Annotated in this window: 105 protein-coding genes (1 of these 105 running past the window's edge); 68 read left to right on the top strand and 37 right to left on the bottom strand. The window is 44.0% G+C overall.

All coding sequences use genetic code 11. The features are described 5' to 3' along the window. Window positions 1–730 carry the 3' portion of a TSUP family transporter gene (locus tag M9194_RS08465; RefSeq protein ID WP_250612199.1) on the top strand. The gene continues 50 nt to the left of window position 1, outside the view, so the window shows 730 of its 780 coding nt (coding positions 51–780); its start codon lies off the left edge, out of view; it ends in the stop codon at window positions 728–730. On the opposite strand, the gene M9194_RS08460 is transcribed toward M9194_RS08465, so the two are convergent. Then, entirely contained in the window at window positions 666–1,526 is an 861-nt protein-coding gene (locus M9194_RS08460) for a LysR family transcriptional regulator (RefSeq protein ID WP_250612198.1), read from the bottom strand. The genes M9194_RS08465 and M9194_RS08460 overlap by 65 nt on opposite strands. An 80-nt stretch (window positions 1,527–1,606) precedes the next feature. Beyond that, complete coding sequence (locus M9194_RS08455; RefSeq protein ID WP_250612197.1) at window positions 1,607–2,161, bottom strand: flavodoxin family protein; 555 nt, start codon at window positions 2,159–2,161, stop codon at window positions 1,607–1,609. 617 nt (window positions 2,162–2,778) lie between these two features. Here M9194_RS08455 and ung point away from each other — a divergent pair. Both ung and M9194_RS08445 read left to right on the top strand, forming a co-directional pair. Continuing rightward, on the top strand, window positions 2,779–3,459 hold the full coding sequence (gene ung / locus M9194_RS08450; protein WP_250612196.1) for a uracil-DNA glycosylase: 681 nt from the start codon (window positions 2,779–2,781) through the stop codon (window positions 3,457–3,459). A gap of 131 nt (window positions 3,460–3,590) precedes the next feature. Next, window positions 3,591–4,139: a hemerythrin domain-containing protein gene (locus tag M9194_RS08445; RefSeq protein WP_250612195.1), complete on the top strand. Its 549-nt coding sequence runs from the start codon at window positions 3,591–3,593 to the stop codon at window positions 4,137–4,139. A gap of 34 nt (window positions 4,140–4,173) precedes the next feature. Here M9194_RS08445 and M9194_RS08440 read toward each other — a convergent pair whose 3' ends face one another. Beyond that, window positions 4,174–4,353, bottom strand: coding sequence for a DUF3545 family protein (locus tag M9194_RS08440; protein WP_250612194.1), 180 nt, complete (start codon window positions 4,351–4,353; stop codon window positions 4,174–4,176). 736 nt (window positions 4,354–5,089) lie between these two features. Here M9194_RS08440 and M9194_RS08435 point away from each other — a divergent pair. The 6 genes from M9194_RS08435 (at window position 5,090) to M9194_RS08410 (ending at window position 12,448) form a co-directional block, all read left to right on the top strand. Then, window positions 5,090–6,571, top strand: a complete 1,482-nt coding sequence (locus M9194_RS08435) for an alanine/glycine:cation symporter family protein (RefSeq protein ID WP_250612193.1) — start codon at window positions 5,090–5,092, stop codon at window positions 6,569–6,571. Between the two features lie 96 nt (window positions 6,572–6,667). Then, on the top strand, window positions 6,668–7,441 hold the full coding sequence (gene yaaA, locus M9194_RS08430; RefSeq protein ID WP_250612192.1) for a peroxide stress protein YaaA: 774 nt from the start codon (window positions 6,668–6,670) through the stop codon (window positions 7,439–7,441). Between the two features lie 73 nt (window positions 7,442–7,514). Continuing rightward, window positions 7,515–8,306, top strand: a complete 792-nt coding sequence (locus M9194_RS08425) for a TatD family hydrolase (RefSeq protein WP_250612191.1) — start codon at window positions 7,515–7,517, stop codon at window positions 8,304–8,306. 206 nt (window positions 8,307–8,512) lie between these two features. Continuing rightward, entirely contained in the window at window positions 8,513–9,775 is a 1,263-nt protein-coding gene (locus M9194_RS08420) for a NupC/NupG family nucleoside CNT transporter (RefSeq protein ID WP_250612190.1), read from the top strand. Window positions 9,776–10,232: 457 nt separating this feature from the next. Continuing rightward, window positions 10,233–11,009 carry a deoxyribose-phosphate aldolase gene (deoC, locus tag M9194_RS08415; protein WP_250612189.1) on the top strand — a complete coding sequence of 259 codons (777 nt, stop codon included), beginning with the start codon at window positions 10,233–10,235 and terminating at the stop codon, window positions 11,007–11,009. Window positions 11,010–11,227: 218 nt separating this feature from the next. Further along, window positions 11,228–12,448, top strand: a complete 1,221-nt coding sequence (locus M9194_RS08410) for a phosphopentomutase (protein WP_250612188.1) — start codon at window positions 11,228–11,230, stop codon at window positions 12,446–12,448. A 66-nt stretch (window positions 12,449–12,514) separates the two neighbouring features. Here the strand turns inward: M9194_RS08410 and M9194_RS08405 are convergent, their stop codons facing one another. Continuing rightward, on the bottom strand, window positions 12,515–13,120 hold the full coding sequence (locus M9194_RS08405) for a YtjB family periplasmic protein (protein ID WP_250612187.1): 606 nt from the start codon (window positions 13,118–13,120) through the stop codon (window positions 12,515–12,517). A gap of 173 nt (window positions 13,121–13,293) precedes the next feature. Between M9194_RS08405 and serB the strand changes: the two genes are divergently transcribed. From serB to M9194_RS08390, 3 genes are all read left to right on the top strand, one after another. Next, on the top strand, window positions 13,294–14,268 hold the full coding sequence (serB, locus tag M9194_RS08400; RefSeq protein ID WP_250612186.1) for a phosphoserine phosphatase: 975 nt from the start codon (window positions 13,294–13,296) through the stop codon (window positions 14,266–14,268). Window positions 14,269–14,310: 42 nt separating this feature from the next. Then, on the top strand, window positions 14,311–15,120 hold the full coding sequence (locus M9194_RS08395; RefSeq protein WP_250612185.1) for a class I SAM-dependent methyltransferase: 810 nt from the start codon (window positions 14,311–14,313) through the stop codon (window positions 15,118–15,120). A 152-nt stretch (window positions 15,121–15,272) separates the two neighbouring features. Further along, window positions 15,273–16,484 (top strand): pilus assembly protein TadG-related protein, encoded by a 1,212-nt coding sequence (locus tag M9194_RS08390; RefSeq protein ID WP_250612184.1) that lies wholly within the window; start codon window positions 15,273–15,275, stop codon window positions 16,482–16,484. A 2-nt stretch (window positions 16,485–16,486) separates the two neighbouring features. Here the strand turns inward: M9194_RS08390 and M9194_RS08385 are convergent, their stop codons facing one another. Together M9194_RS08385 and M9194_RS08380 are read right to left on the bottom strand one after the other, a co-directional pair. Beyond that, entirely contained in the window at window positions 16,487–16,963 is a 477-nt protein-coding gene (locus M9194_RS08385) for a TadE/TadG family type IV pilus assembly protein (RefSeq protein ID WP_250612183.1), read from the bottom strand. 2 nt (window positions 16,964–16,965) lie between these two features. After that, complete coding sequence (locus M9194_RS08380) at window positions 16,966–17,409, bottom strand: TadE/TadG family type IV pilus assembly protein (RefSeq protein ID WP_250612182.1); 444 nt, start codon at window positions 17,407–17,409, stop codon at window positions 16,966–16,968. A 294-nt stretch (window positions 17,410–17,703) separates the two neighbouring features. Between M9194_RS08380 and M9194_RS08375 the strand changes: the two genes are divergently transcribed. Further along, the gene (locus M9194_RS08375) at window positions 17,704–18,426 is read left to right on the top strand and encodes a phytochelatin synthase family protein (RefSeq protein WP_250612181.1); all 723 of its coding nucleotides are present in this window, start codon (window positions 17,704–17,706) and stop codon (window positions 18,424–18,426) included. A 7-nt stretch (window positions 18,427–18,433) separates the two neighbouring features. On the opposite strand, the gene M9194_RS08370 is transcribed toward M9194_RS08375, so the two are convergent. Continuing rightward, complete coding sequence (locus tag M9194_RS08370) at window positions 18,434–20,785, bottom strand: PilZ domain-containing protein (protein WP_250612180.1); 2,352 nt, start codon at window positions 20,783–20,785, stop codon at window positions 18,434–18,436. Between the two features lie 189 nt (window positions 20,786–20,974). Here M9194_RS08370 and radA point away from each other — a divergent pair, with 189 nt between their 5' ends. Together radA and fusA are read left to right on the top strand one after the other, a co-directional pair. Beyond that, window positions 20,975–22,354, top strand: a complete 1,380-nt coding sequence (gene radA / locus M9194_RS08365; protein WP_250612179.1) for a DNA repair protein RadA — start codon at window positions 20,975–20,977, stop codon at window positions 22,352–22,354. 216 nt (window positions 22,355–22,570) lie between these two features. Continuing rightward, a complete protein-coding gene (gene fusA / locus M9194_RS08360) occupies window positions 22,571–24,655 on the top strand; it encodes an elongation factor G (protein ID WP_250612178.1) in 2,085 nt (694 codons plus the stop codon). Window positions 24,656–24,717: 62 nt separating this feature from the next. Here the strand turns inward: fusA and M9194_RS08355 are convergent, their stop codons facing one another. Then, window positions 24,718–25,668 (bottom strand): LysR substrate-binding domain-containing protein, encoded by a 951-nt coding sequence (locus M9194_RS08355; RefSeq protein ID WP_250612177.1) that lies wholly within the window; start codon window positions 25,666–25,668, stop codon window positions 24,718–24,720. Between the two features lie 99 nt (window positions 25,669–25,767). Between M9194_RS08355 and M9194_RS08350 the strand changes: the two genes are divergently transcribed. Then, the gene (locus M9194_RS08350) at window positions 25,768–25,986 is read left to right on the top strand and encodes a DUF1127 domain-containing protein (RefSeq protein ID WP_250612176.1); all 219 of its coding nucleotides are present in this window, start codon (window positions 25,768–25,770) and stop codon (window positions 25,984–25,986) included. An 84-nt stretch (window positions 25,987–26,070) separates the two neighbouring features. On the opposite strand, the gene M9194_RS08345 is transcribed toward M9194_RS08350, so the two are convergent. Together M9194_RS08345 and M9194_RS08340 are read right to left on the bottom strand one after the other, a co-directional pair. After that, window positions 26,071–27,756 (bottom strand): AMP-binding protein, encoded by a 1,686-nt coding sequence (locus M9194_RS08345; RefSeq protein WP_250612175.1) that lies wholly within the window; start codon window positions 27,754–27,756, stop codon window positions 26,071–26,073. 188 nt (window positions 27,757–27,944) lie between these two features. Further along, complete coding sequence (locus tag M9194_RS08340) at window positions 27,945–28,685, bottom strand: helix-turn-helix domain-containing protein (protein ID WP_250612174.1); 741 nt, start codon at window positions 28,683–28,685, stop codon at window positions 27,945–27,947. Between the two features lie 482 nt (window positions 28,686–29,167). On the opposite strand from M9194_RS08340, the gene M9194_RS08335 reads away from it, so the two are divergent. From M9194_RS08335 to M9194_RS08280, 12 genes are all read left to right on the top strand, one after another. After that, the gene (locus tag M9194_RS08335) at window positions 29,168–29,332 is read left to right on the top strand and encodes a Flp family type IVb pilin (RefSeq protein ID WP_250612173.1); all 165 of its coding nucleotides are present in this window, start codon (window positions 29,168–29,170) and stop codon (window positions 29,330–29,332) included. 124 nt (window positions 29,333–29,456) lie between these two features. Beyond that, complete coding sequence (locus tag M9194_RS08330) at window positions 29,457–29,618, top strand: hypothetical protein (protein WP_250612172.1); 162 nt, start codon at window positions 29,457–29,459, stop codon at window positions 29,616–29,618. A gap of 32 nt (window positions 29,619–29,650) precedes the next feature. Beyond that, complete coding sequence (locus M9194_RS08325) at window positions 29,651–30,169, top strand: prepilin peptidase (protein ID WP_250612171.1); 519 nt, start codon at window positions 29,651–29,653, stop codon at window positions 30,167–30,169. 14 nt (window positions 30,170–30,183) lie between these two features. After that, window positions 30,184–31,545 carry an ATP-binding protein gene (locus M9194_RS08320; protein ID WP_250612170.1) on the top strand — a complete coding sequence of 454 codons (1,362 nt, stop codon included), beginning with the start codon at window positions 30,184–30,186 and terminating at the stop codon, window positions 31,543–31,545. Further along, a complete protein-coding gene (gene cpaB, locus M9194_RS08315) occupies window positions 31,542–32,288 on the top strand; it encodes a Flp pilus assembly protein CpaB (protein WP_250612169.1) in 747 nt (248 codons plus the stop codon). Before M9194_RS08320 ends, cpaB begins: the two co-directional genes overlap by 4 nt. 8 nt (window positions 32,289–32,296) lie before the next feature. Then, entirely contained in the window at window positions 32,297–33,784 is a 1,488-nt protein-coding gene (locus M9194_RS08310; RefSeq protein WP_250612168.1) for a type II and III secretion system protein family protein, read from the top strand. A gap of 11 nt (window positions 33,785–33,795) precedes the next feature. Beyond that, window positions 33,796–34,056, top strand: a complete 261-nt coding sequence (locus tag M9194_RS08305) for a hypothetical protein (protein WP_250612167.1) — start codon at window positions 33,796–33,798, stop codon at window positions 34,054–34,056. 50 nt (window positions 34,057–34,106) lie between these two features. Next, complete coding sequence (locus M9194_RS08300) at window positions 34,107–35,330, top strand: CpaE/TadZ family protein (protein WP_250612166.1); 1,224 nt, start codon at window positions 34,107–34,109, stop codon at window positions 35,328–35,330. Between the two features lie 16 nt (window positions 35,331–35,346). Then, window positions 35,347–36,849 carry a TadA family conjugal transfer-associated ATPase gene (locus M9194_RS08295; protein ID WP_250612165.1) on the top strand — a complete coding sequence of 501 codons (1,503 nt, stop codon included), beginning with the start codon at window positions 35,347–35,349 and terminating at the stop codon, window positions 36,847–36,849. Between the two features lie 11 nt (window positions 36,850–36,860). Then, complete coding sequence (locus M9194_RS08290) at window positions 36,861–37,829, top strand: type II secretion system F family protein (protein WP_250612164.1); 969 nt, start codon at window positions 36,861–36,863, stop codon at window positions 37,827–37,829. A 1-nt stretch (window position 37,830) separates the two neighbouring features. Further along, on the top strand, window positions 37,831–38,775 hold the full coding sequence (locus M9194_RS08285) for a type II secretion system F family protein (RefSeq protein ID WP_250612163.1): 945 nt from the start codon (window positions 37,831–37,833) through the stop codon (window positions 38,773–38,775). 9 nt (window positions 38,776–38,784) lie between these two features. After that, window positions 38,785–39,813 carry a tetratricopeptide repeat protein gene (locus M9194_RS08280; protein ID WP_250612162.1) on the top strand — a complete coding sequence of 343 codons (1,029 nt, stop codon included), beginning with the start codon at window positions 38,785–38,787 and terminating at the stop codon, window positions 39,811–39,813. Window positions 39,814–39,882: 69 nt separating this feature from the next. Here the strand turns inward: M9194_RS08280 and chrA are convergent, their stop codons facing one another. Next, window positions 39,883–41,031 carry a chromate efflux transporter gene (gene chrA, locus M9194_RS08275; RefSeq protein WP_250612161.1) on the bottom strand — a complete coding sequence of 383 codons (1,149 nt, stop codon included), beginning with the start codon at window positions 41,029–41,031 and terminating at the stop codon, window positions 39,883–39,885. A 103-nt stretch (window positions 41,032–41,134) separates the two neighbouring features. Between chrA and M9194_RS08270 the strand changes: the two genes are divergently transcribed. After that, window positions 41,135–42,061, top strand: a complete 927-nt coding sequence (locus M9194_RS08270) for a LysR family transcriptional regulator (protein WP_250612160.1) — start codon at window positions 41,135–41,137, stop codon at window positions 42,059–42,061. 91 nt (window positions 42,062–42,152) lie between these two features. Then, the gene (locus M9194_RS08265) at window positions 42,153–42,788 is read left to right on the top strand and encodes a type II secretion system protein (protein WP_250612159.1); all 636 of its coding nucleotides are present in this window, start codon (window positions 42,153–42,155) and stop codon (window positions 42,786–42,788) included. Here M9194_RS08265 and M9194_RS08260 read toward each other — a convergent pair. The 3 genes from M9194_RS08260 to M9194_RS08250 are packed head-to-tail and all read right to left on the bottom strand — an operon-like array spanning window position 42,775 to window position 45,141. Continuing rightward, window positions 42,775–43,209: a TadE/TadG family type IV pilus assembly protein gene (locus M9194_RS08260; RefSeq protein WP_250612158.1), complete on the bottom strand. Its 435-nt coding sequence runs from the start codon at window positions 43,207–43,209 to the stop codon at window positions 42,775–42,777. The genes M9194_RS08265 and M9194_RS08260 overlap by 14 nt on opposite strands. A 1-nt stretch (window position 43,210) precedes the next feature. Further along, window positions 43,211–43,669 carry a TadE/TadG family type IV pilus assembly protein gene (locus M9194_RS08255; protein WP_250612157.1) on the bottom strand — a complete coding sequence of 153 codons (459 nt, stop codon included), beginning with the start codon at window positions 43,667–43,669 and terminating at the stop codon, window positions 43,211–43,213. A 2-nt stretch (window positions 43,670–43,671) separates the two neighbouring features. Beyond that, entirely contained in the window at window positions 43,672–45,141 is a 1,470-nt protein-coding gene (locus M9194_RS08250; protein WP_250612156.1) for a pilus assembly protein TadG-related protein, read from the bottom strand. Window positions 45,142–45,467: 326 nt separating this feature from the next. Here M9194_RS08250 and galE point away from each other — a divergent pair, with 326 nt between their 5' ends. The 4 genes from galE to galM all read left to right on the top strand — a co-directional run bounded on the left by galE (window position 45,468) and on the right by galM (window position 49,847). After that, entirely contained in the window at window positions 45,468–46,484 is a 1,017-nt protein-coding gene (gene galE / locus M9194_RS08245) for a UDP-glucose 4-epimerase GalE (RefSeq protein WP_250612155.1), read from the top strand. A gap of 74 nt (window positions 46,485–46,558) precedes the next feature. Beyond that, window positions 46,559–47,614, top strand: coding sequence for a UDP-glucose--hexose-1-phosphate uridylyltransferase (locus M9194_RS08240; RefSeq protein ID WP_250612154.1), 1,056 nt, complete (start codon window positions 46,559–46,561; stop codon window positions 47,612–47,614). 13 nt (window positions 47,615–47,627) lie between these two features. Then, window positions 47,628–48,782 (top strand): galactokinase, encoded by a 1,155-nt coding sequence (galK, locus tag M9194_RS08235; RefSeq protein ID WP_250612153.1) that lies wholly within the window; start codon window positions 47,628–47,630, stop codon window positions 48,780–48,782. Between the two features lie 9 nt (window positions 48,783–48,791). Further along, entirely contained in the window at window positions 48,792–49,847 is a 1,056-nt protein-coding gene (galM, locus tag M9194_RS08230) for a galactose-1-epimerase (RefSeq protein WP_250612152.1), read from the top strand. Here the strand turns inward: galM and M9194_RS08225 are convergent. From M9194_RS08225 to M9194_RS08210, 4 genes are all read right to left on the bottom strand, one after another. Then, window positions 49,834–50,385, bottom strand: coding sequence for a gamma-glutamylcyclotransferase family protein (locus M9194_RS08225; protein WP_250612151.1), 552 nt, complete (start codon window positions 50,383–50,385; stop codon window positions 49,834–49,836). The two genes, galM and M9194_RS08225, sit on opposite strands and share 14 nt — an antisense overlap. Before the next feature lie 103 nt (window positions 50,386–50,488). Further along, complete coding sequence (locus tag M9194_RS08220; RefSeq protein ID WP_250612150.1) at window positions 50,489–51,493, bottom strand: adenosine deaminase; 1,005 nt, start codon at window positions 51,491–51,493, stop codon at window positions 50,489–50,491. Window positions 51,494–51,622: 129 nt separating this feature from the next. Next, window positions 51,623–52,654, bottom strand: a complete 1,032-nt coding sequence (gene dapD, locus M9194_RS08215; RefSeq protein WP_250612149.1) for a 2,3,4,5-tetrahydropyridine-2,6-dicarboxylate N-succinyltransferase — start codon at window positions 52,652–52,654, stop codon at window positions 51,623–51,625. A 311-nt stretch (window positions 52,655–52,965) separates the two neighbouring features. Then, window positions 52,966–53,574 carry a peroxiredoxin C gene (locus M9194_RS08210; RefSeq protein ID WP_250612148.1) on the bottom strand — a complete coding sequence of 203 codons (609 nt, stop codon included), beginning with the start codon at window positions 53,572–53,574 and terminating at the stop codon, window positions 52,966–52,968. A gap of 199 nt (window positions 53,575–53,773) precedes the next feature. Here M9194_RS08210 and M9194_RS08205 point away from each other — a divergent pair, with 199 nt between their 5' ends. The 3 genes from M9194_RS08205 to aceA all read left to right on the top strand — a co-directional run bounded on the left by M9194_RS08205 (window position 53,774) and on the right by aceA (window position 58,307). Next, window positions 53,774–54,679 (top strand): hydrogen peroxide-inducible genes activator, encoded by a 906-nt coding sequence (locus M9194_RS08205; protein WP_250612147.1) that lies wholly within the window; start codon window positions 53,774–53,776, stop codon window positions 54,677–54,679. Window positions 54,680–55,282: 603 nt separating this feature from the next. Next, on the top strand, window positions 55,283–56,902 hold the full coding sequence (gene aceB / locus M9194_RS08200; protein WP_250612146.1) for a malate synthase A: 1,620 nt from the start codon (window positions 55,283–55,285) through the stop codon (window positions 56,900–56,902). 94 nt (window positions 56,903–56,996) lie between these two features. After that, window positions 56,997–58,307, top strand: a complete 1,311-nt coding sequence (aceA, locus tag M9194_RS08195; protein ID WP_250612145.1) for an isocitrate lyase — start codon at window positions 56,997–56,999, stop codon at window positions 58,305–58,307. Window positions 58,308–58,369: 62 nt separating this feature from the next. Here the strand turns inward: aceA and M9194_RS08190 are convergent, their stop codons facing one another. Continuing rightward, on the bottom strand, window positions 58,370–58,828 hold the full coding sequence (locus M9194_RS08190) for a CBS domain-containing protein (RefSeq protein ID WP_250612144.1): 459 nt from the start codon (window positions 58,826–58,828) through the stop codon (window positions 58,370–58,372). A 286-nt stretch (window positions 58,829–59,114) separates the two neighbouring features. Between M9194_RS08190 and queA the strand changes: the two genes are divergently transcribed. From queA to M9194_RS08145, 9 genes are all read left to right on the top strand, one after another. Continuing rightward, window positions 59,115–60,170, top strand: a complete 1,056-nt coding sequence (gene queA, locus M9194_RS08185) for a tRNA preQ1(34) S-adenosylmethionine ribosyltransferase-isomerase QueA (protein ID WP_250612143.1) — start codon at window positions 59,115–59,117, stop codon at window positions 60,168–60,170. Between the two features lie 84 nt (window positions 60,171–60,254). After that, complete coding sequence (gene tgt, locus M9194_RS08180) at window positions 60,255–61,385, top strand: tRNA guanosine(34) transglycosylase Tgt (RefSeq protein ID WP_250612142.1); 1,131 nt, start codon at window positions 60,255–60,257, stop codon at window positions 61,383–61,385. Window positions 61,386–61,498: 113 nt separating this feature from the next. Continuing rightward, the gene (gene yajC / locus M9194_RS08175; protein WP_250612141.1) at window positions 61,499–61,822 is read left to right on the top strand and encodes a preprotein translocase subunit YajC; all 324 of its coding nucleotides are present in this window, start codon (window positions 61,499–61,501) and stop codon (window positions 61,820–61,822) included. 72 nt (window positions 61,823–61,894) lie between these two features. After that, on the top strand, window positions 61,895–63,751 hold the full coding sequence (secD, locus tag M9194_RS08170) for a protein translocase subunit SecD (protein ID WP_348772038.1): 1,857 nt from the start codon (window positions 61,895–61,897) through the stop codon (window positions 63,749–63,751). Window positions 63,752–63,765: 14 nt separating this feature from the next. After that, complete coding sequence (secF, locus tag M9194_RS08165) at window positions 63,766–64,713, top strand: protein translocase subunit SecF (RefSeq protein ID WP_250612139.1); 948 nt, start codon at window positions 63,766–63,768, stop codon at window positions 64,711–64,713. A 180-nt stretch (window positions 64,714–64,893) separates the two neighbouring features. Further along, window positions 64,894–65,992 (top strand): peptide chain release factor 2 gene (gene prfB / locus M9194_RS08160; RefSeq protein ID WP_250612138.1). Its coding sequence is split into 2 segments (ribosomal slippage): window positions 64,894–64,968 and window positions 64,970–65,992, totalling 1,098 coding nucleotides; the frame shifts between segments, so codons are not numbered across the junction. Window positions 65,993–66,025: 33 nt separating this feature from the next. Next, complete coding sequence (lysS, locus tag M9194_RS08155) at window positions 66,026–67,543, top strand: lysine--tRNA ligase (protein WP_250612137.1); 1,518 nt, start codon at window positions 66,026–66,028, stop codon at window positions 67,541–67,543. Between the two features lie 305 nt (window positions 67,544–67,848). Continuing rightward, window positions 67,849–69,183 carry a sigma-54-dependent transcriptional regulator gene (locus tag M9194_RS08150; protein ID WP_250612136.1) on the top strand — a complete coding sequence of 445 codons (1,335 nt, stop codon included), beginning with the start codon at window positions 67,849–67,851 and terminating at the stop codon, window positions 69,181–69,183. 451 nt (window positions 69,184–69,634) lie between these two features. Continuing rightward, complete coding sequence (locus tag M9194_RS08145) at window positions 69,635–69,886, top strand: DUF1127 domain-containing protein (RefSeq protein WP_250612135.1); 252 nt, start codon at window positions 69,635–69,637, stop codon at window positions 69,884–69,886. A gap of 45 nt (window positions 69,887–69,931) precedes the next feature. Here M9194_RS08145 and M9194_RS08140 read toward each other — a convergent pair whose 3' ends face one another. Beyond that, window positions 69,932–70,966: an NADP(H)-dependent aldo-keto reductase gene (locus M9194_RS08140; RefSeq protein ID WP_250612134.1), complete on the bottom strand. Its 1,035-nt coding sequence runs from the start codon at window positions 70,964–70,966 to the stop codon at window positions 69,932–69,934. A 159-nt stretch (window positions 70,967–71,125) separates the two neighbouring features. On the opposite strand from M9194_RS08140, the gene M9194_RS08135 reads away from it, so the two are divergent. Then, complete coding sequence (locus tag M9194_RS08135) at window positions 71,126–71,428, top strand: DUF6482 family protein (protein WP_250612133.1); 303 nt, start codon at window positions 71,126–71,128, stop codon at window positions 71,426–71,428. A gap of 12 nt (window positions 71,429–71,440) precedes the next feature. Here the strand turns inward: M9194_RS08135 and mutH are convergent, their stop codons facing one another. Then, on the bottom strand, window positions 71,441–72,106 hold the full coding sequence (mutH, locus tag M9194_RS08130; RefSeq protein WP_250612132.1) for a DNA mismatch repair endonuclease MutH: 666 nt from the start codon (window positions 72,104–72,106) through the stop codon (window positions 71,441–71,443). A gap of 633 nt (window positions 72,107–72,739) precedes the next feature. Here mutH and rppH point away from each other — a divergent pair. The 5 genes from rppH to M9194_RS08105 are packed head-to-tail and all read left to right on the top strand — an operon-like array spanning window position 72,740 to window position 78,051. After that, window positions 72,740–73,258 (top strand): RNA pyrophosphohydrolase, encoded by a 519-nt coding sequence (rppH, locus tag M9194_RS08125; protein WP_250612131.1) that lies wholly within the window; start codon window positions 72,740–72,742, stop codon window positions 73,256–73,258. Between the two features lie 2 nt (window positions 73,259–73,260). Beyond that, window positions 73,261–75,507 (top strand): phosphoenolpyruvate--protein phosphotransferase, encoded by a 2,247-nt coding sequence (ptsP, locus tag M9194_RS08120; protein WP_250612130.1) that lies wholly within the window; start codon window positions 73,261–73,263, stop codon window positions 75,505–75,507. Between the two features lie 8 nt (window positions 75,508–75,515). Beyond that, a complete protein-coding gene (locus M9194_RS08115; RefSeq protein ID WP_250612129.1) occupies window positions 75,516–76,307 on the top strand; it encodes a sulfite exporter TauE/SafE family protein in 792 nt (263 codons plus the stop codon). Window positions 76,308–76,350: 43 nt separating this feature from the next. Continuing rightward, window positions 76,351–77,187 carry a prolipoprotein diacylglyceryl transferase gene (lgt, locus tag M9194_RS08110; protein ID WP_250612128.1) on the top strand — a complete coding sequence of 279 codons (837 nt, stop codon included), beginning with the start codon at window positions 76,351–76,353 and terminating at the stop codon, window positions 77,185–77,187. 12 nt (window positions 77,188–77,199) lie between these two features. Further along, window positions 77,200–78,051: a thymidylate synthase gene (locus tag M9194_RS08105; RefSeq protein WP_250612127.1), complete on the top strand. Its 852-nt coding sequence runs from the start codon at window positions 77,200–77,202 to the stop codon at window positions 78,049–78,051. Between the two features lie 47 nt (window positions 78,052–78,098). Here M9194_RS08105 and M9194_RS08100 read toward each other — a convergent pair whose 3' ends face one another. Then, window positions 78,099–79,247 (bottom strand): Na/Pi symporter, encoded by a 1,149-nt coding sequence (locus M9194_RS08100; RefSeq protein ID WP_250612126.1) that lies wholly within the window; start codon window positions 79,245–79,247, stop codon window positions 78,099–78,101. Between the two features lie 295 nt (window positions 79,248–79,542). Between M9194_RS08100 and nhaR the strand changes: the two genes are divergently transcribed. Continuing rightward, a complete protein-coding gene (gene nhaR, locus M9194_RS08095) occupies window positions 79,543–80,433 on the top strand; it encodes a transcriptional activator NhaR (RefSeq protein WP_250612125.1) in 891 nt (296 codons plus the stop codon). 79 nt (window positions 80,434–80,512) lie between these two features. Here the strand turns inward: nhaR and rpsT are convergent, their stop codons facing one another. After that, a complete protein-coding gene (rpsT, locus tag M9194_RS08090) occupies window positions 80,513–80,773 on the bottom strand; it encodes a 30S ribosomal protein S20 (RefSeq protein ID WP_250612124.1) in 261 nt (86 codons plus the stop codon). Between the two features lie 479 nt (window positions 80,774–81,252). Between rpsT and murJ the strand changes: the two genes are divergently transcribed. The 6 genes from murJ (at window position 81,253) to ispH (ending at window position 88,788) form a co-directional block, all read left to right on the top strand. Beyond that, a complete protein-coding gene (gene murJ, locus M9194_RS08085) occupies window positions 81,253–82,815 on the top strand; it encodes a murein biosynthesis integral membrane protein MurJ (protein WP_250612123.1) in 1,563 nt (520 codons plus the stop codon). 69 nt (window positions 82,816–82,884) lie between these two features. Next, the gene (ribF, locus tag M9194_RS08080; RefSeq protein ID WP_250612122.1) at window positions 82,885–83,820 is read left to right on the top strand and encodes a bifunctional riboflavin kinase/FAD synthetase; all 936 of its coding nucleotides are present in this window, start codon (window positions 82,885–82,887) and stop codon (window positions 83,818–83,820) included. 64 nt (window positions 83,821–83,884) lie between these two features. Next, window positions 83,885–86,713 carry an isoleucine--tRNA ligase gene (gene ileS, locus M9194_RS08075; protein WP_250612121.1) on the top strand — a complete coding sequence of 943 codons (2,829 nt, stop codon included), beginning with the start codon at window positions 83,885–83,887 and terminating at the stop codon, window positions 86,711–86,713. 30 nt (window positions 86,714–86,743) lie between these two features. Continuing rightward, a complete protein-coding gene (lspA, locus tag M9194_RS08070; protein WP_250612120.1) occupies window positions 86,744–87,241 on the top strand; it encodes a signal peptidase II in 498 nt (165 codons plus the stop codon). 117 nt (window positions 87,242–87,358) lie between these two features. Next, entirely contained in the window at window positions 87,359–87,790 is a 432-nt protein-coding gene (gene fkpB, locus M9194_RS08065; protein ID WP_250612119.1) for an FKBP-type peptidyl-prolyl cis-trans isomerase, read from the top strand. A 38-nt stretch (window positions 87,791–87,828) separates the two neighbouring features. Beyond that, complete coding sequence (ispH, locus tag M9194_RS08060; protein ID WP_250612118.1) at window positions 87,829–88,788, top strand: 4-hydroxy-3-methylbut-2-enyl diphosphate reductase; 960 nt, start codon at window positions 87,829–87,831, stop codon at window positions 88,786–88,788. Between the two features lie 66 nt (window positions 88,789–88,854). Here the strand turns inward: ispH and M9194_RS08055 are convergent, their stop codons facing one another. Both M9194_RS08055 and M9194_RS08050 read right to left on the bottom strand, forming a co-directional pair. Then, complete coding sequence (locus M9194_RS08055) at window positions 88,855–90,636, bottom strand: M28 family metallopeptidase (protein ID WP_250612117.1); 1,782 nt, start codon at window positions 90,634–90,636, stop codon at window positions 88,855–88,857. A 251-nt stretch (window positions 90,637–90,887) separates the two neighbouring features. After that, window positions 90,888–92,378 (bottom strand): carbon starvation CstA family protein, encoded by a 1,491-nt coding sequence (locus M9194_RS08050; protein WP_250612116.1) that lies wholly within the window; start codon window positions 92,376–92,378, stop codon window positions 90,888–90,890. Window positions 92,379–92,698: 320 nt separating this feature from the next. Between M9194_RS08050 and M9194_RS08045 the strand changes: the two genes are divergently transcribed. Beyond that, window positions 92,699–93,043: a DUF2799 domain-containing protein gene (locus tag M9194_RS08045; protein WP_250612115.1), complete on the top strand. Its 345-nt coding sequence runs from the start codon at window positions 92,699–92,701 to the stop codon at window positions 93,041–93,043. 17 nt (window positions 93,044–93,060) lie between these two features. Here the strand turns inward: M9194_RS08045 and M9194_RS08040 are convergent, their stop codons facing one another. Together M9194_RS08040 and M9194_RS08035 are read right to left on the bottom strand one after the other, a co-directional pair. After that, window positions 93,061–94,050: a substrate-binding domain-containing protein gene (locus M9194_RS08040; protein ID WP_250612114.1), complete on the bottom strand. Its 990-nt coding sequence runs from the start codon at window positions 94,048–94,050 to the stop codon at window positions 93,061–93,063. Between the two features lie 50 nt (window positions 94,051–94,100). Further along, on the bottom strand, window positions 94,101–95,213 hold the full coding sequence (locus M9194_RS08035; RefSeq protein WP_250612113.1) for an anhydro-N-acetylmuramic acid kinase: 1,113 nt from the start codon (window positions 95,211–95,213) through the stop codon (window positions 94,101–94,103). Between the two features lie 165 nt (window positions 95,214–95,378). On the opposite strand from M9194_RS08035, the gene nagZ reads away from it, so the two are divergent. Continuing rightward, window positions 95,379–96,365 carry a beta-N-acetylhexosaminidase gene (gene nagZ, locus M9194_RS08030; protein ID WP_250612112.1) on the top strand — a complete coding sequence of 329 codons (987 nt, stop codon included), beginning with the start codon at window positions 95,379–95,381 and terminating at the stop codon, window positions 96,363–96,365. 2 nt (window positions 96,366–96,367) lie between these two features. On the opposite strand, the gene btsR is transcribed toward nagZ, so the two are convergent. Both btsR and M9194_RS08020 read right to left on the bottom strand, forming a co-directional pair. After that, a complete protein-coding gene (btsR, locus tag M9194_RS08025; RefSeq protein ID WP_250612111.1) occupies window positions 96,368–97,093 on the bottom strand; it encodes a two-component system response regulator BtsR in 726 nt (241 codons plus the stop codon). Between the two features lie 17 nt (window positions 97,094–97,110). Beyond that, window positions 97,111–98,784, bottom strand: a complete 1,674-nt coding sequence (locus M9194_RS08020; protein ID WP_250612110.1) for a sensor histidine kinase — start codon at window positions 98,782–98,784, stop codon at window positions 97,111–97,113. Window positions 98,785–99,008: 224 nt separating this feature from the next. Between M9194_RS08020 and M9194_RS08015 the strand changes: the two genes are divergently transcribed. Together M9194_RS08015 and tyrA are read left to right on the top strand one after the other, a co-directional pair. After that, window positions 99,009–100,082 carry a 3-deoxy-7-phosphoheptulonate synthase gene (locus M9194_RS08015; protein ID WP_250612109.1) on the top strand — a complete coding sequence of 358 codons (1,074 nt, stop codon included), beginning with the start codon at window positions 99,009–99,011 and terminating at the stop codon, window positions 100,080–100,082. 12 nt (window positions 100,083–100,094) lie between these two features. Beyond that, complete coding sequence (gene tyrA, locus M9194_RS08010; RefSeq protein WP_250612108.1) at window positions 100,095–101,222, top strand: bifunctional chorismate mutase/prephenate dehydrogenase; 1,128 nt, start codon at window positions 100,095–100,097, stop codon at window positions 101,220–101,222. Between the two features lie 80 nt (window positions 101,223–101,302). Here tyrA and M9194_RS08005 read toward each other — a convergent pair whose 3' ends face one another. Further along, window positions 101,303–101,698, bottom strand: coding sequence for a PilZ domain-containing protein (locus tag M9194_RS08005; RefSeq protein WP_250612107.1), 396 nt, complete (start codon window positions 101,696–101,698; stop codon window positions 101,303–101,305). 104 nt (window positions 101,699–101,802) lie between these two features. Beyond that, window positions 101,803–103,470: an energy-dependent translational throttle protein EttA gene (ettA, locus tag M9194_RS08000; RefSeq protein WP_250612106.1), complete on the bottom strand. Its 1,668-nt coding sequence runs from the start codon at window positions 103,468–103,470 to the stop codon at window positions 101,803–101,805. 248 nt (window positions 103,471–103,718) lie between these two features. Here ettA and M9194_RS07995 point away from each other — a divergent pair, with 248 nt between their 5' ends. Then, the gene (locus M9194_RS07995) at window positions 103,719–105,671 is read left to right on the top strand and encodes a transglycosylase SLT domain-containing protein (RefSeq protein ID WP_250612105.1); all 1,953 of its coding nucleotides are present in this window, start codon (window positions 103,719–103,721) and stop codon (window positions 105,669–105,671) included. Window positions 105,672–105,759: 88 nt separating this feature from the next. Here M9194_RS07995 and M9194_RS07990 read toward each other — a convergent pair whose 3' ends face one another. Both M9194_RS07990 and arfB read right to left on the bottom strand, forming a co-directional pair. Further along, window positions 105,760–106,020, bottom strand: a complete 261-nt coding sequence (locus M9194_RS07990) for a DUF5062 family protein (RefSeq protein WP_250612104.1) — start codon at window positions 106,018–106,020, stop codon at window positions 105,760–105,762. Between the two features lie 290 nt (window positions 106,021–106,310). After that, window positions 106,311–106,724: an alternative ribosome rescue aminoacyl-tRNA hydrolase ArfB gene (gene arfB / locus M9194_RS07985; RefSeq protein WP_250612314.1), complete on the bottom strand. Its 414-nt coding sequence runs from the start codon at window positions 106,722–106,724 to the stop codon at window positions 106,311–106,313. A gap of 194 nt (window positions 106,725–106,918) precedes the next feature. Between arfB and trpR the strand changes: the two genes are divergently transcribed. After that, window positions 106,919–107,218, top strand: coding sequence for a trp operon repressor (trpR, locus tag M9194_RS07980; RefSeq protein ID WP_250612103.1), 300 nt, complete (start codon window positions 106,919–106,921; stop codon window positions 107,216–107,218). A 75-nt stretch (window positions 107,219–107,293) separates the two neighbouring features. On the opposite strand, the gene yjjX is transcribed toward trpR, so the two are convergent. From yjjX to bamD, 4 genes are all read right to left on the bottom strand, one after another. Continuing rightward, on the bottom strand, window positions 107,294–107,821 hold the full coding sequence (gene yjjX, locus M9194_RS07975) for an inosine/xanthosine triphosphatase (protein WP_250612102.1): 528 nt from the start codon (window positions 107,819–107,821) through the stop codon (window positions 107,294–107,296). A gap of 18 nt (window positions 107,822–107,839) precedes the next feature. Then, window positions 107,840–109,015: a prephenate dehydratase gene (gene pheA / locus M9194_RS07970; protein ID WP_250612101.1), complete on the bottom strand. Its 1,176-nt coding sequence runs from the start codon at window positions 109,013–109,015 to the stop codon at window positions 107,840–107,842. 257 nt (window positions 109,016–109,272) lie between these two features. After that, on the bottom strand, window positions 109,273–109,596 hold the full coding sequence (hpf, locus tag M9194_RS07965; RefSeq protein ID WP_250612100.1) for a ribosome hibernation-promoting factor, HPF/YfiA family: 324 nt from the start codon (window positions 109,594–109,596) through the stop codon (window positions 109,273–109,275). A gap of 353 nt (window positions 109,597–109,949) precedes the next feature. Next, window positions 109,950–110,672 (bottom strand): outer membrane protein assembly factor BamD, encoded by a 723-nt coding sequence (gene bamD / locus M9194_RS07960; RefSeq protein WP_250612099.1) that lies wholly within the window; start codon window positions 110,670–110,672, stop codon window positions 109,950–109,952. Between the two features lie 136 nt (window positions 110,673–110,808). Here bamD and rluD point away from each other — a divergent pair, with 136 nt between their 5' ends. From rluD to clpB, 3 genes are all read left to right on the top strand, one after another. After that, window positions 110,809–111,783, top strand: a complete 975-nt coding sequence (gene rluD / locus M9194_RS07955) for a 23S rRNA pseudouridine(1911/1915/1917) synthase RluD (protein ID WP_250612098.1) — start codon at window positions 110,809–110,811, stop codon at window positions 111,781–111,783. Then, window positions 111,783–112,517, top strand: coding sequence for a peptidoglycan editing factor PgeF (gene pgeF / locus M9194_RS07950; RefSeq protein WP_250612097.1), 735 nt, complete (start codon window positions 111,783–111,785; stop codon window positions 112,515–112,517). Before rluD ends, pgeF begins: the two co-directional genes overlap by 1 nt. A gap of 119 nt (window positions 112,518–112,636) precedes the next feature. Further along, window positions 112,637–115,210 (top strand): ATP-dependent chaperone ClpB, encoded by a 2,574-nt coding sequence (gene clpB, locus M9194_RS07945; RefSeq protein ID WP_250612096.1) that lies wholly within the window; start codon window positions 112,637–112,639, stop codon window positions 115,208–115,210. The last annotated feature ends 133 nt before the right edge of the window (window positions 115,211–115,343 follow it).

The following is a 115,343-nucleotide window of genomic DNA, read 5'->3' as shown; positions in this document are numbered from 1 at the left end:
GGCGGGGTTTATTGATGCTATGGCCGGAGGTGGTGGCATGCTTACTGTGCCTGCCTTGTTGGCGGTTGGTGTGCCACCAACACAAGCCTTAGCCACGAACAAGTTACAAGGAACCTTTGGCAGCTTTTCAGCCAGTTGGTATTTTGTTCGTCGTGGTGTGATTCGCTTAAATGATATCAAAGTCTATATATTGTGGACATTTGTCGGTGCAGCTTTAGGGGCGGAGCTTGTGCAAGTGATAGATGTTAATGTGCTCACCAGCTTAATTCCGGCTCTGCTCATAGCCATATCTCTTTACTTTCTTTTTGCGCCAAAAACTAAGGTTCATGAAGGCAAGCCTCGCCATTCCGATAGCCTTTTGGCCTTTCTTGTCGGTGGTGGTGTAGGCTTTTACGATGGCTTCTTCGGGCCTGGAACGGGGTCGATTTTTACCGTTTGTTTTGTTGCTTTGGCAAATATGTCCATTGTTGATGCTACCGCGAGAACTAAAGTGCTTAACTTTACTTCTAATTTGGCGGCGCTGGTGTTTTTTATAGTGGCTGGATTACCGATTTGGAAAATCGGGCTGACCATGGCTCTAGGCAACTTTCTAGGTGCTCGAATGGGTGCCAAAATGGTGATCACTAAGGGCAGTAAATGGATACGGCCCATGGTGATTGTGATGTCTATGTTGATTGCAGCGAAACTACTTGTGGAACAGCATCCTCAATGGTGGCGATCAATTTTTTAACCCGATCAGACTGATAACTGTTGGTGCGCAGACAAATATGTATAGGCCTTACAAGTAGGTCGAGCTCTTGATATGGGAAAACAAATTGTGGCGCGATGTTGAGGGTTCGTATCACCGACAAAGGCACAAGCGCTGGTGCTACCCCTCCGAGTCCAAGTTGCGCGGCAGCGGTATAAGAGTCCATTTCCATAATGGGCTCTACTTTGAGAGAGGCCAATATGGCGCTTTGATAGCTGTTTGCTGGGTTATTGAGGTCATTGGTAATTAACTGAGAGGGTAAGCTATGTAGTGGCTCTCGGCTCACTACATAATATGGCTCGTTACCCAAATGAAACGTCATTAGCCCATGGTGGGGAGGTAAATGCCCACCGCAGAAACCTAATGTTGCCAGTCCCGATTGAACATGCTCGACAATTCTCGGGGTATGATTAGTGGTCAATTGAATGTATTTGTCGGCAGTGAAATACTGGTTCATTACTTGGCTTAAGTACCCAGCAAGCAAGGTTTCTGAGCAATCTAGTCGAATCATTGTTGAGTCTTCTAATATTTGCTGATCAAAAATTTTCCCTCTTAATTCACTAAATGTGGGTCCAATATTGTTAATTAGCTCTCGGGCGTCATTGGTCAGCTTGATACGACGGCCATCCGGTTCAATCAGCTTCTTGCCTAGTTTCTTTTCTAACATTGAGATGCGTTTACTGACAGCCGATTGACTTATGTACAGCTGGCTGCCAGTTCTACTCATGGTTCGCTCTTTGCTGAGTACCAGTAACGTTTCTATTCCTTCGAGTAACACGATTAAACTCAAATAATGAATTATAGGAATAATTATACTCAAGTTCCTTCAAGTTGCAGGATTTAGAGCGGTCGATAGTATTATCTCAATAAATTCGCGATTCGTTGGCCGAAATAATACGCGGTTTGCAGATCGTTTTTGTGTATCTCATTGGTGTCTTTATCTACACAGCTGACGAGGCCTATGCTGGATCCTGTTCTATTTAAGCCAAGGCTATCAGTATGTTGTGAAACATCTAGTCCAGCCCACAACATACTGTGCTGACAGGCTAAAGTGAAGAAAGACAACAGGGTTTGCTGCTGCTCACCATTGAGACTCCCACCGACGGTAAATCCCGCGGCTATCTTATTGCGCCAAGATCGCGATACGTAGCAATCGCTGGTCGCGTCCATGAAAGATTTAAATTGTCCGGCAGGGGAGCCCATATAAGTCGGACTGCCAAAAATAATGGCGTCGCTTTTGGTCAGTCTGCTCATGTTTTCTTGGTGAGTATAGCGGCCATGGACAATGTCTTTAGCGAGTATTTCGATAAGGTGACACTTTATATCGGAGTCAGCGATGCCTTGGTATATATGGTCTGCAACGCTTCCCGTCGCCCCATTTGCTGAAAAGTACACGATGGAGATGTTCTTCATTCAGTTAACTCCTACCCATTAAGTAAAGAAATTAGTTTATAAATTAGAGCAAGTTAGCAATTAAGTAAACTAAAAACTTTACTTAACCGCTGGTTAGTTGCCGCTGAAGTGCAATGCTGCACTATTCCGGCGCAATGCATCGTAATGATTCATGAATAAAGTTGTGTACAAGCGCTGATCAAGGTTGTGCGTGAGCTAAATGATCGGTTTACATCAGCCGTCATTACTTGGTGAATAAACACAAGAAATAAAATATATTGTTGAATTTATTATATATATATCTTTTTCTTGGCTGGGGGGAATTATTGCTACTAAAAGAAATGCACGTTCACTCAGTACGTTATTGGTAGCGATCAAGTAGTTGGCATCTTTTTTTCATGAGGATGAATGAAGACTGTGTATGTTTTCATTACCGTGAAGAGGAGGAAGCCGTATGAAGTTAATACACTCTTTAAATACCGTAACTTATAGCCCCGCAGCACCAAAGTTTCCGGTGCCAAATCGACATATTTCTGGACAAGGACATCACAGAATTCCTCAGAAAAATGGTTAGGCTTATCTAGGTTGGCCCTGTACACTGCTTTACAATATCTTGTTTTAGTGTTTAAGGGCCACCTATGACTCAAGCGTTAAATTGGCGTGATGTGATTGGAATCGAGAAGCAAAAAGAGTATTTTCAGCAGACAATGCAATTTGTCGAGTCAGAGCGCAACTCGGGAAAATCGATTTATCCGAAATCTGAGGATGTATTTAACGCTTTTCGGGCAACGCCATTTGAACAAGTGAAAGTGGTTATTTTAGGCCAAGATCCGTATCATGGTCCAAATCAAGCCCACGGCTTATGTTTCTCCGTTTTGCCAGGCATTAAGCCCCCTCCATCTTTGGCAAACATGTACAAAGAGCTTGCTCAGGATATCGATGATTTTCAAATTCCTAATCATGGTTATTTGCAAAGTTGGGCTGAACAAGGGGTATTACTGTTAAATACGGTACTTACTGTGGAGCAAGGCAAAGCTCATTCTCACGCAAAAACAGGATGGGAAACGTTTACCGATAAAGTCATCGAAGCGATAGACCAGCATTTAACAGGTGTTGTCTTCTTATTGTGGGGATCACACGCGAAAAAGAAAGGCCAATACATAGATAGGCAGAAACATCATGTACTCAGTTGCGCTCACCCGTCACCGCTCTCGGCTCACCGAGGATTTTTGGGTAGTCAACACTTTTCGCAAACCAACGCAATTTTACAATCACGAGGTCTAGAACCAGTCAATTGGCATTTACCGCTATCTATATAGCTATGGCCATTTGTTTCAATGCTCATGCAATTAGTAACCACTTTATTGCCCTAAATCAATATTACACCTCCAAAGTTATGTAACCATGCTCATAGTGGCATTTAGTAAGTCGACTGATCCAGGAGGTCGAGATGATGATTGAGATCATAAGAAAAGAGCACGGGTATATGGTTCGATTACTCGCAATCCTTAGGCGAAAGCTTTCACAGCTAAAGCAAGAACAACCGATCAATTATTCTTTGGTAAAGGAAATCGTTGACTACTTAGCGAATCACTCTGAAAAGGTGCATCACCCTAAAGAGGATATTCTTTATAACCGCTATATTGAACTTTATGGTAGTGACCAGCTGGAGAACTTAACCCATGAGCACGAGGTCTTGGCCGAGAAAACTCACGCCTTTTTAGCGCTAGTCGAGATGATTCTGAGTGACGCGGTGGTTCCTCAACATATGTTTGTCGAGCATCTCGAAGACTTTATTCACTATCAAAAGCGTCATCTCGATTTTGAAGAGCGAGCGATATTGCCAGTTATTGAGCAGGTCTTTACCGATGAAGACTGGGCTGAAGTCGATAAAATATGGGCCATCGAAGAAGATGACCCAGTGTTTGGTGCTCACATCGCGGACAAATATCGTCAATTAGCAGACAGAGTCCGCCAAAATAACAATGAATATTTTTGATAAAATAAAAGGCACCGAATTCGGTGCCTTTTATTTAAATCTCAATATCATCAATATCTAATCCGATATCCATGTCCATTAGTTCACGCTGTAGCCGTTGTCTATCTTTAATTGCTTCTATTTCGCGCCACTTGCGTTTCACTGGTTTAGAGCGAGTTGATCGAGCTTTGGGAAGATCCATATCCACCATGTCGTCATATTGTAAGCCATCCATAAGCCACCTCTTTATGTCGTAGTTGCTCCTAAACGGAGTCTTTTTAATACCATATTTGTAGGAATAATAACTATGATTTGTTTCGCATTTGTTACATTAAAGCTCCATAAATGAGAAAAAATGGCGTGAGTTTTGATATTGAGCTCTGATAATCAGTGGCTAATTGTACAAATGATGTCTTTTGTTAGGCGCTTGATTGTTACATTCTGATAACGTAAAAGTGATAATAAATCTTATTATCGATAGTGATTGGCCTGTTATTCCTTTTTAATATAAGTGGCAGCCAATCTTCTAGCGCTTCTTGTTAAGCTAAAGTGGTTAGTGTCGCCTCAACTGTGCGCTTAGTTGGCGATAAAAACAGCCTCGTGGTTTTGGGCGAATAACTTTAATCGTTATGTTTTATTCTTGTGTTTATTTGTTATCTTTTGGTTTGTTTTTTGTTTTAGTTAAATCAAATTAAGATTTATAAATATGCAATTGGAGGCCTATTGATTTTTATTTGTACCGCCTGCATGATCCTCGCCCATCAAAGAATACGCTGTGTTGTTAATGGGGCGACGAAATACGAAACCAACCTGAGTTGTACTAGCACTCCTTGCTCTTTCTCAATTTGTTACGGTATTTCAATACGTTTCCTAGGACAGTCTTGGGCTTAGCTTCTCTGAAGCTAAAGCTACGTACCCTAGCGGTTGTAGATATGGCCGCACAGGCAGTGTGATAACTTAGAGAGGCTTTAGTGGCAGATTTAATTCATTTAGTAAGCGATCTACTTTGGGGATCGGTACTGGTCTATTTACTGGTTGGGATTGGAGTATATTTCACCGTACGTTTAGGGTTTATCCAGTTTCGCCATTTCGGCCACATGTTTAGTGTACTGAAAAATAGTCGTAAAGCGGACAAATCTGGCATCTCATCGTTTCAAGCTCTTTGTACCAGTTTAGCGGCTCGGGTCGGGACAGGTAATATGGCTGGGGTTGCTATTGCACTTACGGCAGGCGGTCCCGGAGCCATTTTTTGGATGTGGTTGATCGCCATGCTTGGTATGGCAACCGCGTTTGCTGAAAGCACGCTTGCACAGCTCTATAAAACTCGCGATTCCGACGGTAACTATCGAGGCGGGCCTGCCTACTATATGGAAAAAGGCCTCGGCATGCGCTGGATGGGTGTGTTGTTTTCCATCTTCCTATTGATTGCGTTTGGTTTTGTGTTTAATGCGGTTCAGGCTAACTCAATCGCGAGTGCGATGAGTGGCGCATTTGGCTTCAAGCCGTTATACGTAGGCATCTTTATTGTTCTACTATCATCGTCGATCATTTTCGGCGGGGTGAAAAAAATCGCTCGTACGGCTGAGCTCATTGTCCCTATTATGGCGTTGGCGTATTTGTTGCTGGCTTTGTTCGTCGTGTTAAGCAATGTTGAAAAACTGCCAGACGTTTTCACTCTCATCATCAAGAGTGCTTTTGGTTTTAAAGAAGCAGCTGCAGGTGGGCTTGGCTATGCTGTTGCGCAAGCCGTTATCAATGGTGTCAAGCGTGGCCTGTTTTCTAACGAAGCGGGTATGGGATCGGCACCGAATGCGGCAGCTTCGGCAACACCGTATCCACCGCACCCTGCCTCTCAAGGCTATGTGCAAATGCTAGGGGTGTTTGTCGATACGTTGGTGATTTGCACATGTACTGCGGCGATTATTTTGATGTCAGGTAAGTTTGTGCCACACGGTACGGTGACAGGTATTGAGTTAACACAACAAGCATTGAGCGCTCAAGTTGGCGATTGGGGCAGTATCTTTGTGGCGATTGCTATCTTTTTCTTTGCCTTTACGTCTATCATTGCCAATTACCATTATGCTGAAACCAATTTGATCTTCTTAGAGCACAACAACAAAAAAGGCATTTTGTTCTTTAGATTTGCCGTTATGGCGATGGTCATGTTTGGCTCGTTAGCGACGCTACCAACCGTATGGAGCTTAGCTGATGTATCAATGGGTATGATGGCAATTGTCAACTTGGTGGCTATCATTTTGCTATCTGGCGTAGTGGTTAAACTGGCGAAAGACTACAACCGTCAGTTGGCGGCTGGGAAATTACCCACTTTTGATGCAAGAGAGTACCCTGAACTTCAATCTCAGCTTGAAGAAGGCGTGTGGGATAACTTAGCTGAAGGGGCAGAGCAAGATAAGGAAGTGAAGCGAACTCGCCTACAGGTCGACAATTCTTAATCGGCTATTAATTTATTTGTCGTAGAAAAACCATGCAGACTTTGCATGGTTTTTTTTATATCCTTTACCCAGTCTATATTACAAAGGATGTCTGTCATGCTCGTTGTACTCTCTCCTGCTAAGACGTTGGATTATGAATCACCACTCGCTACCAAGCGTCATACGGTTCCTGCTCTCGTAGAGCACTCAAAAGCGCTAATTTCTGAGTGCCGAAAGTTAACGCCTGCTGATATTGCCACCCTTATGAAAGTGAGTGATAAAATCGCAAGCCTCAATGTTGCACGTTTTCAACAATGGGAAGAGGTGTTTACCCAAGAAAACTCCCGACAAGCTATCTTAGCGTTTAAAGGTGACGTCTACACTGGCTTAGAAGCGGAAACCTTGTCTGAACAAGATTTTGACTATGCTCAGCAGCACCTTCGCTTGTTATCTGGCTTATACGGTTTGTTGAGGCCACTAGATTTGATGCAGCCTTACCGGTTGGAAATGGGCACTAAGCTGGCCAATGAACGCGGTAGCAATTTATATCAGTTCTGGGGCGACATCATTACCGATGAAATTAATGCTGTCTTGCGTGAGCAGAAAAACCCTTGCTTGATCAATTTAGCGTCCAATGAATACTTTAAGGCGGTGAAAGCGAAAAATGTCGCAGGCCGCATCATAACCCCTGTGTTTAAAGATTGTAAGAATGGTCAGTATAAAGTGATTAGCTTTTATGCGAAAAAAGCACGAGGCATGATGGCTCGCTATATTATTGAAAATAAAGTGGATGATGTTCAAAGGTTGACTAAATTTTCTAGCGCTGGTTATTATTTTGATGAAGCGTCTTCATCGGATAAAGAACTTGTGTTTAAAAGAGATGAACAATAATCTTATTTAGATTAACCAATGATATACCGACATTCACACTACAATATTAGAGTGTATGTCGGTGAAATAGAATATGTCTATTAATTCACGTTATCAGCTTTTTGATACCCATTGTCATATTGATTTTTCTCAGTTTGAAAATGATTTCTCTAACTGTCTTCTTCAAGCTGAAAGCAATTATGTCACTCGCTTTTTAATTCCCTCCATCGGTCAACAAAATTGGCAGAGAATTCAATCAATATCTATGGCGAATCCTAATATTTTTCATGCATTTGGATTTCACCCCTATTTTTTGGTTGAATACAGTAAAGAAGCTATTTCTTCTCTTGAAACGGCTCTCACAAATAGGCATAGCCAATGTGTAGCAGTGGGAGAGTGTGGCCTAGATTCGGCTATTGATATTGATATAAAAACCCAAGAGAAATATTTACAAGCACAACTTTCAATTGCGCAGAACTTACAACTGCCAGTTATTTTACATAGTCGTAAAACACATAATAGACTGTTGCAACTAATTAAAAAATTTAACATTAGTGTAGGAGGGGTGCTACATGGTTTTTCTGGGAGTTATGAACAAGCCATGGCCTTTGTCGACAAAGGTTTCAAAATTGGCGTAGGTGGTACTATTACTTACCCAAGAGCGATGAAAACGCGTAAAGCTGTATCACAACTAAGCTTGCAACATATTGTATTAGAAACCGACTCTCCAGACATGCCAATATATGGCTTTCAAGGCCAAACCAATTATCCGCACCACTTACCCAAAGTTCTTCAGCAACTTTCACTGTTAAAAGATCAGTCGGAAGAAAGTATTGCGATCTCAATTTGGGAAAATAGCAATCATCTATTCAATATTTGTGTTTAAAATTAATAACAACGATTACGCATTGTGTTGCGCTGTAATATTTAGTGATAAAAGTCTCACTTTTTGATGTTTATAGGGTGAATTCTATAAAGAAGTGTGAAGCTGATATTATTTGACTTATTAACAGATGCGTATAATTACCGTCGCTTTAATTAGCTCCTTTTTGTAACACGCCAAAGATAATTTATATAAGGAAGCCATAAACTATGAGTTTGTTTATGAGCCTAGTCGGCATTGTGGTTTTGCTTGGGATAGCAGTATTGTTATCTGATAATCGTAAAGCCATAAAATTTAGGACAGTGGGATTTGCATTTGCCATTCAGTTTATTCTTGGCGGTTTTATCCTCTATGTACCTTGGGGGAGAGACCTATTAGCGGGTTTTTCTGCTGGTGTTCAACACGTTATTGATTATGGAAAAAATGGTATTAACTTCCTATTCGGTAGCCTAACCAATTTCTCAGTGGACGGCATTGGCTTTATTTTTGCCTTTCAAGTTTTGCCAACGGTTGTGTTCTTTTCGGCCCTGATCTCGGTCCTATACTATTTAGGTATCATGCAGTGGGTCATTAAAATTTTAGGTGGCGGACTTCGTAAAGCGCTAGGAACATCACGAGCGGAGTCTATGTCTGCAGCCGCCAATATATTTGTTGGTCAAACCGAAGCACCTCTCGTGGTTCGTCCATTTGTTCCTAAAATGACCCAGTCAGAGCTTTTCGCGGTAATGTGTGGTGGTCTAGCTTCTGTCGCCGGTGGTGTATTGGCAGGCTACGCAGCAATGGGGGTACCTCTTGAGTATCTAGTTGCGGCGTCATTTATGGCAGCCCCGGGCGGACTGTTGTTTGCGAAGATCATCAAGCCGGAAACGGAAAAACCCGAAGAAAATATCGAGGAAGAACTCGATGGTGGCGATGATAAACCCGCCAATGTTATTGATGCAGCCGCAGGTGGCGCTTCAATGGGTATGCAGCTTGCGCTAAATATAGGAGCAATGCTACTTGCGTTTATTGGCTTAATAGCCTTAATTAACGGCATTATAGGCGGTGTAGGCGGGTGGTTTGGACACCCAGATATCACCTTAGAAATCATTCTTGGTTGGATATTTTCGCCTCTCGCGTTCGTGATAGGCGTGCCTTGGAAAGAAGCCACATTAGCAGGATCGTTTATCGGTCAAAAGATTGTGGTGAATGAGTTCGTAGCCTATTTGAACTTTGTTCCTTATGTCGGTGATGCAGGACAACTCGTGGCCGACACTGGTCAAGTTATGTCGCAAAAAACTCAGGCTATTATCTCGTTTGCCTTGTGTGGCTTTGCCAACTTGTCGTCTATCGCAATATTGCTAGGTGGCCTAGGTGGTATCGCGCCAAATCGTCGTCATGACATCGCGAGGTTTGGTATGAGAGCGGTGGCCGCGGGTACGTTGTCTAACCTCATGGCAGCAACGATTGCAGGCTTCTTCTTGTCGTTGTGAACTATGCTCAAATGACTAGGCTACCCGTATTTAGCTAGCATTAAAAACAGTCAACCTAAGAGCCCAACACGGATGTGTTGGGCTTTTTTGTCACAAATCAAACTGACGCACTAAAGCTGAATCTTATGCCTATGGTTTCTTTTATGCGGCTTTATTTGTGAGATACAAACCGTTTGCGTATGGAGAATCACTTTCACTTTTTATAAAATTATTGATAATACGCAGCGAAGATGTATTCTGCCCAGCTATAATTTTGCTCACTAAGCAAAAAGGCAAATACACAAGTTCTAGCGTGCGGGTGTTCACGCATCGGCTCAAACAGGCTTAGTCCTTGCTCTGCATGCTGTTTGAGTAAAATAGACTAACGGTTACAAGGATGTAGTCGCTACCATGGTAGTCAGTCTTCACGGAACCAAGTCCGTTCATCAAGAAGTAATGAAATTGATCGGAGATAGAAATGAGCGATTTAAAAGCAGCTGCACTACGTGCACTTAAATTAATGGATCTTACTACGTTAAATGACGATGACACTGACGAAAAAGTGATTGCGCTTTGTCACAACGCCAAGTCAGTGGTTGGTAATACTGCGGCCATTTGTATTTATCCTCGCTTTATTCCTATTGCAAAGAAGACACTGAGTCAACAAGGCACACCAGAGATTAATGTGGCGACAGTCACTAACTTTCCTCATGGCAATGACGATATTGATATCGCGGTAGCAGAAACTAAAGCGGCTGTCGCTTATGGCGCTGACGAAGTCGACGTTGTTTTCCCTTACCGCGCTCTCATGGCAGGTAATGAGCAAGTTGGTTTTGAGCTTGTTAAGCAATGTAAGCAAGCGTGTGGTGATATTCTACTTAAAGTCATCATTGAAACCGGAGAGTTGAAAGAAGAATCCCTCATTAAAAAAGCCTCACAAATTTCGATTGAAGCAGGTGCCGACTTTATAAAAACCTCTACTGGTAAAGTGCCTGTCAATGCGACACCAGAATATGCACGTATGATGCTTGAAGTCATTCGTGATATGGGCGTGTCAGACACGGTTGGTTTTAAGCCTGCAGGTGGCGTAAGAACGGCGGAAGATGCAGCCAGTTACTTACAAATGGCCGATGAAATCCTAGGTGACCAATGGGTGGACAGCCGACACTATCGCTTCGGTGCTTCTAGCTTATTAACGAATCTGCTTAACACGTTAGAAGTCAGTGAAGAAAAAGCCGATCCTGCTGCTTATTAATCGCACTCAACTTCTTAGGGACTACCCCTAAAATCATCTGAAAGTTAAAGCCAGTGATAGGCTTTAACTCGTGACTTTTCGTGTCAACACACGAGCCGCCTAGTTTGCGAATTAAGCGGCCCAAGTTTGGATGACGATAGCTGAATATTACGCAACAATCGCGACTGCCCATCGTCATCTACCAACAAACAACCTCATTAATATCGAAGGGGAAAATTATGAAAAGAGCATTTATTTTGGTACTGGATTCCTTTGGTATTGGTGCCACCGCAGATGCTGACAAATTCGGCGATGTAGGCGCAGATACATTTGGCCACATTGCTGAACGTTGCTACAAGGGCCTAGCCAATAACGACGAGCGCACTGGAGCGTTATCGCTACCGAATTTATCTAAGCTTGGCCTAGCAATGGCTCATAAAGAATCAACAGGCCAATTTGCACTTGGACTTGACTCTGATGTAGAGGTTATTGGTGCATATGGACACGCTGCAGAGTTATCTTCTGGTAAAGACACGCCGTCTGGCCACTGGGAAATCGCGGGTGTCCCTGTATTGTTTGATTGGGGATACTTCCGTGATTTGACAAACAGTTTTCCTACCGAGCTACTTGACCGTATTGTCGAGAGAGCGAATTTACCAGGTTACCTAGGTAACTGTCATGCCTCTGGTACTCAAGTTTTGGATGACTTGGGAGAAGAGCATATGGCAACAGGAAAACCTATTTTCTACACCTCAGCGGATTCTGTGTTCCAAATTGCTTGTCACGAAGAGACCTTTGGTCTGGATAACCTTTTGCAACTTTGTCAAATTGTGCGCGAAGAGCTAGAAGATTATAACATTGGTCGCGTTATTGCTCGTCCATTTGTTGGACCTAAATCGGGTGAGTTCGTGCGTACTGGAAACCGTAGAGACCTTTCAGTAGAGCCGCCAGCGGCGACTGTTTTGCAGAAACTTGTCGATGAAAAGCAAGGTGAAGTGGTGTCTATTGGTAAAATTGCAGACATTTACGCACATTGCGGTATCACGCAAAAGGTGAAAGCCACAGGCATTCCAGCACTGTTTGATGCAACATTGGAAGCTATCGAAAAAGCACAAGACAACACCATTGTGTTCACGAACTTTGTCGATTTCGATTCAGCATATGGGCACAGGCGCGATGTGGCGGGTTACGCCGCAGCACTAGAATACTTCGATAGCCGTATTAATGAAGTCCTCGATATCATGCAAGAAGATGATGTTCTTATTCTGACTGCGGATCACGGTTGCGATCCTACTTGGCAAGGTACCGATCATACCCGTGAACATATCCCTGTCATCGTTTATGGTGATAAGGTTCCAGCGGGCTCACTGGGCTTGAGAGACACATTTGCCGATATTGGTCAGAGTTTAGCGAGCTACTTCTCTACTACGCCAATGGACTACGGAAAAAGCTTCTTGTGATCGCTAGCTAAGCGCAAAAACTGCTCTATTTGAAAAGCCAGTTAATCACTCGATTAACTGGCTTTTTCAGTTCACATCTTTCAGCAGCAAATTTTCGCCTCGGCTGTTTTTTCTTCTCATCAGCAGCAACATCAGCAGCGCCCCACTGGTAAAGCTCATCAGCACCATGGAGTACATATATCGGTCACTTTTTCTGTAAAAGTGATCGGAAATGGCGGTGAGTTTTCCGGTTTCAAATGTAATACGAACAAATCCAATAATGTTTTTGTCTTGGTAAATTGGTGCAACTAGCTGCTGTTTTCCTATTCGTGCGGTAGACAAAGGCGTATCTAAGCCAAGAACCTCTCTGACAGATAACGCATGATTACTTGCTGCTAGTTTCACTCCTTCAGCATCATAAATGGTGGCGTCGAACACCAGTTTGTCTTCTGCCAAATGGTTGGCCAGCTTTCTTAACCCTTCTTGGTCTTGCTGTACCACCATATCACTGGCTGATAAGGCTGCTTGAGAAATCAGAACTTGCGTGAGCGTCTCAATTTGATTGGCTTGGATTTGTTCATTACTTTTAGTGATTTGCACGCTATTAATAGCGATAACCACAACCATGACCAGTAAGGAGATCATGGCAATGGCTTTAATGGTGACACGAAAAGAAAAAAGAGACGAATTCATTCACTATCCAAGTTTAACGGGTTATCTGTTGTGGCTTTCCGATATGCCTAAGCCAGCATGGAGGCGATCTGTAGCTAAATAAACAATTCAAACTCTCGCTTGCGTTTTACTCTGGCAATCTGTTAACTAGGTCAACACGTCCTAGTCTTAATTATTATTATGGATTATACCCTATGGATTCGTTAAAAAATCTACCGATTAAGAGGCATACCTCTCTAATTTCCCGTTTTACAGGCGTCCGATTGCCTAATGTCGTGCAACCAAACCAAGCAAGGTGGATCATTTTTTCCGAGTCTCTACCTGTTGAAGTGATGAGCAAAGTTAATCAAGCCTCTGATTTTAAGCATTCGATGATCGATGCTTGGAACGTTGGCCACTATGAAGTTGCTTTGTTAGATGGGGAGTTAACACGCAAAACAGAGCACGCTTTGCAGGCGATGAATCTCGATTATGCTGACCTATCAGATGTACCCGACTTATCTTCCCCCGGTGTGATAGTGTTTGATATGGACTCCACCGTTATTCAAGTAGAGTGCATTGACGAAATTGCCAAACTCGCTGGAGTAGGTGAACAAGTGGCTGAAGTGACTGAAAAAGCCATGCAAGGGGAGCTCGATTTTGAGGAAAGCCTTAGAGCGAGAGTGAAAGCATTGACGGGAGCCGATGAATCTATATTGGAGCAGGTATGCCAAACACTGCCGCTCATGCCTGATCTCGTGGCGCTTACTAATACCTTAAAATCTTTTGGCTGGAAGACAGCAATCGCATCGGGCGGTTTTACCTATTTTTCCGATCATTTAAAGCAGTTGCTCGACCTTGATTTTGCCAAATCTAATCAGTTAGATATCGCTAATGGTAAGTTGACTGGTAGGGTGGTGGGTGAGGTAGTTTCCGCGCAAACTAAAGCGGAGATCCTTGTCCAGCTTGCCGAGCAATACGGCATTGAAGTCCAGAATACGGTTGCGGTTGGGGACGGGGCAAATGACTTAGACATGATGGCTGTGGCTGGGCTTGGTATTGCTTATCATGCTAAAGCAAAAGTGGAGGAACAAGCACAAGCGGCGATTCGAGTGTCGGGGCTGGGTGGCGTGATGTGTATTTTATCCGCAGGCTTAGTAAAAAATAACAAAGTTTCCTGGACGAGTTAGTGCCCATATAGACAGACAATAACAACAAAAAGGACAATATAAATGGAAGAACTGATAGCGCAATATACCGGAGCCGATGAAGACTCTCGGTTAACTCGTCAGTACATCGCGCAACTCGAATTTGATACGACAATGCATAAACTGGCTCCTTACCTATCTAAAGGGAGCAGCGTATGCGAGCTTGGAGCTGCAACTGGCCGCTATTCATTAACGTTTGCACAAATGGGCTGCAGGGTAACTTCCGTTGAATTGGTGCCCGATCAGGTTAATATTCTCAAACGCAAAGCTCACGAACAACAGCTTACGTTAGACGTGTTTCAAGGAAATGCATGCGATGTTCCTTTTATCCCAAGCCAGTCGCAAGATCTGTGCGTGATATTAGGCCCTTTATATCATTTAAAGTCGGAAAAAGAGCGGGAGCAAGCGATAAAGGAGGCAAGGCGTATTTTAAAACCCGAAGGTGTTCTGGCCGTTGCCTATGTTTCACGATTCTTTGTTGCCGGGATGTTTGCCCAACTATTTCCTGAGCTTATTACGCCAGATGTTCTCAACGAGCTCAATGAACAAGGAACCGTATCTCACCCAGCCGCCGATCGCTTCTTTAGAGTTGGCTATTTCTCTACCCCAAGTGAGATAGAGCGCTTAGTACAATCAACAGGTTTTTCCATTGCTAGCCATTCAGCCACCGATGGTTTTGGCCGATATATCGCGAATGGTGTCAACCACTTCACTCCTTCTCAGTATCAAACTTGGCTTGATTACCATTTAGCAAGCTGTGATGAGCCTAGTTTGTTAGGTTCAAGTAATCACGGGTTAGTCATAGGGAGTAAAGCCAATGAGTCAATTTTTTAGGAGAATTATTCTGGCTCTGGATCAATATGTTAGACAGCAGGTGGCAACCAATCTACAGATAATAGCCCGGTAAACTCCCTTATCCAATCATAGATACTATAATTAAGAGATCAATGGAGCGTGACCAGAGAAGAAATAGGCAAGGAATTATTATGGCCTATAAGAATAGTTATCTATGTAGAAAAAAACAGCGTGGTTTAGTCTTAGTACTGGTTACTGCCGCAATGGCTGCCTTAGTTGGTATTGGCGCCTTTGCTGTGGATGTCAACCATGCCTTAATGAATCAGACTCGCTTGCAAAACAGCGTTGATGCTGCCGCGCTTGCTGCCGCTGTAGTGGTTGCCAATGGAGGGTCTACTGCTAGCGCTGCCACAATTGCCAACAGTACTCTTACGCAAATGGCAGGAGCTAGTGGTAACTCAGAAATGGACTTTTCTTCCGCAACGATTAATGTGCAATTTTCCAATGATCCAACTACATTTCCTGATGGTTCCTTCAGTGCAGCCAATGATGTTTTTGTTCGGGTATCTGTCAGTGACTATGACTTGAATGCTTACTTTTTGGATCTATTTACTGTTGATAAAGAAATCGCCTCTAGTGCGGTCGCTGGGCCAAGTGCTCCCCTCAGTGTTGTATGTAATTTAGTCCCCATGGCGGTATGCTCAGGCCCTGATGGTGGGGTTAATGGATACAATGCGGGCTCTCTCTACCCTTTAAAATTATCACAGCCAAGTGATGCTTCTATGGGGCCAGGTAACTTCCAGTTATTAGACTTTGGCTCTGGCGCGTCGACAATCAGACAAGCATTGGCGGGTAATTATTCGGGTTGTGTGACCGTAGGTGAAACGGTAACAACAAAACCTGGTAATAATGTGGGTCCAGTGGGGCAGGGGCTTAATACTCGTTTTGATGTATATAGTGGGGGAGGTTTGACGGCAGATGATTTCCCCTCGGATATTTATGTGAAAGAGCCTGATACTCCTGCTGTGCTGGAAAATGACGACAGCATCACTTACACCGATGGTTGGAGCTATAGCGATTATATAGCAGAAGCGCCAGGGTGTGAGGGAGACTCAAATTGCCGCATTAGTAGTGGGGGAAAAATTAACCGAAGAGTGGTTCAAGTACCGATTGTTGATTGCAGTGGAGCAAGCGGTGGTACGACAAGCTTAACGGTAGAAGCGATAGGGTGCTTTTTCCTATTACAACAAGCGCCGACTAATAATGGCAGCAAACAGCCCGTATTCGGTGAGTATATTGAACAATGTTATGTGCCAAATGGTGCGTTCGGTAATAGTGGTGGACAAACAGAAGGACCATTTAGAGTGGTTCTTTACGATGATCCGTTGAGTACTCGTTCATAGAATTAGCAATCAGTTGTGCTGGTGTCGGCAAATATGCCCAGGTTTTCATTCGGCAATGTCGTCTCGTATTGAGGTATAGTGAGAACGCCACTGTCACCTAAAAAATTCAACAAGCCACTAAATTGATAATCATAGTTTACTACCCTAGCTCTCACATACCTTATGGTAGTAAAGACATCGTCGTTGGTCAGTGTGCCACTTATGACCTGTCCGTCACTGTCTAAATATTCTACGGTTAAGTTATTTGCGGTGAAGTCACTCGGCGCATTGTCCTGCAATGCTAATGTGGGAATGTCATCTTTGTCGGATACATGACAAACCGTAGCCAGACGAGCCGCAACCCTTGTCATATCATTGACCACTTGTAACGAATACACATAGTGCCCTACCTGTAACACGCCCATGACTAACAATAACAAAGCGGTTGAGACTATGGTGAACTCAATGATAGTAACCCCTTGAAGTTTACGCCTAACCATAGCTAAAAGCTCTGTCCAATAAACATGGTACTGGACGCTTGAAAAGTCACGTCAAAATTCATCGCATCATTAAACGCGCCCATAATGGGCTCATAGTCATGAGATACGGTAATGGTTACATAGTCTCCAGCTTGACTGACTTGGACATCGTCTGGTGTTAAGTTATCAACTAGGGCAGTAGCCCCACCTCCAGGAGAGACTTCGCCATAAACAACGAGATTTTTGATGCTGGACTCATTCGCTACTTGACTAACGCCTGAGGTGCCATAGATGTCAACAACAGCGTACCTTATACCATTTTGGGCAAGCTTATTGATGTTGTTGTAGGTAATAAACATATTCCCGACTTCGACAAAGCCAGATAGAAGAATAAGCAAAACAGGAGCAGCAATCAGCATTTCTACCGCAGCCAAACCAGATTGAGATTTTGTCCGACCATTCTTCATTGTGCTTCCTAGCTAAAAAATCACTCGCTCTCGAGGAGAGCATTACTTCTAATTATAGTAGTGAATAGAAATCTATCGAGCTGGATCACAGATCTTGAACAGAATAAGTGTAGTGGCCCATGCACATTAGTCATCGAGAAATGGTTTTGAAGTAACAATAGGTATTACCTATTAGCTCACGTTAGTCGTAATAAGTACCATAAGTGACTGATTGCATTTTGACTGGTACGGATAGGCGCTCAGGTTGTCTAGTTGCACCAGTACTGTCCTGACTACAACAATTAGGGATTATTTATGATAAGACGTCATATTCGAGCACTCATTTTACTGTTTGCTTTATCTTTACCTGCCTTTGTTTTCGCTAAACCTCTTCCTCTACCTGACAATTTAGTGGCGATTAATACGAGTAAGGGGGAGCAATTATTTCGACAGAGCGAATATCAAACGGCGTTTTGGCAGTTAATGCCTTATTTTGTCACGCAGAAAAACCTGACCTATTGCTCTGTTGCAAGCTCCGCAATGGTACTGAACGCCTTACAGGTGAAAGCGCCAATTTCACCAACCTACCAACCTTATGACCTAGTGACGCAGAACAACTTCTTTACCCCAGCAGTCATGAAATACATTACGCCGACCAAAGTGAATATGAAGGGGGTTACTTTGGATCAGCTAGCAAATGCGTTGTCGACATACGATGTGAAAGTAACGAAAGAATATGGCAACAAGCTCAGTGAATCTAAATTTAGGCAAATTGCAGAGAAGAATGTATCTACCAAGCAGAGCTTTATTTTGGTGAATTTCTGTCGCAAGTATTTAGGCGAAAAAGGATGCGGACATTTTTCTCCGTTGGCCGCTTACAATAAGTCCGATGATAGCTTTTTGTTGATGGACGTTTCACGCTATAAGTACCCACCGACTTGGATAAAAACCAAAGATCTGTACAAGGCAATCTCGACGGGTTTGGACAGTGAAAGCAACAAGCATCGTGGCTTTATCGTGGTCTCCAAGCAAGCGTGATGAGACGTTAGTTCGTGTCGCTGTCTATGCCAAGGCGAAGGAGAACCTCTTGGGTCACATCAACCAGTTCACTGTAGCCAACAATTGCAGACAGCTCCTTTTCTAAATTTCTCGCTTGATGAGAGCTCACTTCCGCGAGCTCTCTGATGTCTTCTGGAACGAGTTGTGCTCGTGGATCAAAAACGGGTACGCCAGATACTCGTATTGCGTAAAAATCTCCCATTAACAGGGCTTTCTGAATAAAAGTGACTCTGTCATTATTACTGTAAAAGTCATTACTTAGCTCGGTTTCAAATGAGCGAACTCGGTCATTGAACTTCACAACAGAAATATAAACTTCATGATATTGCGGCTCTGCGCCTTCCACATGCTTCATTGGAGCGGCCAATAAGCTATTGCTTCTTCCTTTAAAAATAGGTTCAAGTGAGAGGCGTTGTTCGTGACCAAGCTTACCAAGAAAGGTTAAGTATGGCTCGAGGGGATAGCTCACACCAATCACAGTAGGCCTTAAACCTGTGTGGCGATTATCGATAAAAACGGGAGAGCATACTAATTTGTCGAGTAGAATATCGTGAATGCCATTGAGCAGTGTATCGGTAGGTAAAACTTCTTTGATAGGAATCAGTTTATTCTGATTGTATTCGATAAGCCGATTCAAAAATGCAATAGTTTTCGTGGTATGGCTGTTTTCTTCAATGACTAACTGTAAACGCCTGCCTTTGTCAGAAACCCGGATCACTTGGTAGGGGATATTACTTAACGCGAGCTTTTTATCGTGCATTTGCAGCTCACTAAAGCTGACATCACACATCTCCTCGGCTTTAATTTCCAGCGGCTCTGAGAGCATGACGTTTAAGCCATGTTTGGAAAAGTCGATGCTTGCTCCCGGTATCGCTTTTTGGCCGAATTTGATGGCGATTTTGGTACGGTAATGGTAGCGAATTTCTTTGCGAGGAGATTGCGAGTCAAAATATATACAGGTTGGGCGGGTTTTGCTGCTTCGAACCTGCCGAAATGGGTTCAGTTCTTTGCTGGCTAATTTTGGTTTATCGGCCTCTAGGTATTCAGGGCCTTCATTGCTGTTGGCAATTTCTTGCAAGATGCCGTAATGCGTGAGTTTCTCTGTGGTCAAGATTAACTCTTCGGCGTGCTCTTGAAGCGCTTCTTTTTCTCTATCAGTTAGCTCGTATAAAGAAAATTTAAACGCTCGCCAAGTGGGCTTTTTCGCGCCAACATGCCAAAACAGTTTCAAATGTTCCGGCGATGCTTCTGAGCCCAGCATAGAGAAAAACAGTTGTTTTCTTTGGTGAGCATGTTTGAACGAATAGACAGTATTGGTGTGCTGGCGTGAGCTGGAGTTTAGGATGCGGTTCATCCTTTGTTGATTAAATAGACCACTTAAGTTCTGCTGATTGAGCTCATCGTGCCAATATTGCCAAATTGGTTGATTATTATCGGTAATTAAGACGAGCTTAAGCTCATTGTCACTAAAAAACAGGGGTAAGCTGCAGGCATTTTTTAGATAAAAATGCTCATAGCACCTTGTTTTAGCACGAATAATTTTGTCTTGGTTATCTTTGCGAGATTTGTTGCTTTTATCTTGTAGTGACTCTTCAATTACTTGTTGGATGACGTCGGTATCGGTGATCCTTAATGTCCGTAAATATTTGACTGCATCGTTCTCATAAGACTCATCGACCCCGACGACTCGATATTGAATTGGGTCATTAAGTCCGACGACTTTACTTTTCTTGGTGAGTTCAGTGAACAATATGTCAACGACTTCGCCTTGTTTATAGGTAAAAGCCGAAGGGACTTTAAAACGTCCACCCGCACCGGATAAATCAACACTGACACCGTGAACAAGTTGACCACTGGGTAACTTCATTTCCATTTGAGTGGTAAACAACAATCGGCTTTCTCGGCGCTTTAAATCAAACCCGAGTGTGACAGGGTCGACTTCAAATGGACTGTCCGGGCTAGTCAGTCCCTCTTTTTGATCATCTCCTCGCTGCTGCATAACGCGAAAGTTATTGCGAGTATTACAAAGTGCGTTCCAAACGCCTTCAGTGTAACTGCCAAACTTCTTAGTGCCTTTTTGATATTCATTGAAGGCGACATCGTCTAGCCAATGCTTTCTGCCGTCTAGTTCGTATTCTCTACATTCACCTTGAACCCTCCCTCTCAAATCGACGCTTTTGGTGCATGGGGCCATCATTTTATTGAGTTCCATTTTGACCAAAAGTTTGACAGAAGGAGACTGCCCCTCGGTCAACATCGCGAGAAGGTTATCTAAATCTTCTGAGTGATAAGCTGGTATTAACTTTTCAGCTATAGAGAGAATTTCAGATTCCTGCATACTTTTCTGTTAGAGTTAACGACTAAATACTAAAGCGGCCTAGGTGTTATTTTCTTTAGGGCGTGTTCAAATTTGAATAAACAGATACCCTTATTAATTTTGGCTAAAAGTTCAGGGTTATCAACATCAATATCGAGTAAATTTCAATAAAACTTATTATAGGTCACAACGTTAGAGTAATGAGGCTTCATGGCTAAAACAAAACGAGCTTATGTATGTAACGACTGCGGAGCAGACTTTCCACGCTGGCAAGGGCAGTGTAACGCTTGCGGCGCTTGGAATACGATTACTGAAGTGAGGTTGGCAGCTTCGCCTTCTGTGGCTCGAAATGAACGATTGTCAGGATACGCTGGTGCAGGCTCTGAATCTAAAGTTCAGGTGTTATCTGAGATAGATTTACAAGAAGTCCCTCGCTTCACCAGTGGATTTAAAGAACTAGACCGAGTGCTCGGTGGCGGTGTGGTGCCCGGTGCTGCGATTCTAATCGGTGGTAACCCAGGAGCGGGTAAGTCAACATTATTGTTGCAAGCGATGTGTTTTTTGGCTTCACAAATGGAAACCTTATATGTAACGGGTGAAGAGTCGCTGCAGCAAGTGGCTCTGCGGGCTTCTCGGTTAGGCTTACCAAAAGACAGTCTGAAGATGTTGTCAGAAACCAATGTGGATAAAATCTGTCAAGTTGCGGAACAAGAGCGGCCAAAAATTATGGTGATTGACTCGATACAAGTCATGCATGTGGGTGACGTTCAGTCTTCACCCGGCAGTGTGGCGCAAGTTCGAGAGTCGGCGACAGCATTAACTCGTTATGCCAAGCAAAATAACGTGGCGGTATTTATTGTCGGCCATGTGACCAAAGACGGCACGCTAGCAGGACCGAAAGTGTTGGAGCACATCATCGATTGCTCTGTGTTACTTGATGGCGGCAGTGACAGCCGATTCAGGACTCTGCGCAGCCATAAAAACCGCTTTGGTGCGGTAAATGAGCTGGGCGTGTTTGCCATGACCGGGCAGGGGCTTCGAGAAGTCAGTAACCCTTCGGCGATATTTTTATCCCGTGGCGAAGAAGAAACCTCCGGCAGCTCTGTGATGGTGGTGTGGGAAGGTACACGACCTCTTCTCGTTGAGATACAAGCTTTGGTGGATTACTCCCAATTAGCCAACCCAAGACGTGTCGCGGTCGGTTTAGAACAAAACCGATTGTCTTTATTGCTTGCGGTATTACATAAGCATGGAGGCTTACAGATGGCGGATCAAGATGTGTTTGTCAATGTCGTCGGTGGGGTGAAAGTGACGGAAACCAGTGCGGATCTCGCCTTGATTATGGCATTGCTTTCTAGTTTCAAAGATAGAGCACTGGCCAAAGATGTGGTGATTTTTGGTGAAGTGGGGTTAGCGGGTGAGATTCGCCCAGTGCCAAGTGGTCAAGAGCGGTTAATGGAAGCGTTTAAGCATGGCTTTAAACGAGCGATTGTGCCAGCGGCGAATATGCCAAAAAATGGGATAGAAGGCATGCAAATTCATGGTGTTAAAAAGTTATCGGAGGCGATACAGGCATTTGATGAGTTGTGAGCGTGCAGCAAATGGGATGAGGAAACCGAGCATAAGCCGCTAAAGTGTAGAAAAAATCAGCCATTGGCGGATGAAATACGTTCAATTGGTACGATTTCCCCGGCGTTTATAAGGGTAAGAAAAGTTTTTTGCCTTCTCTAGCACACAAAGCTATCAGTCTTGACAGATTGTGGTATACTCTGCGCGCATTTTATATCCTATTAATAGAGTAAAACAATGGCAGATTTATCGAAATACAGAAACATTGGTATTTTCGCGCACGTTGATGCGGGTAAAACTACTACCACTGAACGTATCCTGAAGCTAACTGGTCAAATCCACAAAACAGGTGAAGTTCACGATGGCGAATCAACTACTGACTTCATGGATCAGGAAGCTGAGCGCGGTATTACTATCCAGTCAGCAGCAGTAAGCTGTTTCTGGAACGATCACCGCCTAAACGTTATCGATACTCCTGGACACGTTGACTTCACAGTTGAAGTATATCGTTCTCTTAAAGTACTAGACGGCGGTGTTGGTGTATTCTGTGGTTCTGGCGGTGTTGAGCCTCAGTCAGAGACTAACTGGCGCTACGCTAACGAATCAGAAGTATCTCGTCTAATCTTCGTAAACAAGCTAGACCGTATGGGTGCAGACTTCTACAACGTTGTTGACCAAGTTAAAAACGTTCTAGGTGCGAACCCACTAGTTATGGTTCTACCAATCGGTCGTGAAGATGACTTCGTTGGTGTTGTAGACCTATTAAGCCGTAAAGCATACGTATGGGATGACTCTGGTCTTCCTGAAAACTACGAAATTCAAGATATCCCAGCGGATATGGTTGATGACGTAGAGACTTACCGTGAAGAGCTAATCGAAACTGCTGTAGAGCAAGACGATGATCTAATGGAAGCTTACATGGAAGGTGAAGAGCCTTCTATCGAAGACATCAAGCGTTGTATCCGTAAAGGTACTCGTGACCTAGCATTCTTCCCAACTTACTGTGGTTCTGCATTTAAGAACAAAGGTGTTCAGCTAGTTCTTGACGCAGTTGTTGACTATCTACCTTCTCCAACTGAAGTAGATCCTCAACCACTAACTGACAAAGAAACTGGTGAGCCAACTGGTGAAGTGGCGACAGTATCTGCAGAAGAGCCACTACGTGCTCTAGCATTTAAGATCATGGATGACCGTTTCGGCGCGCTAACATTCATCCGTATCTACTCTGGTGTGATGAACAAGGGTGACACTATCCTTAACGCTGCGACAGGTAAAACTGAGCGTATCGGTCGTATGGTTGAGATGCAAGCAGACGAGCGTAATGAACTTAGCACTGCACAAGCTGGTGACATCATCGCTGTCGTTGGTATGAAGAACGTTCAAACTGGTCACACTCTATGTGATCCTAAGCACGAGTGTACTCTTGAGCCAATGATCTTCCCAGAACCAGTAATCTCTATCGCGGTTGCACCGAAAGATAAAGGTTCTACTGAGAAAATGGGTATCGCGATCGGTAAAATGGTTGCAGAAGATCCATCTTTCCAAGTTGAGACTGATGAAGATTCAGGTGAAACTATCCTGAAAGGTATGGGTGAGCTTCACCTAGACATCAAAGTAGACATCCTTAAGCGTACTTACGGTGTTGAACTAACTGTTGGTGCTCCTCAAGTTGCTTATCGTGAAACTATCACGAAAGCGGTTGAAGATAGCTACACGCATAAGAAACAGTCTGGTGGTTCTGGTCAGTTCGGTAAGATTGACTACCGTATCAAGCCAGGTGAGCCAAACTCAGGCTTCACGTTCTCTTCAACGGTTGTTGGTGGTAACGTACCTAAAGAATTCTGGCCTGCAGTAGAGAAAGGCTTCGCGTCAATGATGGACAACGGTGTTCTTGCTGGTTTCCCAACTCTAGACGTTGAAATTGAACTGTTTGATGGTGGCTTCCACGCTGTTGACTCATCTGCAATCGCATTTGAAATCGCAGCGAAAGGCGCATTCCGTCAATCTATGCCTAAAGCTGGCGCACAACTTCTTGAGCCAATCATGAACGTTGACGTGTTCACTCCAGAAGATCACGTTGGTGATGTAATCGGTGACCTTAACCGTCGTCGTGGTATGATCAAAGACCAACAAGCTGGTACTACTGGTGTACGTATTAAAGCTGACGTTCCTCTATCAGAAATGTTTGGCTACATCGGTCACCTACGTACTATCACTTCTGGTCGTGGTCAATTCTCTATGGAATTTGCTCACTACGCACCATGTCCACAAAACGTGGCTGACGAAGTTATCGCTAAAGCAAATGAAGAGAAAAACAAATAATCTTCATTAGTCTTTAGAGTAAAAACCCTCGATGTTTATCGAGGGTTTTTTTATGCTCGGATTTATTGTTTAGAGCATTTGCTGCTTGCAAAATCCGTGTCGCGAATTTCAATCTCCAGTGGATATTGCTGTCTGAATTGTTGGATTTCTTCCTCAATCCAGTGCTTAAATTGCTGAACTTTTTGACGCTTGAAATAGCTTGCAGGTGCACATAGGTAGTAGCGAAATTTTGGCCTTAAAGCGATATTACCAATGATAACCAGCTTACCTTCGCTAAGGTATCGAGCCGAAAGTGAGTGCCTGACCAGCGCTACGCCTTGCACCGCGAGTGCGCCGTCCAATACCATATGTGAGCCACTGTACTGTAAGGTTGAGTGTCCTCCAGATTGCCCGACGCTGTGCAAAAACTCCTGCCAATTTAAGTCTGGCCACATATCTTCAATCAGTTCCGCTCTGGGCAAATCTTCAAAGTCGTAGATTTGATGAGTCTTTTGATAAATGGGATGACAGACGGCAAATAAGGCGTCTTCCATAATAAGGTGAGTTTCTACTTTAGGGTATTGGCCATGTCCATAGCGAATACAGAGATCGACCGTTGAACTCGGATAGCTGACGAGTTCATTAGTGGGCTCCAATAACAAAGAAATCTCAGGGTTTTTAGCGCGAAATGATCCCAACCTCGGAATTAACCAATGTTGTGAAAAAGAAGGCAAAGCGGAAACGGTTAGCTGTGTGGGGTTCGGATCACTACTGATTAAGCGTACTCCTTCGTGCAAATGAGCAAAGCCTTTGGCCGCTTGATCGAAAAGAACGACACCTTCATCAGTTAAGACGATCTTTCTATGTTGGCGAAAGAATAACTCCGTCTCTAACCATTGTTCAAGCTGCCTAATTTGCTGGCTAATTGCAGCTGGTGTGACAAATAGCTTTTCAGCGGCGAGCTTTAAACTGCCTTGTTCGGCAGCAACATAGAAGTAGTACAGTCCTTGTAGTGGAGGGAGCCTTTGCTTCACATTAGAAATCCTTAACTGAATGTCAAAATTAGTCGTTTGTTAACGTGGTCAATTTGTTTGATTATTAGCCTATCAGATAGAGAGGAAAAGGGGAATGTTATGTCAGTTTCAGCTCAGCAATGGAAAGGCGAAGACACTAATGGCTATGTAGGTTTTTTGGTGGCTATGGTGAAAAAAACGACTATGATGGCATTGTTATGGTTACGCAACTATCAAACGCGTCGTCAGCTCGCTGCATTACCTGAATATCTTTATGAGGACATTGGGCTAAATAAAGAGCAAGTAAAAGAAGAGCTAAACCGACACTTTTGGCAGTAAGTGTTAAGTGCTACCGAATGAGCTAGTGGGCCACGCACCGCTATGATGAAAGCGAGCGGTGCGATTGGTTTTGTAATCGTTGGACTAGTCTTCCCACACGACCAGTTGTCCTTTTGGCCAGCTATGCCCAACTTCATGATACTTTTGTTCTAGTACATGGCGTTTGATTTTGAGCGTGGGGGTGAGGACGCCATTTTCAATACTCCATGGTTCTTTGATCATTAGTACGCCTTGGATTTGAGCATGTGATTCAAGTTGGGCGTTCATTTTCTCTATTACTTTTTCGGTAGTCCGCTCATAACGTTGGCGATCAAAATTTGGAAAGTCATGGGGGACGACAAGTAAAATCGGTGCAGGTAAACCCAGCCCAATTAAGCACATCATTTCAACCCGGCTGTATTCAAACAATTTTTTCTCAATCGGAACAGGGGCTACGAATTTGCCTTTCGCGGTTTTGAAGGTGTCTTTTTTACGCCCTTGTATTGTTAGATAGCCATCGTCGTCGACTTGTCCAATGTCGCCAGTATGCAGCCATCCTTCTTGTCCAAACGAGTCTTGCGAAGCGATATCATTCTTATAGTAGCCTGAGAACATGCCTTTACTGTGGACCAAAATCTCGTCATCTTCAGCAATTTTGATATCAATACCTGGGCCTGGTTTGCCAACCGTGCCAATTTTATCTGCGCGGAAAGGATAGTTTAGCGTGCTATAAGCAAAGGATTCCGTCATGCCCCATGCTTCGGTAATGTTTAGTCCGACCGAGTGATACCAACGCAATAAAGCAGGGGAAACTGGGGCAGAGCCGCAGCCTAATACTCGAGCTTGATGAAGACCTAAACCTGTGGCGATTTTCTTTTTTATAAGTGAGTTAATAATAGGGATTTTAAGCAGTAGATTGAGCTTAGCTTGGGGAAGTTTGTCTTGAATGCGTTGCTGGAACAATGTCCAAAGCCGTGGTACGGAGATGAAGATAGTTGGGTTATGCATTTTGACGTCATCGATAAAAGTCTCCAGAGATTCAGGGAAGGCAGTCAACACGCCACCCATCGCGGATGTACCAAATACATAGACCCTTTCTGTGATGTGGGCTAATGGTAGGTAAGAAAAAAGGCGATCCTGAGGCTGGATACCCACGCAGTCTACCAGTTGCTTCACTGACCAATTAAATCCACTATAGGTTAGAATAGCGCCTTTAGGTAACCCAGAGGTCCCCGATGTATAAACTAAAGACATGATGTCATCGTCAGAATGCATCGGCCTTACATTTGCTGGTTCAGCTTCTTCTAATAGCTGGTTAAATTGATGTTGGCAGGCTGGAGCGGAATCATAGGGTAGAGAAATGCTCGTTACATTGCTCAGTTTTGCTAATACTGACTGAGTGGCACTGGCATCATCGAGCTTACCAGCAATTAAAATTTTGCTTTCACTGTGTGTCATACAGTATTCAATGGTCTCTTCACCTGCAGTGGGAAAAATTGGTACGCTGATAAAATTGCCAAGCATCATGGCCACATCACAGATAAACCATTCGGCACAGTTCTTGGAGATTAAGCCAATTTTATCTCCAGGCTGAGCACCTAGCTTTTTTAGCGCGGAAACGAAGGTGAGTGCTTTATTGGCCACGTCGGAATAGGTGAACTCGACAAACTGACGGTTTATGATTTGCTTTAAATAGACACTATCGGGTCTTTCTTCAGCCCATTTTAGGATCATTTGGTCTGGGGTAGGTAGGGTAGTACTTGAAGGACTGATTTCATTGGGCTGAATCATGTTCTAACTCCATTTAATCTCTAATAGTATTCGTAATCCTTACCGAAGCTTACTGGTGAATGCGTGAGAGGGGTTGACCGACATACGTTAGCTCGATAGGTAAAATGTTAATGCATAGTTAACAATAACAGTTGAATTTGTACCTGGAAAGGGAATGATAGCTAGCTTTAAGCAATAGAGTGATCTTGTTAGTGTATTTGGCGAAACAAACCAGGGCTCACGCCAGTCTTCTTTTTGAAGATGCGGGAAAAATAAGATACATCCTTATAGCCACATTGATAAGCAATAAAGGCAATCTTTGATTTTCGGTCATCAATAAGTAATTGCTTTGCTAATGAAATTCTTTTCGTTGTTAGATAATCTCTAAAACTCATTCCTACTGCATTATGAAATACTTTTGAGAAATAAGTGACTGAGTAATGGCAATATTCTGCGATGTCTTCTTCTTTAATTGTTTTTGATAGGTTAAGCTCAATATACCTTAATATTTCAAGCAAGTTTTTACTTATATTATTTTTGGCCAATTGAGGCTCTTTTTTATGGATCTCTATAACCTCTTGATGTGAAGTGAAATTGTAGTGAATGTTTTTACTAAGTTGCTCTACCCATGTGTCGGCGTTGTTCTCATCAATATTAAAGCTGTCAACTACCACATCGAGGCTTTTTATTTCTTGGCTTATTGTTTTTTTGTATATAACTATCAAAGATTTATTTAAATTTTGGCATATTTTTACCGATGTTAAGAATAGTGGGTTATTTTGATTGGAATCTAGAAAGAAAAAACAAAAATCAATATTAGGCTCACTTAATACTGAGACATCATGACCACTTTCAATGATTTTGAAGTATTTTTCAAAAACAATTAAGGTGTCTCTTGGTATATAAGAGATTGATTTTCCAATCCAATGACCAGTATGCAAGACATCCATAAACCATGACCTTTATTCCATTAATTAGGCGTTCTCTCAATTTAGGTTAGGTGATAGACCTTAAAGTGCAAGCACCCACATTAGGATAAGAATGTGCTAACTTTGGGTGACGTAAATCTCATAAAGAAATTTTTTGTGACAAATGTCACATAAAGACTCATGATAGGGGTTGTCAAGTATTAAAATTGAGACGGTATCATAGTTTGTATTTCCTTGAATATTTTCTCTTATATAAAACCCGACAATAACAATTTATATCAGCCTCTTATTGATAGTTATATTAAGTTTAAATTTTACTGATTATATAAATTTACATTGATTATATTGCCGTACATCATGATCTCTTTTGTTAAAAATAAGTTACCAAGGTTAAGAAAGTGCTAGAAGTGGCTAAAAAAATCCTAACTCTTACTTGTTTAAATCTCTAGATTAAAGGGTAAGCAATTCATGGAAATTGCGTATATAAAGGAAGGAGACACAAAATGGAAAAATTTATGCATAATGTTAGAGCATTTATTCAGGACGAAGAAGGTTTAACAGTAGTTGAGTATGTTGTGGGTGCTGGACTACTAGTTACTGGACTAGCTGGTTTATTTACGGCCTTTGGTACGACACTTCAAACCGAATTAACTGGTATTTTTTCTTAGTTAATTTACAGCAAAATTGTACCAACCGTCTACTATTATGTTACTGGTTCATTTTTAAACAAGAGTTAATATTTAAAACTCTTTTAGAAATGAATGAGTAACATATTTTTTTGGGGGACGGAAAATGAACATACTAAAATTAAAACTTTCAGCTTTCTTTTCTGAAGAAGAAGGTCTTACAACAGTCGAATACGTTGTAGGCGCTGGCTTACTTGTTGCCGGGTTAGCGGTATTCTTTGCCGGGTATGCAGGTATTCTTACAACAGAATTTGCCTCTCTGTTCTAATCACTTTCCGTAGAAAAAAGTAGCAATCTAACATGGTTACCTACTATCTGATCTGGTTGGGTTTTATCACAGTCGCTGTGTCGGATGCCAGAGAGCACCGAATACCAAATTACATGTTAGGCATTATTTTAGCTCTAGCAATTATTGACAAAGTGCTGTCGTTAACCCCTCTATCATCATTGATGAACGCGGCCTTGGGCGCGCTTATTATGTTCTTATGTGCCTTTATATTGTTTCTTATCCGGGCAATGGCCCCAGGCGATGTGAAATTGCTTGGTGTGGTTGGTTTTGTCGCAGGTTGGGGGCAGTTGCTGGCTATTTCGTATTGGATAGCGGTATCTACGGTGATTGTTGCTCTTTTTTACGCAGCGATTAGGTTGGCCGAACAACCCAAGTCGGCAAAAATGCTGCTGAGCAAATACACTTTACTATTATCAGGAGTGGGAGCGGACAAAAAGAGCCGGTTTTTTGCCGAACCTTCGGAAACCAAGTTGAGGATGCCGTTTGCCCCTATTGTTGTTATTGGGCTTGCATTGCATCAATACTTTTAAGACAAGGAGTCTCTATGACAGCGGCCTATCAAGACGGATTACATAGAGAAGAGTTAATACCACAAGCGGATGCACCTAAAGTACCTACTTCTTTTGCAGATTTAGGTGTGCCTAAAGTTGTGTTAGAAAACTTGTTATTGAAACACCTTGCCGCCTACCCCAAATCAGACATCCTTCAACTGACGAAATCAATGGGCATCAATAGCCACCTGATAGAGGAAATGCTGGGAGATTTACGTAAAAAATCAAAAGTTGAGGTCTTCCAAGCTGCACCAGATTCGTTCATTTCTCAAGGCTCTTCTTCAGGGTCTGCAAGTATTCGGTATGCTTTGTCAGAATCCGGCATGCAAGATGCGGACATGGCGTTTGCAAAAGACGCATACTTAGGGCCTGCTCCAGTGTCGCTCACCGACTATGACACCATGGTCAAAGCTCAAGATGTTAGAACGCGAGTGGTGACCAAAGATGATGTGACGTTTGCCTTGCAAGAAGTGTACGGCGCGGAGCGATTAATCGGTGTGATAGGACCTGCGATCAACTCAGGTCGCGCGTTACTTTTATATGGAGATGCGGGTACAGGTAAAACCTTTGTCGCCACACGAATTCTTAACTCTTTAAATACATCGGTTTATATCCCATATGCTGTCTACGCTGCGGGTAATATCATCAAGGTATTTTCTCCTCAGCATCATAAGCGCTTAAATAGTCCGGAAGATGAGAGCAGCTTTGTATTTAAAGAGCAGTTTGACCGCCGCTGGGCATTGTGTGAAAGGCCGAGTATTCAGGTTGGTGGTGAGCTTACGATGGATATGCTTGAGGTGAATCATACGGAGCATAATAGAGTATGGATAGCACCTCTGCAGATGATGGCCAATAACGGCATCTTTATCATTGATGATTTGGGCCGTCAGCCTATGCCGGTCGATACCTTGCTCAACCGTTGGATCGTTCCGATGGAATATTTCTTTGACCATCTCGCGTTACCTAATGGTCAGCAAGTGACGATACCGTTTATTTTGACTCTCGCATTTTCCAGTAACTTAGACCCCGAGTCTATCGCGGATCCCGCCTTTTTGCGTCGCTTGGGATACAAAATACAGTTTTACCCATTAAAAGAAAATGAATATCGCGCCCTATGGGAAAAAGTGGCCAGTGGCCGTCAGCTCAGCATTGCTGAGCCAGTTTTTGACACTTTGTTTAATTTACATAGTCAGCACAGTGTTGGTTTTTATCCCTGCCTACCTAAGGACATGATTGGTATCAGTCGGGATATTATTGCGTTTGAAGAAACTGCTCCAACGATTACCCCCGAGATTGTCTCTCGAGCCTGGGAGGTTTACTTCACCGCTGATGGAAAAGGAGGAGGAGCAAGATGAGTAGAAATCAAGCCATTTTACTATTCTTGCTGTCCATTATATTTGGTTTAGGAGCGGTATTTTTTGCCAAACAATGGATGGATAGGCAAGTTCAACCACAAGTAGAAGTCGAAGTGGTTGAAAGGGAGCCAGTCGTAATTGCAGCTCAAGAAATTCCGGCAGGAACGATTATTGAGGAGCAGCACTTAACCACCAAACTTTTAGAAAAAGATTGGCGTAGTGAAGAGCAGTTTGGCCTTCCAGATGAAGCCGTTGGAAAAGTCGCGGCTAGTGTCATCTACAGTGGAGAGATCCTGCACCCTTTGCGCGTTACTGTGCCTGGGGAAGGCTCTACATTAGCTTCGTTAATTGAAGAAAATAAGCGAGCCGTGACCATTAGAGTCAATGATGTTATTGGTGTCGCTGGTTTCCTATTACCGGGCAATAAAGTCGATATTCTCAGTACAATTAAATATAACGAACGTTATGCGACGACATCCACTGTATTAAAAGATATCAAAGTGTTAGCTGTTGACCAAACCGCTAAGACGAAGGAAAACAAACCTATTATTGTTCGAGCCGTTACCCTAGAAGTGTCACCAAAGGAGGCAGAAAAGCTCCTAACGGCGAAAAGCAAAGGCGAAATTCAATTGGCTCTTAGAAATCCTCATGAACCTGACGAAGTACCAAGGAAAAGATATGTGGCTCCTAGTGTGACGGTCATTAAAGGGACGAAGGCTTCCAATATACGAGTGAAGAACTGAGGTGCAAGATGAAACAATTAACTATCTTCATTTGCCTCTTATTGACGAGTAGCTTTTACGCAGTGGCGTCCACACAGACAGGGAAAGTCGTTAAAGTTCCCCACCATAAATCTACGCATGTCAATTTAGCAGGGAAGGCAAAACGTGTCTCATTGGGTGATCCTGAAGTTTTAGACTTTGTGATGTTACGCTCGAATGAGTTATTTTTGATAGGCAAGAAATTAGGTTCGACCAACTTAATGGCTTGGGATTATCGAGGTCGGCTGATTGAGGCTATCGATATTGAAGTGACCCATGACCTTAACAGCCTAAAGGCTAAGCTGTATGAATTTTTGCCTGACGAAAAAATTGAGGTGCATAGCTCGCAAAACCGTCTAATTCTCAGTGGTATGGTAACGAGTAAAGCGGTAATGAACGTGGCTTTACGTGTTGCAGAAACCTATGCTGCTGGTGAGTCTGTTGAAGATAGCTCTGTGGGCGGCGCAGCGTCAGCAGGGGCAACAACGCAATCATTGAGTGAGAATGTACAAAAGTCCGGCATCATCAATTTGATGACCATCGGTGGCTCTCAGCAAGTGATGCTAGAAGTGACGGTAGCTGAAGTTCAGCGAACATTGTTGAGAAAATTTGATGCGAATCTGAATTTCTTTAACAATGGTACTCATGCTGGCGGTGGTATCACGTCTACGGTTTCTTCAATATCTGGGATCACGCCATCGTTCACTGCACCAGCCATTAGCGATAAAGATTACGGAATTCTAGGTGGTTTTGTTGATAGCAGAAATCAACTGTCTATCGCAATTGATATAGCCAAAGAAAATGGCTCAGCAAAAATTTTGGCAGAGCCAAACTTAACCGCGTTGAGTGGCACTAAGGCGGAATTACTCGCTGGTGGTGAATTCCCCATTCCAGTACCCGATGAAAATGGTATTACTATTGAGTATAAAGAGTACGGGGTGGGCCTTACCTTTATTCCAACCATATTGAGTGATAAAAACATCAATCTCGAAATGGCGGTAGATGTCAGTGAGATTGCCAGCACCACCTCTCTCACTTATACCACAGATTTAAACTATACCATTTACCCATTAACCCGTCGTAGCGCCTCGTCAACGCTTGAGCTGGCAGATGGACAAACCATCGGTATCGCTGGATTGTTAAACGAGAGTGTAAAAGATGCGGCAAGGAAAATTCCGGGACTCGGAGAAGTGCCTATTCTGGGGCAGCTTTTCAATAGCTCAGAGTACATCAAAGGTGAAACAGAGTTAGTCATATTAGTGACGGCAAAACTGGCGAAAACCGTCGACAGAGACAAGGTTGTTTTACCGACGGATTTATTTATCGAACCTACGGATATGCAATTCTACATGTTGGGCATCAGTCCATATATTGCAGAGAACTCGCAAAAAATTCACGGATTGGAAGACTCTTCAGTGGTTGAGTTTATTGAATACCCAGACGGTGGGACCGAGGGTACATTTGGCCATAGCCTATAAGGATAGTAAATATGATCAGAATATTATTAATGGTTGTATTCTCAAGCTTTTTTTTAATCGGTTGCTCGTCTAACCCTGCACCTTTAGGTAGTACGGTAGCCAACTTGGCTCAAGCGCAAACTTATAATCCGGAAGCGGCTCAAGAAAACCTTGGCTATATTCCTGAAGGTCACGGTGAAAGACATGAGAATGTGTACCAAATATACACTAGAATTGAAGAAGTATCGTTGCAGGGAACAGAAAGTCGTGTAGTTGAGGGAGTCTCTGAGTAGACAAGGAGTAATGGGGAAGGATGCATGGATAAGCAGTTAGGAGATTGGCCATGGGAGAGGCTGTGAAACTTTCAAGAAATGAAGAAAATACACTCAGATTGAAAACCAATTTGAGTATATGGGTATTCTATTCTAGCGATCAATTTCGTACTCATATATCGAATGAGCTGTCGAATTGTGAAAGCATCACGTTTGAAACTATATCTCTGCACAGTCTCGTTGTTTCTAATTTATCTCAGTTTAATCCTCCCGATCTTATCTTTGTCGAGACAGGCCCCAATTGGGCGCAAAAAATCGTTGAGCTTCAACAGTATGAAGGACCCATCAACGAAGGCCATGAAGCTTCCTTGATCGTGTTTGGTAATGAAAGCGATAACGGGGCGCTAAAAATTGCCTTGAGAATTGGCGCGGCTGATTTTGTCTCGGATCAGATTGGTTTCAGTGATTTGATTCCAATGTTAAAAAGTGTTGCAGAAGATAAGGTAGCGAGTCGAGATCTAGGCGAGTTATATGTCTTCGTCAATTCAAAAGGCGGGGCTGGCGCATCGACTATTGCAATGAACACTGCTTTGTCTTTGTCGAAAGTTATGCCAGAAAAAGTACTATTACTGGATTTAGATCTACAGTTTGGTGTTATCGATGATTACCTTAATCTGGCTTCAAAATATACCTTAACGGATGCCATTGCTAATGCCTCTGACATGGATGAAGTCTCACTTGGCGCGATTGTGACCAAGCATTCCTCTGGGCTCCACATTCTTGGCTTTCAGCATGAAAATAGCCAAGAAAATTACGAAAAAGCGCATCATATTAGTAAGTTATTACCCGTGCTTAGAGAAGTTTACGACTACATTATTGTCGACATGTCTCGTGGGGTTGACCGATTGTTCTCTCCCATCATTAACCCAGCACAAAAAGTGTTTCTCATCACCCAGCAAAATTTAGTCGCGATTAGAAATTCTACACGTATCGCGAAAGTGCTGGCGTTGGAATTTGGTATAGGTAAAGACAACTTAGAGATTGTGGTTAATCGATATGAAAAGCGTCAGTCAATAAAAATTAAAGATATAGAAGGAACGATAGTTGGTGTTCAGGTACATGTCATTCCCAATGACTTTAAAGTGGCTTTTGAAAGTGCAAATTTAGGCAGACCGTTTGTCGAAACTAAGAAAAAAAGCGCGATAGCGAAGGCGGTAAAAGAATTTACTACTACACTTTTACCACAGGAAGAATCAGATAAAAAACAGGGTTTCATCAGTCGTCTGTTTTCCTAATTAGTAGGGAGCATCCATGTTTTTCAAAAGAAAGAATATAAATCCTGATTTTCAGGATCAGGCGTCCTCTTCGTCTCATGAAGTCGGGCATACTGAAATTAACGAAACCGAGCATAACTTGGATGAAGATCTGCAACTAAAACAGGCAGAAACTCCACCCGAAGCCCGTGAAGGGGAAACCGTAGCGGAAAGAAAGCAACGCGAAGCACAAGAGCGTGAGCGAGCGGTGGATGAAGCAAAAAAACAAATTGAGCAAGAATTAGAGACCAAGCATTACTATCACCAACGCCTATTAGAAACGTTGGATTTGGGATTGTTATCGAGTCTAGACAAAGATAAAGCGAAAAAAGATCTGCATGAAGCGATCGTTCAGTTGATGGCTGATGATCAAACTCGGGCATTAAGCGCAGAAGGGCGTAAGCGTGTTATACGTCAAATCGAAGATGAAGTGTTTGGCTTAGGGCCTTTAGAACCCTTGCTTCATGATGCCACAGTGTCGGATATATTGGTCAATGGCCCGAAAAGTATCTTTGTTGAAAGGCGAGGAAAGCTCGAGCGAACCCCCTATACCTTTTTAGACGACCGCCACTTAAGAAACATTATTGACCGCATTGTCAGCCAAGTTGGGCGGCGTATCGATGAGGCTTCACCAATGGTTGATGCTCGTCTTACAGATGGTTCACGTGTGAACGCCATTATTCCTCCACTTGCACTTGATGGTGCCTCGGTATCCATTCGTCGGTTTGCGGTCGAAAAGCTCAATATGGAAAATCTACTTGGCTTTAATTCTCTATCGGAGCAAATGGCCAAGTTTGTTGAAGCCGCCGTAAAAGGTGAGCTGAACATATTAATAGCTGGAGGTACTGGCTCTGGTAAAACCACCACGTTGAACATTTTTTCAGGGTTTATCCCCAGTGATGATCGCATTATAACGATAGAGGATTCCGCGGAGCTTCAATTGCAGCAGCCGCACGTAGTCCGCTTAGAAACACGCCCCGCTAACTTAGAAGGAAAGGGGGAGATCACTCAGCGAGACTTGGTGAAAAACTCCTTGCGTATGAGGCCAGACAGAATTGTTCTTGGTGAGGTGCGTGGTAGTGAAGCAGTCGATATGCTCGCGGCGATGAATACGGGCCATGATGGCTCATTAGCGACGATTCACGCCAATACACCACGTGATGCTCTTAGCCGGGTGGAGAATATGTTCTCAATGGCAGGGTGGAATATTTCCACCAAAAACCTTCGCTCTCAAATAGCATCAGCCATTCACTTAGTGGTGCAAATGGAAAGACAAGAAGATGGTCGCCGACGCATGGTCAGTATATCTGAAATAAACGGCATGGAAGGCGAAATCATTACCATGTCTGAGATCTTTACCTTCAAGCGTCAAGGTGTCGATGAAGAAGGTAACGTTATTGGATATTTTACGGCAACAGGGGTCATACCACAGTGTCATGATGGTTTATCGAAAAAAGGCCATCACTTGCCATTTGAAATATTTAACGAGACATACCAATAGGAGATAGGGTTATGGGAGATGACGCAACGCTATTTTTTGTTTTGTTATTTTTTGCCGTGGTATTCATATCCCAAGCATTGATTTTGCCTGCAGCAGGAAGCAAAGCAAAACATAAAGAACTATCCGAACGTTTAAAGGCGACACAATCCACTTTGGATGAAGAAAGTCGCTCACTATTGCATGAACATTACTTAAAAAGCTTAACTCCACTAGATAGAAAACTCGTGGAGTTTAAATTGTTTTCTGATTTAAAAAAATCCATCGAATTATCCGGTTTTGACTGGACGTTGACCCAAACACTTACCGTTACTTTTTGTATCGCATCTGGGCTGAGTATCTTTGTGCTCATCATTGGCCAGCCTTGGTTTGTGGGTATAGCTGCATTTATTGGTACGTGGATCATCATGCATTTCATTTTGCAGAAAAATATCTCTGATCGGTTAGCTGCCTTTGAAGAGCAGCTGCCTGATGCTCTCGATATCATGAGGCGAATGCTTCAAGCCGGGCAACCCATTACTCAAGCGTTTAATGAAGTAGGTAATGAAATGCCTGAACCTATTGGTAGCGAGTTTAAAAACACCTTTAACTTGCTCAATTACGGTTATGACATGCGTCTCGCCATTATGCAAATGGCTGAGCGAACGCCAACTGTCGCAATGTTGGCCTTCTCTAGTGCAGTGTTGTTGCAAAAAGAAACCGGGGGCAATTTATCAGAGAACTTAGAAAAAGTTTCCCATGTTCTTCGAGCAAGGTTTAAGTTAGCGCGTAAGATAAAAACGATTTCCGCAGAGAGTCGCTTATCGGCGTGGATACTAGTCTTATCGCCGTTTATTTTATTTCTGGGGTTGTCGATCATTAACCCTGGTTATGTTGAGCCTTTATATAATGACCCAAGAGGAATGACATTGGTGAGTGGGGGAGTCGTAAGCTTGTTTTTTGGCTCCATGTGGATAAGAAATATTATTAACTTCCAGGTGTAATATGAACGATATCCTATACTCACTCGCTGAAATAAAAATAGATGAGGAGTTCATTTTTCTTATCCTTATCTTGGTGTCGACAATATTAGTTTTTGTTGCTGTGTCATTTATATTTATAGGCGCGAAGTCGGCCACGCAGAAAAAGCTTGAAGAAATAAAAAGTGAAGCCAGTGGCATGAAATTGTCTAAAGCTCATAAAATTGACAATACGCTAGAATCACTTGCACCAATTATTGCCCCAAGAAATATTAAAGAGCGAGAGACAGCGCGACATAAACTCATGCATGCAGGTTTTCATGAAGCGAACGCATTAACCATTTTCTACGCTATTAAGTTGTGCTCTTTTATTATCGGGGCCATGGTGGCCGCGGGTCTGTACTTCTTTCAACCTGAAATGAGTAACTTATTGTTCGCTATGGTGATCAGTATTGCCATCGGGATGTTTATACCCAACTTTGTTTTGAATCGTTTTGTTAATCAGCGTCAATCCAAGATTAAGGGCGGGATACCCGATGCGCTTGATTTACTTGTGGTATGTACAGAGTCAGGTTTAGGTTTTAATGCTGCCCTAAGACGAGTCGCCGATGAGCTTGTGATTTCTCATCCAGATTTTGCCGATGAGCTAGATACCGTATGTGTAAAAATTAAAGCCGGGGTAGAGATGCAAGATGCGTTTGCTGAACTCGTTAAGCGTACCGGGGTAACTGAAATTACTGGGTTGGTGAATATGCTGGCGCATGCATCAAGAGTGGGCGGTAGCATTGCTCAAACCCTTCGAGAATACACTGAAGATTTTCGAGATAAGCGAAACCAAGAAGTTGAGGAGATCGCTGCGAAAATCCCGACAAAAATGATATTTCCGTTGTTGCTGTTTATTTGGCCCTGTTTTTTCATTGTAGCAATTGGGCCTTCTATGTTGTCTATCACATCAACGCTAGGTCAATAAGGGAACATTATGAAAGGACTCAAACTACTTGGTTCGTTGGTATTAATCCTCTTGCTCGCGTCTTGCGCGAGTAAGAAAGAAGAGCCCAAATTTGATCACTCTTTGTACGATGGACGTTCTATTGATACCTTGTCCACTGAGGAACCTGCGCTCAACGAGCAAGAAGCCATAAGCCGAGGAGATTTAGCCTTATCTAATGGCAATATGGATCTCGCATTGTACGAATACATCAGTTCATTATCTTTCCCACAAGCTGCTCATCAAGGTAAAACCTTGTACAACATTGGACGTATACACCAAAGACGAGGTAACTTGGCCCTCGCTGAAAAAGCTTATTTGATGTCACTGGAGTATGACCCCAAAAACGTCTCAGCATTAGAGCAACTGGGCGTTTTATATAGCCGCTCTGGGGATGTTGAGCAAGGCTATACCTATTTTTACCGAGCGTTAGATGCAGATCAAGAACGCCTAAAGAGCTCTAACAGGCTTAGAATGGGCGATCTTGTGACGGTGAAAGATGTGGCGGCTTTGAAAGTCGATAAGCGTTCTCCAGCTCTGGCTTATATGGGGCTTGGTGTCTTAACCGATCTAAAAGGTGATCACCCATTAGCGCAAGAGTTTTATACTAAATCGCTGGAGATCAATCCGAAATCAGTAAAAACGTTGCTCAACGTGGGTTATTCCTATTACATGTCGGGAGATTATGTTAAAGCGCAGCGCTTTGTTGTATCAGCATTGGAAAAAGATCCTGATAACGAAAAGGCGCAAAATAATTTAGCGCTTATTTATTTAGCCAAAGGAGAAGTAAAACGTGCCATCAATGTGTTTATGCGCCAGATGGATGCCGCGGAAGCATTGAACAACGTAGGCTATTTCCTTATTTTGCAAGGCAAACCTGAAGATGCCATCCCTTATTTAGAACAAGCGATTGATAAGAAGCCAAGCTATTATAAAGTGGCCAATGAAAATCTTGAAAGGGCGTTAGCGGAAGTTAGGGCGAAAACGGTCAAAGCGAATAGTAAGAAGAAGGCAAATTAGGACTATTTCAATCCATAGTACACTAAAGGAGAACATGACGTTCTCCTTTTCTTTTTGGGTCAATATGCTCTACGACATGAGAGTTAAAACAATGCTACTAACAATAACTAGGCTGACTAGCCACCCTATTGGCAGTTTCATCGATTTAAACAAGAAAAACAGAATAAAAAGAAAGACTACGTCTGTAATATGATGTATGGCGCTGGTTGAGATTGGTGTATACAAAGCCGAAAGTAGTAGACCGACTACTGCTGCGTTCACACCATTGATGATACCTACAAGTTTTGCATTGTGGGAAAGTTGTTGCCAATGTGGAAGTGCGGCAAGTATTAGCAAGAAACCTGGTAGAAATATGGCGATGGTGGCCAGTAATGCCCCCAAAATCGGTGAACTTGGCAATAATTCATAGCCTAGATACGTGGCAAAAGTAAACATAGGCCCGGGTACCGCTTGCGCTGCGGCATAACCTGTTAGAAAGCTGTTTTGCGATAATTGCTCACCAACGATATTCTGCAACAGTGGTAAGGCAACATGCCCTCCGCCAAAGACTAAACTACCCGCTTGAAAAAAATCATTAAATATTGCTGTATATGCTCCCATTGGAATTAATGGTAAACCTAGCAATAACAAGCAAAATAGTAGCAAAGGAAAAATGGAAGATCCTTTTACCTTGGTGGTATTGAGTAAAACTGACTCTTCTTTTAGCCAGATCCCTCCAATGAATGCCGCTGCGACGAGAACATAAATCTGTGTGTGAACGGATGGGGAAATCAGTAACGCACTGGCGGTAGCAAAGCACAGCAATGAGGTGAGCTTTGAAGTGCAAAACTTGCTAAACATTCCCCATGTGGCATCTGCCACGACAACGACAGCGAGAAGTTTGAGCCCATGGACGACGTTGTGAAAGTACAACGAGTTTGTCAATTGCTGGGCGACAAAGGCGAGCAATAACATCAATGCGATAGATGGGAGGGTAAAGCCCAAAAATGCCGCTATAGCGCCAGGTAGCCCTCCTTTTCGGTAGCCCAATGCAAAACCAATTTGGCTAGAAGCTGGCCCTGGCAAAAATTGGCTCAAGGCGACAAGTTGAGCATATTCCTTTTCTGATAGCCAATTGAGTCGGCTTACAAATGCCGTTCGAAAGTAGCCAATATGTGCGGCGGGTCCACCAAAGCTTACGCAACCTAAGCCCAGAAAGATTTTAAATATGGATAGCATTCCTTTGTTCTCTTCAAGGTCTAATTGAGGTTAGGGTAAGAAATGCACTATTATTATTCAAATTGATAATTATCATATCAATTATGAACCAAATGGGATGCCTATGGATACGTTCAACTGGAAAAGCGTAGATTTAAATTTACTGGTAGCATTTCAGTCTTTATATCAAACACATAGTGTGAGTGAGGCGGCGAAGCTGTGTCATGTCAGTCAGTCGGCAATGAGCCACTCGCTACAACGTTTGCGAGCTACGTTGAACGATCCTTTGTTCCAAAGGGTCGGAAATCAAATGCAACCCACACCAAGAGCGCATGAGGTATTTCCGCGGATAGAGCAAATTCTAACCATGGTAAAGCAGCACGTATTGGCAGAAAAACCATTTAAAGCAGAAGAGTACGATGGAGTGTGGAAAATCGGTCTCACCGATTACGCAGAACAACTGTTTGCTACAAAGATCTATGATCAGTTGAGAGCGATCTCGCCTCATGCACAAGTGCATTTTATCCATGTAGATAAAGCAAACTATTCTGCAACCTTAGACTCTGAGCAGCTTGATGTCGTGATTGGCAGTATTCCAAATCTAGATAGCAAATGCCTTTCTGAGCACCTTTATCGAGAAGAGCATTTGTGTTTGTATGATCCTGAAATGTTAACCTTTAGTCGGCCAATGACGTTGCAAGAGTTCTCTCGTGTAGAGCATGCGCTAGTTAGTCCAAACAATGTGTTATCGACGAAAGTTGATAACAGCCTTAAAGCACAATCAATGAGCAGAAGAGTCGCGGTGGCGTCCAGAAACTTTTTGACCATAAGGCAGTTAGTTCGTGGTAGAAAGCTTATCTGTATTGTGCCAGAGAAATTTGCTCAGTTATCTTCAGAGACATCTGGCTTGGCTATTTCAGTGCCTCCAATTGAAGTTGATGCGTTCAACATCGAGTTGGTGTATAGCAAATCACGTCATCACGACGATAAAAACCGTTGGTTAAGAGAAAATGTCACAGCATCAGTAAAATCGATAGTGAGTGCTAGGTAATATTCTCAGCGTATATATAACGCGATAGGTTGACGTTCATTTTTTGTACTGCCATGCTGGTCGAAGTGCGTGTGGTAAGTGGTTAATATGCATGAAATGGAATAAAGCTAAGTCTAAAGGGTTCACCTTAATTGAATTAACTGTGGGTGTTGTACTCATTGGTGTGTTATCAGTCGTTGCTGCGCCTAAAATGTTTAGTGTGAGTAGTGAGGCTAAAACCAGCACGGTGCAGAAAGTTGCGCGAAACTTCAAAAGCTCTATTGATCTTATCAAGTCCGCTTGGCATGTCGAAGGAGGGCAAGGCAGTACGGTCCAAGTTCAAGGCCAAACTATTTCAATTAATAGCTCTGAATGGCCAGGCCCAGCAGGGGCTCCATCGAGTGCGCCCTCAGATAACGACTGCTTAGAGCTATGGAATCAGGTGTTAAAGACCGAAGAAACTATCGCCACGTCAACAGGCTCTGAAAATTGGTTAGCCAGCGGTTTTTACAATGCGTCTCAAAGTGCCAATTTTTGTAGTTATCAATATTTGCCCAACGACAGCGATTATCGTGGCTTCGTTTACAATTTAAATACTGGAGATGTGAATTACACTGACACCAACCCGAATACTGGCGGTGGCGGTGGAGGCGGCGGTAGCTTGGGATTATTCGGTCTAATTGCGCTATTGGGCTTAGCGTGTATCCGTCGTATTGGCCTAAGGCCAATACGCACTAGTAATAGATAACACCGCTAGCTGTGCTGCTAATGTTGATGTTAGGAATGAGTGCGGTACTACCCGTGAAGTTAGTTGATACGTCAACTTGAACAAGCCGTCCTGCACTTTGGTCTATATTGCCATCGCCATCTAGTGGCCAGGTGACATTCACGGTTGCTCCCGCTAGGCTCGGGGCTTGGCCTCGGACAAAGGTAACTACATCAGCCGTTGTGGCTGGTGCATCGGTTCGGCGAGCATCTTGGGCCGCATCGGCACCCCGTACGGCGATAAAGCGTACGCCTTGTTTAGCCGCGTGAGCGACAATGTTGAAAGTATAAATGGCTCTACCGCCTTCAATGGCGCCAAGTAACAAGACAAGCAATACACCCAATACAACGGTAAACTCCACAATAGAAGTGCCTCGTTGCCCTTGTTTCTTGAAAATCCTCATACTACTGCACCCTCATTTCGGCAGTATCCGTCAGAGCGACTTGATCTGGGATGCCAGGGTAATCAATGATGGTACGAAAATCTCTGGTGGTCGTGACTTCAACATAAATTTGTGTTGTGGTCGGGCAGGCATTGGCTGTACAACTGACCTCGGTTGAAGAGCCGGGACAACGGCAGAACCGTCGAGACGTGACATCGACATGACTGGTGTTATTCGCATCAATTTCCAGATTTACTGCATCACCCAGTGCGATAGTCTCAATACCGTTAGAGTCAACGGCATGTGCCGAGCTTTGCGCCCCATAACCTGCAGCGTTTCTGGCTGCACTCGAATTGGTGATGGAAGCGTACATCATCCTTCCGGCATCGGTAATTGCAATAAAGATGAACAGCAGAACTGGTAACACCAATGTCATTTCTACCGCGGCAATGCCTTTTGAATATCGATTTCCTATTTGCATATCTATTCCACTAACGTAACTCGCTTAATCGGTGAGCTTTGTCCTGCTCCAGTAAAGTTATCTATCGACACATTCGAACCACTCGTGACTTCAAGAAATTTGGAGATCAGGATAGTTTGGCTTGTGCTACCTCCTGAGCCACTATGAAATTTTAGGTGTTGGTTCCAAACGTAAATCGCGCCTTCTAATGTTGCATCGACACTACTGTCAATGCGGTTGGTTGGATAATCTCCAGGGTTATCGGTTTCTGGAGCTAATCTATCAGAGAAAAACAAAATACCATCTAAGTCATTGGCGCACTCTTGTCCGCTTGCCCCTCCGTTACAGGCAGGTGCTGCCAGGTTCACAGTGGCACTAGAGTTGATATCCATGGTCCAATACCACTCCGGCCCTTTTTCAGGATCATGGTCAGGGTCACTATCGTCGCATTGCCAAAAACAGGTGTTGTAAAACGAGACATCAGCTCCAGTCACATTCGAATCTCCCCCTTCCACTCGTAGTCCACCGCCACGCAGAATATACACGCCAGGGTTGAGTGTGACGTTGCCTTTTTTCACCAAAATACCACCACAGTAAGTACCCGGATTCAGTGTTTCACTTCCAGAAGTGTCTACGGTGTATGGCTCATAGGGACCACCAGAGTCTTTTTCTTTCCCGCTACAACCTGAAGCATCGCAAGTCTCATCTGGCGGACAGCTAGCAGCGGTATAGGTGACGGTAGGGGGAGTAAGGCCTGATAGAGGGTCTTGTACAGGTATTGGCTCTTCTCCAGCACTCGCGCCATCTCCAGTGTAAGGGCAGGCAAGCGTTCCATCGCTGCATTCAAAATTGCTTCCTCCACTGCAAGAGCCAGAGCCTGCGCCAGTGTGCCCACCTACGGTTGTAATGGAGGTGCCGGATAAACAGGATCCACTTTCTACCGCTAGGCTGTCGCTATTGTCTGAGTTGACGTAAATACCACAATTGGTGTCTAAGGAAGAGCTACTGGCTACCTGAAGTGAATTCTCTCCAGAACTACCTAGCACATAGACACAATTGCGAGAGCTGCCGACATTGCCATTGGCGACAGCACGTACTTGATAATCAAGATTGGTAAAGCCAATGGTAGAAAGAAAAGAAGTCGGCATTTGGTGATCAATAATCACTTCTACAGAGGACGCGTCACCATTGTAGATACCAGATGTAGGCGGAGAATTAATGGTAATGCTCACACCATCGACGCCATCGACATATCCATTAGTGGATGCTGCAGTGGTCGCGGAACTGTTTATACTGCCAGTATTGCCATAGAAAAGTTCATACGCTCCGGCAAGTGCAGCAGCATCGGCTGCCGTTTGTGCATCTCTATATCTTGCAAGCGTGTTTCCGGTATCTAGCGCCATACCAGCCATGGCGACCAACAGTAACATCGCCATCGTAGTCATGACGGTGACTAAGCCTCTGGACTTAGTTCTCCCTTTTCCTACAGCCATGTAGTGACAGTCCATAATAAACGTGACATATATTCCAATAATTATAGTCAAGAGTGCAAAATTTAACCTAACTTTGATGGTTCATCTTTGATGTAATCGTTTACAATTTTTGGTACGTTGAGATAAAAAAGACTCGATCATGTGACACTTAAGCTTTCTAAACATAGAATATAGTTGTTTCACATCATATATAGCTGTTAGTGAAAACGTTTACATTGATGTGATCCTGATCACAGCGAGATGGCTAACGTAGTTGTTAGAATTCGCTCTAAGCAGCAATATGACCATATTGAACGCAACAATATGTAGAAAGTGGGAGTGAACTTGTGAAAGTGCTAGTAACGGGCGGTACAGGATACATCGGCAGCCATACTTGTGTGCAAATGATTGATGCGGGTATTGAGCCAATCATTGTCGACAACTTATGTAATTCCAATCAAGAAGTGCTCAATCGTATCGAAACGTTAACAGGCAAAATGCCAACGTTTTATCAAGGCGATGTGCGTGATGAGAGCTTACTTGATGCAATTTTTGCCGAGCACAAGATTCAATCTGTGATCCACTTTGCTGGATTAAAAGCGGTGGGCGAGTCTGTTTCTAAACCACTAGAGTATTACGACAACAATGTGAATGGCACTTTGGTTTTGGCTCGCTCAATGAAAAAGGCGGGGGTAAAAAGTATTGTCTTTAGCTCTTCCGCTACCGTTTATGGCGATCCTGAAATTGTGCCGATTACTGAATCTTCTCCTACAGGTGCCACCACCAACCCTTATGGTCGTAGTAAATACATGGTTGAACAATGCTTGTCTGACTTTTATCAAGCGGAAAGTGATTGGAGCATTACTTTACTCCGCTATTTTAACCCCGTTGGCGCTCACCCTTCTGGATTGATGGGCGAAGATCCACAAGGAATACCGAATAATCTCATGCCTTATGTGGCCCAAGTCGCGGTTGGTCGCCGCGAGCATGTATCGGTGTTTGGTGATGATTACCCAACCCCTGATGGCACAGGCGTTCGTGATTATATCCATGTACTAGACCTCGCCGATGGTCATATCGCAGCGTTAAACTCCGTGGGTGAAAAGCAAGGGCTGCATATTTTTAACCTTGGTACAGGCAAAGGCTCAAGCGTGCTAGAAATGATCCAAGCATTCAGTCAAGCCTGTGGTCATGAGCTGAAATATCAGATTTGCGCTCGCCGCCCTGGCGATATCGCAGAATGTTGGTCGAGCTCTGAAAAAGCAGAAAAGGAATTAGGCTGGAAAGCTATTCGAACACTGGTAGATATGACGAAAGATGCCTGGAGTTGGCAATCGAAAAACCCAAATGGATACCACAAATAACCTTTAGTTTTCCCTAATGAATAGCGTGTTCTGCTGTTGGGGTAAAGATTGTCTTTAAGCTTGAGTAATTAGTTATGAAATTTAATCCGGTCGATCATCCACATCGTCGCTATAACCCGCTTACAGGCCAGTGGGTATTGGTCTCGCCGCACCGAGCGAAACGCCCTTGGAGCGGTCAAGATGAAAAGCCATCTGTTGATGTTTTGCCTAGTTATGAGCAAAGCTGCTTTTTGTGTCCTACTAACGATCGAATCTCTGGGGATGTGAATCCGGACTACAAGGGAACGTATGTATTCGGTAACGACTTTGCCGCTTTAATGACAGATACGCCAGCGGCGCCTGAATCTGACAACCCACTATTTAAAGCTCAAAGTGCTCGCGGCTTAAGTCGCGTGATTTGCTTTTCGCCAGATCACAGCAAAACCTTGCCAGAACTTTCTGTTAGCCAGATTGGCGAAGTGATTGATACTTGGAACGAACAAATTGAATCGTTGGGTAAAGAGTATCTATGGGTTCAGGTCTTCGAAAATAAAGGCGAAACGATGGGTTGCTCGCAGCCTCACCCCCATGGTCAAGTGTGGGCCAACAGCTTTTTGCCTAACGAAATCGAGCGTAAAGAAAAACACCTCAAAGCGTATTTTGAGCAGCGTGGATCCAACTTGCTGGTCGATTATGTGACCGCTGAGCTGCGTGATGGCAGTCGAATCGTTGTTGAAACCGAGCATTGGCTAGCCGTTGTGCCATATTGGGCCGCCTGGCCGTTTGAAACCATGCTGCTGCCAAAAAGTCATATTCGCCGCATGAGTGAGCTAAGCGATGCGCAGCGAGAAGACCTAGCGCTGGCCATAAAGAAACTGACTAGCCGCTACGACAACTTATTCCAGTGTTCATTTCCTTACTCAATGGGCTGGCATTACGCACCATTTTTCGAGCAAGGAACCAACATCGATCACTGGCAGCTACACGCCTTGTTTTATCCACCATTACTGCGCTCAGCAACAGTTCGAAAATTTATGGTGGGTTATGAAATGCTGGCCGAAACTCAGCGTGATTTGACCGCAGAGCAAGCAGCGCAGCGATTAAGAGATGTCAGTGATATCCATTATAAAGAACAAACATTAGATAAGTAATAGAGTAGCGAATATGTCCTCACTCATCCAAAATGTGAAAACCTGTTTCCAAAGTGTTTTTCAATATCCTGCGACTCACTGCATTCAAGCCCCAGGAAGAGTAAATTTAATTGGTGAACACACCGATTATAACGATGGTTTTGTATTACCTTGTGCGATCAATTATCAAACGGTCGTGGTAGCGAGCAAACGCAGTGATAACGTCGTGCGTGTGGTGTCGGTCGACTACGGCAATGAAGTGGATGAATTTGACATCAGCAAGGCAATCACGTTTAGCCAAGATAAAATGTGGTCCAACTACATTCGTGGTGTCGTCCAATGCCTATTGGAGCAAGGTTATGATATTCAAGGCCTTGACTTGGCCGTGAGTGGAAACGTGCCACAAGGGGCTGGGTTAAGTTCATCGGCAGCATTGGAAGTGGTTATTGGTCAAACGTTCAAGGTTTTGTTTGGATTAGAAATCAGCCAAGCCGAGATAGCGCTAATTGGCCAACGTGCGGAAAATGAATTTGTGGGCTGCAACTGCGGCATTATGGATCAGATGATATCAGCAGAAGGTCGCCAAGATCATGCCATGCTTTTGGATTGCCGTAGTCTCGAAACTCAGGCAGTGGCTATGCCGAACGATGTCTCGGTCGTCATCATTAACTCCAATAAACAACGTGGCTTGGTGGACAGCGAATACAATACCCGGCGCGAGCAATGTGAAGAGGCGGCTCGCGTGTTAGAGGTGCAGGCATTGCGTGATGCCACAGAAGAAATGCTGAATGCCAAACGCTCGGATATGACGGAGGTGGTATTCAAGCGTGCGCGCCACGTGATTACTGAAAATGCCCGCACATTAGAAGCTGCGAAAGCGTTAGCCAACGATGATATCGAGCAAATGGCGAAACTAATGGCGCAATCTCACGCTTCAATGCGTGATGATTTTGCCATCACGGTAAAAGAAATCGATAGCTTGGTTGAGATTGTGAAAGCAGTGGTCGGTGAAGAAGGTGGCGTTCGCATGACAGGTGGTGGTTTTGGTGGCTGCATCGTTGCGCTGGTACCACCTCGATTGGTCGATTTCGTAAAAGCGGCAGTTGAAGCGCAATATCAGTCATTAACTGGCTTAGAAGCGTCCATTTATGTTTGCCAAGCATCACAAGGTGCAGGCCTTATCAAATAAGGATTAACCATGAGCTTGATACTTGAGAAGTCAATGACACAAACTCTGGCTCACGACGGTGCGCCAGCCAAGGTGCTCACACTGAGCAGCGATGCGGGTCTGTCCATCGTCATTATGGATATTGGCGCAACTTGGTTGAGTTGTCAGTTGGATGTGGATGAAAGTGAAAAGCGTGAACTACTGCTTGGTGTCAGCAATATTGACGATTTTCAAAACCAAGAGTGCTATTTAGGGGCGACGATTGGGCGATATGCCAACCGTATTGAGCAGGGGCGTTTTCAGATTGGTGACAAAACCTATCAAGTGGATACCAATCAAGCAGGCAATTGCTTGCATGGTGGGCGTACAGGTTTTGATAAAAAACGTTGGACTCTTGTTGAGCAAACTAGAAATAAAGCGGTGCTTACATTGAGCTCACCGGATGGAGAGCAAGGCTTCCCAGGTAATCTTGCTGTATCGGTCACTTATCAAGTGACATCGGACAATACGGTTGATATTCGTTATCACGCCACAACCGACTCGCCGACTCCAGTTAATCTGACCAATCATGCCTATTTTAATTTAAGTGCGGGTGAAACGGATTGCCGAACGCATCAGGTACGAATTAATGCCGATCAGTACTTGCCCACCAATCAAAATGGGATACCCCTGGATAAACCTGTGTCAGTAGAAGGGACGGGGTTTGATTTTAGACAGAGCAAAACCTTGGCACAGGATTTCTTACTTGATGATCAACAAAACATCGCCAAAGGCTACGATCACAGCTTTGTTCTTAACCCCGTTTGTCGACAAGGTGAAGTGGCGGCGCAAGTAACCTCACCAGATGGAAAAGTACAACTGAGCGTCTTTACCGATAAACCTGCCATGCAACTTTACACCGGAAACTGGCTAGCGGGCACGCCGAATAGGCAGCAAGGCAAATATATTGATTACGCAGGTTTTGCGCTAGAAACACAATTTCTTCCCGACGCTCCGAATCACCCAGAGTGGCAACAGCCAAGTTGTATCTTAAAACCGGGTGAAGTGTACCAATTTTCGACGCAATATCAGTTTAAGACGCTTTAGTTAGTAGCTCGTCAATTAACACTCTATGGTGCGACTGAACACCGGCTAGATTTCCATATTTGGGGGCAAGCCGGTCGTCTTCGATAGGAAAGTGCCAGCCTAGAGTATGCTGAATAAATTGCTCGGCAAACAGCTCCGAGATTTCCAAACAGCCAGCAATCACAGTATCGACATAACTTTGCATGATAGGGATTAGCTGGCATGGAGGTTGATGATCTTCTCTGACGTAAACCCAAATCGGCGCGTTGTGATTGAATTCATGATCCGTTTCAATGTTTTCGGGCAACAATTGGATGCGATCGTAGCCACTTTCTCTTTCATCAAAGGATGGCAGTTCATTGTCATCAACCTCGATAAGCACGCCATTCACTTTACCGTGGCCTTGCGACACGATAAGGGGAGCCATAATGGTACTGTGCTGCAGTTTTCCCCAATGGCGCACCAGTCCATGGGCAAAGACAGGTATAGCAGTTCCGGTTTGTCCAGTTCGCTTTCTCGATTCTGAATTCATCAAGCTGCCATAACCAAATATATACATACTACTTTTTGCCTCTACCTTGCTCGTGAGTGATTGAATTGAGCTCTACTGTTATTAATATCAAAAACTGCCTAGCCTGGTCAAACTTCGACCAGGCTTATCTTTAGTGGCTTTCAGTATATTGCCAGACGGAAGAGATCAAATCTTCCTTCGCTTGAGGGGCGATAAAGCTTGCGTTAATGGCGTTGATGCTAAACTGGGCCAGCTCTTTTTTGCTTAGCTGGTGAGCATTAGCAACGGCGTTGAAGTTGTCATTCATATAGCCACCAAAATAGGCAGGGTCATCTGAGTTTATCGTGACACATAATCCCGCCCTGAGTAGTTCAGCGATATTGTGTTGCTCCATCGTTTCAAATACTTTCAGTTTGATATTGGAAAGCGGGCAAACGGTTAGCGGTACTTGCTGCTGGGCTAAGGTTTCAACTAAGTGGGGGTCGTCGGAGCATCTCACACCGTGGTCGATGCGTGAGGTCTTAAGTAGTTCAATGGCGTCCCAGATGTTTTGCGCTGAGCCTTCCTCTCCGGCATGGGCAACGGTGAGAAACCCTTCTTCAATGGCTTTTTCAAATACTCGAGCAAATTTTTCTGGTGGATGGCCTTGTTCAGAAGAGTCGAGCCCAACGGCGATGATCTTATCTTTAAATGGTATTGCTTGTTGTAAGGTTTGAAACGCTGAGGCTTCATCTAAGTGGCGCAAGAAGCACATGATGAGCTGACTGCTTATATTAAGTTCATGGTTGGCTTTGTCTAACGCTCGTGTAATACCATTAACTACGGTTTCAAAAGCAATACCACGCTCAGTATGGGTTTGCGGATCAAAGAAAATTTCGGTATGGACTACGTTGTCTTCCCGGCAACGCATCAGATACGCCCAAGTCAGGTCGAAAAAGTCTTGTTCATGAACCAATACATTGGCACCTTGATAATAAATATCTAGAAAAGATTGAAGGTTACTGAACTGATAGGCTTGTTTGACTTCTTCTGGTGAATTAAAGGGTATTTCAATGTGGTTGCGGTGGGCAAGTTCAAACATGAGTTCAGGTTCGAGGGAGCCTTCTATGTGAAGGTGAAGTTCTACTTTCGGCAGTTGTCTTACGAATTCATTCATGGCGTTATCCTAGCTTCTTATTTTTATATTGAGTAATTAAATAATAGACTGGATTTCGCTAGAGTCGTAAAGAACGAAATAAAAAAGGCTGGCATCAGCCAGCCGGTTTACATTAATTTTGACTCGTCATCAGTTATTACTGTGAAGCTCGCTATTTAGCTCTACGGCTGTTTTATTTGCAAGGCACTCAATTTGACCAGTTACTGAGTTACGGCGGAACAATAAATCTGATAGGCCAGCAAGATCGCGTGCTTTCACGACTTCGACCTCTTTGCCTTCTGAGTCAAGCATAAGAACTTTAGAGCCTGCTGTCACATATAAACCAGACTCAATCGTGCAACGATCGCCTAGCGGGAATCCAAGGCCGGCATTGGCTCCAAGCAGAGCATTTTCGCCGATAGAAACGATCACTTTACCGCCTCCAGAAAGTGTGCCCATAATGGAAGCGCCACCACCGATATCGGAACCATCACCAACCACAACACCAGCTGAAATGCGACCTTCTACCATGCTTACGCCGGTTGTTCCGGCGTTAAAGTTAATAAAGCCTTCATGCATTACTGTGGTGCCTTCACCAACATGAGCGCCAAGACGAACACGAGAAGTGTCAGCAATACGAACCCCATTGGGTACCACGTAGTCGGTCATTTTCGGGAATTTGTCCACGCAGTCGACAGAAAGTGTGCGGCCTTCTAAACGCGCTTCAATTTGGCGTTCAGCAAGTTCAGGAAGGTCAATAGGGCCTTCGTTCGTCCAAGCGATATTGTGCAATAGGCCAAAGATACCATCCAATACAGTACCGTGTGGCTTCACTAAACGGTTAGAAATAAGTTGCAGCTTGAGGAAGCCTTCAGCAACGCTTTCTGGTTTCGTATCGCTTTCTAGCAATACAAGAACTAAAGGTTGGGCTGAATTAGCCGCTTTGTTTGCAAATGAAGCGTTGGCATTATCTCCGTTTGCTTCAAAAGCAGAAGCGATAGCGCCACATTGAGATGGCGAAACTTCAATCACTTGGTTACCACTTACGTAATCACTCACTGAAGTGATTGCTTCAACCAGCGACTCACTTGGGTGTAAAACTGGGTTTGGAAAAAACGCTTCGATAACTTTTCCACCGCGGTTTTTTGTTGCTGTACCAAAGGCGAGAGAGAAAAAAGCCATAAAATGTGTCTCCTGGATTAATTGTGGCGGGTTTCGATTGGTTACCCATGAACGGATTTGTTACCCATCATAATGACTGATGTTGTCTGTTTAAAGAGCTGCGATTTATAAAGTCTGTCAAATGATATGTTTTGTCTTTTTAGCAATATATTTTCATTGTAAGAAATGACATGGATGTTCGTATTGGGTAGAAAGAAAAAAGCCCAAAGCTGGGCTTTGGGCTTATAAGACTTTACTTTAACAGATTGGACAATGAGCTTTTGCTTTATTTATTCCAACCTTACACCGTTGAGCAGGTGTTAAAGCGTCGATTACTTGCTTAGGTCTTCAGCGTGCTCAGATAGGAATGCAGCAACGCCTTTTGGAGATGCGTCCATACCTGCTTTACCTTCTTCCCATTGTGCTGGGCAAACTTCACCGTGAGTTTGGTGGAAGTTTAGAGCATCAACCATGCGTAGCATTTCGTCGATGTTACGGCCAAGCGGAAGATCGTTCACAACTTGGTGACGAACAAGACCTTCTTCATCAATTAGGAAAGAACCACGGAAAGCTACGCCAGCTTCTGGGTGCTCAACGTCGTACGCTTTGCAGATTTCGTGTTTAACGTCAGCAACAAGTGGGTACTTAACTTGACCGATACCGCCATCATCGATAGCAGTGTTACGCCATGCATTGTGAGAGAATTGAGAATCGATAGAAACGCCGATTACTTCTACGCCTTTTGCTTTGAAATCTTCGTAACGGTTGTCGAATGCAATTAGCTCAGATGGGCAAACGAACGTGAAGTCTAGTGGGTAGAAAAATACGACAGCTTTCTTACCTTTAGTGAATTCAGCGAAGTTGAAGTTATCAACGATTTCACCGTTACCTAGAACTGCCGCTGCAGTAAAGTCAGGGGCTTGACGACCTACTAGTACCATTTTTTGCTCCTAAAAAGTATGGTTAGTTCCAACCAATATTCAGATTGAATTTGGCTAGTCCGTATAAATTCGAGACAAACTATAGTACAGAATGTAGTATAGAAAAAAGCGAATTAAATAGATTAAGTTAATCGAAAAAAGCGATAATGAAAACTGTGCGGATTTGTACGGTATAACTTTGAAACTAAGCAGTGAAAATATGATTAAATGGCCAAGTTTAAAGCAATTACACTATTTAATAACCTTGCATGAAACGCGTCACTTTAGTGATGCAGCGCAGCGCTGCTTTGTGAGCCAATCAACATTAAGTAAGGGCATTCAAAATCTAGAGGAAATCATTGGATGTCCTTTGTACGAGAAAAAAGACAAAAAAAGCCCGCTGGTATTTACTCAAGCTGGTGAGCTTATCGTTCAGCAAGGCCGCGAGCTACTTGCCAAAGCCCAAGATTTGGTGGAGCTAGGCAATATGTGTAAGGGAGACAGTATGCAAGGTCAGCTAAGACTTGGCTGTATTCCTACCATTGCGCCTTTCTTGTTGGGAGATCTTGTCCAGCAAGTGAATCATCTTTTTCCCCAGTTAAACCTACTGCTCAAAGAAGACACCACCACTAATTTACTGACGGCGCTAAGACATGGTGAGCTTGATGTACTGATTCTTGCCTTGCCCGTCGATATTAGTGGTATGGAAAGTCGAATAGTGGGTCAAGACCCGTTTCGAATGGTGATCAGCCATGATCAAGCTAAGCGTATCTCCACGCCAATAAAATACGATGATCTGCCCGATGAATCGGTCTTCTTATTAGAAAAAGAACATTGTTTAACTGAGCATGCCGTTTCAGCTTGCCAACTGACAGAGAAACAAAAGATCAATCCATTTAGTGCAACCAGCTTGCATACTCTGGTGCAAATGGTGGCCAATGGGCTAGGTACAACCTTTATTCCACAAATGGCAATCAAACATGGCTTACTGGACAATCAAAATTTGCTCATCATTGATCCGCCTGGACAAAAAGCCTATCGAGATATTGGTTTGGTATGGCGGCCAAGTTCCTCTCGTGCAGACACTTTTAGTCGTTTAGCCGATATTGTTTCTGAACTGCTGTAGAGAGCGATGCTATTTATCCTGGTTTTCGACTAGTGAATTATTCTAGGCTAATGAAATTGAACAGCATTTTTTATTGTTAGTATTTTTTGACTTGTAAAATTTCACAAGTGTTAATTTTTTAACCTTTCATAGTTTTTAGAAAGTTAACACGGGCAATTTTACAGCCATATTGGTTTATTTATCTTCTTCTATTTTATCTGCAGGGTTTTATTCTAAAGGTACGCAAGCAAATCTACGGCCGACTTAGCCCTTCAATGATGGTAAATATCACTAAATGGATGCGATTTTATTTGTAATTTAATTACGTAATTTTCATTTCTTATTAGCTTGGAAGGGGTGAATTTTGCTAAACGGAAGAAAACTTTGAATTTCAACTTTTCGCTATCTTGTGCCTTTTATATATGCCAATGTTGATGTAGGTTAATTAATGCTAATTAGAGGCTTAGAATAATTATTTCCAGTAGTGCTGCGTGTTTTTATCCGCTATTCCTTTTACTACTTCTTTGCTCTGTATTGGTGATGTTTCTAGAACTTACGATTTTGATGTTTGTGGTTTTATAGTTACAAATGTAATTTTTGAGAATGTTTCTAAGGAAAATGATTATGCTGGCACATACCTCAGAGAAAGAGGCGTTATCTCACAATCAAATAGCGCTTCATGGTGAACTTACTCATGAACAAGCGGCAATATTGCCAGTGGAAGCGCAATCTTTTTTATCCAGTCTGTGCCAGTCCTTTGCTTCAAGGGTCGATGAACTGTTGGCAGCAAGAGAAGTGCGTCAACACCGAATTGATAGTGGTGAGCTACCTAACTTTTTACCGGAAACACAAGATATTCGCGAGGGCAGTTGGAAAATACTCGGAATACCCAATGACCTGAAAGACCGTCGGGTCGAAATTACCGGACCTACCGATCGGAAAATGGTCATCAACGCGCTTAATGCGAATGTGAAAGTATTCATGGCTGACTTTGAAGACTCCCTGTCCCCTGCGTGGGATAAAGTACTTGATGGGCAGGTTAACTTAAGAGATGCGGTTGCTGGAAACATTAGCTACACCAATCCGAGCAATGGCAAACAATATCAATTGTCTTCTGACCCTGCCGTACTTATTTGCCGTGTGAGAGGATTGCACCTCAAAGAAAAGCACGTGAGTTATCAAGACCATGCGATACCAGGTGCGCTGTTTGATTTTGCCGTTTATTTCTTTAATAACTACAAAGCGCTATTGGCCAAAGGAAGTGGTCCTTATTTCTATATCCCCAAATTGCAGTCTTATCATGAAGCCAAATGGTGGAGTGATGTTTTTCACTTTACCGAAACTTATTTTGGATTAGACACAGGTACGATTAAAGCCACGGCTCTCATCGAAACCCTGCCCGCCGTTTTTGAAATGGACGAAATACTGTTTTCATTAAAAGAGCACATTGTTGGGCTCAATTGCGGCCGCTGGGATTATATTTTTAGTTATATTAAAACGCTAAGAAACTATCCTGACCGAGTGCTGCCTGATCGTCAGGTTGTCACAATGGATAAGCCGTTTTTGAATGCCTATTCGAGGCTATTAGTTCGAACGTGTCATAGGCGTGGCGCATTTGCCATGGGGGGGATGGCTGCCTTTATCCCATCTAAAGATCCCGACATCAATCAACAAGTATTGGACAAAATCAATAAGGATAAATCCCTGGAAGCAAATAACGGCCATGATGGTACTTGGGTAGCGCACCCAGGTCTTGCTGACACGGCAAGGCAGGTTTTCGACACTGTATTGGGTGAGAGAAGTAATCAACTGGATATTTCGCGTGCGGAGGATACAGAGATTACTGCCGATGACTTATTGGCACCTTGCCAAGGTGAACGAACCGAGCAGGGAATGCGCCACAATATTCGTGTGGCCCTGCAATACATAGAAGCTTGGATATCTGGCAATGGCTGTGTCCCCATCTATGGAATGATGGAAGATGCCGCGACGGCGGAAATTTCTCGAGCATCAATATGGCAATGGATTAAGCATGGAAAAAGTTTGGATAACGGTGAGGTGGTGACCAAAGCGCTTTTCGTTCGTTATCTAGAGGAAGAAATAGAGGTGGTGAAATCCGAGCTTGGCAGCGAGCGCTTTGACTCCGGCAGGTTTACCGAAGCGGCGAAGCTAATGGAAGAATTAACCACTAGCCATGAGCTGAGCAATTTCTTAACCGTTCCTGGCTACGAATTTTTGGATTAACAAACAATATGAATTAGCACGCTACTACATCAAGGATAGTAAGGGTGACAAGGAAAGCAGAGGCGCAAGCCAACAACAGAATGAGGGAATGAACATGACACTAACTCGCCGTCAACAAATCGAAGCTTTAAAGAAAGATTGGGAATCTAATCCGCGCTGGAAACATGTAAAGCGCCCCTATACAGCAGAAGAAGTGGTTGAACTACGAGGTTCAATGGTGCCTGCAAATACTATCGCGCAGCGTGGTGCTGACAAGCTTTGGTCGTTGGTTAATGGCAGCGCCAAAAAAGGCTATGTCAACTGTTTAGGCGCTTTGACCGGTGGCCAAGCTGTGCAGCAAGCCAAAGCTGGCATCGAAGCGATTTATCTATCCGGTTGGCAAGTGGCGGCGGACAACAATACGGCATCCACCATGTATCCTGACCAATCACTCTATCCGGTCGATTCTGTCCCAGCGGTAGTGAAGAGAATCAACAACTCATTTCGTCGCGCGGATCAAATTCAATGGTCGGCAGGGAAAACCCCTGAAGACGAAGGTGGCATAGACTATTTCCTCCCCATTGTTGCAGATGCCGAAGCTGGCTTTGGTGGCGTCCTCAACGCTTATGAATTGATGAAAAACATGATTGATGCCGGGGCCGCAGGCGTGCACTTCGAAGACCAATTAGCGTCAGTGAAAAAGTGTGGCCATATGGGGGGGAAAGTGCTTGTTCCTACTCAAGAAGCGGTACAAAAACTGGTTGCCGCTCGTTTAGCGGCGGATGTGGCTGGCACTACAACGCTAGTGATAGCTCGAACCGATGCAAACGCTGCTGATCTGATGACCTCAGACTGCGATCCCTACGATAGGGACTTTATCCAAGGTGAACGGACCGCAGAAGGCTTCTTCAGAGTGAAAGCCGGAATTGATCAGGCGATTTCCCGAGGTCTGGCTTATGCTCCTTACGCGGATCTGATTTGGTGTGAAACGGCTAAGCCATGCTTAGATGAAGCACGCAAATTTGCTGAAGCGATCCATAAACAATACCCAGATCAATTGCTGGCCTATAACTGCTCGCCTTCGTTTAACTGGGAGAAAAACCTAGACTCACAAACCATCGCCAAGTTCCAGCAGGAGCTGTCTGACATGGGATATAAATATCAATTTATTACTCTGGCGGGCATTCATAACATGTGGTTTAACATGTTTGAACTGGCGCACTCATATGCGCAAGGTGAAGGTATGCGTCACTATGTTGAAAAAGTGCAGCGTCCCGAGTTTGAAGCGGCAGAGAAAGGTTATACCTTTGTCGCGCACCAACAAGAAGTGGGCACTGGCTATTTCGATAAAGTCACCAATACCATTCAAGGCGGCAACTCTTCGGTGACGGCATTGACCGGATCGACCGAAGAAGATCAATTCTAATCGTCTAACTATTCTATGCTGAGCGGCAGATGCCGCTCTTTTTTTTATTCTTGCAATATTCCCTAGTCGAAGGCAAGCGATGGGTCTATTTCTTCTGGCTCTACGTCTTCTTGAAGTTCAAGCAGGTTGATCGCAATTGAAACAAAGTCACTGTCGGTAATAATGCCAACCAGCTGTCCCTTATCGATAACAGGCAAGCAACCAATTTTGTGCTTTTGCATATATTTAGCGCTTTCTTTTAACCCCGCCCTTGGCTCAACACTCAAGACATTCGCGTGCATGATGTCGTTCAGAGGTGTGTTAAGCGTATACGCGTTATTGGTGGGTATCTTATGTAAGCTCGATTCCTGAGCTGACAAAACATCTCGCTGGGTAACAATGCCATACAGTTTGTTGTTGTCGTCCACCACGGGGATATGGCGAATGTCATACTTTTTCATGGCTTGTTTCGCGTCGAACAGGGAGTCAGAGCGTAGTAAAGTATGTGGGCTACGCGTCATCATGTCTTCTACTTTAATCATGCGGGCCTCCGGCTTCCTTGATTGCATGATCCTAATATAGAAAATTTTAGCAGCCAGAGTTGGGAGGCGCTTCCCTTTTTATTTACCCGGCCTGAGTTTTTATGGTCTTATTGCTGGTAAATTTATCTTTTCCGCACTGGTACTATTTCTGCCATTTTTTCGCTATCTGATGTCGTGCCTTAAGCCGACTTGGGCATATCTGCTTGCTATTGCGCGAGCTAAGCCTATACTAGTCCGCTGCGAAAATGTTCGCATTCAATGATGTTCACCAAGCAAGACTAGTACAATGCAAGTTTCAGATTTTCACTTTGACTTACCTGATGAGCTAATCGCTCGTTACCCACAGCCGGAGCGCAGTGCTAGCCGTCTGTTGCAGCTAAATGGAAATAGTGGCGAGGTTACAGATAGCACTTTTACCGATCTATTGGATCAAGTTCAACCTGGCGACTTGATGGTATTCAATAATACCCGAGTCATTCCAGCGCGTATGTTTGGCCGTAAAGCTTCAGGTGGCAAGCTGGAAGTACTCGTTGAGAGAATGCTTGATGAGCATACGATTCTAGCGCATGTTCGTTGCTCAAAATCACCCAAAGCGGGAAGCTTTATTTTTATCGGTGAAGACGATCAATATCAGGCCGAAATGGTTGCAAGACACGGCGCTCTGTTTGAGTTGAGATTTACCTCTGACAAAGCTGTGCTGGACATTCTCAATGACATTGGCCATATGCCGCTTCCACCTTATATTGATAGACCCGATGAAGACAGCGATAAAGAGCGCTATCAAACGGTTTACAATGAGAAACCCGGTGCCGTTGCTGCCCCTACTGCAGGCTTGCACTTTGATGATGACTTGCTAGACAAAATCAAAGCAAAAGGTGTTGAGCTCGCGTTTGTGACTTTGCATGTAGGAGCTGGGACATTCCAGCCCGTCAAAGTGGACGATGTCAATGATCATCAAATGCATGCAGAATACGTTGAAGTACCTGAAGAGGTAGTCAATGCGATTCACGCAACGAAACAGCGTGGCGGTCGAATCATCGCAGTAGGCACTACTTCAGTGCGTTCATTAGAGAGTGCCGCTCAATTTGCAAAGAATAAAGGCACAGAGCTAGCGCCTTTCTTTGGTGACACGGAAATTTTTATTTATCCGGGTTATGAGTATTTGTTGGTCGATTGCTTAGTGACCAATTTTCATTTACCAGAATCAACATTAATCATGTTAGTCAGCGCGTTTGCCGGTTTTGATAACGTGATGAGCGCTTATAAACATGCCGTTGAGAAGGAATATCGTTTCTTCAGCTATGGCGATGCCATGTTTATCAGCAAAAAAACAAGCAAATAATTTTAAGATGCGCTAACGAGCCAAAGCTTATTGGCGTAAGGGATCATACGTGTCAGATTGTTTCTCTGGCACACTGGAGGTTTCGTGAAAGTTAAATATGAACTAAAAAAGAAAACAGGTAATGCTCGTCGTGGTCAACTGACGTTTGAGCGTGGTACGGTTCAAACTCCGGCGTTTATGCCAGTTGGTACCTACGGTACGGTAAAAGGTATGACACCTGAGGAAGTGAAAGCAACAGGCGCTGAAATCTTGCTGGGCAACACCTTCCATTTGTGGCTTCGCCCTGGACAAGAAGTCATGAAGATGCATGGTGACTTGCACGACTTCATGAACTGGCAAGGTCCAATTTTAACTGATTCAGGAGGCTTCCAAGTCTTCAGCCTAGGTGACATCCGTAAAATCACCGAAGAGGGCGTGCATTTCCGTAATCCAGTTAATGGCGACAAAATTTTCATGGACGCAGAAAAGTCGATGGAAATTCAAAAAGATCTTGGTTCAGATGTGGTCATGATCTTTGACGAGTGTACCCCATATCCAGCGACTCATGATGAAGCGAAGAAATCGATGGAGATGTCGCTGCGTTGGGCTCAGCGTTCACGTGATCACTTTGACAAGCTTGAAAACGAAAATTCTCTGTTTGGTATTGTACAAGGCAGTGTCTATGAAGACTTGCGTGATGAGTCAGTCAAAGGGCTGACTGATATCGGCTTTGATGGCTATGCTGTTGGTGGCTTAGCGGTCGGAGAGCCTAAAGAGGACATGCATCGCATTCTAGAACACACTTGCCCACAACTGCCGGAAGACAAGCCACGTTACTTAATGGGCGTGGGTAAACCGGAAGACTTAGTGGAAGGCGTGCGCCGTGGTATCGATATGTTCGATTGTGTTATGCCAACTCGAAATGCTCGTAATGGTCACTTATTTGTAACTGGTGGTGTGATTAAGATTCGCAATGCGAAACATAAAACAGACACGACACCGCTTGATCCACATTGCGACTGCTATACGTGTAAAAATTATTCTAAGTCTTACTTGCATCACCTAGATCGTTGTAACGAAATATTAGGAGCCCGTTTAAATACGATTCATAATTTGCGTTACTATCAGCGCGTGATGGAAAGCATCCGCAAGGCCATTGATGAAGATCGTTTTGATGAGTTTGTTGCTGAATTCTACGCTCGTCGAAACAAAGAAGTACCGCCATTGGCAAAATAGAGACATTTACCGTATTCGAGTTACAAATATTGGCGCTTCGTCAATAGGCATAACTTGGTAAATAAGGTACTTTAAAACAAGAAACTTATACAAAAAGTAAGAGGATATTTTTAATGATCAGTCTAGCTCATGCAGCAGGCACACCACAGCAAGGTGGTGGTTTCGAAATGCTAATCATGTTGGCAATGTTTGCCGTCATTTTTTACTTCATGATTTACCGCCCGCAAGCAAAGCGTGCGAAAGAGCATAAGAGCTTGATGGCTTCGATGAGTAAAGGTGATGAGGTTCTTACTAGTGGTGGTTTGGTTGGTAAAATCACTAAGATCTCAGAAGAAAACGACTACATCTCTATCGAGTTAAATGCGAACAACGAAGTTGTAATAAAAAGGGACTTTGTGACTGCTGTACTACCAAAAGGCACAATTAAGTCACTGTAAAACCAATTACAAAAGCAACCTGAATCACTTCACCAACAGGTTGCTTTCGTACAACAGCTAAAGGATCTTGCTGTGTTAAACCGTTACCCACTATGGAAGTATTTGATGGTAATGCTAGTTATCATCGTCGGTGCGTTATACGCCCTTCCAAATATCTACGGTGAAGATCCAGCTATACAAGTAACAGGGGCGCGTGGCGCCTCTGTTGATTTGTCAACGTTGGACACTGTCACCAATATCTTAAAAAAAGATAATCTGCCTTATAAATCCATCGCCCTTGAAAGTGGCTCTGTATTGGTTCGATTTTCCAATACCGACGTTCAAATCAAAGCCCGTGATGCACTTGCAAAAAGTTTAGGCAATACACTCATTGTTGCTCTGAACCTAGCTCCTGCAACCCCTTCTTGGCTGGCTGATATTGGCGCTGCGCCAATGAAATTAGGCTTAGACCTACGTGGTGGTGTGCACTTCTTGATGGAAGTGGATATGGATGCCGCGCTACAAAAGTTAATTGGGCAGCAAATAGAATCATTTAGAGTCGAGCTAAGAGAAGATAAAATTCGTTACCGTGCTATTCGTCCGTATGACAAAGACATGGCCGAAATCGTGTTACGTAATGAAAGTCAACTTGAGAGCGCAAAAACCTTACTAGAGCAAAAGCATCCGGATATGTTGTTTAGCGACATGACTCGAGATGGAAAATTTGTGCTTCAAGCGCGTTTTACCGATGCACGCTTAAGAGAGGTGCAAAACTACGCGGTCAATCAAAATATTACCATTCTTCGTAACCGAGTAAACGAACTCGGGGTTGCAGAGCCACTGGTTCAGCGTCAAGGCGCTAATCGAATTGTGGTTGAATTACCTGGTGTGCAAGACACCGCTCGAGCTAAAGAGATTTTAGGCGCGACAGCAACACTCGAGTTTCATGAAGTGGACCAAAACGCTGATCGCGCAGCTGCAACCAATGGTTACGCTCCACCTGGTAGTGAAATTGTACCAGACAGAAATGGTCAGCCCGTCGTATTGAAAAAGCGGGTGATTTTGGGTGGTTCAAGCATTACCGATGCGTCTTCAAGTGCCGATGAATATGGTCGTCCCCAGGTCAATATCTCTCTTGATAGTGAAGGGGGAGCGAAAATGGCTGCCTTTTCGAAGAACAACATCGGTAAGTTAATGGCAACGGTATTTGCCGAGTACAAAGACAGCGGCAAGCGTACCCCAGATGGAAAAGTGATTCTGTCCAAACATGAAGAAGTCATTAACCAAGCCACCATTCAATCAGCGCTTGGCCGCAGCTTTAGGATCACGGGAATTGATTCTCCAGCTGAAGCGCATAACCTCGCTTTGTTACTTCGCGCGGGTGCCCTGATTGCACCTATTTCTATTGTTGAAGAGCGCACGATTGGCCCTTCAATGGGACAGCAAAATATCGACAAAGGCATTGCTGCATGTATTTGGGGTATGGTCGCTGTGATGCTGTTTACCCTTATTTACTATCGTGGATTTGGCCTGATAGCCAATACTGCATTGGCAGTGAATTTGGTGCTTATCATTGGTGTCATGTCCATGATTCCAGGTGCAACGATGACCTTGCCTGGCATAGCTGGCATTGTTCTAACCGTAGGTATGGCGGTAGATGCAAACGTATTGATATTTGAACGAATACGTGAAGAGCTGAGAGATGGGCGAAACCCCCAACAAGCCATTCACCAAGGTTATGCTAACGCTTTTAGTACCATAGCGGATGCAAACATCACGACCTTGATTACGGCCATTATTTTGTTTGCAGTGGGTACAGGGGCCATTAAAGGCTTTGCCGTGACGTTGTCCATCGGCATTTTGACCTCAATGTTTACTGCCATTATCGGAACGCGTTGTATCGTGAATCTGATTTATGGTGGTAAGCGCGTATCTAAATTGTCGATCTAGGGTAGGGAATAACGATGTTTCAGATTCTAAAAGCAGGTAAAACGATCGACTTTATGGGTCGCTCAAAATATGCCTTTATGCTGTCTATCTTGATGGTAGGCGCGTCTATCTTTGTGCTCTCGACAAAATGGTTAAACTGGGGGCTCGATTTTACTGGCGGCACCTTAGTAGAGATTGGCTTCCAGCAACCTGCCAACTTACCGCAGATACGTGAGGCACTTGAAAAAGAGGGCTTTGGAGATGCCGTAGTGCAAAACTTTGGCTCATCTCAAGACGTGATGGTACGGTTGCGACCCAGAGAAGGGATGGCGGCTGAAACGCTGGGCAACCAAATTATCTCCTCGATTCAGCATTATACCGGCGAGGACGTTGAAATGCGCCGGATTGAGTTTGTGGGACCCAATGTCGGGGGAGAGCTGGCGGAAGCTGGGGGGCTGGCGATTTTAATTTCGCTGGTTTGTATTTTGATGTACGTGTCGGTGCGATTTGAGTGGCGTCTGGCCGCAGGTGCTGTTTTAGCGCTTGCTCATGATGTGATCATTACTCTCGGTGTATTTTCGTTGCTGCAAATTGAAGTCGATCTCACCATAGTGGCAGCGCTGCTCACGGTTGTTGGCTACTCACTGAACGATACCATAGTGGTGTTCGACCGAATTCGAGAAAACTTTCGCAAAGTGCGCAAAGGTAAGCCGAGTGAAATCATTAATAGCTCAATTACGCAGACCCTTAGTCGTACGCTGATTACGTCAGGTACAACTCTATTTGTTGTGATTGCGTTGTTTCTCAAAGGTGGCGCGATGATCCACGGTTTTGCCACTGCTCTGTTACTTGGGGTCACGGTCGGTACGTATTCGTCCATTTTCGTTGCCTCCGCGCTGGCTTTACGCCTTGGTATTACTAAAGAGCACTTAATGCCACCTCCAGTGGAAAAAGAAGGGGCTGAATTCGATAGTATGCCTTAACCTATTGGCTAGGGCGTGCCCTAATAATTAGCGCCGCTATTCAAGAACTTAATTGAGTAGCGGCGTTTGTCTTGTTACATTTACCATCCTTAAACCTGCCTAGTATAAATTTCCCTGTATATTCGTCACATTTTTCAGTAGAATCCTTCGGTTAAATTCTACACATAAATGCATAGTAAAATGTTTGAAATCAATCCAATTAAAAACCGCTTACAGGATGTGTCAGAGCGCACGAATATCCTGAGGGGGTATCTTTGACTATGACGCAAAGAAAGAGCGTCTAGAAGAAGTTAATGCTGAGCTAGAACAACCTGACGTTTGGAATGAACCTGAACGTGCGCAAGCGCTAGGTAAAGAGCGTTCGTCTCTAGAAGCCGTCGTTGAAACCATAGATCTGCTTGAGCAAGGTGTTGAAGATGTCGATGGCCTGCTTGAGCTTGCTGTCGAGGAAGAAGACCAAGAGACGTTTGACGAAATTGAACCTGAGTTGGCTGAGCTTGAAGCGAAATTAGCTAAGCTTGAATTTCGTCGTATGTTCTCTGGCGATCATGATGCGTCAGACTGCTACATCGATTTACAGTCAGGCTCTGGTGGTACCGAAGCGCAAGATTGGACATCGATGCTATTGCGCATGTATTTGCGTTGGGCTGAGGCGAAAGGTTTTAAAACCGAAGTTATCGAAGTCTCTGAAGGCGAAGTGGCTGGACTAAAAGGCGCTACCGTTCGTATTTCAGGTGAATACGCTTATGGTTGGTTGCGTACTGAAACCGGTGTACACCGATTGGTTCGTAAATCGCCATTTGATTCAAGTGGTCGTCGCCATACCTCTTTTGCATCAGCATTTATCTATCCTGAGATTGATGACAACATTGATATTGACATTAACCCAGCAGATTTGCGTATAGACGTCTACCGAGCATCGGGAGCCGGTGGTCAGCACGTCAACACCACGGAATCCGCGGTACGTATCACGCACTTGCCGACCAATACTGTGGTTCAATGTCAAAACGATCGTTCGCAGCATAAGAACAAAGACCAAGCAATGAAGCAGTTACGAGCAAAATTGTTTGAGTTAGAGATTCAAAAACAAAATGCTGAAAAACAAGCGAATGAAGACGCGAAATCGGACATTGGTTGGGGCAGTCAGATTCGCTCTTACGTGTTAGATGACGCGCGAATTAAAGATTTACGCACTGGCGTAGAAAACCGCAATACGCAAGCGGTTCTCGACGGTGATTTAGACAAATTTATTGAAGCTAGCCTAAAATCGGGCCTGTAAGCTTTTTACCGACAAAATAGGGTACATCGAAAAATGACAGATGCTATTCAAACTGACCACTTACAAGAAGAAAACAAGCTGATTGCGGAACGTCGTGCTAAGTTAGACGAAATTCGTAAGAGTTGTAAGTCAAACGGCCACCCGAATGATTTTCGTCGTGAAAATCTAGCAGGTGATTTGCAAAAAGAGTTCGGTGAAAAGACAAAAGAAGAACTAGAAGAGCTAAACCACATTGTCGCTATCGCTGGTCGTATTATGGCAAAACGTGGGCCGTTCTTGGTGATTCAAGAAACCTCAGGTCGAATTCAAGCCTACGCAGCCAAACCTGTGCAAAAAGAGCTGAAAGAAAAATATCAGGGTTTAGATATCGGTGACATCATCGGTGTAAAAGGTGCGCTGCATAAATCTGGTAAAGGCGATCTTTACGTCAACATGGAAGAGTATGAGCTACTCACTAAGGCACTTCGTCCACTGCCAGAAAAGTTCCATGGCCTGACGGATCAAGAGATGCGCTATCGTCAGCGTTACGTAGACTTGATTGTTAACGAAGATTCTCGCCAAGCGTTTATTATCCGCTCTAAGTTGGTCTCTGCTATTCGCAGCTTTATGAATGCGAAAGGCTATTTAGAAGTGGAAACTCCGATGATGCACGTGATTCCTGGTGGTGCAACTGCGCGTCCATTTATCACTCATCATAACGCGTTGGATATTGATATGTATCTTCGCGTCGCGCCTGAGCTTTACTTAAAACGTTTGGTTGTTGGTGGTTTTGATCGAGTATTCGAAATCAACCGTAACTTCCGAAATGAAGGCCTATCTCCGCGTCATAACCCTGAATTCACCATGATGGAATTCTACCAAGCGTATGCTGATTATAAGGATCTGATGGATCTGACCGAAGAGATGTTAAGCACAGTGGCGAAAGAAGTGCTTGGTCAAACATCGATGCCTTATGGTGATGAAACGGTAGAATTTGGTGGTAAGTACGCTCGCATGAGCATGTTCGAAGCTATCAAACACTACAACCCAGATCATGAAGCGATTCAAAAGCTGACTGAGCAGGACTTACAAGATCGTGACTTGATGGCATCGATTGCTAAATCTGTCCATGTTGAAGTCGAAGGCTTTTGGACATGTGGCCAATTACTAGAAGAAATCTTCGGTGAAACGGCTGAGCCAAAGCTGATTCAGCCAACGTTTATCACAGGCTACCCAGCGGACATTTCACCACTTGCCCGCCGCAGCGATGATAACCCGTTCTTTACCGATCGTTTTGAGTTCTTCATTGGTGGCCGTGAAGTGGCTAATGGCTTCTCAGAGCTCAATGATGCTGAAGATCAAGATGTCCGCTTCAAAGCGCAAGTCGCAGCGAAAGATGCCGGTGACGATGAGGCAATGTATTACGATGCTGACTATATCACGGCGCTAGAGCATGGCCTTCCGCCAACGGCTGGGCAAGGTATCGGTATTGACCGCTTGGTTATGCTGTTTACCAACACACATACCATTCGCGATGTAATCTTATTCCCAGCGATGCGCCCACAAGGCTAATCACAAGATACTGCTAGAGTAAAAGCCACTGTCACAGTGGCTTTTTTAATGCCTTCCGTTTACATGCTCAAAATCGCTAACTTGTTAATTGGGCATAATTATTACCTCTTACCTTCAATGCTCAGTCAATTCTGACTGGCTAACTCTCCTTGAAATGACAAGAAACCCTGCGTGGAAAAGTCTCAATTCCGAGTCTAGTCTTAACAATGAGATATTGGGTAGCTGCGCTCTGTCATGCCCAATTGCTCTATAACAACTAAAAATCAAGATTACCTATTATCGGCTTAAACATAGGAGAAATGTAGATGGCTAGTCAGTTTCGTATGGATTCGAAGCCTGGATCACTGATTCATGTTGGAGGCTCTTATGAATCCTGGCTCGCTGTATTGGAGAAAGTGGGCTGGAAATGCACTCAATGTTCAGATTTAAGGCAAGCCAATGAGCTGTTTGCTGAAGCTGGGCCCTGTATTGGCATTGTAGATTTAAGTCACGATGAATTTAGCTTAAATGGAATCGCGAACCTTGTGAGCAATTACAAACAGGTTCGTTGGCTTGCTTTTATTCGAGAATCGCAATTAGGCTCAGATACAATCTGCCAGTTTATCGTCAACTTCTGTATTGATTTCTTTACTGCTCCAATTCCAGATGCTCAACTTCTCAATACCATTGGTCATCAGCTTGGCATGTTAAAGCTGGAGAAGAAAGTTTGGCCTCATTATGATTCTGAAGACAATATAGGCTTAATTGGTGAGTCTGCGCCCATCAAGCGCTTGCGCGATCAAATCAAGCGTATCGGCCCGACTGACGTTAGTATTCTTATCTCAGGTGAAAACGGTGTAGGGAAAGAGTTGGTCGCATCGGCCATTCACAAAACGTCCGCTCGTAGCCAAAAAGAGTTTATATCAGTGAATTGCCGGGCCATGTCAGAGCGGCGATTAGAGTGTGATTTATTTGGTATTGAGCGCGAAGACGACACCCAGATTTCAATGTTAGAACGTGCTGATGGCGGGACAATCTTACTTAATGATGTATTAACGCTACCGAAAACCCAACAGCTCAATCTACTGCGCTTTTTCCAAGAAGGTCGTGTTGAATCGGCAAAGGGAAGTATTGATGTTGATGTGAGGATTTTATCGGCCAACTCATCTGATATGGAGAAAGCGTTAATCGATGGCGAATTTAACGAAGAGCTGTATCACTATATTAATGTGTTGCGCATTAATGTGCCGAGTTTAAAAGAGCGTTCCAATGATGTGGTAATGCTCGCACGTCACTTCCTACAAGAATTTTCTAAAGAGTTTAATGCTCAGCCGAGAACCCTCTCGACGGAAGCCATGGAAGCCCTAAGTGATCACTATTGGCCGGGCAATGTGAGAGAGCTAATAAACCAAATAAAGCGTGCGGTACTCATGTCTGAGAATGCAACGTTGCAGGTTACCGATTTTGAATTACCTTCCTCCGATGAAAGCGCACGGAGTCTAAAAGGCATCCGTGAGCGCAGTGAAAAAGAGGCACTGCGCTTGGCTTTGGAATTTAACGAAGGCCAAGTGTCTATCGCGGCAAAAGAACTTGGGATCTCGAGAGCAACCATGTATCGACTGCTAAATAAACATAATCTGATCAATGAAGAATTAGTCTAATTTGATGGTGAAGTCATGCAATATGCCAAGATTAATCAGTATTTCAGACAAATGTGTTAGTTTGGATGCGATAGAATTGTTAATCATAGGTTAATTGATTGTTTTTTGACTTGGCTATGATTTGTTCTTGCTTAAAAATATCAATTGCTTACAATTTAAACGTGAGCAGGAAGTCTGCTTACCCCCTATCTTAATCGGATTAATTACCTACAGAGGAGAGACATCATGAACGATTTCAAGCGTACTGAATGTGCCCCTCGTCATTTGGTGATGTTCACTGGCACGCCGTTTACCTTACATATCGGTAACCCGTCCCAAGACGCCCAAACAGATAATTAGTCCGCAACCTCTTAATCTGGCTGCGGGAACTGGCAGCGAATTAAGAGCGTATCTTTGACCGACCTTTGCTCTCTGCTATTCCCCAGTAATACCTATATACTGGAGAACCATTATGCGTCACTCAATTTATCTAAAGTTAGCAGTACTGTTAGTACAAGCCGATTTACGCCGTGAAGAGCGTGAATACAGAAAAGCATTACGTCGCGAAGCCTTTTTGTCACCTTGGCAAAATGAGCACTTATTAAAAGACATTGGTTTGGATCGTGAAGGCCGTACCACGGTAGTTAGCGTTCCAGTTCAAGTTAAAGCGAAACGAACTGTACGTTTGCTTCGTCAGTCTTTACATATAAGACCCGTCACGTAAGACAATGGGCTAGCGCGTGGCGCTAGCCCGACATTTCACACGATTTTATGGGCATGGATTAGAATATGTCGTGCCCACTTGCTGAATCTCTTCTAAGATTTCGTTGGTTAATTGAACATCAAGACTATTTATATTGTCTTCAAGTTGCTCAAGATTGGTCGCTCCAATAATACTGGATGCGGTAAATGGTCGTTGATTTACAAATGCTAAAGCCATCTGGGCTGGGTCCAAATTATGCCTAAGAGCAATATCGACGTAGGCTTCGGTGGCTTTCACCCCTTGCGGGGTAAAATAGCGTGAAAAACGCTCAAACAGCGTGCATCTTGCGCCTTCAGGTCTTGCCCCATTGAGATATTTTCCGGATAAGCTGCCAAATGCGAGGGGGGAATAGGCAAGCAACTGGACACCTTCATAATGGCTAATTTCAGATAAGCCCACTTCAAAGCTTCGGTTGAGTAAATTATAGGGGTTCTGAATGGAGACAATTTTAGCAAGTGAATGTTTTTCAGCGAGGTGAACCAAGCTCATGACCCCCCATGGCGTATCGTTCGATACACCGATATAACGAACTTTTCCGGCATTGACCAATTCACTGAGCGCCTCTAGAGTTTCGATGAGCGTGACATCTTCTCGTTGCTCGGGATAGGGGTAATTAAGCTTACCAAAGCAGTTTGTGTCTCTCTGCGGCCAGTGTATTTGGTAGAGATCGACATAGTCTGTGCCGAGTCGCTTTAAGCTGTCATCGATGGCTGTGTGTATATTTCTTCTGTCTAACGAATTGTTTTCGCGAATATGCGAGTAATATCTTGGGCCAGTTATCTTGGTGGCGAGTATTACTTTTTCTCTTTTACCCGACCTTTTTAGCCAGTTGCCAATATAACTTTCGGTCAGTCCTTGAGTTTTTTCCACGGGAGGAACGGGGTACATCTCTGCAGTATCGATAAAGTTGATGCCGCGCTCAATAGCGAAATCGAGCTGGTTGAAGGCATCCGCTTCGTTGTTTTGTTCACCAAATGTCATGGTTCCAAGGCAGAGCTTACTGATTTCAAGCGTAGAGTTGGGCAGTTTTGAATATTGCATATGACATTCCTTATCGCCTGGGAATATTCACTATAGGGTAAATGGATAGTGCTAGGGAAGAGGATTTCATTATTAATTATTGAGTTGCCACAAAATTTCCCTTCAGTCGGTTTAGTAAATGCCGATATATTAACTAGACTTCTAATTGGGGGAGAGAATATGAATAAAGAACAATTAAATAAATGGTTTCAAGGCGCGTTGAGTAGTAACCATCAACCACCCAAAGTGTATGTAATCGGTTGCTCTGGCCTGCCTCAATACTTATTAGCAGTGGAATATAAGCATCACCTAGAACCGATTAAAAATGATGACGAGCCACTGCATTTTGAGTCCATTGATCGGGTAAAAGAAGAGCTATTGCGATTAGGTGTGGATAGGGCCTATTTACGATTACACAATGCCTATGACGAATGCGGATCTGCCGATGGACAGAGATATTGCGATGTAGAGTTATCTTTGTAATTGTTATCCAAGTTACGCAAAGTGCTGGGCCAATATATTGGCAGTGAAGGTTGTACGCAGGTAAAAGCCTCTAGGCAACGTTTTAATCAATTTGCCGGATGAGCCATAAGCGTCGGTGAGTACTCGACCATTTGCCGCTTTTGGACGTATTTGTAACACCTCTCCCATTTTGGCTGAAATACGATTGACCTGGCCAAGTGCGATCATCTCCATTAACTCTTCCCAATCCTCTCGCAGCGCTTTTTCTTCTTCAGCTGATGGAGACCAAATAACTGGTGTGCCGACCCTTCTCTCTGCTAACGGTATCTCTCTCTCACCTTCGACGGGGACCCACAGTACGCGTGATAGCTTGTTTTTCACATGACTGTCTTGCCAGACAACGCCGTTCAAACCGGTCAAAGGTGCCACGCAAACGAAGGTCGATTCTAGCGGTAATCCAGCATAACTGATGGGAATGCTTTTCAGCTCTATGCCGAGCTTATCGAAATCAGGTTGAGGCTTACTGCCTGAGGGAGCGCCTAAATGCCACTCTAATAGTTGACCAACCCATCCTTTATCTCTTTTGAGGGAATCTGGAACGGGTTTGTTGGCTTCTTCCGCTAATTCCTGAAAGCTTACTCCTGCTATTGACGTTGCACGTTCAAGCAGCTCTGCTTCGGACTGTGGTTCTGGCTTCATAGATACAATAACAAGCTGAAAAGTTCATTGTATACCTAAGTCACTTCAAGATGCGAGTTTCAGCGAGGTGGATGAGCTGCGCTGGAATTTAGGCCAGTGAGGTTATGGCCACACTTTTAACTTATCCACAGGTTCTTAAGTTTAGATTAGAAAGTTTTTACTCTGTATAAATAAACAGTATTGCTTGCCGTGTTTGAAGCGCATATTTGCTCGGTTTCAAAGCGAGAATTATGTGAGATGTGTGGATAAAGTCTTGTCTGATGGATCTTTGACCACTTGAGAATGTGCTCTATTGTATGAATGTATTACGACAGTTAGGACTCTAACTCGTATTTTAATTTCATGTATTATATGGAGTTTTCTGTGATATTTTCGCTTTTCTTGTATCATTGCTATGATCAGTGAAAGAAAATGATCATTTATTTGTGAATTCTACACATAGTTATTCACAGAAAAGGTGAATAAAACTGGTTTGAACATTATTTTTTGTTGATAACCTTAAAGTTGACGGAAAGTTATCCAATCTCTGATGGCAAAGTCTGAAACTGTGCGTCAAACACAACGGTAAATTTGCTCATGCTAGGGATCTATGGAAAAATCACTGTAATAAATGATTTTAATTGAGGTTGGCCAGTGATAGATGGCGAGGGTTACCGCTTAAATGTGGGAATAGTAATCTGCAATAGCCATGGTCAAGTCTTCTGGGCAAAACGATACGGACAACATTCTTGGCAGTTTCCTCAGGGTGGTATCGATGATGGTGAAACACCTGAGCAAGCCATGTTTAGAGAGCTATATGAGGAAGTTGGGCTAACGAAAAAAGACGTTAAAGTCGTAGCGACAAGTCGCCACTGGCTTAGGTATAAGTTACCTAAGCGATTAGTTCGGTGGGATTCTAAGCCAGTTTGTATTGGTCAAAAGCAGAAGTGGTTTTTGCTGCGGTTAGATTGCGATGAATCTGCAATCGACATGCATAAAGGTCACTCCCCAGAATTTGATGGATGGAGATGGGTAAGTTATTGGTACCCGGTGAGACAAGTGGTTTCTTTTAAACGCGATGTATACCGTCGCGCCATGAAAGAATTTGCCTCTTTAGCGATGCCATTCAAGGAACGAAAGAAAAAAGGTAAGCGGAAGAAGCGCAGAGGGTAGACATGCTTTCTCAACTAAGGGAAATCGTTGAACAAGTGTCAAAGCTGGATGATGTTCACCAAGCTTTAGCGGTTTTAGTTGAGCAAACTTGTCGTGCGATGCGGACGGAGTGCTGCACGGTCTATCTGGCAAACGAAGAAAAACATCGTCTTGAACTGATGGCCACTCAAGGTCTGAAATTTAAAGGCGACAAAATTCATATCAATTTCGAAGAGGGGCTGGTTGGCTTAGTTAAACGGTCAGCCGAGCCCCTCAATGTTGCAGATGCATCAAAACATCCCAATTTTAAATACTTTTCCGAGCTAGGCGAAGAGGTCTACCAGAGCTTTCTTGGTACGCCAATCATTCACCGTAAGCAGGTGCTTGGTGTGCTGGTCGTCCAGCAAAAATCTTCCCGCTTGTTTGACGAAATGGAAGAGTCTTTTCTCGTCACCCTTGCCGCGCAGCTTGCCGTGATCATCGCCCACTCCCAGACTCAAGGGCAGTGGTTGCTTTCAAGTAATCACCTAAAACTCAGTGGCATTGGCGCGTCATCAGGTATTGCTATTGGTGAATTTTGGTGGGATGACAGCCAGCTTCAATTGTCTCAGGTATGCCCGGCGTCAACCCTTGATATTGCATTCGAACAAGAATGGCTACTGCTTGCAATTGAAGCGGCGTTGAGCGATTTCCGCCGCATGCGCAAAAAATTAGATAATGAGATTAATAAAGACGCGCTGGCGATTTTCGACTTGTTTACCCACTTGCTCAATGATCCCATGCTGAGAAATGACTTAAAAGCTCAGATCAACCAAGGTGATAGAGCTGATTGGGCTCTGCGTCAGGTGGTGGAGAGCTACTCGAATCGATTTGCTCAAATGTCCGATGCGTATATGTCAGAGAGAGCGCAGGACATTCGGGAGCTCGGGCAAAGGCTTTTGTATTTTCTCTACAATACGGAAAACGAGAGCTTTCAAGTCGAAAAGCCGATTATCCTCGTTGTCAGGGAGCTAACGGCAACGTTGTTGGCCTCGGTCGACAAAGAAAAATTGTTGGCGGTGGTGTCAATGGAAGGGGCGGCCAACTCGCACGCGGCGATTTTGTCTCGCGCGCTTGGGATCCCGGCCGTTATGGGTATCAATATGAATGCCGCTGACATTGTCGGTCAGACAGGTATTGTCGACGGATACAGCGGAGAAGTGTTCATTTCTCCTAGCGTACAGCTTTTGCAAGAATACCGCTCTTTGATAAAAGAAGAACACGAGTTAAGTGCAGAAGTTGGAAAGGAGTCGAGAAAGCCTGCTGTCACGCTCGATGGCACCCATATTGATATTTTTTTAAATGCAGGTTTAAGTGCCGATACGAATATCGCTATCAATCAAGGCGTCGACGGCGTCGGATTGTACCGCACTGAATTTTCTTTTTTGCTGCAACATCGTTTTCCTTCCGAAGAAGAGCAAACACAACACTACCAAAGTGTATTAACGGCTTACGCGACCAAGCATGTTGTCATGAGAACCTTGGATGTAGGTGGTGATAAACCCTTACCCTATTTACCAATTGATGAAGATAATCCATTTCTAGGTTGGCGCGGCATTCGATTTACGCTTGATCATCCAGATATCTTCCTAATGCAAATCCGTGCCATGTTGAAAGCCAGTTGTCGCCATCAAAACTTGAGCATTTTACTGCCAATGGTGTCGTGCGTACGAGAGTTGGATTCGGCAATCGAGCTAATCGAGCAAGCATTTCAAGAAGTGTTGCATCTCGATGACAGGGTTAGAAAACCCAAAATCGGCATTTTAGTTGAAGTACCAGCAATGATATATCTTCTCCCTCTTATCGTGGATAAAATTGATTTTGTATCGGTAGGTACGAACGATCTGACACAATATCTATTGGCGGTGGATCGCAATAATTCACGAGTCTCAGATGTTTATGAATCTACTCACCCTGCGGTCATCATGGCACTTAAAGATATACGTGAAACCTGTGAAAGACTAAAACTGCCAGTTTGCATATGTGGAGAGCTCGCTGGAGACCCCATTGGAGCGGTGTTAATGGTGGGCTTAGGTTATACCTCGCTCAGTATGAATACTTCCAATGTTGCGAAGGTGAAGTATATTTTAAGGAAATCAAGCACTAGTGAGTTAAAGGAACTGGCGGATAAAGCTTTGATTCAACCTTACGGCCAAAACATATATACTATGATGCAACGTTTTTTTGAAAATAAAGGCATCGCCGGGTTTATACGAGCGGGCAAAAAATAGGCTTTCCTTTGAGTGTTGAATTCATTTCTTCTCTATTAATTCTGGGGTTGTTGGTCGGAGTTTTGGCGGGGTTGCTTGGTATCGGTGGAGGGTTGGCCGTCGTGCCAGCGTTACATTACCTACTACCAACGATTGGTGTGTCGGACCAAGTGGGGATGCACATTGCGTTAGCCACATCACTTTCATGTATTATCGTTACGACGAGCTCTTCAGTATTTAACAATATTCGATTAAAAAATATCGACTTTTCTGTCGCCCGTTCCCTCGTGCCTGGCGTGGTGCTTGGAGGCTTACTAGGGGCCAACATAGCCAATTGGATTCCCACTGAGTATTTGCCAAAGGTGTTTGGTGTGATTGTATTGGGAATGGCATGGCAAATGTTCCGCTCTGTGAGTGCTGTGACCAGTAAACCTATGCCACGCTCTCTAATCACGACCTTGTATGGCACTGGAATCGGCACCGTCGCGAGCCTTGCTGGGGTTGGCGGTGGATCGCTCTCGGTACCCTTTATGAACCGACATGGCATCGAAATGAAAAAATCGGTCGGTACATCGTCAATATGTGCTTTTTCGATTGCCGTTGCAGGGATGATTGGCTTCACCTTGCATGGATTCCATTCCGATGATTTACCCAAGTGGAGTCTTGGATACGTATATTTGCCAGCCTTGCTAAGTATTTCTATTACTTCGATATTTACTACAAAAATAGGAGTGCGATTAGCCGTAGGGTTGCCAACCAAAACGCTGAAAAAAATATTTGCAGTTTTTTTGATGATTGTTGCTGGAACTATGTTGTTGTAATGTCATCTCACTATAATCGTCTAAATTAATTAAGAGTAAAGTTATGTCTCACGGATATATGGTGTTTCCACACATTGATCCAGTGATAGTGTCACTTGGGCCTATCTCTATACGTTGGTACGGTGTGATGTACCTGATTGGGTTTGCGTTTGCTATTTGGCTTGCTAATAAGCGTGCAGACAAGCAGGGAAGCGGCTGGACAAGAGAGAATGTGTCTGATCTGTTATTTACTTGTTTCCTAGGTGTCGTGATTGGTGGACGTATTGGGTACGTCATCTTTTATAACTTTGGTCTATTTGTGCAAAACCCTCTTTACTTATTTAAAGTATGGGATGGCGGTATGTCGTTCCATGGTGGGTTACTTGGTGTGATCACGGCTATGTATTGGTATGGCCGGAAAAATGGTCGCAGCTTTTTCAGTATTGCTGATTTTATCGCACCTCTTGTTCCGTTTGGTTTAGGCATGGGACGACTTGGTAACTTTATTAATGGTGAATTATGGGGAAGAGTCACCGATGTGCCTTGGGCTATGATATTCCCGCAAGCAGGGCCATTGCCTCGCCATCCTTCCCAGTTGTACGAATTCGCTCTTGAAGGCGTATTGTTGCTTATCATCCTAAACGTATTCATTAAAAAGCCACGTCCTCTAGGATCGGTATCAGGGCTGTTTTTATTCTGTTATGGATGCTTTAGATTTTTCGTCGAGTTCTTCCGCCAGCCAGACCCTCAACTTGGGTTCTATGACCACTATTTCACCATGGGACAAATTTTGTCCGCACCTATGATTGTCGTGGGCGCTATTTTGTTTATATGGTCTTACAAGAGAGGGTTGTATAAAGATGATAAAGGCAAAAGCGATAACAAAGCGGTAGCGAAGTAGGGAGGCTAACCTGTGCGCCAGTATTTAGACCTTTGCCAGCGTATTGTAGACACTGGAGAATGGATACAAAATGAAAGGACAGGCAAACGATGTTTAACCATCATTAATGCCGACCTTAGCTACGATGTTGCCAGTGGACAGTTTCCGCTAGTGACCACCAGAAAAAGCTTCTGGAAAGCGGCGGTGGCTGAGCTGCTTGGTTATATCCGAGGTTACGACAATGCCTATGACTTCAGAAAACTGGGCACGAAAACCTGGGATGCCAACGCCAACCTAAACGATGCTTGGTTAAATAACCCATATCGCAAAGGTGAAGATGATATGGGGCGGGTCTACGGGGTTCAAGGCCGGTCTTGGGCTAAACCCGATGGTGGCCATATCGATCAGCTTAGAAAAATCGTTGATGATTTAAAACAAGGTATTGACGATCGTGGTGAAATACTGAATTTTTACAATCCAGGTGAGTTTCACATGGGGTGTTTAAGGCCTTGTATGTACAGCCATCACTTTTCTTTGTTGGGCGATACTTTGTACCTTAACAGCACCCAAAGGTCGTGTGATGTCCCGTTAGGTCTGAACTTTAATATGGTGCAGGTGTATGTGTTCTTAGCGTTAATGGCGCAGATAACCGGACACAAACCAGGCGTGGCGTATCATAAGATTGTTAACGCTCATATCTACGAAGATCAGTTAGCGTTAATGAAAGATGTGCAGTTGAAAAGAGAGCCACTAGCTGCGCCAAGATTTAGTATTAACCCTGACATTACGTCTTTGGAAGATTTAGAAACCTGGGTAACGCTGGATGATTTTTCAGTGGAGGGTTATCAGTGTCACGATGCTATCCAGTATCCGTTTTCTGTTTAGCATTTGTTGAATAGCAAGAGGCAGCCATGTTGGCTGCCTCTTTGTGTTTATGCGGTGGCTGCGAGTATTGAGCTTGGAAGTACGACAAATACAGTAAGCAAATAACCTGCAACGTAGGCCTTATTGCGGATGGCCAATTCTGACAACCACTCTGATCCTTTGACGGGTAGGTTACGCAAAAGTGGAATACCATAAATTAAAACGGTAGAAAGCACATTAAAGAGAAGATGAACTAAGGCGATTTGTAAAGCAAAGATAGCGAACTCGCCAGATACTGCAGTCGCTGCAAGCAAAGCAGTAATACAAGTGCCTATATTGGCACCCAAGGTGAATGGGTAGATTTCTCTGACTTTTAACACGCCTGAACCAACTAGAGGTACCATCAAGCTTGTGGTTGTTGAGGAAGATTGCACCAATACCGTCACAATGGAGCCAGATGCAATACCGTGAATCGGCCCGCGTCCGATGGCACTTTTCAAGATCGCTTTTGCTTTTCCGACCATCAGGCTTTTCATCAGTTTGCCCATTACAGTAATAGAAACAAACACGATAGCAATACCTAACGCAATAAGTAGTATCCCCCCAACAGTATCACCAAAGCTTGAGAACGTTTGTTTTGCGGTATTGACCACAGGGCTTGTGATCGGCTTAATGAAGTTAAGGCTTTTCATGCTCATATCGCCTGTGGCGAGAAAGGGTGAGACTAGCCAATGGGATAGCTTTTCCAATACACCAAAGAGCATCTCTAAAGGAAGGAAAATAAAGACAGCTAACAAGTTAAAGAAATCGTGGATAGTGGCACTGGCAAACGCGCGCTTAAATTCTTCTTTGCTGCGAATGTGACCAAGGCTGACTAAGGTATTGGTGATTGTGGTGCCAATATTCGCGCCCATGATCATTGGGATTGCGACGCTAACTGGTAGTCCTCCAGCAACCAAGCCAACGATGATGGATGTGACAGTGCTAGATGATTGGATTAAGCTGGTTGCCACGAGGCCTATCATGAGGCCTGCGATTGGATGTGATGCGAACTCAAATAAAACCTTTGCCTGATCGCCCGTTGCCCATTTGAATCCACTTCCGACCATTGAGACAGCAACTAACAGCAGGTACAACATAAAGGTTAGATTTGCCCAGCGCATTATTTGGCTAGTATTGGTGGTTGCCACTGCGGCTGGGTTAGCTTGGTTAAGCATGATCATCTCCGTTGATCGAGTCAAATCTCGATGCGTTTAAAATTTCAGCAGGCGATGTTATGTCTTAAATATGACGGTAATATTACAGAAATGTGTATCCATGTCTGATTTGCCAGAACGTAAACTGAAGGCAAAAAGGTAGCATTAAATGCTAGGGTAACATCATGAATTTAAAGTAAGTTTTGTTTGATATTTCGATGGCTTCGAACAGGCTTTTTGGTTGGTCAAATGTAACAAATTGTGAAATTAGGGTATGTCATATGATAAATGGTTTGAATATTTTCGAAGAATCACTATGTCGCATTTAAATTACAATCACCTCTATTATTTTTGGATGGTGTGCAAAAAAGGTTCAGTAACAAAGGCGGCCGACGCTTTGTTTATCACCCCACAAACAGTGACAGGGCAGCTCAAAGCCTTAGAAGCTCGGTTGAAAGGGAAACTGACGATACGTAACGGCCGCAGTATAGAGCCCACCGAGCTTGGCCAGTTAGTGTTTAAATACGCTGAAAAAATGTTTGGTCTTAGCTACGAGCTGATGGATATCGTTAACTACAGCCAGCGCTCCAATTTATTGTTTGAAGTTGGCGTTGCCGATGCGTTATCTAAACGTCTAGTGAGCAAAATTCTCATGACGACAGTACCACAAGATAACAGCATTCATTTACGCTGCATTGAGTCAACACATGAACTGCTGCTGGAGCAGTTATCCGAGCACAAGCTTGATATGATCTTATCGGACTGTCCGGTTGATTCAGGCAATATGCCGGGGCTATACAGCAAGAAATTAGGTGAAGCAAGAATGGGCTTTTTCAGCTCAGAGCCTATCGAACAAGTGTGCTTTCCGCAATGGTTACAAGAGCGAAAACTTTTGCTACCCGGAAATCGCTCAGCCATGGGGCGGAAAGTACTGCAGTGGTTTGATAGGGTGGGCATTAAGCCTGATATTCTTGGTGAGTTTGATGATGTGGCGCTAATGAAGGCGTTTGCCAGCTACCATCGCCAAGCGGTTTTTCTAGCGCCAGTCTCTTACTCAAATGAGGCGATTGAAGAGACCTCTTTATGTCTGGTGGCGGAGGTGGAAGACTTAAAAGAAGAGTATTATGTTATTTTTGCCGAGAGAATGATTCAGCATCCGGCCGTGAAAAGTGTCCGAGAAGCGAACTTTACGACTTTATTTGATTAGGGCGTGTTGAGCTTTAGAAAATAAAAAAACCGGCGGCTGCCGGTTTTTTTCATTCTCTACGAAAGAAATCTAAGCGCTATTATAGAGCTTTGATTGCAGCAGAGTAACGAGACTTATGACGAGCTGCCTTATTCTTGTGAATAAGACCTTTAGTTGCCATGCGGTCTATGATTGGTGTAACTGCAGCGAATGCAGCAGTTGCAGCTTCTTTGTCGCCAGCTTCGATCGCAGCGATAGTTCTTTTCATGTAAGTGCGCATCATTGAGCGGCGGCTAGCGTTGTGCTGACGACGTTTCTCAGCTTGGATCGCACGCTTCTTAGCAGATTTACTGTTTGCCAAGGGTCTAACTCCCAAAAACTTAGTTCTGTGACAATTTAAGGGCGAGGAATATCCCTCATTTGCGCTTAAATGTCAAATGATTTGTGCAAAAACCCGTCAAAACCAAACTATTTTTGGCATGCTAGGGAAATCGCGGTTAAGATGGCGGGGATTCTAACAGTATTTTTATACCAATGCTATACCCATAACGGCGTCATATTTCCTTAGTCTGAGCGATATTGTCACTCGCATCAATTTTCGTGAAATAAATGCTCAGATAACTCGTTAAATTCCGCTTTGTTAGGTTGTTTACGACTAGGCCTTGACTTATTGTTGTTTTCCAAAAAAATTGCTCTTTGCCTACTAAGGACGAGTATTCTGACATTGTGTGGGGAATCCTGACCGTACATTAAATGAAGAATGTATTAAGTACGGTATATTTTGCCACTGTTTGTTATTTGCGCTGATTATACAGCGTGTTAGTTTTTATTGAGGTTATCGTGAGTAAACGCCTTCTTAAATCAGGCATCATAGTCAGTGCAATGACTTTTATTTCCCGAATGCTTGGCTTGGTGCGAGATATTGTTGTTGCCCACCTTATGGGGGCTGGCGCCAGTGCCGACGTGTTCTTTTTTGCCAATAAAATCCCCAACTTTTTACGTCGATTGTTTGCTGAAGGGGCGTTTTCTCAAGCGTTTGTCCCAGTGTTTACGGAGTATCATGCCGAAGGGGATTTGGACAAGACGAGAGAGTTTATTGCTCGAGCCTCTGGAACGCTCGGGTTTATTGTTACCATTGTAACACTCGTCGGGGTATTGGGCTCCGGTGTGGTCACCGCGATATTTGGTGCGGGTTGGTTTCTTGATTGGTTACATGGGGGGCCAGCGGCTGAAAAGTTCGAACTTGCCAGCTTTCTACTAAAAATCACTTTCCCATATCTATGGTTCATTACCTTTGTTGCCATGTCTGGCGCAATTCTCAACACCATGGGAAAATTTGCGGTTTCCTCATTTACCCCCGTTTTCCTCAACATCAGTTTGATTGTTGCCGCGCTTTATATTTCGCCACACATGCAAGAACCTGAGGTAGGGCTTGCTATCGGTGTCTTCTTAGGTGGTTTGATCCAGTTTTTCTTTCAAATTCCATTTTTAATCCGGATCAAAGCTTTTGTACGGCCAAAGTGGGGTTGGAATGACCCCGGTGTGGCTAGAGTGAGAAAGCTGATATTACCAGCTTTATTTGGCGTGTCAGTCAGTCAAATTAACTTGCTACTAGATACTATTATCGCCAGTTTCTTAGCCACCGGCTCGCTGAGTTGGTTGTATTATTCCGATCGATTGTTGGAATTTCCTTTAGGTTTATTTGGTATTGCAATCGGCACGGTTATCTTGCCTGCACTTTCCAGAAACCATGTTGATGACAAAGGCGAGGCCTTTTCTCACACTATGGATTGGGGAGTCAGAATGATTACTTTGCTAGGTATCCCCGCCATGTTAGGACTGATTGTGCTATCTAAACCTATGCTGATGGTTTTGTTTATGCATGGTGAGTTTTCTTTTCATGATGTAAATCAGGCGTCCATGTCGTTAATCGCTTTTGCAGCAGGCCTGTTAAACTTCATGATGATAAAAGTACTCGCACCGGGCTACTATTCAAGGCAAGATACCAAAACGCCAGTAAGGTATGGTGTGATTGCGATGATCAGCAATATGGTGTTTAACGCTATCTTTGCTTGGTTCTATGGGTATGTTGGATTGGCGATTGCCACCTCTTTATCTGCGTTTGTAAATATGGCGCTGTTGTATCGCGGTTTGCATGTCCAAGGTGTCTACCAAGTGACGAAGAAAACTCTGCTTATCATTGGCAAACACGCCATTGCCGGTGTGTTGATGGTGGCAGCGCTGCTATGGCAATTACATGATATGTCTGTTTGGTTGCAATGGAGCAGTTTCCACAGAGCGTTGATGCTCGCTGGCCTCATCGGCTTAGGTGCGGTAGTTTATATAGCAAGCCTACTGGTGATGGGAATTCGCTTAAAAGATTTAAAAGCAGCGACAGAGTGATAGTGATTAGTATATAATCCGTCGATTCGACAGTTAGGTAATCGATAAAGCAACAATTAGAATAATCCAATGGAACTTATCCGCGGCATTCATAACATAAAACCTCAACATAACGGTTGTGTGTTGACTATCGGAAATTTTGATGGTGTGCACTTAGGGCATCAAAAAGTCCTAACACAGCTGGTTAATCAGTCGGCTCAATTAGCGCTACCTTCGGTGGTGATGACGTTTGAACCACAACCTATGGAAGTCTTTGCCAAAGACCGAGCGCCAGCGAGGCTAACGCGTTTAAGAGATAAGTTTGTACAGCTAGATAAATTGGCAATTGACCGCATGTTGTGTGTCCATTTCAATCTGCGATTTGCCAATTTAACTGCTGAAGACTTCATTCGCGACTTGTTGGTGAATAAATTGGGTGTTAAGTTTCTGGTGGTGGGCGATGATTTCTGCTTTGGCCAAGGCCGAAAAGGAAACTTCTCCATGTTGCAAGAGGCCGGCAAAAGGTATGGATTCCAAGTGGTGAATACCAAAAGCTTTTGTTTGCAGCAGCAAAGAGTCAGTAGCACTGCGATTCGTGATGCATTGGCCAGTGACGATTTGTCGCAGGCGGAAGATATGTTGGGTCGTCCATACAGCATCAGTGGCAGAATTTCCCACGGACGCAAGCTGGGCAGAACCATAGGCTTCCCGACGGCTAATATTCCGCTTAAGCGGACTGTTTCACCTGTGTCTGGCGTTTATGTCGTTGAAGCTTTGTGTCAAAGTGGCCAAAGAGTTCAAGGCGTAGCTAACATAGGTCGACGCCCCACTGTAAATGGTGAGCGTCAACAACTAGAAGTCCATTTGTTTGATTTTGAAGCCGATTTGTATGGCAAGCATTTGGAAGTCTTTTTATTACATAAGCTTCGAGAAGAGAAAAAATTTGAGTCATTCGAAGCTTTGAAACAACAAATAGAATTGGATGCTGAAGCCGCAAGGGTGTGGCTGCTTCAGCTAAACCGCTAGCCAGATTATTCCACTGGCCAGCATAATGTCTAACTTTCGCCCAATATGACGGAATTAAGAATCGATGAGTGAGTATAAAGATACCCTGAACCTACCTGAAACAGGGTTTCCTATGCGAGGCAATCTGGCAAATCGTGAGCCAGAAATGCTAAAGCGTTGGTATAAAGAAGATCTTTACGGTGAAATCCGTAAAGCCAAAAAAGGCAAAAAATCTTTCATATTACATGATGGCCCTCCCTACGCGAATGGGGACATTCACATTGGCCACGCGCTAAACAAGATTCTTAAAGACATTATTATTAAATCCAAAACACTTTCAGGCTTTGACGCACCTTACATTCCTGGATGGGACTGCCACGGTCTACCGATTGAACTTATGGTAGAGAAAAAAGTTGGCAAGCCAGGGCAAAAAGTAACGCCTGCGGAATTTCGTGAGAAGTGTCGTCACTACGCGGCTGGCCAAGTTGAAGGTCAAAAAGAAAGCTTCAAACGCCTTGGTATCTTTGGTGAGTGGGACAAACCCTACCGCACGATGGACTATGCCACTGAAGCGAATATCATTCGTGCGTTAGGCAAAATTGCGGACAATGGCCACTTGTTGAAAGGGTTTAAACCGGTTCACTGGTGTACCGATTGTGGCTCTGCACTAGCGGAAGCGGAAGTGGAGTATAAAGACAAAGTATCGCCGTCTATTGACGTCACTTTCAAAGCTGTCGATGAAGCCGCAGTGGTTGATAAATTCCACTTGCTAGAAGGCCACGAAGGGCAAGGTGATATCTCAATCGTTATCTGGACTACCACACCTTGGACGCTTCCAGCTAACCGTGCACTATGTGTGCGTGACGATCTAGAATACGTACTTATCCAAGTGGAAGGTGATAAACCACAACGCTTGATTGTCGCCTCTGAGCTGGCTAAAGAAGTTATCGACAGAGCAGGTATTGAGCATTATCACAACCTAGGTTTTGCTAAAGGTTCTGATCTAGAGCTAACACGCTTTAACCACCCATTTTATGATTTTAGTGTGCCAGTAGTTTTAGGTGATCACGTCACTACAGATTCTGGTACTGGTGTGGTGCATACCGCGCCTGGGCATGGTCAAGAAGACTTTGCGGTTGGCCAAAAGTACGATTTAGAAGTGGCGAACCCTGTTGGCTCAAATGGTGTGTATTTACCAGATACTGAGCTATTTGCTGGTCAACACGTATTTAAAGCCAATGATTCGGTATTAGAAGTACTGAAAGAAAAAGGCGCGTTGCTACATCATCATGCGTATGAGCACAGCTATCCACATTGCTGGCGCCATAAAACGCCGATCATTTTCCGCGCAACGCCACAATGGTTTGTTTCTATGGATCAGGCAGGTCTGCGTGACAAAGCACTAGAAGCGATAAAAGGTGTTCAGTGGATGCCAGATTGGGGCCAAAGCCGCATCGAAGGCATGATCGAAGGTCGCCCAGAGTGGTGTATCTCTCGTCAACGTACTTGGGGTGTGCCGATTGCTCTGTTTGTACATAAAGAAACGGCTGAGCTGCACCCAAATACGTCTGAGCTGATTGAAAAAGTCGCCAAGCTGGTTGAAGAAAAAGGCATCCAGGCATGGTGGGATGTAGAAATCGACGAGTTACTTGGTTCTGATGCTGACGACTACGAGAAAGTTTTAGATACATTAGACGTATGGTTTGACTCTGGTGTGACTCACTACTCAGTTGTTGACGCACGCGAAGAGTACCACGGTAACAAAACCGACTTGTATCTTGAGGGTTCTGACCAACATCGTGGTTGGTTCCAATCTTCTATGATTTCTTCAATTGCGATGAAAGACGAAGCACCTTATAAACAAGTGCTGACTCATGGTTTCGTTGTTGATGGCCAAGGTCGTAAAATGTCGAAGTCTATTGGTAACGTCGTGTCACCAAAAGATGTCACCAATAAACTCGGTGCGGATATCCTACGTTTGTGGGTTGCATCGACTGACTATACTGGTGAAGTCGCAGTATCGGATGAAATCTTGAAGCGTTCTGCCGATGCTTATCGTCGTATTCGTAACACGGCTCGTTTTTTCTTAGCGAACTTAAGTGGTTTCAATCCAGAAACTGACATAGTGCCAGTTGAAGAAATGGTCGCGCTTGATCGCTGGGCGGTAGGCCGTGCGTTAGCCGCTCAAGAAGAGATCATCCAATCCTACGATGAGTACAACACACACGCGGTTGTCCAACGTTTGATGCAGTTCTGTTCAATTGAAATGGGCTCTTTCTATCTCGATGTGATTAAAGATCGCCAGTACACCGCTAAACGTGGTGGCCATGCTCAACGCAGCTGTCAAACGGCACTTTACTACATCGTTGAAGCTTTGGTTCGTTGGATGGCACCGATCATGTCGTTTACAGCCGATGAGATCTGGAACCAAATGCCAGGTGAGCGCGACAAGTTTGTCTTTAGCGGCGAGTGGTTTGATGGCCTATTTGGATTGTCAGAAGGCGAAGAGCTAAATGATGAGTTCTGGTCAGAGATTCAATCGGTTCGTGGTGCCGTCAACAAGCTGTTAGAAGCGGCGCGAAATGACAAAGCGATTGGTGGTTCACTTCAGGCAGAAGTCACTCTCTATGCAGATAGTGCATTAGCTGAGAAACTGAACAAGCTTGAGAATGAACTACGTTTTGTTCTGTTGACCTCTAAGGCGGACGTGAAAGCAATGGAAGAGAAATCAGACACTGCTCATGAAACCGAAGTTGAAGGGTTATTTGTCGAAGTGGAAGCCACACAAGCACAGAAATGCGATCGTTGCTGGCACCACACAGAAGATGTTGGAACGATCTCTGGTCACGAACACATCTGTGGCCGCTGCGTTTCAAATGTGGAAGGTGAAGGCGAAGTACGCAAGTTTGCCTAATTCTCATTCTTAGAAACTTTGAAGGGCTTCATGGCTGAACAAACATTGACACTGAAACAATCCGGAGTGCGCTGGCTTGGGCTAGCGCTACTGGTTTTCATTGCAGACATAGCCATTAAATTGGTCGTGATGCATACCATGGGGTATGGCTGGGAAAACCGTATTGAGGTGACGCCATTTTTCAACCTCTTGTATGTCCATAACTATGGCGCAGCCTTTAGCTTTTTGAGTAATCAAAGTGGCTGGCAGCGCTGGCTGTTTACCGCTATCGCGATTGCAGTTGTGATTATGCTTGCAGTTTGGATGCGTCGTTCGTCCGCATCGGAGAAATGGAACAACATTGCTTATGCTCTGATCATTGGCGGCGCAGTGGGCAATGTATTTGACCGACTTGTACATGGTTATGTGGTGGATTATCTTGATTTCCACTGGCATCAATATCATTGGCCAGCGTTTAACTTGGCCGATTCTGCCATCTGTATTGGAGCGGTCATGATTGTGCTTGATGGGTTTAGGAAGAAAAAATAGCCCCATTAAATCTCGAATCACGATTAGAAGCGTAGTCTCTTTTGAGCTACGCTTTTTCTTTAGCGCCATATACGCGTATACTCTGCCAGTAATCATTATCGAGTGGAAACCAATAACGTGACGACTATTCAACAAGGCTCTAAAGTAACCCTGCACTTTACGATTAAAATGAAAGATGGTTCAGTGGCCGATAGCACCCACAATATGGGTAAACCTGCGCAACTTGTCATTGGTGACGGTAGCTTAAGCGACAATTTTGAAAAACACCTTATTGGCATGCAAGCCAATCAGAGCAAAGCGATTGAATTAGTCGCACAAGATGCTTTTGGCATGCCAAATCCAGACAATGTTCATCATATGGACCGAAGCAAGTTTGTTGGCGATGCGGAAGTTGAAGTGGGCACGATTATGGCGTTTTCCGGCCCAGATGGCGCTGAGATCCCTGGCATCATTACTGATATTGCGGGTGACTCTGTGACCGTGGATTTTAATCACCCTTTGACTGGGCAAGATGTCACCTTCGAAGTTGAAATTTTGTCTATTGGCTAAGTTTTTGTAGAATACGTCTCCTAAAGAAGATTATTGAAATGAGCGACAAAATGAAAATCCTACTTGCTAATCCTCGTGGCTTCTGTGCTGGTGTTGATCGGGCGATCAGTATTGTGGAGCGAGCACTTGAGTTATACCAGCCACCTATCTATGTGCGTCATGAAGTCGTTCATAACCGTTTTGTTGTTGAAGGTTTGAAACAACGAGGCGCTATTTTTGTTGAAGAGTTGCATGAAGTGCCTGATGACAATATCGTCATTTTCTCAGCGCATGGTGTCTCACAAGCGGTACGTAAAGAGGCAAAAGAAAGGCAGCTAACGGTCTTTGATGCGACGTGTCCTTTGGTGACTAAAGTGCATATGGAAGTGGCTCGTGCAAGTCGCAAAAATATGGAAGTGGTTTTGATTGGCCATGCGGGTCACCCAGAAGTGGAAGGCACGATGGGCCAGTATGCCAGCGATGATGGTGGCATGTATTTGGTGGAGACACCTGCGGATGTGGAAAAGCTAAAAGGCAAGATAAAAGACACCTCTCATTTGCATTATGTTAGCCAGACGACCTTGTCTGTTGATGAAACTGCCGACGTGATTGATGAGCTACGCCGTGTGTTCCCGGATATCCAAGGTCCGCGAAAAGACGACATTTGCTATGCAACACAAAACCGCCAAGATGCGGTTAGGCAGCTGGCTGAAGATGTCGATGTGTTGATCGTGGTCGGTTCCAAAAACTCGTCTAATTCAACTCGCTTAAAAGAGCTAGCGGAAAAACTGGGGACACCAGGTTATCTTACCGACTGCCCGGAAGAGATAAAGCCAGAATGGGTCGAAGGTAAAGTGAAAATTGGTGTTACAGCTGGCGCCTCTGCACCTGAGGAGCTGGTAAATCAGATCCTAGATAGAATCAAAGCACTAGGTGCCCAGTCTGTTGAAGAAGTGTTGGGCCGTGAAGAGAACATGTTTTTTGAAGTGCCTAAAGAGCTGCAAATCACGCAAGTGTAACGGGTCAAACCTATCAATAAAAGGGCTCTGAAGAGCCCTTTTTTAGACGTTGAATTTGAGTTGTTGTTATTGACGATCTTGATCGAAGTCGCCGTGGAAATGGCCATGGTCACTGTGGCTTTGTGCGGCTTTTAGCTTAGTGCCAATACGTAGTTTCTCTTTTGGTGCGTCACTCATGAGAGCTTTGAATGTACTAGCTTTCGATTCTTCTGCCGGGAATAGAGGCTGACTGAATGCGTAGTAAGTCGTCACATAAGCGAGCGCCTGAGTGTTTAGATAAAGTGCTTTCTGGCTGATGTTGTTTAAATCATCGCAGGCTTGGTGATAGCACTTGTCATAGGCGACATCGATTTCACCGCCAAACTGATCAACCTCTGCTGCAGTTTTCACCTTCTCTGCGCCAGTAAACAGACCACCAAACGCAATGCCCCAATCTGCGAAGCCTGCATAGTCTGAACGTTTAGATAGCGCTTGCGGTACTGTGCTCTCTGATCTCAGATTGAAAAACTCGTTAAACATGGATTCGATGTCAGAAGTGCCATAAGGAGGTTTAAAATCTCCGGTATAGGCGTTGTCTGGTGCATCCTTGGTATCGGATAAATCACCATCCATGACACCAAAGATGTAGTTTGGCGAGGCGATCATATCAAAGTTTAGATACAGTTTTACCTTATTTAACTCGTTGTATCTGGCTTCAACTTCATCGACTTGAGCTTCCGTCAAATCCGATGGGTTTTCTATGCCATACTTCTTCATGATTTCAGCTTGCGCTTGATCGTAAAGAGGGGCAAATAATGCGTCCGCATAATGAGTGGAACCGACAAGGCCGGATTCCTCAGCGGCCCACCAAGCAAAACGAATTTTGTTTTTTACCGGTGCTTTAAGATCGGCAAGTGTAGTCGCAAATTCAAGTAACCCCGCTGTGCCAGAGCCATTATCGTTGATGCCTGGGCCTGCAGGTACAGAGTCCAAATGCGCTCCGAGCATAACGATTTGGTTTGGATCGCCTTTTTTGGTTTCGGCGATGACATTTTCTGTCACAACCATCTTATCTTGAACGGCAACGCTTAAGTTAGCTGGAATTGTGCTCGACATACTTTCATCGTACCACTGCTTACCCAGTGCATAACGTGCTCCGAAAGCTGGAATCGTTGCCGCACTGTCACTACCAAGGGTACCATTGACAACCGACGTTCTGCCTTCGTTATTCCCTTGGTTGAAAATGATCACTGCTTTAGCGCCAGCATTTTCGGCATTGACAACTTTATCGCTAAAAGAGCATCCACCTCTTTGAATGACCGCGATTTTTCCGCTGACGTCTTTACCTACAAAATCCGAAGCTTCGCATCCATCGGTATCATCGTAGCTACCAGAATCAAACTGAAAGTCTGGGGTGACAAAGGCAAGCTCACCTATCAAAGGTCCATTGGAACCGCCGGAATAAGACATCACTGCATAGTCTTGTTGCACATTTTCAGACGAGTCATGAGGGCCGTTGAGCTTAACGCCATTTACCGTCAATGAAGTGCCCGATAGCTCTTCCCAAGCACGAAAATCAAGTTTCTGAGTGGTAACGTTATAGCCATAACGTTTCATCACGCGTACCACATAATCGGTAGATTGCTCGTAACCTGTGGTCCCTGCTGCACGTGTTATCGATGTACCATCAGTGGTCGTAGACGCCCTAGCTTCTAGCGCTTGTAAATGACCAACGGTATCTTCTCTCGAAATATTACTGCTAACGTATTCTGCAGCGGTTCTCGGATCATCCCAATAGCATCCTGAAAGTAGGGTTGAACTGAATAATGTGGTTAGCACTATTTTCTTATTATATAGATAAGCCTGCACTTTAATACTCCTTGTATTGATAAAGCCAGGCTATTGTTCTGTATTTTTAGGGTAAATGACACATCCGATTTGTTAAAAAAATGATAACGGTGATCCGTGCGGTAATGCGGTGAAACAATTTTTACTATCAATTACATTTTATAAAAGGTTGTTCTGGTGAATGGTTATTTGCAATGTGCTGAGATAAAAGAAAAAGAAGCGAACTAATGTCGCTTCTTTATAGGTAGCTTTAAAAACCAGCTTAAGTTTGATTAAGCTGTTTTGGTTAACGATGCTGACTTGTCTTCCGATTCGTCATCAAGCGCGATATCTCCTTTGCCTTTTGAAGATTTGATCACATAGCTTGTGACGGCGATGGCAAACACGACACCTAATGCTGTGGAGACAGACATAGGTATACCGAACCCAAGCGCTTCGTTGTTAAGAATAAAGGTGGCACACACAGATGTCATAAAGAATGCGGGTACGGTTGTTACCCAGTGCAGTTTGTTATGGCGTAATAAATAGGCCGATGCAGTCCAAAGCATCATTACCGCGGTGACTTGGTTAGCAAATCCGAAATAACGCCAGATGATGCCAAAGTCAACTTGCGTGAGTACCGCGCCGATGACAAATAGCGGCAAGGCCATTAATAGACGCTTCTGTAGGCTTTTTTGCTCCATGTTAAAGTACTCTGCCAAGATAAGGCGACTGGAGCGGAAGGCGGTATCACCAGATGTAATTGGCAAGATAACAACACCAAGGAAGGCAAGAACGCCGCCAAATACGCCGAGTAAGCCAAATGATGAGCTGTAAACCACGTTCCCTGGTCCACCGTTTTGAATGGCATTAGAAAGACCGTCAAGTGAGCCGAAGAAAGACAGAGCAATCGCACACCAAATCAAGGCAATCACGCCTTCGCCAATCATCGCACCATAAAACACGAAGCGGCCATTTTTCTCATTTTCCATGCATCGAGCCATTAACGGAGACTGAGTGGCATGAAAGCCAGATATTGCGCCACAAGCGATGGTGATAAACAGCGCAGGCCAAAGTGGCATGTCATTCGGATTTAAGTTGGAGAACATATCACTGACGGAAAAATTGCCCATTACTGTGTAATCGCTGGAGACGGCGACGGCGGTGATGAGACCGACGGACATAAAAATGAGTAGGGCACCGAAAAATGGGTAAAGCCTACCAATGACCTTATCTACTGGTACGACAGTAGCGATCACATAATAGGCGAAGATAACCATCACCATGGTGGACATACTGACGCTAAAGCCGGTTTTTTCGTTAATTAGCGTGGTGATCATTCCTGCAGGAGCAGAGACAAATACCACGCCGACTAACAGTAACAGTACGATAGCAAAGATATTCATAAAGTGTTTTGCACCTTTACCTAAGTAGCGACCAGTGATGGTGGGTACGGACGCGCCACCGTTTCGAATGGATAACATTCCTGAGAAATAATCATGCACCGCTCCGGCGAAAATACAACCGATGAGAATCCAAAGCATGGCAGCAGGGCCATAAAGCGCGCCCATGATAGGGCCGAAGATAGGGCCAACCCCTGCGATATTGAGCAGCTGGACTAAGTAGACTTTTTTGGTGGACATAGGGACAAAATCGACACCGTCTGTTTTGGTGTGAGCCGGTGTTTTTCGTTTTTCGTTGATGCCGAAGACTTTTTCTATAAAGGCACCATAGATAAAGTACCCACCGATGAGCGCCGCAACGCTGATTAGAAACCACAACATAACATTTGTCCCTTCTTGTTTACATAATCGTCAATGTTCAGATATTACGGCGCCAATTTTCTATTACACGTCATTTCAGTTTGAGTGGTCGTATTTTGTGATGAGTGGTCGTCATTGGAGTTAAGTGGTAGAAACATTATTTCGTTCATACCCCAGTGACTTCAAAATTCACAGAGTCTCATTTTTAAATTCCTTTGAACTGGCTAGAATGATAGATAAGCTATTGATAATTATTCGGTCGCTTCCGCTACTCTACCTAAGATTCTGCATCTTAATGTTTCTTGGGTATCTCTCTCAGATGATCTTGAAATAGGTGTTGTATGCAAAGAGTGTTCTTGTTCATGGCTGTTCTTGTCCTGTCCGGATGTGCATCGGGTGTAACATCGCAAAATCAAAACTGGCAAAAAGTTGGTTATCAAGATGGTGCGAGAGGATTTGCCGCTCGATCTTATACCCAGTTGGGACACATTAGCGCGGCGCAGCAAAGCGAATATGATGAAGGCTACAACGAAGGTGTTCGCCATTATTGCAACCCTACTTTTGCTTATCAGATAGGCTTGTCCGGGCAGGATTACCTTGGTGTATGTGACGGGATGAAGCAAGGGCAAAAATTTCGCATGGAGTGGCAACGTGGTTGGAACGCCTACCAAAGCTCAGCGATGTAATAAAGCTCATTTGCTATTCAGAGGTGATTACTTGTTCTCTGTACACAGGGGGGGGGTCCGGCATAACATTCAATGAGGGGAGTGTAATAAACGTTTTTAATTTGTTTGTTTTGGTGTAGGTCATACAACTTATATATTGAGGTATACCCCATAGCAAACGGAGATTGACCAATGTTAGCATGAGCTAACCCCTCTGATAGCAGTTCGAGCTGGATGGGTAAGGTGTCTCCAAATACGAGCAGCAACTGCTTTGTATCGAGATAATGTTTGTATTTCGATATGACCCGGCGATATTCGTCTTGTAGATTTTGCGGCCAGCTGCCAATCGTGACAACAACCTGTAGCTTTTTAGGTGAATGTTGATGCTCTTGTATCATCCTCTCTAGCACGACAAGCGCTCGTTTTGGATCATCATCTATATATAAGGGGCATCTAGGGTGAGAAGTCCACTTTTTATCAGCGGTCTCCAAAATACCTTTTATACCGTCTAAACGCCGAGTTAAGTTTATTGCTGACTTATGGCCGCTAATCGAACAATATACCCCTCCACTAGGCTTAAGCTTTCTCACTGCCTCTCCAAGTTTTTCTCCAAAGGTTAAGTTATTGGTACCTATGTAGCTTTTGCGTATATTTGGTCTGCTACTTAGAACATCTTGACTAAAGTCTGAGTCAAAGGTGACGACAGGAATCCCTGTATCACGAATAATTTGCATACTTCTATCCGCTAACCATTTTGAATGAATAACAGATAATGCCAAGCCATCAATTGCCTCATCATTTTGTAGGTGGCTGAGAATGACAGCATTCTGGTCTCGTGCTTTTGCTTTACTGGGGCCGTCAAAAATACACGTCACACCTAGCTCTTCAGCAGCTTTGGTACATCCTTTCCTAGCTTCGTCGAAAAATGGGTTATCAAGCGCTTTAGGAACCACCAAAAAGCGCAGTTCTTCTGAAGCAAAGCTCGAAAAGCTGAACGCGCAGAGCAGGCAAACACGAAATAGGGTCATGGATATTTCCTGATGTTTTCTGACCCCAAGTATAGTTGATCTAACTATAACTAGTTGGCTGGATATATCACGCCAAGTGACGCTGACTTACTCGCCCCAGTGACTTCTGGTAGGTTGCTTGGTAGCCCATGAATCCTACGCTGTGCTAGCCAAGCAAATGCGATCGCTTCCATATAATCGCCATCCACACCTTCCTCAGCGGTTGGTTTCACTGCCCACTTCGGTAGTAGGGCTTGCAACCTTTGCATAATGAGTGGGTTTTTCGCGCCACCACCACAAACCAGTAGCTGAGGAAAAGATCCATGGCGGAACTTATCTACTTCGTTAGCAATAGATACAGCAGTAAACTCGGACAAAGTGCGTTGTACATCTTCGGCTTTTATGGTGAGTGGCTGCAACTTAGCTTCTAACCATTTGAGATTGAATAACTCTCTACCTGTACTTTTGGGGCTAGGCTGCGCTAAGTAATCTTCATCTAACAGTTTGGTCAGCAATACAGGATGTATCTGTCCAGATAAGGCAAATTCAGCATTATGATCGTAGCTGCCTTTATGCTGTCTTGTACACCAACCATCCATCAACACATTGCCAGGGCCAGTATCATAACCAATGACGGGTTGGTTTGGCCTAAGTACTGAAATATTGGCGATACCGCCAATATTAACGACCACTACGGTAGACTCGGTTGGATGAAATATGGTGTGGTGGAACGCAGGTACAAGCGGGGCACCTTGTCCCCCCAATGCCATATCTTTACGTCGAAAGTCAGCGACAGTGTCAATTTGAGTCTTGCAGGCGATAATATTGGCATCACCGAGTTGGAGGGTAAATGGATCGCTTCCATTTGGGTGATGATAGACAGTTTGGCCGTGATTCCCAATGGCCCGGATGTCTTTCGGTGCCAGGTTTGACGCTTTTAGCGCTGAGAGAATGGCTTCAGCATATAGGTGTCCAAGTTGCCGGTCTAGCGTGCCCACATCGAGCAATGAGGTTGATTGTCCAAGGCACATGCTCAGTACATCGTCTTTAATCTTTGCTGGCATAGAGTAACTATGGTGGGCGATTAACTCGATACCATCATTGTCTATTTCGCATAGTGCGACATCAATACCATCTAAACTGGTGCCAGACATGACTCCGAAATACAGCTCTTTATTGCTCACTTTGACCTCAACACTTTTTGCAAAGAGTGAGTCAACTATTCCAATAGTTCAATTGAATGGCAATAGGGATTGCTCTATCTTAATAAACTTATTGAAAAGGCAGCCAGAATTGCATGTTGAATCACGAAACTAGACCAGTGTTATTGGGCTAAATAGGGAGTGGGTATGGGACCATTATGGTTAGATGTTGCCGGGTGTGAACTGACAGCAGAAGATAAAGAAATATTGCAACATCCGACGGTAGGAGGGGTGATTCTATTTACTCGAAATTATTTTGATAGTAAGCAGCTTCTCGCTCTTAACGCGTCAATACGTAAAGCTGCCAAAAGGCCAATCTTGATTGGTACGGACCACGAAGGCGGTCGCGTGCAACGGTTTCGAGAGGGGTTTTCTATCATTCCGGCAGCACAAGAATATCGCAAGCATAAAAATGCCTCTGAGCTGGCTTATCAAGGAGGATGGTTGATGGCTGCAGAAGTCATTGCCCATGATATTGATATCAGCTTTGCGCCAGTGTTGGATAAAGGTCATCAAAGTAAAGCGATTGGTAGCCGAGCTTTTGGTGAAGAAATAGCAGAAATCCTATCGCTGAGCCAAGCTTACATGGATGGCATGAAAGCATTGGGCATGGCCACCACGGGCAAACACTTCCCAGGTCACGGTGGCGTGGAAGTGGACTCGCACAAGGAAACCCCATATGACTCGCGCGATGATATCTTTGCTCAAGATATGGCGATATTTCGCTCTCACATAGAGAAAGGGCTGCTCGATGCCATGATGCCCGCGCATGTTGTCTACCCTGAATATGATGCCCAACCAGCAAGTGGTTCGTCCTATTGGTTGAAAAAGGTGCTCCGCGAGCAGTTAGGCTTCAAAGGCATGGTGTTTTCCGATGATCTGAATATGGACGGTGCGTCTATTATGGGTGGGCCTGCTCAGCGATCGCAGCAAGCGTTAGACGCAGGCTGTGACATGATATTAATGTGCAATAATCGAGACGCACAGATCAGTGTATTGGATGGTTTGCCAATCAGTGAATGCTCAAAAGCGTTGCCTCTAATGAAAAAACGCTCGATAAACCTAGCCGATCTTCGCTTGTCAAAAGAATGGAAAATAGCATCTGAGGCGATGGCGAGAATCATAGAGGGTTAACATCAGGAAATACCGAGTGACTCTTTGAGTGCTTTGAGGTAGCGCCGACTCACCGGGACGATAGAGTCATTCAGCGTAATAATTTCGGCTAACCCATTGTCGAGTAGCTTGATTTCTTTTATTGCTTTGGTGTTGACCAAATATTGCCGATGACAACGCATCAATGTTGTGCGAGCTTCTAGCACTTTTAATGTTAGCTGGCTGGTGGTGGTTTGCTCATGAGTTTGGATTTGCACACCACTGATATCGCTATAGGCACACTGCACGTCTTGAGTGGGAATGATGACGATGCGGTTATGGCCGATACATGGTATTTGCTCGAGCGAGTCATGCGTAATGGCTGAAAGATCATTTTGAGGTGGCTGATCACTCTTAAGTAGCCTGGAGACCGTTTTATCCAGTCGGTCCGTATCTACAGGCTTGAGTAGGTAGTCGAAGGCGTTGTCTTCAAATGCTTGAATCGCGTATTGATCATAGGCGGTGACAAACACAATATGCGGCATGGTGTCAGGGTCGAGCATGGTGAGTAAGTCGATGCCAGTCACTTGTGGCATTTGAATATCCAAAAATACCACGTCAGGCTTGAGTTGATTAATCAACTTAAGCCCGTGAATGGCGTTGTTCGCCTCACCAATCACATTAATGTGACCAGTTTCGTTGAGAAGCTCGGTTAACTCTTCACGAGCAAACTGCTCATCATCAATGACCAGTGCTGTAAAACTCGACAAATCAAAATCTCCTAAGGTCAATTAGCCTTATTTGGAATGATAAAACTCATTCGGGTGTAACTATTCATTTTAACATCGATGTTCAGTGACGCTGTGTTGCCAAACATGTTAGTGAGGCGTTTATTGACGATGTTCATACCAAGACCTAAATGCTCTTCTTGTGGTTGTTGGTAGACGCCAGCGTTGTCCTCCACCACGATACGTTGTCCACCTTCCAAAGGCTCATTAAAGATTCGCACTTTTCCTGATGACAGTAATTGGGAGATGCCGTGTTTAATGGCATTTTCTACCAAGGGCTGCAACGTAAAGCTGGGTAGAATGCGGCTGAGAATGTCATCGTCGATATGGACTTCCACTTCCAGTCGATCACTAAATCGTGCTTTTTCAATGGTTAAGTAGGATTGCACATGTTCGAGCTCTTCTTGTAATGTGACGGTCTCAATGTTTTGCTTCAGGTTACTTCTAAAAAATTGCGATAAATGCTGGATGAGATCTCTGGCCTTGTTGGGGTCTTTGCGAATGACGGCACTAATGGTGTTGAGTGCATTGAATAAAAAATGTGGGTTAACTTGAGCATGCAATAATTTGATTTCAGACTGAGTCAGTAACATTTGTTTTTGCATGTAATCACCATACAACATTTGGCTAGATAGCAGCTGGGCAATGCCCTCTGCCATTGACATATTGATGGTAGAAAACAATTTCCTTTTCGGCTCATAAAGCTTGATGGCTCCAATCACTTTGTCTCCGACTTGCAGTGGAATGATCAATGCGGAGCTCAACTTGCAGTTATCGGAAATAGAACATTGATAGTGTTTGTCCGTACCGTCTAAATAAACGATGGTATTGTTTTGAATCGCATCGATGGTAAACCTTGAAGAAATCAGATTGTTGGGTTTGTGGTGATCATCGCCAATGCCGATGAAGGCTAACACTTTTTCTGTATCGGTAATCGAAACGGCACCGACATTGGTTTCTTCATAGATGATTCGGGCAATTTTTTCTGCATTGCTGCTATTAAACCCCGAAGCCAGAATGCCGACTGAGCGCTCGGCAATATTCAATGCCCGCCGAGAATAAGTGGTTGAATATTTCTCAAAGATGGTTTTCTTATCTTGCAAGATACTCATAAATAACGCAGCACCTACTGAGTTGGCGATGATCATCGGAGCGGCAATGGTTGTGACTAATGCACGTGCTTCCTCGTACGGTTGAGCCACTAATAAGATAATCAGCATTTGCAGAATCTCAGCTACGAAAGTAACGGCAAGCACTAACATGGGGTTGAAAAGCTGAATACTCTTACCTTTATGTACCAAGTAAGAGTGGAGTAGGCCACCAATCAGTCCTTCCATTGTGGTAGAAATGGCACAAGCAAGGTCAGTAAACCCGCCTAAAGAGTATCGATGCAGGCCTCCTGTTAGACCTACAAAAAATCCCACAACTGGCCCACCAAATAATCCCCCCATCACAGCGCCGATGGCTCTAGTGTTAGCAATCGCATCGTTGATACTTAGGCCAAAATAAGTGCCCATGATGCAAAACAATGAAAAAAGGATATAGACGCTGATTTTGTGGCTGAAGCGGCCAGAAATATTGAGCAAAGGTAAGAATATTGGCGTTTTACTCAGCATATAAGCGAGCACAAGGTAGACACTAAGCTGCTGTAAAAGAGATATGATCAGTTCCATCCATTGACCTTGCTGCTTGCCTTTATTCCATTCACATTTATATAAGAGGTAGAAATACTATCCTAAATAAAGAGTATAGCAAGGTATTGGTGTGTAAATTAAAGTTTACATTTAATGTTTTTTTAAGTTTACACCTTGAATTCATAATTTAATCTGTTACCTTATCTGAAATGAGGTTTTATAGTGCGCCTAATTTGGTGTAATGAATAATTTACGGTTTAAGTATGCAAAGAAGTGAACTCAGTAATATTAATATCAGTGATGAACAGGTATTAATTACCCCCGAAGAATTGAAAGCAAAACTTCCCCTTAGTGAAGAGGCGCGTCAGTTTATCCAGCAATCTCGTGAGACGATTGCGAACATTATCCATAAAAAAGACCACCGCTTATTGGTGGTATGTGGCCCATGCTCGATCCATGATGTTGAAGCCGCTAAAGATTACGCCAAACGTTTGAAGAGTCTGGCGGAAGAGTTAAGCGATCAGCTCTACATTGTCATGCGCGTTTATTTTGAAAAGCCGAGAACGACGGTGGGCTGGAAGGGCTTAATCAATGACCCGCACCTTGATGGTTCGTTTGATATTGAGCATGGGTTACATGTGGGCCGCCAACTGCTGGTCGAACTTGCAGAAATGAACATCCCACTGGCAACAGAAGCGTTAGACCCAATTAGCCCACAATATTTGGCCGATACATTTAGTTGGGCGGCGATTGGTGCAAGAACAACAGAGTCACAAACACACCGAGAGATGGCCAGTGGATTGTCTATGCCTATTGGTTTCAAAAATGGTACAGACGGCAACTTGGCAACGGCCATCAATGCGATGCAAGCGGCTTCTTCTGGTCATCGCTTCATGGGAATTAACCGTGAAGGGCAAGTCGCTCTGTTGACCACACAAGGTAACCAAGATGGTCATGTGATTCTACGTGGTGGTAAACAAACCAACTACGATTCTGTCTCGGTGACTGAGTGCGAACAAGAAATGCAAGGTCATGGGCTAGAGGCATCGCTTATGGTCGATTGCAGCCATGCGAATTCGAGAAAAGATTATCGTCGCCAGCCCCTTGTGGCTGAAGATGTATTGCATCAAATACGTGAAGGTAATAAATCCATTATTGGTGTCATGATTGAAAGTCATATCAATGAAGGCAATCAATCTTCCAATTTGCCGCTGGAGCAATTGGAATATGGGGTTTCAATTACCGATGCCTGTATTAATTGGGATACAACTGAGGCATTATTACGTCATGCTCATAAAGAGCTGGTTCCGTTTTTAGAAAACCGCCTGAAAAACTAAAAGGTAGATGTAATGGCAGTTGAACTGAGTGAATTGCGCGATCAAATAGATGACGTGGATAAACAAATATTGGATTTGCTTTCGCAGCGGTTAGCACTGGTGGAAAAAGTAGGAGAGGTGAAAAGCGAGCACGGCTTACCGATCTACGCGCCGGATAGAGAAGCAGCGATGTTAGCCTCCAGAAGGAAAGAAGCTGAGAGAATAGGCGTTCCTCCACAGCTCATCGAAGATATCTTGCGCCGCACTATGCGTGAGTCTTACGCCAGTGAGAAAGACTCTGGTTTTAAATGCTTAAATCCAAAGCTTGGTTCAGTTGTTATTGTGGGTGGTCATGGTCAGTTGGGGCGATTGTTTGGCAAGATGTTTGCCCTTTCTGGATATCAGGTTGATGTGATTGGCAGCCAAGACTGGGACAAGGCAGATGGGTTATTGTCTCGTGCTGGAATGGTTGTGGTCACGGTACCTATTCATCTCACGGTCGATGTGATTAATAAGCTCAATCAATTGCCAGATAATTGTATTTTATGCGATCTCACATCCGTTAAGTCTTCTCCATTGCAGGCAATGATGAAGGCCCATTCTGGGCCAGTAGTGGGTCTTCACCCTATGTTTGGTCCAGATGTCTCAAGCTTTGCGAAACAAGTTATTGTATATTGCCATGGCCGTGGTGAAGAGCAATATCAATGGTTGCTAGAGCAGTTTGCTATCTGGGGTGCTACGTTACGAGAGATTGATGCGTTAAAGCATGATAATGGCATGACGCTAATCCAGGCGTTAAGGCACTTTACGACCTATGCTTACGGCGTTCATTTGAGCCAAGAAAACCCAGAGCTCGACAGTTTACTCGAGCTTAGCTCTCCTATTTACCGCCTAGAGCTGGCCATGGTTGGCAGATTGTTTGCACAAGACCCAAACCTGTACGGCGACATTATTTTTTCATCACAAGATAATGTAGAAATGATAAAACGCTTTTATTCTAGATTAGGTGAAGCGGTAGAACTGTTGGAACAAAATGGTAAAGCTGCCTTTATTCAAAGCTTTGAAGAGGTTAGTGAGTGGTTCGGTGAGTATTCACAAAAATTTATGCATGAAAGCCAGAGTCTGCTAAAACAGGCGAACGATTCAATTCATCGCGAGTAGATTTGGGCGACAAATGGTACAGCTCGTGGTTGATTGTACTGCGAGCTTTTCGAATGCTATGTATCAATACTATCGAATGTTTATAACTGCTCGCCTAAATCGGATAGGTGTTCACCAAGATCAGACAAGTGCTCTAACTCCCGATGTAATAAATCGTCATTGCCAACATTAAGTTCAACTAAGCGTCTTATATGGGCAATGCTTTCGAGGTCAATATGGTCGATACTGGCATGAATGATGTTTTTCTTAATGCCAATTAAATTGGCCACTAAACTGATCACTATATCGCTACTGGGCAAGGTAAATTCGATATCAGCCAATATATCGCAATTTAACTCCGTATTTTTTTCATCTACACTAAGCAATAGGCCATGCAATGATAGGTCTTGAATATTGGCTTCGACCACTGTGCCACCTTGCTTAATCGTGGCGGGTGCTTGGTATATTATGCGTGAAAATCGGCGTCTTTCTGCCATAACTCGTTGTCTTCCCTAATGTTCATCCATAAAAGTACTTCATCTCTATTTATTCTAGTAATGAAGTAATAAAGCCGCACTGTGTGCGGCTTTATCGTATTAACTTACTTAGCGATACGCTTGTACTTTATACGATGTGGTTCAGCTGCTTGCGCACCTAACGTTTGTTTTAACCACTCACTATACTCAGTATAGTTGCCTTCGTAGAAGTTAACCTGTCCTTCATCACGATAGTCTAGAATATGTGTTGCGATTCTATCTAGGAACCAACGGTCATGCGAGATAACCATTGCACATCCTGGGAACTCAAGTAACGCTTCTTCAAGCGCACGCAAGGTTTCTACGTCCAAATCGTTGGTTGGCTCATCGAGAAGTAAGACATTACCCCCGGCTTTTAGCAGCTTGGCAAGGTGGACACGATTACGTTCCCCACCTGAGAGTTCACCAATCACTTTTTGCTGATCAACACCCTTAAAGTTGAAGCGAGAGCAGTATGCGCGCGCTGGGATTTCAAAGTTGTTAATCTTGATGATGTCAGCGCCTTCAGAGATCTCTTGGAATACTGTTTTGCTGTCATCCATGTTGTCACGGAACTGATCAACAGATGCAAGTTTTACCGTTTCACCAAGCTCGATGGATCCTGAATCCGGTAGTTCAGTACCGCTTAGCATTTTGAATAGTGTTGACTTACCCGCGCCGTTTGCACCAATGATACCAACGATAGCACCCTTAGGAATGCTAAAAGAAAGGTCATCAATTAATACTCTATCGCCGAAGGATTTAGTGAGGTTGTTGACCTCTATAACCTTTTCCCCCAAACGTTCACCCGGTGGAATGAACAGCTCGTTGGTCTCATTACGCTTTTGGTGATCGGTATTATTGAGCTCTTCAAAGCGTGCCATACGAGCTTTAGATTTTGCTTGGCGGCCTTTCGGGTTTTGACGAACCCATTCAAGCTCTTTCTCAATGGTTTTCTGACGTGCTTTTTCTTGCGAAGCTTCTTGTTTCAGACGAGCGTCTTTTTGCTCAAGCCAAGAGGTGTAGTTGCCTTCCCAAGGAATGCCCTCGCCACGGTCAAGCTCCAATATCCAGCCAGCGGCATTATCTAGGAAATAACGGTCGTGGGTAATCGCCACAACGGTACCGTTATAGTCCACCAAAAAGCGCTCTAACCAGCCAACAGACTCAGCATCTAGGTGGTTAGTCGGTTCATCAAGTAACAGCATGTCTGGCTTTTCAAGCAGTAGGCGACAAATAGCAACGCGGCGTCTTTCACCACCTGAAAGATGCTCAATCTTAGCGTCCCATTCTGGTAGTCGTAGTGCGTCTGCCGCTCTTTCTAACGCATTTTCTAGATTGTGCCCATCTTTCGCTTGGATTAACGCTTCTAGTTCGCCTTGCTCTTTGGCTAGTGCGTCAAAGTCGGCGTCGGCTTCTGCGTATGCCGCGTAGACGGCATCCAATCTTTTTAGGGCGTCTGCAACGTCAGATACGGCTTCTTCGACGACTTCTCGCACGGTTTTAGATTCATCAAGCTGCGGCTCTTGTGGAAGATAACCGACGTTGAGACCTGGTTGTGGGCGGGCTTCGCCATCTATATCGGTATCAATGCCCGCCATGATCCGTAACAATGTGGATTTACCTGCGCCATTTAAGCCCAATACGCCGATTTTTGCACCTGGGAAAAAGCTTAGCGAGATGTCTTTGAGAATTTGACGTTTGGGTGGGACGATTTTACTCACCCGCGACATGGTATAAACATATTCAGCCATTGCTGATCAATCCTAATTTGAAACACATAAACAGCTATTTTATACCAATCGAAAAGGTTTTGTTACACGGTGAATAAGCTTTTATCGATCCGTGTATCAAGCTGACAGTAAACCATTCGTAACCAGTTGCAAGCTTGAACTATGAGTTTTATTAATTGTGAATCCAGATCGGATGAGTTGTTTGTTTTTTGACCTGTAGTTAACATGGTGTTAACATTTTAATTCAGCACAACTTGGAAGTGAGGAACATGGAAAGTAAAAGCTCAAGCAAAATCTACCAGTTCATAAGCTGCTCAAGTGCATGTGCGCTTCTTTTTGTCGGCAGCGCTTTCGCCAGCCCAGTCACCAACATTCAAGAGCAACGCTCTTTGTACGATAGAGCGCAAAAGCTCCTCGATAAAAGGCAAATCAAGCAGTATCAATCGATGCGTTCAAAAATAGCCCAGTACCCACTCACGCCTTATACCGATTATCGAGCCTTTCTTATTAATTTAGCCAGCAAAACACCTAAGCAAGTGAATCAATTCATTGAAGATAACTATTCATATCCGTTTTCTGTTTTGGTTCGTGCCCCTTATTTGGAGTCTTTGGCCTATCGGGGGCAATGGCGAAGGTTGCTAGAATTTCAAACCAACGAGCCAAAAGGTGAGCAATATCAATGCTATTACTATACTGCAAAGCTAAAAGTAGGTGATAAAAAAGAAGCTTACGATGGAATGAGTAAGCTGTGGCTCTCAGGAGACAGTATTTCCAAACAATGTGATAAGTTGATTAACGCTTGGGATAGAGCGGGGTTTAAAACCGACGACGTGATTCTAAAGCGCATGTTGTTAGCCTTTGAAGAAAGAAACACTGGCCTAATGAGCTATTTAAAAAGGCAGCTAAAATCCTCCCAAGCGAAAGAAAAAGCGGCTGAGATGGAGCGATTGTATCGTCGTCCAGAAAATGTTGCTCGGTTTGCAAGAGAGCACTCGGATGGAAGTGAGTTCTATCAAGTGCAAATCATCACTGCTTTGCAGCGATTAGCGAGAAAAAATGTAGAGAAAGCACAAGTCGCGTTTTCACAAGTGATGGCGAAAAACTACTTTCATGACTCTGATAAGCAAAAGATTGCCGAATTTATTGCTATTCGATTAATGAATACTGATTCCAAACCTCTTATCCAATGGCGAGACGATGTCGTCGAAATGTCTATAGATGACAAGCTGATTGAAAGAAGGACTCGCTTAGCAATCCAACACAATGATTGGCTTGATACCCAAAAATGGATTGCTCATTTAAGTCAAGATGCACAAGATTCGCTTCGCTGGCAATATTGGTTAGGGAGAAGTGAAATAGCATTAGGTGCCTATCACCAAGGTAAAGCGAGGCTTTCTAAGTTATTGGGAAAACGTAACTTTTATAGTGTCGCGGCCGCAGGCTTTATTGGGGTTCCCGTGGCTTATCCAACCACGTCATTGAACTTAGACCATTCGGTATTAGAGCCGCATAAAAAGGCATTGTATCGTATTCAAGAACTGATAGATCGTACCAAACTCTCGAGTGCGAAAAGTGAATGGAACTGGCTTTTGCGCCATGCCGATATCGAAGAGAAAAAAATGTTAGCGGCTTATGCTGCGGATAAAAACTGGCATCATCTAACGGTAACGGCCTCGATATCTGCGCGATTGTGGGACAATGTGCAGCTGAGATTTCCGATAGCTCATCAATGGTGGTTTGATCATTATGCCGAAAAACATGGTATCGACCCGATCACGCTGATGTCTCTCGCTCGGCAAGAAAGTGCCCTAGACGTAAACGCCCGCTCTCCGGTTGGTGCTCGAGGCATTATGCAGATTATGCCAAGAACCGCTCAGTACACTGCTAGGAAGTATCGAATCCCATATAAAGGCGCTAGGGATCTCTATTCGGTAGGTAAGAATATCGAAATCGGCAGTAGTTATCTCAATGGTTTGCTTGAGCGTTTCAACAACAACAGGATCTTAGCCTTCGCAGCCTATAACGCAGGTCCTCATCGCGTAAAACAGTGGCGTGAGAGATCGAATGAAAACTTGGATGTGTATGCCTTTATTGAAAGTATTCCGTTTAGTGAAACTCGTGGTTATGTGCAAAATATATTGATGTTTGAAACTTACTACCGCGATTTGATGGGCGTTGATGGGCAATTTCTGACGAAGAAAGAGAAATTGGCTAAATATTAGGTGTTGAAAGCTAGCACAAGCGCGACTTAACAATCGCTAACTGATTGAAATCACGCTAACTAGCTTTCTTATACAAAACACGGAACGATTACTTTAGAGGATCATCATCAGGTAGGGCATTGTGCATCCATAACGCTAGGCGTTTTTTAATATTGGGGCCATCAGCTTTGTTTTCGGGTAATGGCGTAATTTGATTAACCTCCACGAGAAACAAGTACACCGCTTTAATCTTTATCGCTTGAGTAGAGTGTGGTAAGTCAAAGCCCTGCAGTTTTGCCATTTGTAAGCCGACATCTACAGCCTTCTTAACCAACTTATCTTCATTCATGATCTTCTTTATTTTCGACATACCATCACCATTATCCTTATATCATGAGTACTTAGTATAAGCAGTCTACATTGTGCTCTCAATGAGAAAACTGAAATGTGGGCGGTAACGTGACAACTAAATTTAATGGAATTAACCCTTCGAGTTACTACCTTTTAGTACTGTAAAGCAGACTCGTTTCTACCATACTTCGATTATCAGCCAGTCCATTAGCGTCGCAAGCTCTCTATTTGGTGAGCATTATGCTTCCTGAGAAAATTTCCAAGCTATCAGATCTTACAAATTTAATTGAGGTGGGCCAGTTTTATTCATTAGATAGTGACCTTTCTTCTTAGTGTTTTAGTCGTACCACGCTTTGTTTTGCTATCTACTCGTCGACGTTGTGAGGCTTTAGTTGGTTTCGTTGCCTTTCGATATTTCTGTACTACTACAGCGGATAGAATAAGATCTTTTAATCGTTTTAAAGCTGCCTCTTTGTTTTGTAACTGAGTTCTGAATCGTTGGGATTTGATAACAATGATGCCTTCTGAGGAGATTCGGCTATCAGAAAGCTTAAGAAGTTTTTCTTTGTAGCTTGCTGGTAAAGATGAGCTCTTGATGTTAAAACGAAGGTGTATGGCAGTTGCTAGTTTATTGACGTTTTGACCGCCGTTACCCGCTGATCGAATCGCGTTAAGTTCAATCTCGCAATCAGCGATAGTTACATTGTTTGAAATAGATAGCATGACGGTACTTATTTGTTCTGGGGTAATTTTGATTACTTTCACACTCGATTGGCGGTGAGAAATAGACACTAACGGAATACATTATTAAGCCTGTCCTTTTATTATATTACCTTAAACCGCTCACATATACCTGTTACCACTATTTGGTATACAATAGGCATCCATAACACACTCGCTAGGTTAGTTTATAAATCATGCCATTTAGCCCTGAGTACAATGATTGGGATCAGTTCATACAGCTTATCAATAGAGCGATAGAAACCGGTCAACATGAGCTGCTATTAGGGACGATGCTCACGCCTGATGAAAGAGATGCTTTGGTCACTCGAGCCAATATTTTAAGTGAGCTGTTAAAAGGGGAGTTGTCACAGCGGCAAATGAGCCAAGAGCTTGGTGTCGGCATTGCGACGATTACCCGTGGTTCAAATGAACTGAAAGCAAAGTCAGAGCAAGAAAAATGTCAGATAGCTGAGCTTTTGTTGAAGCCGCAATAAAAAGCTGGTGATAGAAAATGGTTCCATCATCTAAAATGCCAGCGTTTGTTGCTGGCATTTTAGTTTGAACTAGAGCTATAAGTTGGCAGGGAAATGTTCTGGATTGGAAAATGGAATCAGTGCCAAGACTAACGCTTGATGGTATACAGAGCTACGAGTCAATTGGTTTTGAGTCAGCAGGCTGATTGCACCACCTTTTTGTTTAATGTTTTCCGTACCAAATACTTCATCCATCACATCGCCCAGCTCGTTGGCTCTTTTGAGCTTCCCTAATACCAATGGTGGCAACATTAAACTTGCCGAGCGGGACTCACCACGTACTGAGTCTGATTCAATCACCATCCAAGCAAACGTCACGTTGTTTTCAATTCCCGCTTCTAGACCAACGTAATAATCTGCTTCTGCTGTTAGTTGTTTCGCATTGCGAATTCGATTTAACGCACCTTGGTGAGTTTCTTTATCTGTCATTGGCTGGTCGGCCACGCCACTGGCGACTTTTACTCCTTCAAAGCGAAACGCTTGGTTTGGAAAAACGTCCGCAAAGGCACTTTTAACTGCATTGATTTTTGCTGGATTCAAAGAGGTGATAATAACCGTTTTCATATGTTTCTTATTCTATTCTTAATCGATTTTCACTTGGGTATGGGAAATGTTCTCAATAGGGTAACAGCCTAATACCTTAAGGAACTTGGTGATTTTAGTGAGCTCTGTGATGGCTTGCTGCATATCACTCGAGGCTAAATGAGACTGCAAATCCACATAAAACATTTCTTCCCAAGGATTTCCCATGATCGGTCTTGATTCAAGTTTGGTCATGTTGATGCCGTATTTTTGCAAAACAAGCAAAGTTTGCACAAGTGAGCCTGCGTCTTGCGCGGTGGACATGATCAAAGTGGTTTTTGCAGGTATTTGCGTTGAAACCTCGACCGGTTTACGAGCGACGACAATAAATCGAGTATGATTTTCGGTTTGGTTGGCAATATTGCTCTGAATCGATTGCAACCCGTAAAGCTTACCGCTTGACGCATTGCCAATGGCGGCGATGTCGCTGCGATTGAGCTCTTTGACTTTTTTCATCGCATCGGCAGTGCTTGCGCAGATTTCCAGTTTCACTCCCTTTAAGCGATTGAGAAACTCACTACATTGTTGATGCGGCTGTGGGTGAGAGTAGAGCGTCTTAATGTTTTCAAGCTGGATATCGGAGGTGGCCACCAAGCAATGTTCTATAGGTAGAGTCAGCTCACCAACGATGTATAAAGTCGTGTGTTGCAATAGGTCATACACTTCGTTGATTGAACCCGAGCTGGTATTTTCGATGGGTAACACACCATAGTCTGCATGACCTGATTCTACGGTTGAGGTGACTTCTTTAAATTGTTCGCAATTTAGTTCGATCAGCTCTGTGTGTTTGCGGCTGAAATACTCTCGGCTAGCAAGATGTGAGTAGGAGCCTCTTGACCCTAAAAAGGCAACTCTGGCTAACGGCTTTTGGCTTTCTGGGTTGGCTAATTTCTGCAAATATGACTGCTGAAGGAGTACCGAGTCTTCAATAATGGTGTGAAAGAGCTTGGTAATATACTGAGCATCGAGATCGTATTTCTCTTTGCCATTATTAATTAGCTTAACGAGCAGCTGCTGCTCTCTGTTCGCATCGCGCACAGGTTTAGACGTTTGCACTTTACTTTTGGCTACATCAATACTCAACTTTCGTCTCTCCGATAATAGAGAAAGCATTTGATCATCGAGTTCATTCAAGCGTAGGCGAATTTCTTCGAGCGAATATTGTTTGTCAGTCATGAAAGTGTCCTTAATAAAAAACCTCCCAGTGGGAGGCTTTCTGTTCGTTTTGCTTATTTACGCAAACTACTTAGCCTCCAGAGCTAATGTGGAAAAAATAAGTCAAAAAAGAACAGAGGAGAAAATAGCATAAAGTCGTTGTGAGTAATTCAACACTCAGACACAATAAGCAAGCAGGCTAACAGCGTCAAGACTTATTGCGATAGTGTCGATAAAAAAATAGCGCCTTGCGGCGCTATCAATAGGCCATTGGTTATCTATTCGGTTTCTTCAACTTCAACCTTTTCTGTTCTACGAGCCGCGGGTTTATGACGTAGCTTGTTCATTTGTCTTTCGAGTTTGTGTTCAACGTCGTTGATCGCAGCGTATAAATCTTCATGCATGGAGGAGGCAACTAACTGGCCTTTAGGCACCTTAATTACGGCTTCAAATTTTTTTTGTTTATTGGGCTCTTCACTAAATACCGCTTGGCAAGAAATGATATCAACTTGCCACTTTTCTAGCTTCTTAAATTTGTTTTCAATATGCGCACGGATTGCAGAGGTGATGTCAATATTTTTGCCTGTAATTGTAACTTTCATAGATTTTTCCTCTGTAGCTACCCTTGTGGGTTAACTTCAGAGTACCGCACTAATAATAAAAAAATGTGATCTATATCAATATTTGTGTGCAAAAAGTTCTAGAGAGAATTAAACGTGATCTTTTGCAGATAGTCTTTTGTTTATGAACACAAATTGCTTGTACTTCTCTGTGAAAGCGTTACATTGGGGACAGGTTATACGCTAGAATTGGTTTATTTTGGGGAGAGATGTGCGGTCTGAAAAACACCAACCAACAGGCTGATTCCACACGCTTTTCTTATTCTTTATTACCTTCCATAAAACAAACCCTCAACATTGCGTTTGAGGGTTTGTTTCATTATTGGGGTCAATGCTTAAGGATTTAGCTTTATAAGCTGCTCCGTATTGGCAATTGGACCTTGCAATCCTAAGACTTTATAAGCCTCCAGTTCGAGCTTCAATGACTTGCGAGCTGCGTCTGTATCTGGGTAGGATTTTTGCAGTGCTTGGGCGCGATTGATAGCGGCGATCCACGCTTTGCGTTTTACGTAGAAGTCAACGATGGAAAGCTCATAATCCGCTAGGCGATTCTTTAATGCGTACATGCGCTTTTCTGCATCGGCGGCATATGGACTATTTGGGTAACGCTCCAACAGCTTCTTAAAGTCGGCGAAAGCTTCTGCTGCTGGTGTTGGATCTCTATCGCTCCGGTTTATGCCTAATGCTTCTTGTAAGAAGTTGGTATCTTGCGCCATATGAGTTAGCCCTCTCATATAGAGAACCCAGTCTAACTTCGAACTAGTAGGGTTTAAGCGCATGAAACGGTCAATAGAAGCCAGCGCTAATGGCAGCTGATCGTTACGATAGTAAGCATAAATCAAATCAAGTTGTACTTGATCAGAGTAGGGGCCGAATGGATAACGAGAATCCATTGCTTCAAGTTTAGTAATAGCACCCGTTAAGTATCCCTCTTGCAAAGCGGCCTTCGCTTGAGCGTATAGTTGGGCAGGCGGCAAGTCTGGCACGACCTCTTTGCTGCTTGAACAGCCAAATAACGTTAACAGTGTGACTAAACCGAATAGAGAACGCTTTTTCATGTGTTGGGGCGATTCCTTGAATTTAAATATTTCGATAGCTCTCGTTACTTTCATAGCAGTAACAGATACAATGCTGAATTAGCCTATTTTTCCACAGTGTTGAGCATTAGTCTCACAGTTTTTGAAAAAGTTCGATATGAGCCAACAGATAGAATTAACAAACACCGTAAAAGACAGCCAGTTAGGGCAACGATTAGATCAAGCCGTTGCTGAGCTATTTAGTGATTTTTCCCGTTCACGGATAAAGGAGTGGCTTTTACAAGGAAAAGTTCACGTGGATGGAGAAGTGATAACTAAGCCTCGCTATAAAGTAATGGGAGGTGAGGTCATTACTGTTTTTGCGGAAATTGAATCTGAGGAAAGGTGGGAAGCTCAGGATATTCCATTGGATGTGGTTTACGAAGATGAGGATATCTTAGTCATCAACAAACCGCGTGACTTTGTCGTCCATCCTGGTGCCGGGACGCCGGATGGGACCGTCCTCAATGCTTTGCTTCATCGTTACCCTGATATTGCAGAAGTGCCTAGAGCGGGTATCGTTCATCGTCTCGATAAAGATACGACGGGTCTAATGGTTGTTGCGAAAACAGTCCCTGCGCAAACACGTTTGGTTCGTGCTTTGCAAAAGAGAAACATCACTCGTGAATATGAAGCGATAGCGATCGGCACCATGACGGCGGGGGGTAAAGTAGAGCAGCCAATTGGACGACATTCAACAAAACGCACCTTGATGGCGGTGACACCAATGGGCAAACCTGCGGTCACGCATTATCGAGTCGCGGAACATTTCCGTGAACACACAAGAATCCGTCTACGTTTAGAAACTGGCCGAACTCACCAGATCAGGGTTCATATGTCTTATCTTCAGCACCCATTATTAGGTGATACGGCTTACGGTGGTCGCGCTCGAATTCCGAAAGGGGCAACCGAAGAGCTGGCAGAAAAAATTCGTCAGTTTGATCGCCAAGCGCTGCATGCGGTGATGCTTAAATTTGAACACCCGATAACTGGCGAGCTTCTCGAATTCCATGCGCCTGTACCAGAGGATATGGTGGCCATGAGTGAAGCATTGCGTGAGGACGCTAAATTGAATCATTCGGAAGATTATTGATGAGCTGGATCTTGCCAAATTGGCCTGCACCAGAGCACATTAAAGCTTTGTCCACGAACCGATTAGGCGGGTTTTCCAACTCGCCATACCAAGGGTTGAACTTAGGACAACATGTTGGCGATGATGCCAATATTGTCGCTAAAAATAGAGATTGGTTGGTCAACGCCGCCGAACTGCCCTGTTCGCCAATATGGTTGAACCAAACCCATTCCACCCACGTATTGGAAATAAATCAATCAACCAATAACGTATTTGATGCTGATGGAACCTATACCAGTCAAAGTGATATTGTTTGTTGTGTCATGACTGCAGATTGTTTACCCGTACTATTGACCAATACCGATGGTAGTCAGGTGTCTGCTGTCCACGCTGGTTGGCGAGGATTAGTTGGCGGGATACTGGAAAATGCAGTGGCAAAAATGCACGGTGAGATTATGGCATGGATTGGGCCAGCAATCGGGCCAGAGGCATTTGAAGTTGGTGATGACGTTCGGCGTCAGTTTCTGGCCGTTAGCTCAGACTTTTCCGAAGCTTTCGTCGAAACCAGTACAAAAGGGAAGTGGATGGCAAACATGTCGCTTTTGGCAACAAAAAGGCTAAACGCAGTCGGTGTAGAGTCGGTGTATTCCAGTGATATCTGTACCTTTCAAGACTCGCAAAGGTATTTTTCTTATCGACGAGATGGTGTGACCGGTCGACAAGCCAGTGTTATCTGGATAGATAGTAAAAAATGAGCGATATGTAACGAATTTATAACCTATCCACACCGCATTTATTACTTGAAAATTAACTGGCTCGGTCCCATTTTACCTCCTATAAATGAGTTAAAATAGTTTTTGTTTAGGAGAGTTAAATGCGACTCGATCGGTTTACCAGTAAATTCCAAATCGCCATCTCTGATGCCCAGTCGCTCGCACTAGGGCGCGATCATCAATATATCGAACCTGTCCACTTAATGGTGGCACTTTTGGATCAAGATGGCAGTCCAATTCGCCCACTGATGACCATGCTCGATGTGGACGTCACTCATTTGCGTTCTAAACTGGCTGAGATGCTAGATTCCTTACCGAAAGTCACCGGTATTGGTGGCGATGTGCAGCTTTCAAGTGCCATGGGTACGTTGTTTAATCTGTGCGACAAAGTGGCTCAAAAGCGCAAAGACAGCTACATCTCTTCTGAAGTTTTTTTGCTTGCTTCAATACAAGATAAAGGACCACTTGGCAAACTCCTCAAAGATTTAGGTTTAACTGAAGAAAAAGTCTCCATGGCTATTGACCAAGTGCGTGGCGGTCAGTCGGTCAATGACCCGAATGCAGAAGATTTGCGTCAAGCACTGGAAAAATTCACCATTGATCTGACTGAACGAGCAGAGCAAGACAAGCTAGATCCAGTGATCGGCCGTGATGATGAAATTCGCCGTACCATCCAAGTTCTACAACGCCGTACCAAGAACAACCCAGTAATCATCGGTGAGCCAGGTGTTGGTAAAACAGCAATCGTTGAAGGGCTTGCTCAGCGTATCGTCAACAACGAGGTGCCAGAAGGTCTACGTGGTAGACGCGTACTTTCGTTAGACATGGGCGCGTTGGTTGCAGGTGCAAAATATCGTGGAGAATTCGAAGAACGCTTAAAGTCCGTGCTCAATGAATTGTCGAAAGAAGAAGGCAACATCATCCTTTTCATCGATGAGATCCACACTATGGTCGGTGCTGGTAAAGGTGAAGGTTCAATGGATGCCGGCAATATGCTAAAGCCTGCGTTGGCCCGTGGTGAGCTTCACTGTGTGGGTGCGACAACGTTGGATGAATACCGTCAATATATCGAAAAAGACCCAGCTCTTGAACGTCGCTTTCAGAAAGTATTGGTAGATGAACCCAGTGTTGAAGACACGGTTGCTATTTTGCGTGGATTAAAAGAACGCTATGAGCTGCATCACCATGTAGAAATAACGGACCCAGCTATTGTAGCTGCGGCGAGCTTGTCTCATCGATATGTGTCAGACCGACAGCTACCGGATAAAGCCATCGATTTAATCGACGAAGCAGCGTCGAGCATTCGCATGCAAATTGACTCTAAACCAGAGTCGCTGGACAAACTTGAGCGCAAGATCATTCAATTGAAAATCGAGCAACAAGCTTTAACCAATGAACAAGATGACGCAAGCGCCAAACGTCTCAATATTCTCAACGAAGAGTTGTCTTCTAAAGAAAGAGAATTTGCTGAGCTGCAAGAGGTATGGAATACCGAGAAAGCCGCGCTATCAGGAACGCAACACATTAAGACTGAACTTGAAAACGCGCGTATGGACTTAAACATTGCTCGTCGTGCTGGTGACCTAAACCGTATGTCTGAGCTGCAGTATGGCCGTATTCCTGAACTAGAGAAGCAGTTGGACCTGGCTACTCAAGCTGAAATGCAGGAAATGACGTTGCTGAAGAACAAAGTGACCGATGCTGAAATTGCAGAAGTACTTTCCAAGCAAACGGGTATTCCGGTGTCTAAGATGCTAGAAGCGGAAAAAGAAAAGCTGCTTCGCATGGAAGAGGTGCTACACAATAGAGTTATCGGTCAAGCTGAAGCCGTCGAGGTAGTGTCTGATGCGATACGTCGTAGCCGAGCCATGTTAGCCGATCCAAATAAACCGATTGGCTCGTTCCTATTCTTAGGCCCAACAGGTGTGGGTAAAACGGAGCTATGCAAAACACTCGCAAGCTTTATGTTTGACAGTGAAGATGCGATGGTTCGTATCGATATGTCGGAGTTTATGGAGAAGCATTCTGTTGCACGATTGGTAGGCGCACCTCCAGGCTACGTTGGCTATGAAGAAGGCGGCTATTTGACAGAAGCGGTTCGTCGTAAACCATATTCGGTCATTTTGCTTGATGAAGTGGAAAAAGCCCATCCGGATGTTTTCAATATTTTGCTTCAAGTATTAGATGATGGTCGCTTAACTGATGGACAAGGTCGCACCGTCGACTTTAGAAACACAGTAGTGATAATGACTTCTAACTTGGGCTCGGAAACCATCCAAGAGAACTTTATGGAGTTAGATTACGACAGTATGAAGACTCAGGTGATGGAAATTGTCGGCCGACACTTTAGGCCAGAGTTTTTGAATCGTGTAGATGAAAGTGTGGTTTTCCATCCACTGGCTCAAGAGAATATTAAGGCTATTGCTTCTATTCAACTCAAACGACTCTCACAGAGAATGGAAGAAAGTGGTTATCACATGTCGGTTTCTGATGAAGCACTGGATTTGATTGCCAAAGTTGGATTTGATCCCGTATACGGAGCAAGGCCACTTAAACGTGCGATTCAGCAGAGCGTTGAGAATCCATTAGCGAAAGAAATACTAGCAGGCAACCTTGATCCTGAGAAAGAAATCGAATTGGTTGTTGATGATGGTCATATCGCGACAAGACAATAAACTCAATTAACTAACAGCAAAAGGAGGCGTTTAAGCCTCCTTTTGTGTATTTAAACACTAATTCGCTTTATTATTAATCGAACGGCAAATAATCTGCGATTTTATTTAAATTAGGGCTTGCCAACGAGATGGG

The organism is Vibrio sinus (assembly GCF_023634645.1).
GTDB lineage: Bacteria > Pseudomonadota > Gammaproteobacteria > Enterobacterales > Vibrionaceae > Vibrio > Vibrio sinus.
Note: the sequence above shows the minus strand (reverse complement) of the source record. Positions and strands in the feature narration are given on the sequence as shown.

Excerpts from the sequence above, each read along its gene's own strand:
- M9194_RS08455 (WP_250612197.1), bottom strand. The coding sequence starts at position 2,161 with ATGAAGAACATCTCCATCGTGTACTTTTCAGCAAATGGGGCGACGGGA.
- ung (WP_250612196.1), top strand. The coding sequence starts at position 2,779 with ATGACTCAAGCGTTAAATTGGCGTGATGTGATTGGAATCGAGAAGCAA.
- M9194_RS08445 (WP_250612195.1), top strand. The coding sequence starts at position 3,591 with ATGATGATTGAGATCATAAGAAAAGAGCACGGGTATATGGTTCGATTA.
- M9194_RS08440 (WP_250612194.1), bottom strand. The coding sequence starts at position 4,353 with ATGGATGGCTTACAATATGACGACATGGTGGATATGGATCTTCCCAAA.
- yaaA (WP_250612192.1), top strand. The coding sequence starts at position 6,668 with ATGCTCGTTGTACTCTCTCCTGCTAAGACGTTGGATTATGAATCACCA.
- M9194_RS08425 (WP_250612191.1), top strand. The coding sequence starts at position 7,515 with ATGTCTATTAATTCACGTTATCAGCTTTTTGATACCCATTGTCATATT.
- M9194_RS08420 (WP_250612190.1), top strand. The coding sequence starts at position 8,513 with ATGAGTTTGTTTATGAGCCTAGTCGGCATTGTGGTTTTGCTTGGGATA.
- deoC (WP_250612189.1), top strand. The coding sequence starts at position 10,233 with ATGAGCGATTTAAAAGCAGCTGCACTACGTGCACTTAAATTAATGGAT.
- M9194_RS08410 (WP_250612188.1), top strand. The coding sequence starts at position 11,228 with ATGAAAAGAGCATTTATTTTGGTACTGGATTCCTTTGGTATTGGTGCC.
- M9194_RS08405 (WP_250612187.1), bottom strand. The coding sequence starts at position 13,120 with ATGAATTCGTCTCTTTTTTCTTTTCGTGTCACCATTAAAGCCATTGCC.
- serB (WP_250612186.1), top strand. The coding sequence starts at position 13,294 with ATGGATTCGTTAAAAAATCTACCGATTAAGAGGCATACCTCTCTAATT.
- M9194_RS08395 (WP_250612185.1), top strand. The coding sequence starts at position 14,311 with ATGGAAGAACTGATAGCGCAATATACCGGAGCCGATGAAGACTCTCGG.
- M9194_RS08390 (WP_250612184.1), top strand. The coding sequence starts at position 15,273 with ATGGCCTATAAGAATAGTTATCTATGTAGAAAAAAACAGCGTGGTTTA.
- M9194_RS08385 (WP_250612183.1), bottom strand. The coding sequence starts at position 16,963 with ATGGTTAGGCGTAAACTTCAAGGGGTTACTATCATTGAGTTCACCATA.
- M9194_RS08380 (WP_250612182.1), bottom strand. The coding sequence starts at position 17,409 with ATGAAGAATGGTCGGACAAAATCTCAATCTGGTTTGGCTGCGGTAGAA.
- M9194_RS08375 (WP_250612181.1), top strand. The coding sequence starts at position 17,704 with ATGATAAGACGTCATATTCGAGCACTCATTTTACTGTTTGCTTTATCT.
- M9194_RS08370 (WP_250612180.1), bottom strand. The coding sequence starts at position 20,785 with ATGCAGGAATCTGAAATTCTCTCTATAGCTGAAAAGTTAATACCAGCT.
- radA (WP_250612179.1), top strand. The coding sequence starts at position 20,975 with ATGGCTAAAACAAAACGAGCTTATGTATGTAACGACTGCGGAGCAGAC.
- fusA (WP_250612178.1), top strand. The coding sequence starts at position 22,571 with ATGGCAGATTTATCGAAATACAGAAACATTGGTATTTTCGCGCACGTT.
- M9194_RS08350 (WP_250612176.1), top strand. The coding sequence starts at position 25,768 with ATGTCAGTTTCAGCTCAGCAATGGAAAGGCGAAGACACTAATGGCTAT.
- M9194_RS08345 (WP_250612175.1), bottom strand. The coding sequence starts at position 27,756 with ATGATTCAGCCCAATGAAATCAGTCCTTCAAGTACTACCCTACCTACC.
- M9194_RS08340 (WP_250612174.1), bottom strand. The coding sequence starts at position 28,685 with ATGGATGTCTTGCATACTGGTCATTGGATTGGAAAATCAATCTCTTAT.
- M9194_RS08335 (WP_250612173.1), top strand. The coding sequence starts at position 29,168 with ATGGAAAAATTTATGCATAATGTTAGAGCATTTATTCAGGACGAAGAA.
- M9194_RS08330 (WP_250612172.1), top strand. The coding sequence starts at position 29,457 with ATGAACATACTAAAATTAAAACTTTCAGCTTTCTTTTCTGAAGAAGAA.
- M9194_RS08325 (WP_250612171.1), top strand. The coding sequence starts at position 29,651 with ATGGTTACCTACTATCTGATCTGGTTGGGTTTTATCACAGTCGCTGTG.
- M9194_RS08320 (WP_250612170.1), top strand. The coding sequence starts at position 30,184 with ATGACAGCGGCCTATCAAGACGGATTACATAGAGAAGAGTTAATACCA.
- cpaB (WP_250612169.1), top strand. The coding sequence starts at position 31,542 with ATGAGTAGAAATCAAGCCATTTTACTATTCTTGCTGTCCATTATATTT.
- M9194_RS08310 (WP_250612168.1), top strand. The coding sequence starts at position 32,297 with ATGAAACAATTAACTATCTTCATTTGCCTCTTATTGACGAGTAGCTTT.
- M9194_RS08305 (WP_250612167.1), top strand. The coding sequence starts at position 33,796 with ATGATCAGAATATTATTAATGGTTGTATTCTCAAGCTTTTTTTTAATC.
- M9194_RS08300 (WP_250612166.1), top strand. The coding sequence starts at position 34,107 with ATGGGAGAGGCTGTGAAACTTTCAAGAAATGAAGAAAATACACTCAGA.
- M9194_RS08295 (WP_250612165.1), top strand. The coding sequence starts at position 35,347 with ATGTTTTTCAAAAGAAAGAATATAAATCCTGATTTTCAGGATCAGGCG.
- M9194_RS08290 (WP_250612164.1), top strand. The coding sequence starts at position 36,861 with ATGGGAGATGACGCAACGCTATTTTTTGTTTTGTTATTTTTTGCCGTG.
- M9194_RS08285 (WP_250612163.1), top strand. The coding sequence starts at position 37,831 with ATGAACGATATCCTATACTCACTCGCTGAAATAAAAATAGATGAGGAG.
- M9194_RS08280 (WP_250612162.1), top strand. The coding sequence starts at position 38,785 with ATGAAAGGACTCAAACTACTTGGTTCGTTGGTATTAATCCTCTTGCTC.
- chrA (WP_250612161.1), bottom strand. The coding sequence starts at position 41,031 with ATGCTATCCATATTTAAAATCTTTCTGGGCTTAGGTTGCGTAAGCTTT.
- M9194_RS08270 (WP_250612160.1), top strand. The coding sequence starts at position 41,135 with ATGGATACGTTCAACTGGAAAAGCGTAGATTTAAATTTACTGGTAGCA.
- M9194_RS08265 (WP_250612159.1), top strand. The coding sequence starts at position 42,153 with ATGAAATGGAATAAAGCTAAGTCTAAAGGGTTCACCTTAATTGAATTA.
- M9194_RS08260 (WP_250612158.1), bottom strand. The coding sequence starts at position 43,209 with ATGAGGATTTTCAAGAAACAAGGGCAACGAGGCACTTCTATTGTGGAG.
- M9194_RS08255 (WP_250612157.1), bottom strand. The coding sequence starts at position 43,669 with ATGCAAATAGGAAATCGATATTCAAAAGGCATTGCCGCGGTAGAAATG.
- M9194_RS08250 (WP_250612156.1), bottom strand. The coding sequence starts at position 45,141 with ATGGCTGTAGGAAAAGGGAGAACTAAGTCCAGAGGCTTAGTCACCGTC.
- M9194_RS08240 (WP_250612154.1), top strand. The coding sequence starts at position 46,559 with ATGAAATTTAATCCGGTCGATCATCCACATCGTCGCTATAACCCGCTT.
- galK (WP_250612153.1), top strand. The coding sequence starts at position 47,628 with ATGTCCTCACTCATCCAAAATGTGAAAACCTGTTTCCAAAGTGTTTTT.
- galM (WP_250612152.1), top strand. The coding sequence starts at position 48,792 with ATGAGCTTGATACTTGAGAAGTCAATGACACAAACTCTGGCTCACGAC.
- M9194_RS08225 (WP_250612151.1), bottom strand. The coding sequence starts at position 50,385 with ATGTATATATTTGGTTATGGCAGCTTGATGAATTCAGAATCGAGAAAG.
- M9194_RS08220 (WP_250612150.1), bottom strand. The coding sequence starts at position 51,493 with ATGAATGAATTCGTAAGACAACTGCCGAAAGTAGAACTTCACCTTCAC.
- dapD (WP_250612149.1), bottom strand. The coding sequence starts at position 52,654 with ATGGCTTTTTTCTCTCTCGCCTTTGGTACAGCAACAAAAAACCGCGGT.
- M9194_RS08210 (WP_250612148.1), bottom strand. The coding sequence starts at position 53,574 with ATGGTACTAGTAGGTCGTCAAGCCCCTGACTTTACTGCAGCGGCAGTT.
- M9194_RS08205 (WP_250612147.1), top strand. The coding sequence starts at position 53,774 with ATGATTAAATGGCCAAGTTTAAAGCAATTACACTATTTAATAACCTTG.
- aceB (WP_250612146.1), top strand. The coding sequence starts at position 55,283 with ATGCTGGCACATACCTCAGAGAAAGAGGCGTTATCTCACAATCAAATA.
- aceA (WP_250612145.1), top strand. The coding sequence starts at position 56,997 with ATGACACTAACTCGCCGTCAACAAATCGAAGCTTTAAAGAAAGATTGG.
- M9194_RS08190 (WP_250612144.1), bottom strand. The coding sequence starts at position 58,828 with ATGATTAAAGTAGAAGACATGATGACGCGTAGCCCACATACTTTACTA.
- queA (WP_250612143.1), top strand. The coding sequence starts at position 59,115 with ATGCAAGTTTCAGATTTTCACTTTGACTTACCTGATGAGCTAATCGCT.
- yajC (WP_250612141.1), top strand. The coding sequence starts at position 61,499 with ATGATCAGTCTAGCTCATGCAGCAGGCACACCACAGCAAGGTGGTGGT.
- secF (WP_250612139.1), top strand. The coding sequence starts at position 63,766 with ATGTTTCAGATTCTAAAAGCAGGTAAAACGATCGACTTTATGGGTCGC.
- lysS (WP_250612137.1), top strand. The coding sequence starts at position 66,026 with ATGACAGATGCTATTCAAACTGACCACTTACAAGAAGAAAACAAGCTG.
- M9194_RS08150 (WP_250612136.1), top strand. The coding sequence starts at position 67,849 with ATGGCTAGTCAGTTTCGTATGGATTCGAAGCCTGGATCACTGATTCAT.
- M9194_RS08145 (WP_250612135.1), top strand. The coding sequence starts at position 69,635 with ATGCGTCACTCAATTTATCTAAAGTTAGCAGTACTGTTAGTACAAGCC.
- M9194_RS08140 (WP_250612134.1), bottom strand. The coding sequence starts at position 70,966 with ATGCAATATTCAAAACTGCCCAACTCTACGCTTGAAATCAGTAAGCTC.
- M9194_RS08135 (WP_250612133.1), top strand. The coding sequence starts at position 71,126 with ATGAATAAAGAACAATTAAATAAATGGTTTCAAGGCGCGTTGAGTAGT.
- mutH (WP_250612132.1), bottom strand. The coding sequence starts at position 72,106 with ATGAAGCCAGAACCACAGTCCGAAGCAGAGCTGCTTGAACGTGCAACG.
- ptsP (WP_250612130.1), top strand. The coding sequence starts at position 73,261 with ATGCTTTCTCAACTAAGGGAAATCGTTGAACAAGTGTCAAAGCTGGAT.
- lgt (WP_250612128.1), top strand. The coding sequence starts at position 76,351 with ATGTCTCACGGATATATGGTGTTTCCACACATTGATCCAGTGATAGTG.
- M9194_RS08100 (WP_250612126.1), bottom strand. The coding sequence starts at position 79,247 with ATGCTTAACCAAGCTAACCCAGCCGCAGTGGCAACCACCAATACTAGC.
- nhaR (WP_250612125.1), top strand. The coding sequence starts at position 79,543 with ATGTCGCATTTAAATTACAATCACCTCTATTATTTTTGGATGGTGTGC.
- ribF (WP_250612122.1), top strand. The coding sequence starts at position 82,885 with ATGGAACTTATCCGCGGCATTCATAACATAAAACCTCAACATAACGGT.
- ileS (WP_250612121.1), top strand. The coding sequence starts at position 83,885 with ATGAGTGAGTATAAAGATACCCTGAACCTACCTGAAACAGGGTTTCCT.
- lspA (WP_250612120.1), top strand. The coding sequence starts at position 86,744 with ATGGCTGAACAAACATTGACACTGAAACAATCCGGAGTGCGCTGGCTT.
- ispH (WP_250612118.1), top strand. The coding sequence starts at position 87,829 with ATGAGCGACAAAATGAAAATCCTACTTGCTAATCCTCGTGGCTTCTGT.
- M9194_RS08050 (WP_250612116.1), bottom strand. The coding sequence starts at position 92,378 with ATGTTGTGGTTTCTAATCAGCGTTGCGGCGCTCATCGGTGGGTACTTT.
- M9194_RS08045 (WP_250612115.1), top strand. The coding sequence starts at position 92,699 with ATGCAAAGAGTGTTCTTGTTCATGGCTGTTCTTGTCCTGTCCGGATGT.
- M9194_RS08040 (WP_250612114.1), bottom strand. The coding sequence starts at position 94,050 with ATGACCCTATTTCGTGTTTGCCTGCTCTGCGCGTTCAGCTTTTCGAGC.
- nagZ (WP_250612112.1), top strand. The coding sequence starts at position 95,379 with ATGGGACCATTATGGTTAGATGTTGCCGGGTGTGAACTGACAGCAGAA.
- M9194_RS08020 (WP_250612110.1), bottom strand. The coding sequence starts at position 98,784 with ATGGAACTGATCATATCTCTTTTACAGCAGCTTAGTGTCTACCTTGTG.
- M9194_RS08015 (WP_250612109.1), top strand. The coding sequence starts at position 99,009 with ATGCAAAGAAGTGAACTCAGTAATATTAATATCAGTGATGAACAGGTA.
- tyrA (WP_250612108.1), top strand. The coding sequence starts at position 100,095 with ATGGCAGTTGAACTGAGTGAATTGCGCGATCAAATAGATGACGTGGAT.
- M9194_RS08005 (WP_250612107.1), bottom strand. The coding sequence starts at position 101,698 with ATGGCAGAAAGACGCCGATTTTCACGCATAATATACCAAGCACCCGCC.
- ettA (WP_250612106.1), bottom strand. The coding sequence starts at position 103,470 with ATGGCTGAATATGTTTATACCATGTCGCGGGTGAGTAAAATCGTCCCA.
- M9194_RS07995 (WP_250612105.1), top strand. The coding sequence starts at position 103,719 with ATGGAAAGTAAAAGCTCAAGCAAAATCTACCAGTTCATAAGCTGCTCA.
- M9194_RS07990 (WP_250612104.1), bottom strand. The coding sequence starts at position 106,020 with ATGTCGAAAATAAAGAAGATCATGAATGAAGATAAGTTGGTTAAGAAG.
- arfB (WP_250612314.1), bottom strand. The coding sequence starts at position 106,724 with ATGCTATCTATTTCAAACAATGTAACTATCGCTGATTGCGAGATTGAA.
- trpR (WP_250612103.1), top strand. The coding sequence starts at position 106,919 with ATGCCATTTAGCCCTGAGTACAATGATTGGGATCAGTTCATACAGCTT.
- yjjX (WP_250612102.1), bottom strand. The coding sequence starts at position 107,821 with ATGAAAACGGTTATTATCACCTCTTTGAATCCAGCAAAAATCAATGCA.
- pheA (WP_250612101.1), bottom strand. The coding sequence starts at position 109,015 with ATGACTGACAAACAATATTCGCTCGAAGAAATTCGCCTACGCTTGAAT.
- hpf (WP_250612100.1), bottom strand. The coding sequence starts at position 109,596 with ATGAAAGTTACAATTACAGGCAAAAATATTGACATCACCTCTGCAATC.
- bamD (WP_250612099.1), bottom strand. The coding sequence starts at position 110,672 with ATGAAAAAGCGTTCTCTATTCGGTTTAGTCACACTGTTAACGTTATTT.
- rluD (WP_250612098.1), top strand. The coding sequence starts at position 110,809 with ATGAGCCAACAGATAGAATTAACAAACACCGTAAAAGACAGCCAGTTA.
- pgeF (WP_250612097.1), top strand. The coding sequence starts at position 111,783 with ATGAGCTGGATCTTGCCAAATTGGCCTGCACCAGAGCACATTAAAGCT.
- clpB (WP_250612096.1), top strand. The coding sequence starts at position 112,637 with ATGCGACTCGATCGGTTTACCAGTAAATTCCAAATCGCCATCTCTGAT.